Source organism: Streptomyces sp. NPDC002574 (assembly GCF_042889545.1).
GTDB lineage: Bacteria > Actinomycetota > Actinomycetes > Streptomycetales > Streptomycetaceae > Actinacidiphila.
Window position 1 is genome coordinate 54,401 of record NZ_JBIARB010000020.1, and the last position, 89,072, is coordinate 143,472.

69 protein-coding genes and 8 pseudogenes (1 of these 77 cut by a window edge) are annotated in these 89,072 nt (G+C 70.0%); 52 read left to right on the top strand and 25 right to left on the bottom strand.

Translation table 11 applies throughout. The features are described from left to right. Together ACFYXS_RS35760 and ACFYXS_RS35765 are read right to left on the bottom strand one after the other, a co-directional pair. Nucleotides 1-2,830: the 5' portion of a S8 family serine peptidase gene (locus ACFYXS_RS35760; protein ID WP_389255960.1), read on the bottom strand. The gene continues 161 nt to the left of window position 1, outside the view; the window shows 2,830 of its 2,991 coding nt (coding positions 1-2,830); the start codon lies at nt 2,828-2,830; its stop codon lies off the left edge, out of view. A gap of 583 nt (nt 2,831-3,413) precedes the next feature. Then, on the bottom strand, nt 3,414-4,118 hold the full coding sequence (locus ACFYXS_RS35765) for an SDR family oxidoreductase (RefSeq protein WP_389255961.1): 705 nt from the start codon (nt 4,116-4,118) through the stop codon (nt 3,414-3,416). A gap of 103 nt (nt 4,119-4,221) precedes the next feature. Between ACFYXS_RS35765 and ACFYXS_RS35770 the strand changes: the two genes are divergently transcribed. Continuing rightward, nucleotides 4,222-5,187: an AraC family transcriptional regulator gene (locus ACFYXS_RS35770; RefSeq protein ID WP_389255962.1), complete on the top strand. Its 966-nt coding sequence runs from the start codon at nt 4,222-4,224 to the stop codon at nt 5,185-5,187. A 915-nt stretch (nt 5,188-6,102) separates the two neighbouring features. Here the strand turns inward: ACFYXS_RS35770 and ACFYXS_RS35775 are convergent. The 4 genes and pseudogenes from ACFYXS_RS35775 to ACFYXS_RS35790 all read right to left on the bottom strand — a co-directional run bounded on the left by ACFYXS_RS35775 (nt 6,103) and on the right by ACFYXS_RS35790 (nt 8,852). Further along, nucleotides 6,103-6,537 (bottom strand): VOC family protein, encoded by a 435-nt coding sequence (locus ACFYXS_RS35775; protein WP_389255963.1) that lies wholly within the window; start codon nt 6,535-6,537, stop codon nt 6,103-6,105. 278 nt (nt 6,538-6,815) lie between these two features. Continuing rightward, nucleotides 6,816-7,382, bottom strand: a complete 567-nt coding sequence (locus ACFYXS_RS35780; protein WP_389255964.1) for a type 1 glutamine amidotransferase domain-containing protein — start codon at nt 7,380-7,382, stop codon at nt 6,816-6,818. Between the two features lie 67 nt (nt 7,383-7,449). Then, a pseudogene (locus ACFYXS_RS35785) lies at nt 7,450-7,698 on the bottom strand (DUF1931 family protein); the annotation flags it as partial. Nucleotides 7,699-7,961: 263 nt separating this feature from the next. Then, nucleotides 7,962-8,852 carry a LysR family transcriptional regulator gene (locus ACFYXS_RS35790; RefSeq protein ID WP_389255965.1) on the bottom strand — a complete coding sequence of 297 codons (891 nt, stop codon included), beginning with the start codon at nt 8,850-8,852 and terminating at the stop codon, nt 7,962-7,964. A 266-nt stretch (nt 8,853-9,118) separates the two neighbouring features. Between ACFYXS_RS35790 and ACFYXS_RS35795 the strand changes: the two genes are divergently transcribed. Beyond that, nucleotides 9,119-10,306 carry an MFS transporter gene (locus ACFYXS_RS35795; protein WP_389255966.1) on the top strand — a complete coding sequence of 396 codons (1,188 nt, stop codon included), beginning with the start codon at nt 9,119-9,121 and terminating at the stop codon, nt 10,304-10,306. Nucleotides 10,307-10,516: 210 nt separating this feature from the next. Here the strand turns inward: ACFYXS_RS35795 and uvrA are convergent, their stop codons facing one another. Next, the gene (gene uvrA / locus ACFYXS_RS35800) at nt 10,517-12,985 is read right to left on the bottom strand and encodes an excinuclease ABC subunit UvrA (protein WP_389255967.1); all 2,469 of its coding nucleotides are present in this window, start codon (nt 12,983-12,985) and stop codon (nt 10,517-10,519) included. A 467-nt stretch (nt 12,986-13,452) separates the two neighbouring features. Here uvrA and ACFYXS_RS35805 point away from each other — a divergent pair. From ACFYXS_RS35805 to ACFYXS_RS35835, 7 genes and pseudogenes are all read left to right on the top strand, one after another. Further along, nucleotides 13,453-14,699 (top strand): annotated as a pseudogene (locus ACFYXS_RS35805) (PP2C family protein-serine/threonine phosphatase). 1,229 nt (nt 14,700-15,928) lie between these two features. Then, a complete protein-coding gene (locus tag ACFYXS_RS35810) occupies nt 15,929-16,165 on the top strand; it encodes a hypothetical protein (RefSeq protein ID WP_389255968.1) in 237 nt (78 codons plus the stop codon). 1,265 nt (nt 16,166-17,430) lie between these two features. Then, entirely contained in the window at nt 17,431-18,204 is a 774-nt protein-coding gene (locus tag ACFYXS_RS35815) for a lytic transglycosylase domain-containing protein (RefSeq protein WP_389255969.1), read from the top strand. A 132-nt stretch (nt 18,205-18,336) separates the two neighbouring features. Beyond that, on the top strand, nt 18,337-19,458 hold the full coding sequence (locus tag ACFYXS_RS35820) for a sigma-70 family RNA polymerase sigma factor (RefSeq protein WP_389255970.1): 1,122 nt from the start codon (nt 18,337-18,339) through the stop codon (nt 19,456-19,458). A 108-nt stretch (nt 19,459-19,566) separates the two neighbouring features. After that, nucleotides 19,567-19,685 (top strand): annotated as a pseudogene (locus ACFYXS_RS35825) (ABC transporter ATP-binding protein); the annotation flags it as partial. Nucleotides 19,686-20,052: 367 nt separating this feature from the next. Then, nucleotides 20,053-21,873 (top strand): sialidase family protein, encoded by a 1,821-nt coding sequence (locus ACFYXS_RS35830; RefSeq protein WP_389255971.1) that lies wholly within the window; start codon nt 20,053-20,055, stop codon nt 21,871-21,873. Between the two features lie 188 nt (nt 21,874-22,061). After that, complete coding sequence (locus ACFYXS_RS35835) at nt 22,062-22,412, top strand: hypothetical protein (RefSeq protein ID WP_389255972.1); 351 nt, start codon at nt 22,062-22,064, stop codon at nt 22,410-22,412. Nucleotides 22,413-22,467: 55 nt separating this feature from the next. On the opposite strand, the gene ACFYXS_RS35840 is transcribed toward ACFYXS_RS35835, so the two are convergent. Together ACFYXS_RS35840 and ACFYXS_RS35845 are read right to left on the bottom strand one after the other, a co-directional pair. Further along, nucleotides 22,468-22,617, bottom strand: coding sequence for a hypothetical protein (locus ACFYXS_RS35840; protein ID WP_389255973.1), 150 nt, complete (start codon nt 22,615-22,617; stop codon nt 22,468-22,470). Between the two features lie 699 nt (nt 22,618-23,316). Continuing rightward, complete coding sequence (locus ACFYXS_RS35845; protein WP_389255974.1) at nt 23,317-23,607, bottom strand: hypothetical protein; 291 nt, start codon at nt 23,605-23,607, stop codon at nt 23,317-23,319. A 458-nt stretch (nt 23,608-24,065) separates the two neighbouring features. On the opposite strand from ACFYXS_RS35845, the gene ACFYXS_RS35850 reads away from it, so the two are divergent. Both ACFYXS_RS35850 and ACFYXS_RS35855 read left to right on the top strand, forming a co-directional pair. Then, the gene (locus tag ACFYXS_RS35850) at nt 24,066-25,310 is read left to right on the top strand and encodes a PP2C family protein-serine/threonine phosphatase (RefSeq protein WP_389255975.1); all 1,245 of its coding nucleotides are present in this window, start codon (nt 24,066-24,068) and stop codon (nt 25,308-25,310) included. A 384-nt stretch (nt 25,311-25,694) separates the two neighbouring features. Next, nucleotides 25,695-25,922: a hypothetical protein gene (locus ACFYXS_RS35855; RefSeq protein WP_389255976.1), complete on the top strand. Its 228-nt coding sequence runs from the start codon at nt 25,695-25,697 to the stop codon at nt 25,920-25,922. Nucleotides 25,923-26,303: 381 nt separating this feature from the next. Here ACFYXS_RS35855 and ACFYXS_RS35860 read toward each other — a convergent pair whose 3' ends face one another. Both ACFYXS_RS35860 and ACFYXS_RS35865 read right to left on the bottom strand, forming a co-directional pair. Continuing rightward, nucleotides 26,304-27,494 carry a serine/threonine-protein kinase gene (locus ACFYXS_RS35860; protein WP_389255977.1) on the bottom strand — a complete coding sequence of 397 codons (1,191 nt, stop codon included), beginning with the start codon at nt 27,492-27,494 and terminating at the stop codon, nt 26,304-26,306. A gap of 236 nt (nt 27,495-27,730) precedes the next feature. Beyond that, a complete protein-coding gene (locus ACFYXS_RS35865; protein ID WP_389255978.1) occupies nt 27,731-27,967 on the bottom strand; it encodes a hypothetical protein in 237 nt (78 codons plus the stop codon). A 162-nt stretch (nt 27,968-28,129) separates the two neighbouring features. Here ACFYXS_RS35865 and ACFYXS_RS35870 point away from each other — a divergent pair, with 162 nt between their 5' ends. The 12 genes from ACFYXS_RS35870 (at nt 28,130) to ACFYXS_RS35925 (ending at nt 40,093) form a co-directional block, all read left to right on the top strand. Further along, nucleotides 28,130-29,203: an RNA polymerase sigma factor gene (locus ACFYXS_RS35870; RefSeq protein WP_389255979.1), complete on the top strand. Its 1,074-nt coding sequence runs from the start codon at nt 28,130-28,132 to the stop codon at nt 29,201-29,203. A gap of 304 nt (nt 29,204-29,507) precedes the next feature. Next, nucleotides 29,508-30,413 (top strand): ABC transporter ATP-binding protein, encoded by a 906-nt coding sequence (locus ACFYXS_RS35875; protein ID WP_389255980.1) that lies wholly within the window; start codon nt 29,508-29,510, stop codon nt 30,411-30,413. Further along, nucleotides 30,410-31,180, top strand: coding sequence for an MlaE family ABC transporter permease (locus ACFYXS_RS35880; protein WP_389255981.1), 771 nt, complete (start codon nt 30,410-30,412; stop codon nt 31,178-31,180). The genes ACFYXS_RS35875 and ACFYXS_RS35880 overlap by 4 nt, the downstream gene beginning before the upstream one ends. Nucleotides 31,181-31,185: 5 nt before the next feature. Next, a complete protein-coding gene (locus ACFYXS_RS35885; protein WP_389255982.1) occupies nt 31,186-31,998 on the top strand; it encodes an MlaE family ABC transporter permease in 813 nt (270 codons plus the stop codon). 9 nt (nt 31,999-32,007) lie between these two features. After that, nucleotides 32,008-33,258: an MCE family protein gene (locus tag ACFYXS_RS35890; protein ID WP_389255983.1), complete on the top strand. Its 1,251-nt coding sequence runs from the start codon at nt 32,008-32,010 to the stop codon at nt 33,256-33,258. Continuing rightward, entirely contained in the window at nt 33,255-34,292 is a 1,038-nt protein-coding gene (locus tag ACFYXS_RS35895) for an MCE family protein (RefSeq protein ID WP_389255984.1), read from the top strand. Before ACFYXS_RS35890 ends, ACFYXS_RS35895 begins: the two co-directional genes overlap by 4 nt. A 44-nt stretch (nt 34,293-34,336) precedes the next feature. Further along, nucleotides 34,337-35,317, top strand: coding sequence for an MCE family protein (locus tag ACFYXS_RS35900; RefSeq protein ID WP_389256028.1), 981 nt, complete (start codon nt 34,337-34,339; stop codon nt 35,315-35,317). Beyond that, a complete protein-coding gene (locus ACFYXS_RS35905) occupies nt 35,314-36,456 on the top strand; it encodes an MCE family protein (RefSeq protein WP_389255985.1) in 1,143 nt (380 codons plus the stop codon). Before ACFYXS_RS35900 ends, ACFYXS_RS35905 begins: the two co-directional genes overlap by 4 nt. After that, nucleotides 36,453-37,742 carry an MCE family protein gene (locus ACFYXS_RS35910; RefSeq protein WP_389255986.1) on the top strand — a complete coding sequence of 430 codons (1,290 nt, stop codon included), beginning with the start codon at nt 36,453-36,455 and terminating at the stop codon, nt 37,740-37,742. Before ACFYXS_RS35905 ends, ACFYXS_RS35910 begins: the two co-directional genes overlap by 4 nt. Then, on the top strand, nt 37,739-38,929 hold the full coding sequence (locus ACFYXS_RS35915) for an MCE family protein (RefSeq protein WP_389255987.1): 1,191 nt from the start codon (nt 37,739-37,741) through the stop codon (nt 38,927-38,929). Before ACFYXS_RS35910 ends, ACFYXS_RS35915 begins: the two co-directional genes overlap by 4 nt. After that, nucleotides 38,902-39,405, top strand: coding sequence for a hypothetical protein (locus ACFYXS_RS35920; RefSeq protein WP_389255988.1), 504 nt, complete (start codon nt 38,902-38,904; stop codon nt 39,403-39,405). The genes ACFYXS_RS35915 and ACFYXS_RS35920 overlap by 28 nt, the downstream gene beginning before the upstream one ends. Before the next feature lie 13 nt (nt 39,406-39,418). Then, complete coding sequence (locus ACFYXS_RS35925) at nt 39,419-40,093, top strand: hypothetical protein (protein WP_389255989.1); 675 nt, start codon at nt 39,419-39,421, stop codon at nt 40,091-40,093. A gap of 234 nt (nt 40,094-40,327) precedes the next feature. Here the strand turns inward: ACFYXS_RS35925 and ACFYXS_RS35930 are convergent, their stop codons facing one another. The 6 genes and pseudogenes from ACFYXS_RS35930 to ACFYXS_RS35955 form a co-directional block, all read right to left on the bottom strand. Next, the gene (locus ACFYXS_RS35930) at nt 40,328-40,507 is read right to left on the bottom strand and encodes a hypothetical protein (RefSeq protein ID WP_389255990.1); all 180 of its coding nucleotides are present in this window, start codon (nt 40,505-40,507) and stop codon (nt 40,328-40,330) included. A gap of 607 nt (nt 40,508-41,114) precedes the next feature. Further along, nucleotides 41,115-41,303 (bottom strand): annotated as a pseudogene (locus tag ACFYXS_RS35935) (isocitrate/isopropylmalate family dehydrogenase); the annotation flags it as partial. A gap of 310 nt (nt 41,304-41,613) precedes the next feature. After that, nucleotides 41,614-41,799, bottom strand: coding sequence for a hypothetical protein (locus ACFYXS_RS35940; protein WP_389255991.1), 186 nt, complete (start codon nt 41,797-41,799; stop codon nt 41,614-41,616). A 103-nt stretch (nt 41,800-41,902) separates the two neighbouring features. Further along, nucleotides 41,903-42,295, bottom strand: a pseudogene (locus ACFYXS_RS35945) (HAD family hydrolase); the annotation flags it as partial. Nucleotides 42,296-42,482: 187 nt separating this feature from the next. Next, nucleotides 42,483-42,672: pseudogene (locus ACFYXS_RS35950) on the bottom strand (site-specific integrase); the annotation flags it as partial. A gap of 315 nt (nt 42,673-42,987) precedes the next feature. Then, complete coding sequence (locus ACFYXS_RS35955) at nt 42,988-44,769, bottom strand: PucR family transcriptional regulator (RefSeq protein ID WP_389255992.1); 1,782 nt, start codon at nt 44,767-44,769, stop codon at nt 42,988-42,990. Nucleotides 44,770-45,297: 528 nt separating this feature from the next. Here ACFYXS_RS35955 and dnaK point away from each other — a divergent pair. The 12 genes from dnaK to ACFYXS_RS36015 all read left to right on the top strand — a co-directional run bounded on the left by dnaK (nt 45,298) and on the right by ACFYXS_RS36015 (nt 60,718). Continuing rightward, on the top strand, nt 45,298-47,190 hold the full coding sequence (dnaK, locus tag ACFYXS_RS35960) for a molecular chaperone DnaK (protein ID WP_389255993.1): 1,893 nt from the start codon (nt 45,298-45,300) through the stop codon (nt 47,188-47,190). A gap of 9 nt (nt 47,191-47,199) precedes the next feature. Continuing rightward, a complete protein-coding gene (locus ACFYXS_RS35965) occupies nt 47,200-47,811 on the top strand; it encodes a nucleotide exchange factor GrpE (protein ID WP_389255994.1) in 612 nt (203 codons plus the stop codon). A 6-nt stretch (nt 47,812-47,817) separates the two neighbouring features. After that, the gene (locus ACFYXS_RS35970) at nt 47,818-48,771 is read left to right on the top strand and encodes a DnaJ C-terminal domain-containing protein (RefSeq protein WP_389255995.1); all 954 of its coding nucleotides are present in this window, start codon (nt 47,818-47,820) and stop codon (nt 48,769-48,771) included. Further along, entirely contained in the window at nt 48,768-49,175 is a 408-nt protein-coding gene (locus tag ACFYXS_RS35975) for a chaperone modulator CbpM (protein WP_389255996.1), read from the top strand. The genes ACFYXS_RS35970 and ACFYXS_RS35975 overlap by 4 nt, the downstream gene beginning before the upstream one ends. Continuing rightward, nucleotides 49,166-51,805 carry an ATP-dependent chaperone ClpB gene (gene clpB / locus ACFYXS_RS35980; protein WP_389255997.1) on the top strand — a complete coding sequence of 880 codons (2,640 nt, stop codon included), beginning with the start codon at nt 49,166-49,168 and terminating at the stop codon, nt 51,803-51,805. Before ACFYXS_RS35975 ends, clpB begins: the two co-directional genes overlap by 10 nt. After that, a complete protein-coding gene (gene trxA / locus ACFYXS_RS35985) occupies nt 51,802-52,251 on the top strand; it encodes a thioredoxin (RefSeq protein ID WP_389255998.1) in 450 nt (149 codons plus the stop codon). The genes clpB and trxA overlap by 4 nt, the downstream gene beginning before the upstream one ends. Before the next feature lie 279 nt (nt 52,252-52,530). After that, on the top strand, nt 52,531-52,980 hold the full coding sequence (locus tag ACFYXS_RS35990) for a DUF1931 family protein (RefSeq protein WP_389255999.1): 450 nt from the start codon (nt 52,531-52,533) through the stop codon (nt 52,978-52,980). 365 nt (nt 52,981-53,345) lie between these two features. Then, nucleotides 53,346-53,609, top strand: a complete 264-nt coding sequence (locus tag ACFYXS_RS35995; protein WP_389256000.1) for a UBP-type zinc finger domain-containing protein — start codon at nt 53,346-53,348, stop codon at nt 53,607-53,609. Then, entirely contained in the window at nt 53,609-55,354 is a 1,746-nt protein-coding gene (locus ACFYXS_RS36000) for an FAD-dependent oxidoreductase (RefSeq protein WP_389256001.1), read from the top strand. Before ACFYXS_RS35995 ends, ACFYXS_RS36000 begins: the two co-directional genes overlap by 1 nt. 255 nt (nt 55,355-55,609) lie before the next feature. Next, nucleotides 55,610-56,731 (top strand): hypothetical protein, encoded by a 1,122-nt coding sequence (locus tag ACFYXS_RS36005; RefSeq protein WP_389256002.1) that lies wholly within the window; start codon nt 55,610-55,612, stop codon nt 56,729-56,731. 312 nt (nt 56,732-57,043) lie between these two features. After that, a complete protein-coding gene (locus ACFYXS_RS36010; RefSeq protein WP_389256003.1) occupies nt 57,044-58,219 on the top strand; it encodes a glutathione-independent formaldehyde dehydrogenase in 1,176 nt (391 codons plus the stop codon). A 321-nt stretch (nt 58,220-58,540) separates the two neighbouring features. Continuing rightward, entirely contained in the window at nt 58,541-60,718 is a 2,178-nt protein-coding gene (locus ACFYXS_RS36015) for an FUSC family protein (protein WP_389256004.1), read from the top strand. Here ACFYXS_RS36015 and ACFYXS_RS36020 read toward each other — a convergent pair. Next, nucleotides 60,692-61,231, bottom strand: a complete 540-nt coding sequence (locus ACFYXS_RS36020) for a phosphate-starvation-inducible PsiE family protein (RefSeq protein WP_389256005.1) — start codon at nt 61,229-61,231, stop codon at nt 60,692-60,694. The two genes, ACFYXS_RS36015 and ACFYXS_RS36020, sit on opposite strands and share 27 nt — an antisense overlap. Nucleotides 61,232-61,849: 618 nt before the next feature. On the opposite strand from ACFYXS_RS36020, the gene ACFYXS_RS36025 reads away from it, so the two are divergent. The 7 genes from ACFYXS_RS36025 to ACFYXS_RS36055 all read left to right on the top strand — a co-directional run bounded on the left by ACFYXS_RS36025 (nt 61,850) and on the right by ACFYXS_RS36055 (nt 67,392). Next, a complete protein-coding gene (locus ACFYXS_RS36025; protein ID WP_389256006.1) occupies nt 61,850-64,168 on the top strand; it encodes a SpoIIE family protein phosphatase in 2,319 nt (772 codons plus the stop codon). A gap of 771 nt (nt 64,169-64,939) precedes the next feature. After that, nucleotides 64,940-65,275 (top strand): DUF6093 family protein, encoded by a 336-nt coding sequence (locus tag ACFYXS_RS36030; RefSeq protein WP_389256007.1) that lies wholly within the window; start codon nt 64,940-64,942, stop codon nt 65,273-65,275. A 93-nt stretch (nt 65,276-65,368) separates the two neighbouring features. Further along, the gene (locus ACFYXS_RS36035; protein WP_389256008.1) at nt 65,369-65,788 is read left to right on the top strand and encodes a DUF6093 family protein; all 420 of its coding nucleotides are present in this window, start codon (nt 65,369-65,371) and stop codon (nt 65,786-65,788) included. 100 nt (nt 65,789-65,888) lie between these two features. Further along, the gene (locus tag ACFYXS_RS36040; RefSeq protein ID WP_389256009.1) at nt 65,889-66,290 is read left to right on the top strand and encodes a hypothetical protein; all 402 of its coding nucleotides are present in this window, start codon (nt 65,889-65,891) and stop codon (nt 66,288-66,290) included. A gap of 95 nt (nt 66,291-66,385) precedes the next feature. Next, a complete protein-coding gene (locus ACFYXS_RS36045) occupies nt 66,386-66,700 on the top strand; it encodes an HK97 gp10 family phage protein (protein WP_389256010.1) in 315 nt (104 codons plus the stop codon). Continuing rightward, entirely contained in the window at nt 66,697-66,945 is a 249-nt protein-coding gene (locus ACFYXS_RS36050) for a hypothetical protein (protein ID WP_389256011.1), read from the top strand. The genes ACFYXS_RS36045 and ACFYXS_RS36050 overlap by 4 nt, the downstream gene beginning before the upstream one ends. 3 nt (nt 66,946-66,948) lie before the next feature. Further along, on the top strand, nt 66,949-67,392 hold the full coding sequence (locus tag ACFYXS_RS36055; RefSeq protein ID WP_389256012.1) for a hypothetical protein: 444 nt from the start codon (nt 66,949-66,951) through the stop codon (nt 67,390-67,392). Nucleotides 67,393-67,480: 88 nt separating this feature from the next. Here ACFYXS_RS36055 and ACFYXS_RS36060 read toward each other — a convergent pair whose 3' ends face one another. Next, the gene (locus tag ACFYXS_RS36060; RefSeq protein WP_389256013.1) at nt 67,481-67,792 is read right to left on the bottom strand and encodes a helix-turn-helix transcriptional regulator; all 312 of its coding nucleotides are present in this window, start codon (nt 67,790-67,792) and stop codon (nt 67,481-67,483) included. 116 nt (nt 67,793-67,908) lie between these two features. Here ACFYXS_RS36060 and ACFYXS_RS36065 point away from each other — a divergent pair, with 116 nt between their 5' ends. Together ACFYXS_RS36065 and ACFYXS_RS36070 are read left to right on the top strand one after the other, a co-directional pair. Then, nucleotides 67,909-68,343 carry an STAS domain-containing protein gene (locus tag ACFYXS_RS36065; RefSeq protein ID WP_389256014.1) on the top strand — a complete coding sequence of 145 codons (435 nt, stop codon included), beginning with the start codon at nt 67,909-67,911 and terminating at the stop codon, nt 68,341-68,343. Nucleotides 68,344-68,735: 392 nt separating this feature from the next. Further along, nucleotides 68,736-69,515 (top strand): alpha/beta fold hydrolase, encoded by a 780-nt coding sequence (locus ACFYXS_RS36070; protein ID WP_389256015.1) that lies wholly within the window; start codon nt 68,736-68,738, stop codon nt 69,513-69,515. Nucleotides 69,516-69,546: 31 nt separating this feature from the next. On the opposite strand, the pseudogene ACFYXS_RS36075 reads toward ACFYXS_RS36070, so the two are convergent. Beyond that, a pseudogene (locus ACFYXS_RS36075) lies at nt 69,547-69,804 on the bottom strand (ATP-binding protein); the annotation flags it as partial. Nucleotides 69,805-70,081: 277 nt separating this feature from the next. Between ACFYXS_RS36075 and ACFYXS_RS36080 the strand changes: the two are divergent. The 4 genes from ACFYXS_RS36080 to ACFYXS_RS36095 all read left to right on the top strand — a co-directional run bounded on the left by ACFYXS_RS36080 (nt 70,082) and on the right by ACFYXS_RS36095 (nt 74,351). Continuing rightward, complete coding sequence (locus tag ACFYXS_RS36080; RefSeq protein WP_389256016.1) at nt 70,082-71,182, top strand: site-specific integrase; 1,101 nt, start codon at nt 70,082-70,084, stop codon at nt 71,180-71,182. Then, the gene (locus ACFYXS_RS36085; protein ID WP_389256017.1) at nt 71,179-72,111 is read left to right on the top strand and encodes a tyrosine-type recombinase/integrase; all 933 of its coding nucleotides are present in this window, start codon (nt 71,179-71,181) and stop codon (nt 72,109-72,111) included. The genes ACFYXS_RS36080 and ACFYXS_RS36085 overlap by 4 nt, the downstream gene beginning before the upstream one ends. Then, nucleotides 72,108-73,097, top strand: coding sequence for a tyrosine-type recombinase/integrase (locus ACFYXS_RS36090; protein WP_389256018.1), 990 nt, complete (start codon nt 72,108-72,110; stop codon nt 73,095-73,097). Before ACFYXS_RS36085 ends, ACFYXS_RS36090 begins: the two co-directional genes overlap by 4 nt. Before the next feature lie 603 nt (nt 73,098-73,700). After that, nucleotides 73,701-74,351, top strand: a complete 651-nt coding sequence (locus ACFYXS_RS36095) for a hypothetical protein (RefSeq protein ID WP_389256019.1) — start codon at nt 73,701-73,703, stop codon at nt 74,349-74,351. 30 nt (nt 74,352-74,381) lie between these two features. On the opposite strand, the gene ACFYXS_RS36100 is transcribed toward ACFYXS_RS36095, so the two are convergent. After that, on the bottom strand, nt 74,382-74,741 hold the full coding sequence (locus ACFYXS_RS36100) for a hypothetical protein (RefSeq protein WP_389256020.1): 360 nt from the start codon (nt 74,739-74,741) through the stop codon (nt 74,382-74,384). 201 nt (nt 74,742-74,942) lie between these two features. Between ACFYXS_RS36100 and ACFYXS_RS36105 the strand changes: the two genes are divergently transcribed. Continuing rightward, the gene (locus ACFYXS_RS36105) at nt 74,943-75,371 is read left to right on the top strand and encodes a DUF6210 family protein (RefSeq protein ID WP_389256021.1); all 429 of its coding nucleotides are present in this window, start codon (nt 74,943-74,945) and stop codon (nt 75,369-75,371) included. Between the two features lie 9 nt (nt 75,372-75,380). Here the strand turns inward: ACFYXS_RS36105 and ACFYXS_RS36110 are convergent. From ACFYXS_RS36110 to ACFYXS_RS36120, 3 genes and pseudogenes are all read right to left on the bottom strand, one after another. Beyond that, nucleotides 75,381-75,881, bottom strand: a pseudogene (locus tag ACFYXS_RS36110) (IS5 family transposase); the annotation flags it as partial. Nucleotides 75,882-75,920: 39 nt separating this feature from the next. Next, nucleotides 75,921-76,325, bottom strand: a complete 405-nt coding sequence (locus ACFYXS_RS36115; RefSeq protein WP_389256022.1) for a hypothetical protein — start codon at nt 76,323-76,325, stop codon at nt 75,921-75,923. 17 nt (nt 76,326-76,342) lie between these two features. After that, nucleotides 76,343-78,838 (bottom strand): RHS repeat-associated core domain-containing protein, encoded by a 2,496-nt coding sequence (locus ACFYXS_RS36120; RefSeq protein WP_389256023.1) that lies wholly within the window; start codon nt 78,836-78,838, stop codon nt 76,343-76,345. A gap of 170 nt (nt 78,839-79,008) precedes the next feature. Between ACFYXS_RS36120 and ACFYXS_RS36125 the strand changes: the two genes are divergently transcribed. From ACFYXS_RS36125 to ACFYXS_RS36135, 3 genes are all read left to right on the top strand, one after another. Further along, on the top strand, nt 79,009-79,455 hold the full coding sequence (locus ACFYXS_RS36125) for a hypothetical protein (protein ID WP_389256024.1): 447 nt from the start codon (nt 79,009-79,011) through the stop codon (nt 79,453-79,455). Between the two features lie 597 nt (nt 79,456-80,052). Continuing rightward, nucleotides 80,053-85,134: a MobF family relaxase gene (mobF, locus tag ACFYXS_RS36130; protein ID WP_389256029.1), complete on the top strand. Its 5,082-nt coding sequence runs from the start codon at nt 80,053-80,055 to the stop codon at nt 85,132-85,134. A 481-nt stretch (nt 85,135-85,615) separates the two neighbouring features. Further along, nucleotides 85,616-87,010, top strand: coding sequence for a hypothetical protein (locus ACFYXS_RS36135; RefSeq protein ID WP_389256025.1), 1,395 nt, complete (start codon nt 85,616-85,618; stop codon nt 87,008-87,010). A gap of 289 nt (nt 87,011-87,299) precedes the next feature. Here ACFYXS_RS36135 and tgmC read toward each other — a convergent pair whose 3' ends face one another. Beyond that, entirely contained in the window at nt 87,300-88,421 is a 1,122-nt protein-coding gene (tgmC, locus tag ACFYXS_RS36140; RefSeq protein ID WP_389256026.1) for an ATP-grasp peptide maturase system methyltransferase, read from the bottom strand. Between the last annotated feature and the right edge of the window lie 651 nt (nt 88,422-89,072).

Below are 89,072 nucleotides of genomic sequence, written 5' to 3' on the forward strand. Positions count from 1 at the left end.
GCCGGTCAGCTTGCTTGGGGATGACGGTCACCCCGAGCTGGTAGGGGACGTCCGGGGAGGCTGCCGTCTGGGCGTGCACGTAGGCGGTGTAGACGCCCGGTTCCAGGAAGAACCGGACACTCCGCTCGTTGCTGTGCCACGATGCCCAGCTCCGATCGACCCGTTTGCCGTCCTTGTAGAGGTAGAGGTCGAGGTTCGTGCTGGGATCGTCCGATGCCGTCTGCACGACCAGTCCCGCCGTGTCGCGCGGCACCACGATCCTCGTGCCTTGGGTGCCCACCCCGCCGGGTGAGAAGACACCGCCGCTGACGGAGGTCGTGAGCTTCTTGTCCTTCCAGGTCACCGGCGTGTACCCCGTGGTGCGCCCGGTGAGCGGTCCGGTGAAGCCGGGCTCGAGATACCCCTGGCCCTGCCCACCGGTGCGACCGAACTCTATCCCCGTGTCGTCGTAGGGCCGCGGTGTGAAGCCCCACGGCCGCCCCGCGACGGTCAGCCGCACCCGGTGCTTGGCGCTTGTGAAGGTGAGTGAGCCGGTGGCGTAGCGGTCCCAGGTGGCGGTGCCGCGCTCGAGCGTGATGGTCACCGTCGTGGTCGCGCCGGGCTTCACCGAGAACGTTCGCGGGGTGACCGTCACCTTCATCCCGGCGAGCCCGTCGACACGCGCCGTGTACGTCTCGGCTCGAGTGCCGACGTTGGTCAGCCGCCGCACGAGCCGAACCGGCTTCGTCCCGTCGTACTCGCGCAGCGCGATCGACGGCAGGTTGATCTCCTTGCCGTCCGGGTTCGCCGCGGCCGCGAAGGCCTTGAGCTCGGCGGGGGAGGGCTCGATGACCAGTCCGGGGTCGTCGGCGGACGCCGGGCGGGGCAGGCCGGAGCCCTGGCGCAGCGGACTCGTCGTGCCCCGGGTGTCGGTGGCGCTGGTACGCAGCGCGGAGGCGGTCGCGCCGGGCGACCACTTCGCGTGCCGAGCGCGCAGCACCGCGGCCATGCCGGCCACGTGGGGGGCCGCCATGGACGTGCCCGAATACGCGTCGAACAGCCGCCCGCCGGCCACCGGTGACACTGCCGCCACCACGTCGATCCCGTCCGCGACGAGGTCGGGCTTCTGCAGTCCGGTGTGCACCTGGTCAGGCCCGTAGGACGAGAGGCCGGCCACGCTCGGCAGTCCCACCAGGCTGCTGCCGTCCCCGCCCGCGACCAGCGACGCGGTCCCGTCGGTACGGTGCGCCCACAGGTAGTTGAAGAGCTTGCCCGCCTGTTCGTCACTCCACAGGTAGACGGTCGGGAAGTCGTAGATGACGTTGAGCCGCACGTTGCCGGTCGACTGGAAGAGCACCACGCCGACGCCGCCTGCGGCCTTCACTGCGGCGACCGCGGCGACCGAGTCGATGAAGTCGCAGGCGACGATCTTGCCCTTGACCTTGGCGGGGTCGAGGCTCCCGGGCCAGCAGAACTGTGCGCCGTCGTCGAGCGATCCGGCCTGGTCGGCGAAGACGATCGGCGTGCGGCGATCCGACGGCAGCCGGTCCATCGACGTGCCGACGATGCGGGTGCCGTCGCCGAGGCGGACGGTCGACTCGTGGGACCGCTCAACTGTCGCGCCCACCGTGGTCACCCATGGCTCGGCGTTGCTGATCATTCCGGACATGCCGTCGTTGCCCGCTGAGGCCGCGACGAAGACACCGGCCAGGTACGCGTTGAGGAAGGCGTCCCCGATCGGGCTGTTCGGCTGATAGTCGCCCATCGACGACCCGATCGAGTAGTTGATCACCTGGACACCGTCGGCCACCGCCGCGTCGATCGCCGCGACGATGTCGGCGTCCGTGCCCGAGCCGCCCCACAGCGCCTTGTAGACGGCGATCCGCGCGTCGGGCGCCACCCCGGAGATCGCCCCGTAGTCGTGCCCGAGCACCATCGCGTGCTTGACGGGCAGGCCGGCCGCGGTCGATGCGGTGTGGGTGCCGTGTCCGTTCATGTCGCGGGCGGAGAGGACCTCGCCCTCGGGGAGCGAACCGTAGGTGCTGAGCCAGCCGTCGGCGAAGTACCGGGCGCCGACGATCTTGCCGTCGCAGGCAGTCGCGGGGAAGTTCTCATCGCTCTGGCACGTGCCGTGCCAGCCTGTAGGGCGCGGCATCGTGGCGGCGAACGAAGCGCTCTCCGGCCAGATTCCGGTATCGATCACCCCGATGACGACGTTGGATCCATGGACTGGCTTGGTCTGCGCGGCCTTCTGCGCCGCTGTCGTCTTCGCCGCTGCCTGTCCGGCTTGCCGCGCTTCCGGCGCGGTTGAGGTCGCGGCGTCGGCCTTGACCAGACGGGCCGGCGTCACGGCCGCAACTCGTGTGTCCCTGGCCAGCTTGGCGGCCTGATCGTCACTCAGTTTGGCGGCGAAGCCGTTGAAGGCGGTCGTGTAGGTCTGCTGCGCCCGGACACCGAAGTCGGCGAGCACGTCTCGCTGTGCTTGGCCCAGGTGCTGCCGATACCTGTCCGCCGCTACCGAATGCGGCTGGAGTTCCTGCCCGTTCACCGGCTTGGTCGGCGCAAGGCCCTTGACGCCGCCGGCGTACGAAGTGACTGGCGCCTCCCGCAGCCGTACGACGTACTGCCCGTTGATGGCTTTGGGCTGCGAGGGGGAGTGCAGCGCACCACCACCGGTGAGGGTGGGCCGGGTGTGGTCGTACTGACCCAACCTCAGATCCGGCAGGGGAGTGCCGGGCTGTGCCGTAGCAGGCTCGGCGCTCCCCAAGCCGGCGCATATAGTGGCGAATACGGTGACTATCGACGCCGCGATGAATCGGCGCCGTCTTCGAAGGCTCGCGCTCGTGGCCACGAGTCTCCTCCCATGAGGTGAAGGTTACGAATATCTGTCCTACTCAACCCTCACCCGGTTAAACCAAGATCACCGTCGAATGACGATCTGCCGCACTGGGCCCGGTCAGGGCTGACCAGCCGTCAATGTGTGTTCGCGCGGCGCTGTTTCAGCCGTGTCGTGATGCTCACCCACCGGCACGGGAGATTTCTGGGGTATGTGCTGCGTCTGCGCCGGGAGTTCTGATGGGCCACCAGTAGCTGATATGGCTCCTATTCCGCATTTTCCTGCGGTGTGTTCGGATAATGCGCGTTGCCTGGGCGCGACCGCAGCGCGCAAGCCGGATGGAACCGGCGGCATGGACCCTGGAGGGAAGGTTCCGGAGATTGCCTGGGACTCTTTCCCTTGATCGAGGCGTGGGGTCCACCGGCGGCGACTCGACGGGCCGTCGGGGGAGGGGCGGGGCGGCCGCATCCGCCTCCGCGCGATCCGACGGGCCGGAGCGGTTCGGTCGGTGGCCCGCTGCTCCGGCCGACGGGGGGCACGGACAGTACGGGAGGCGGCCTGGTGGCGACGCGCCACCGCCTCCGGCAAAGCGAGTTGCTCACGGTGCGAGGAGCGCGCCGTAGGTTTCGCGTGGGTCGGCGCTCAGCGCCGCCTTCGCCAACCGGGTGTCCTCGTCCGCGAGGACTTCCAGCACGCCGGCCTCGACACCGGCCAGGGCCTGGCGCACGACATCCGCGGGGTCGTTCTTGGGGACGTCCCATCCGCTCATCATGTCCGTGTCGGTCGAGCTCATCAGCAGGCCGGTGACTTGGGTGCCCTGCCCCGCCAGCTCCAGGCGGATGCCGTTGGTCAGGCTCCAGGCGGCCGCCTTGGCGACCGCGTAGGAGTTGGCCCCGGGATAGGAGAGCCACGACAGACGCGACAGCACGTTGAGGATCGCGCCTCCGCCGTTCGCGGCGAGCACCGGGGCGAAGGCACGCACGACCGAGAGGGTGCCGTAGAAGGACGTGTCCAGCTCGCGACGGATCTTGTCCAGGTCACCGGTGACAAGGTTCTGGTAGAGGCTGATGGCCGCGTTGTTGATCAGCAGCGTGACGTCCGATGCGGCTGCTGCCGCAGCGGTCACGGAGGCGGGGTCGAGGAGGTCGAGGCGCAGGCGCTCGGCGCCCGCGATGTCCACGCGCTCGGGGTCGCGTGCGGTCGCGTACACCTTGGCGCCGCGCGCCAGGAGCTGCTCGGCGAAGTGACGGCCCAGCCCACGAGAGGCTCCGGTGATCAGTACGGTACTGCCCGAAATCTTCATGGGTTGACCGTATGACGCAGCCCTTGAGCGTATCGATGGCTCGATGCCGCAACTACATAGCCCGTTGTCTCAGTCCAGAACCTCTACTGGGTAGCCTGTCCGTATGGATCTGCTTGCCGAGGTACTGGCCCTCTCGGACGTGCGGGGAGCCGTCGGTGCACGCATCGAGGCCGGCGAGGACTGGGGCTGGTGGTGGTCCTCCGCCAAGCCCCGCGCGTCGCTTCACGCGGTCACCGCGGGAACGGTCTGGGTGGGCCTGCCCGAAGGCCGGCCCCTTCAGTTGATGCCGGGCGACGTCGTGCTGCTGCCCGGTGGGGCCGAGCACGCGCTCGGCAGCGACCCGGCAGCGGTGGCCCGCACGGGGCCCGGCACGTTCGACGACTGGCACATCACCGGTTCCGGAACGGTGTCGATCGGCACCGGACCGGCACGCTCCCGCATCCTGTGCGCCGATTACGCTCATGACCGGACCGTCTCGACGCAGGTGCTCACCCTGCTGCCCGCAGTGGTCCACCTGCGCGCGGCCGATGACCCGGACGGGCTGGCACAGGACACCGTGCGCTTGCTGGGCCGCGAACTCGCCGCTCCGCGAGCGGCAACCGGCGTGGTCCTCGACCGGCTGGTGGACGTACTGCTCGTCCACGTGCTGCGGGCCTGGCTCGCCTCCGGAGGCACCTCCGTACCCTCCTGGCTCGGGGCTCTTGACGACCCGGTGGTGGCAGCCGCCGTGACCAAACTCCACGAGGAACCCGCCAGGCCGTGGACCACCGCCGCCCTCGCCCGCGAGGTCGGAGTCTCGCGCGCCACTCTCGACCGCCGGTTCGCCGCTGCGACCGGCGAGTCGCCAGGCGCATATCTCACCCGCTGGCGCATGGACCTCGCCGCCCGGCGCCTGCGCGACACCGACGACAGCCTCGACGCGATCGCCGCCTCGGTCGGCTACTCCTCCGGCTACGCCTTCAGCAGGGCCTTCCGCCGTGCGTGCTCGCAGTCGCCGGGCCGGTTCAGAACGACCGCTCGCACTGAGGGCGGCACATTCCCAACAACCGCCGCCACTGCGGCCGTCTGACCACCGCGTCCGACCGAGCGCCTCGCGAACACGACCGGCAGACCACCGGACCACAAGCAGCGGGCTGGCTCGGTGAGATGATCACCGGAATGTGTCCTGCGCGGCAGTGCGGCCATCCGGCACCGCTGGCGAGGCACGGACGGCCGGGTCACCGTGCTGCACGCTTCCCGGCCCGCACCACCGTTGGGACTGTCCGGGACAAGGCCGGACGACTACGACATGGCCACCTTTGCGTTCGGAGGGGGGCGACGCCCCGTTGCTCTGCACAACGGGCCTCATGGACGCCCGAAATGCCACCCGCTGCGTCAACCCGATCCTCGACCGGGACGCCACCTGGACCTGGGATTGTCCCCGTACTCTGCAGCAGCAGGTCAACAAGGATCTGGACAGCCACACCGGCAAGCGCCTGCGCGACGACCTCGCCATGGTGGCCGTTCAGACCCAGAGCCCCAGCTCGGAACTTCCTCCCTACGCAGGGGGAGCCGGAGCCGCGCACGCAGCGCGCCCGAGAGCGGTGAGCCCCAGCCCCTACCGCGCCGGCGGGGGCGAGCCGTCACTGTGGCCACGAATGAGGGCCCGGTCGGGGCGTCGCGTGAAACAGACTTCGGGAGCTCGACGTCGTCGGCCTTGGCTTTCCGCTGCGCCTGTACGTGAGCCAGCCGTTCAGCTGCGTCGCCAGGCCTCCCAGGAGGAGCTGCGATGCCTAGAACGCCCACCCCTCGACGCGCGGGAGCTACGGAGCCGAGTAGGGCTCTCATGATCTTCTCGCAGCCGCCGCGTGCAGGACCTCGTCCTTGGGGTGCTGCATTCGCGGCCCCGCTTCATCACAGGTTCGTCACTAGTCAACCGCGCCGCACGCGGTATCTGAGAGGTCCACCAGAGACGGTTCCCTGGCCTACCAGTCTTGGAGGAGACTCAGTCGAGGCAGAACTCGTTGCCCTCAAGGTCCTGCATCACAATGCAGGACTCGTTCTCGCCGTCGGCACGCATCGTTCGCACATGTACCGCTCCGAGCACGACCAGTCGTGCGCACTCGGCCTCAAGTGTGGCAAGGCGCTCCTCACCCACGAGCCCGATACCGGCCCGCACATCGAGATGCAGCCGGTTCTTGACGACCTTGCCTTCGGGAACTCGCTGGAAGAGCAGGCGCGGACCGACACCCGAGGGATCAGTGCACGCGAAGTAGATCACCTGCTCCTCAGGCGGCAGCGAGCGATGGTAGTCCTCCCACGTGGCGTAGCCCTCCGGGACCGTCGGTACGACGTACCCCAGCACCTCACACCAGAAAGCGGCGAGGCGCGCAGGTTCCTCGCAGTCGAAGGTCACTTGGAACTGCTTGATCGTTGACATTGGCGCACCGTACCAAGGGCGCCTCGCTGCCCCTTCCCCAGGTAGATCCCCACGCCGTCGAGATATCGAGTCAACTCCGCCGAAACATGGTCTGGATCGGACGCAAGGTGATCAAATCGAACAAGCCGCGAGAACGACGCAACCCTGGCGCGCAGCTGCGTGCCGAAGATTAGTTCCGGGACAGCCTTAGCTGGTCATCCTGATGGCTTGTGGGGAGTGGAGCGGGCACGCCTACTGTGGCACCGCCTGCTCCCACCGTTTGCGACCAGGCCGCCGGGTCAGCCGGGCATCGGGTGGTGCGCCTGGGCGAACTGCTCCACGATGGCGGCGCAGAAGGCGGGCAGGTCGGCCGGACTGCGGCTGGTGACCAGCTGCCCGTCGACGACCACTTCCTGGTCGGCGACGACCTCCGCGCCGGCGTTGCGCAGGTCGGTGCGGATGCTGGGCCAGGACGTCAGGCGGCGGTCGCGCAGCGCGTCGGCTTCCGCCAGGATCCACGGGCCGTGGCAGATCGATGCGACCGGTTTCCCGCTGGCCATGAAGTCCTTGACGAACTGCACCGCGTGGCGGTCCATGCGCAGCTGGTCGGGGTTCATGGTGCCGCCGGGCAGGAGCAGGGCGTGGTAGTCGTCGACGGAGGCGTCGGTGACCAGGCGGTCCACAGGGAAGGTTCCGGCCGCGTGGAGGTCGAACTGGCGGGCCTGGATCTCGCCGGGGTGTAGCGAGATAATCTCCGTCTTCGCCCCTGCGCCCTGCAGCGCACCGCGCGGCTGGTCGAGTTCCACGCGCTCGACGCCGTCGGTGGCCAGAATCCCCACCCGCATCCCCCGGAGCTCCTGTGTCATGGTACTGCTCCCTTCACGAGTCGCTGGTTGTGCGACGCGAGCGGCAGGGACATCCGGCAGGGCCAGCCTCGACGAAGTCGCCGTACCGCTTCAGGTCGTTCCTGTCCACGTCGAGGCCTGCGGCGGCACGGAAGAACCTCTCGAACTTCGACGCACCCATCACGGTCATGCCTCTCGCCTCCTCACCGAGAACGTACGGCCTCGCTCGCTCCCAGCCGCGCCGCCATCGGCTGTTACCCGGTCGAGATTTCCACAGCCCCCTGGTGAGCGCCTCCGCACCCCAGGCCGAAAAGGGCACTCCCTCTTCTCCCGGCAGGGCAGCATGAAGTGCGTAGGCTCTTTCGGCCAGCCGCCCGGCCGTTCGCGGGTTGGAGGCTGTACGGCATCGCAGCGCCTCGAACGAGAATTGCTGACGGGATAGCACGATCAGCTCGGGGAAGCAGGGCTCTGTCAAGTGCCCCGACGAGTTGGAACAGCGTGAGCGTCAGCGGATGCTGCGGCAGATGTCGCGGCCGGAGCGAGACGGACGCAGGGGGCCGGACACCACCGACGGGTGACGCCCGGGCCGTGGCCCGGGCGTCACAGGGCGATGACGTGGAGGTCGACCAGGTTGAGCAGCGCCTGCAGTGCCGAGCTGGGCCGCCGGGTCGACGACGTGCCGAGATGCATGCTCCAGCGGAGCATGGTGCCGTGGACGTCCAGGACGTGCAGGCCGGGGGTGCGGGCAACGGCGAACGCGGGCAGGAAGGCGATGCCCAGACCGTGCCGGACCAGTGCGGCCCCCATGTCGATGTCGGGCACTTCCAGTGCCACCCGGCGTACGACGCCCGCCGCCGCGAACGCCCGGTCCACCACCTCGCGGTTGCCGTAGCCCGGCGGGAAGTCCACGAAGGGCTCCCCCGCGAGGTCCGCAAGTGCCACCTCCCCCTGCTGCGCGAGCGGATGGGCGGCGCTCACCACCAGGACGAGCGGCACGGTGGCCAGCCCCCGTGCGTCGATCCCGGCGGGCTTGCGTTCGGGCAGCGACAGGAAGGCCACGTCCAGGTCCCCGCTGAGCAGCGCGTGCGCCAGTCCCGCCGAGCCGGTCGTCGCCAGTCGCAGCCGGACGTCGATCGCCGGATGCCGCGTGTGCAGCTGCCCGAGGAGCGCAGGCAGGTCCACCACCTCGACCGAGGCCATGGCGCCCACGTTCACCGTGCCGCGCAGCGTGTCCTGTGCGGCGCGCACGGCGTCCTGGGCCGCCTGGGCGGCGTGCAGGGTGGCCCGAGCCTCCGGCAGCAGCGCCGCGCCCGCCCCGGTGAGCCGGACCTGCTGCGACGTGCGCTCGAACAGCGCGCAGCCGAGCTCGCGCTCCAGGGAGCGGATCGCGGCGGACACCCCGGACTGCACCACGTGCAGCCGATGGGCGGCACGCGTGAAACTCAGCTCCTCGGCGACCGCGATGAAGTGCTCCAGCTGACGTAGCTCCACCCGAGAAGTATCACTCGCATTGCTCGAGCCCAGCAAAAACATTCGTTGGCATTGATCCTGACTGGTGAGGAGGATGGAAAGCGCCATCCACTTCCGCCCGAGGAGGGGTACCCCTGCCTGCCGTTCCGACGCCGCTGAGCCGTCTCACAGCCGACACTCCCGGCGACCCGACCCACCGGACCCCGGTACCCGCTCCCGCCGACCTGCCGCCCCGCGACCCTGCCCGGCGCCGTGCCTCGCACGCGACCGGCTTCCGGCTCGTGGCGGTGGCCTTCACCGTGCTGATGGCCTTCGGCACCGCGCCGACCCCGCTGTGGCCGCTGTACGAGGCCCGGGACCACTTCGGCGCGACCACGGTCACGGTGGCGTACGCCTCGATGGTCGTGGGCGCAGCGGCCGCATTCCTCGGCCTGGGACACCTGTCGGACCGGCTCGGCCGACGGCGCATCATCGTCCCGGCGCTTCTGGTCGGCATCGTCGCGTCGGTCGTACTGATCGCGTGGCGGGACCTGCCGGGGCTGATCGCGGGCCGGATCCTGAACGGTGTCGCACTGGGGCTGATGGCATCGACCGCGACGACGTACCTGCACGACCTCCACCACGAGGCCCGTCCGGACCGGACGGGTTCGGTGCTGCCCGGCATCGTGGCCACCGCCGCCAACCTCGGCGGCCTGGCCTCGGGACCCCTGGTCGCCGGAGCCGCCGCCGAGTGGCTTCCCACGCCCCTGATCACCACCCAGGCGATCTTCACGCTCGCCATGTCAGTGTGCCTGGCGCTGGTGCTGGGCGCCCCGGAGACCGTGGACCTGGAGCTGCCCGCGGCCGAACCGCCCAGCAGGTTCGTCCTCCGCCCCGGCGGCCGGCGGACGTTCGCCGCGGCCGGCGCGCTGGGCGCCTTCGCCTTCGCGATCCTCGGCCTGATCTCCTCCCTGGGGGCGAGCGTGCTCCACGGCACCCTGCACACCGACTCGCACCTCATGGTCGGCCTGGCGGCCTTCCTCATGTTCGGTTCCGCGGCGGCTGCCCAGCTGGTGATGGGACGCCTCCCACTGCCTCGGATCCTGATCGTGGGGGCAGTGGTCTTCCCGGTCGGCCTGCTCCTGTGCGCCGTCGCCCTCTATCATCCGGCGCTCTGGCTCTACCTGGTCGCCGTGTCCCTGTCGGGAGCCGGCTCCGGGCTGCTGTTCAAGGGAGGAGTCGAACGTGCCGGTTCAGTGGCCGAGCCCGCCTCACGGGCGGGGGTCCTCGCCGTGTTCTTCGTCGTCGCGTACCTCGGGATGGGCTTGCCGTCCGTCCTGTTCAGTATCGCCCTGCGGCACTTCGCCGTGCAGACCGCGATGATCGGCTTCGCGGCGGTCCTCTCCTGCGGCGCCGCCGTGTCGGTCGCCGTCGCGTTGCGCGACCGCGCACCCGGTCCCGGCGCGCTCTCGGCGCAGTCCGCTCGCCCTTCCTGACCTCGCTGCCGCGCATGCGACACCGGTTGTCCGGGAGGCGCGGACCTGGGCACTCGGTGCGGGCGCGTGACACGGATCCGCGGCAGACGGGAGGCCCGAGGTGTCTGCGGAATCGGCCAGTACGATCGCGCTCCCCTCCGGTGAGGAGAGCGCGGTCGTGTGTGGGAGCCCCGAACCCGGCCAGCCGGTGCTCAGCCCCTCGCGCCGTCGTCAAGAGCGCGCGAGCCGGGCCGCGAGATAGGGCGCGGTGGCGCTGCGGCGGGCCCTCGCCACCTTGGCCGGCGGGCCCGCCGCGACCACCCGCCCGCCCGCGTCGCCGCCGCCCGGCCCGAGGTCGATGATCCAGTCGGCGGTGGCGATCGTGTCCAGGTCGTGCTCGACGAGGACGACCGTGTTGCCGGCGTCGACGAGCCGGTGCAGCTGTCGCAGCAGCAGCGCAATGTCCGAGGGGTGCAGTCCCACCGTCGGCTCGTCGAGCAGGTAGAGCGCGTGCCCGCGGCGGGCTCGCTGCAGTTCGGTGGCCAGTTTGATGCGTTGCGCCTCACCACCGCTGAGTTCCGTCGCGGGCTGGCCCAGCCGCAGGTACCCCAGTCCAACCTCGCGCAACGTCTCCAGACTGCGGGAGGCGGCCGGGACGGCGGAGAGGAAATTGGCGGCGGCGTCGACGGACAGCGCCAGCACTTCCGCGATGTTCTTGCCGCGGTAGGTGACTTCCAGCGTTTCGGCGTTGTACCGGGCGCCCTGGCAGGTCGGGCACGGCGCGTAGGTCCCGGGCAGGAAGAGCAGTTCCACCGCGACGAATCCTTCGCCCTGGCAGGTCTCGCACCGCCCTTCGGGCACGTTGAAGGAGAACCGCCCGGCCGAGTAGCGCCGCGCCCTGGCCTCGTCCGTCGCCGCGTACAGCTTGCGCACCGCGTCGAACATCCCCGTGTACGTGGCCAGGTTGGACCGGGGAGTTCGGCCGATGGGCCGTTGGTCGACCCGAACCAGCCGGTCGAACGACTCGACCCCCGACGCGTCCTGGACGTCGACCTCCAACTGCGCCTCGTCGGGCTCCTCGGGTACGAGTCCGAGGTGGCTGCGGACGACCTCGGCGAGCACCTGCGTCACCAGCGTCGACTTTCCGGAACCGGACACGCCCGTCACCGCCGTCAGTACGCAGAGCGGTACGTCGACGGACATGTCGTGCAGATTGTGGCGGGAGACGCCGCGCAGGTGCAGCCAGCCGTGCGGTGTGCGGGGACGGTGATCGAGCGGCTGGGCGTGCCCGAACAGGTACCGGCTAGTGGCCGACTCCCCGACCCCTTCAAGACCGGCGACCGGGCCGCTGTACAGCACGCGTCCGCCGTCCTCGCCCGCGGCGGGGCCGATGTCGACCACCCAGTCCGCCCGCCGTACGACGTCCATGTCGTGCTCCACGACGAACAGCGAGTTGCCCGCCGCCTTGAGGCCGTCCAGCACGTCCAGGAGCGGTTCCGCGTCAGCCGGGTGCAGGCCCGCGGAGGGTTCGTCGAGGACATAGACGACGCCGAACAGCCCCGAGCGCAGTTGGGTGGCGATCCGCAAGCGCTGCGCCTCGCCGGGCGACAGGGTCGTCGAGCGGCGCCCGAGGCTGAGATATCCGAGGCCCAGGTCGAGCAGTACGTCGACCCGCGCGACCAGATCGCCGCAGATCCGGACCGCGACCTCGGTGGTCTCCCCGGATCGGGCGGTCGACGTGGTGGCGTCGGCCTTGGAGCGCCCCGCGACGGGCCGCAGCAGCGCCACGACCTCGGTGAGCGGCATCGCGTTGATCTCGGCGATCGAACGTCCGGCGAAGGTCACGGCGAGCGCCTCGGGGCGCAGTCCGCTGCCGTGACACGCGGGGCAGGGCACACTCCTGACGAACCGGAGCGCCCGTTCGCGCATCTTCTCGCTCTTGGAGTCGGCGAGGACGTGCATGACGTGCTTGCGGGCGCTCCAGAACTTGCCCTGGTAGCCGTAGTCGACGCGGTCCTCCTCCGGCTCGATGTACACGGAGGGCTGCTCGTCCGTGTACAGCAGCCAGTCCCGTTCCTTCTTCCTGAGCTTGCGCCACGGTCGGTCGATGTCGATCCCCAGGCCGCTCACGACACTGCGCAGGTTGGCGCCCTGCCAGGCGCCCGGCCAGGCGGCGATCGCCCCCTCGCGGATGCTCAGCGAGGGGTCCGGGACGAGCAGGTCCTCGGCGACATCGTGCACGACGCCCAGTCCGTGGCACTCCGGACAGGCGCCGGCCGCGGTGTTGGGTGAGAACGACTCGGCTCCCAGCCGTGCGGCCCTGGGCGGATAGGTGCCGGCGCGGGAGTACAGCATGCGCAGCAGATTGGACAGCGTGGTGATGGTGCCGACCGTCGAACGCGAGCTGGGGGACCCGCGTCGCTGCTGCAGGGCCACGGCGGGTGGCAATCCGGTGATCTCCTGCACGTGCGGTGCGCCGACCTGTTGCAACAGCCTTCGGGCGTACGGTGCTACGGACTCGAAGTAGCGCCGCTGGGCCTCCGCGTAGAGCGTGCCGAACGCGAGCGAGGACTTGCCCGAACCTGAGACGCCGGTGAAGGCGACCATCGCGTCCCGCGGAACGTCGACATCGATGTTCCGCAGGTTGTTCTCACTGGCGCCCCGGACATGCACGAAAGGGTCGGTCGCGTCCTTGTTCACCGTTCCTGGTTACCGGATCGCGCCGGGAACCGCGCGACAGGCGCCGTCACCAGGCCTCGCGCACACGAGCGTCCGGAGTGTCCCGAATCCACGCTGGAGGGCCTTTCCCTTCCGGACTTGAACTGGCGCCCCGCCCGGGTGTGGCCGGCGGAGCCCGGAAATGACCCCCGGTGTGGCCGAGGTGTGTCCGGAAGGAGGGTGAGACCCCGTGACCGATCTTCGCCACCCTGCAAGGCGCACTGCAGCGCCAGAATCAAGGCCTCTGTTGCCACCGCCGCCGCGCATGAACTCTTCGCGGCCGCGACACAGTTCGGCGAGGGCCCGCAACTGCTGCTCGACCGCTATGGGGCCGGGGCCCGGCCGCGGTCATCCGCAGGGGTCTGACCTTTTCGGTGAACGGGCTCGGATTGACGCTCACCGCTGCGGTAGCCAAGCTGGTGAGAAGGGTGGTGGAAGGAGCCGCGGCCGTGACTGGGGAGAGTGGACTTCCACGGCTGCTGACGGCGGCGGAGACAGCGGCGCCGGCGGATGCTGTCGACGTGGTCGCGGAGAGCCTGCGGCGGCGCTTTCAGGCTACGAAGGTCTCGTTCCTCATCGTGGACCTGACGGGGAAGGCGGTGGCGCGGTTGTCCACCGCCGGGGCGGTGGGGGGCGAGCGGGAAGCGGAACGGATCCCCTTGTTCGGCAGCGTCTACGAGGAAGTGATCCGTACCCAGCGGCTGTACCAGGAGGTGACAGGCCGGGGGCAGCGGGTGATCGTGCCGGTCACCAACCGGGGGGACGCCATCGGTCTGCTGGAACTGCTCATGCCGACTGCCTCCGGCGAGGATGTCCTTGATGCGGTTGGGGAGGCTGCCCATGTCCTGGCCTATGTAGTGATAGCCAACGGGCGCTTCACTGATTTCTACACCTGGGGCAAACGCTCCAGGCCCCCCACCCTGGCAGCAGAGATCCAGTACCAACTGCTGCCCCCGTCGCTGTCGTGCGAGGCGGCGCAGTTCACGCTGTGCGGGAGTCTGGAGCCCTCCGAAGATCTCAGTGGCGACACCTTCGACTACACCCTGGACCGAGACACCTTGCACTTGTCGGTGACCGACCCCATGGGTCACGACATCGACGCCGCTCTGGCCGCCACGGTCCTGGTGGGCGCCCTGCGCGGAGCCCGACGTGCAGGTGCCGACCTGGTCGAGCAGGCGCGTCGGGCCGACCAGGCCCTGGGCGACCACGGCCACGGTCACGCCACCGGGCAGCTCCTGCGGATCAACCTCCACACCGGTCAGGCCCAGCTCATCAACGCCGGTCACCCCTGGCCACTGCGCGTGCGTAAGGGGGTCGCGGAGGTGATCACCTGCGAGGTGGACCATCCCTTCGGACTGTCCGTGCATGTGCCGCACCCTTACCGGGTTCAGGAGCTTGATCTGTGCCCCGGCGACCGTCTGCTCGTGCTGACCGACGGCATGCTCGAACATCATGGGCAGAAGGTCGACCTGCCCGCCTTGTTGGAGCGCACTCGGGACCCTGCAGGGACCTGCATCCCCGTGAGACCGCGCTGACGTTGACGTCCGCGGTCCGGGACGCCGCCGGCGGCCGGCTCGAAGACGATGCCACCGTGATGTGCCTGGACTGGCACGGCCCCCAGGTGACCCAGCGGCACGTCAGCTCCGGCGCAGACGTCCAGCAGGCCTCAGCCGGCCGCAGGAAGGAGCAGCCGTGATCAGCGAGCTCTTCTGGGCGGTACCGGTGTCGGGGCTCTGACAACGGCGAGTGGGGCATCACGGTCCACCGGCAGGACGTCGACTCGGCCGGGGCGGTGGAACGACGTGTGCGACAACTCAGCACGGCACCTGATCGGCGCGTTTGGCGGCTTCTTCGCGGCCAACGCCCACGACAGCGAAGCACTGAAGAGGACGACTTCGGGGTGACGGGTCGGGTGCGTCCGTGACTCCAGCTTGGGGCAAGTCCAACTCCTGTCGATGTCCCTGGTCATCGCGGTAGCCCTTGTTTGGAAGACAACGTACGTGCCGATGCGCTGGCCCGGGTGGGCGTCTGCCTGCGCGAGGTGGGCGTTCGAATCCGAGATTCCTCCTGTTCCCCCGTGGTGACCCTGTTTACGGGCACGCGGCGGGCACGCCCCAAGGCCAACCTGAAGTGCGGCATTGTCACGGCTGTGGTTATCACTCGCCTTGACTACAGAATGTGCACGCATAGCCACTCGGGGCAATTCTTGGTGTGGGCTCGCTGCTTTCCCTGACAGTTCTTCTCTCCCGGTGGCGGCGCGCCGCCATGTGGGGCGAGCCCCTTCCTGGAGGTGACGCGTTGTCTCGAATAACCATGCCTTGGGTGTCCGATCGGCGTCGCCGAGGTGGTCTGCGTGTTTGGGCGGTGGCCGCGAGCGTCGTGGCCTTGGCGTCGAGTGCCGTGACAGGTGTGGCGTATGCGGAGGGTCGCCCCACGCCACGTGTTGCGGAGCCGCCTCACGTCTTTCGCGGTTTCCTCTACCCGTGCCGCTTCTTCCCGTACCCAGCTGGCTACTGCCTGAGCCGTCCGGGCCGTCCGGGCCGTCCGGGCCCTCCCGGCCCGCCTGGCCCGCCTGGCCCGCCTGGGCCGCCCGGGCCGGTGGGGCCGCCCGGTCCTGTCGGACCGCAGGGGGCTGCCGGTCCTGTTGGTCCTGCCGGCCCTGCCGGGCCCCAGGGTGAAACCGGAGCCGACGGTCCGTCGGGACCGCCGGGTCCTCTTGGACCGCAGGGACCTGCCGGTGCTGCGGGGCCGAAGGGCGATGCCGGAGTGCAGGGGCCCGCTGGTGCTGCGGGGCCGAAGGGCGATGCCGGAGTGCAGGGGCCCGCTGGTGCTGCGGGGCCGAAGGGCGATGCCGGAGTGCAGGGGCCGGCAGGTCTGGCTGGGCCGGCGGGTCCGGCTGGGCCTCCGGGTGTCGCCAACGCCCGTGTGGTCGTCGGACCGCCTGCCGTCTTCGCTTTTGTCAGTTGCCCGTCGGGGCAGGTCGCGCTGGGCGGCGGCGGCCTACCGTCCGGCACGGGCGCGCACAACCCGCTGACGACGTCCATCCCGACCACCAACGGAGGCGGATCGAACACCGGCGATCTGGCCAACGGCTGGTTCGCCACTGCCGGCATTGGTGGCGGCAACTACCAGGCATACGTGATCTGCGCTCCCACGACGTAGCGCCTACCAGCAATCTGATCGGCGGCACAAAACCACCGTGGGGCCCGGGATATACGGGCCCCACGGTGTTTGCGCACCGCTGACGACTGCCCGCGTCAGGAAGCCAACTTCTCAGCTCGGGCGAAGATCAGCGCGACCAGGGCCAGGCCGCCGATGCCGCCGATGATCTGCGTGCCGAAGAAGCCGGGCACCGAGCCGGGGGGCGATGCCCGCGAAAGGACCGTGCCGGCGATCGCCCCGACGATCTGAGCCGCTATGTAGGAGACGGCTTCGCGCGGTGCCCTTTGCCTCCGGCGCCGACGGAGAGATTCCTGTCCGCCCCCGACGGAACCCCGCTGTGGGTCTCCGAGGTCGAGCCCGGCGCCACCCCCGACGTCACGCCGCCCGCATCCACGCCCTGCCCGCGCTGTACAAGGCCGCGGCCGGCGGCCTGCCCACCCTGGCGGACAAAACGCCCCGGACCTTGATCGGTCCGGGGCGTTTGTGCTGGTCACGCTGTGTGCCCCAGGCAGGATTCGAACCTCCGACACCCGCTTTAGGAGAGGCCCTATCGCCCGCCCTGTCCGTGGTGGCCTGTCCCTGGCTTCACCGTTCCTGCTGGTCAGCGGGGCGCACTGTTCCGGCCCTGCTTGATCGTTCCCCGTCTTTACATGGCCTTCCGTTCCCACGACGTTCCCATGAGGGCCCCTCGAAGGTCTCTGGGAACGGGGTGGGGGAGTCGGCTGAGGCCAGCTGGGGTGGGGGAAACGGTGAGCACCGCAGACCCCTTGGGGGCGACGAAGGCCCCGCGCCCGTCAGGGGATCGGGGCCCTCGGCCGTCCGCGCGGGCCCTGTCCGGGCCGCTCAGGACAGGCTAGCGGCTCGGGTCCGGTCCGCCTCACGTGATCCACACGTCTGGCCCGCCGCCACGCCGTCTGAAGAGGCGCCCGCCCGATCCGCCGGTTCCGCGCGACGGACCTGCCCTCCGGCCGCGTAGAGCAGACGACAGATTCACCCACGGAGGGGACTGCGCGATGACAGTGCGTGCACTCAAGGGGGCGCTGAGGGGTGCCAGGGGTACGGCGATCGCGGCGGCGGCGATGGCCGTGCTGACCGCGTCGCAAGCGCCGAGGGTGGTCTCGGCCGAAGGCGCAGAGCCCGCACGGAAGGCGGTACCCGCCGAGCACGGCCTCAGCGTGTCCGGCGACACCCCGTATCGCACCGGGCTTCCCCCGCTGCGGACGCGGAAGAAGGGCACGAAACAGGGAGTGACGGTTGGCGGCGACGTGCCTGCGAGTGTGTTCGCCGCGTACCGGCGTGCCGAGGAGGAGCTGGCGCGTAGCGCGCCGCGCTGCCGGCTGCGTTGGCAGCTGTTGGCCGCGATCGGCCAGGTGGAGTCCGGGCAGGCACGGGGCGGCTGGGTGACCGGGGACGGTACCACCGTGACGCCCATCTTCGGCCCGCGGCTGACCGGCGGCGCCTTCGCTGTCGTGGCGGATACCGACGGCGGCGCGTACGACGGGGACGCCGTGTACGACCGCGCGGTCGGTCCGATGCAGTTCGTCCCGTCCACCTGGGCCCGCTGGGGAGCGGACGGTAACGGCGACGGACGGACGGATCCGAACAATGTCTACGACGCGGCGCTCGCCGCCGGCCGCTACCTGTGCGCGGGCGGCCGCGACCTGTCGAACCCGGCCGACCTGGACCGGGCGATACTGGGCTACAACCATTCGGACGCCTATCTGCGTGCCGTCAAGGCGTGGTACGCGTACTACCTGACCGGACACCGCGTGGTGCCGGACGCGTCCGACGGATCCCGGTCGGTCCGGCCGAAGCCGTCCCGTCCGAAGAGGCAGAAGCTTTCGCCGCCGAAGCCGTCGGACGACCGGAAGCCGGGCACTGGTCCTTCGCGCATGCCGTCGACGTCGCCCACCTCACCCTCTCCCAGCCCGTCCCTCGAGGCCGGGGTCCCGAAGGAGTCCGCGACGCGGCTGGTTCCCGTCCCCGTGCCGACCCTCACGCTGCCCGGGGGCGGTGTGCTGCCCGAGGCCGGCCGCTGACCACCGGCTACGGCCGGAACACGATGGGCGTCTGCCCCTCCACAACTGCCACTACTCGGCGGTAATCTCGCCACGTCGGAAGCACAGTACCGGCGGGTGAGTGCGAAGGGGCGGGCCCTTATGGCGACGGACATGCCTGCGGACACAGCGGCCGCCGACGAGCGCTGGCAGCGCCTGTGGAGCCATCGTGAGCAGTTGCTCAAGGTGGCTCGGCGGCGATCCATGAGCCGGGAGGACGCCGAGGACGCCGTTCACGAGGCGATGCTGCGAGCCGCGGAGCGCCCGGACCTCGACGACGAGCGGCTCGGCGCCTGGTTGACGACGGTGACGATGCGGCTGTGCGTTGACCGGCACCGGCAGGTCAACCGCGAGGCCGAGGTGGGCAGCCGCCCCGCACTCATCATGCCGGGCCCGGTACCCGTCGAGGAGGCGGTGTGCGACCAGGCCGAGGCGAAGTGGCTGGCCGTGCGCAGCGGTGAATTGCCCGCCCGGCAGGCGGAGGCGCTTCGGCTGAGGTCCGAGGACCTGGCCGTGAGCCAGGTCGCGGTGCGGATGGGGCTCAGCTACCGGACCGTCGAGTCGCTGCTCGCCCGGGCCCGGCGGACGCTGCGTGCCTCGCTGGCCGGGACGCTCGGGCTGGTGTTGTTCCTGGTCGGGCGCGGGCGGCTGCGCGGGGGCGGCAACGCCCAGGCGGTCGCGGTCACCACGACGGCGGCGACTCTGGTGGTGGCGGGGTTCGTGTTGCCGTACGCGCTCGACGCGGGCGGAAACGGGACCGGTCCGGCGCCGCGGCCGGCCATGTCCAGCGACCCGCGGATTGTGCACGGCGAGGCCACGGGCCGGGGGCGCGCCCCCGGAACGCCCACCCCCTTGTCGCCGGCGCACGGGGCTTGGGACCGGACGCCCTCACCCACCGGGGGAACGTTTCTGCCGGTGCCGGTGCCGGTGCCGGTGCCGGTGCCGGTGCCGGTGCCGTCCCTGGCGGATGTGCCCGCGTCCCCGCTCTCGGCGCCGCAGGTGCCCGAGGTTCCGAAGGTGCCGGGTCTGCCGACCGTCGTGCCGGGTCTGCCGTCCGCCGTGCCGGGTCTGCCGACCGCGGTGCCAGGGCTGCCGACTGTCGTGCCGGGTCTGCCGACGAGGTCGGTCGCCTCGTCGGTCCCGTCGCTTCCCCCGGCCTCGGCCGTACCGGTTGCTCCGCTGTCCGTCTCCGCCCCCGGGACGCTTTCGCGCACGCCGTCGCCGAAGCTGCCGTAGCGCCCAGCACACACGTCCGCAAAAAATTCTTGGTTCGCCGCGAAGGACGCCCTCTCCTCCCTGTAAAGCAGATGTCGGAACTGCTCCACGGGCGAAGGATGGAACCGGATGGGTGTCGAGATCTGTGTGGAGGGGCTGACCCAGTCCTTCGGCACCAGGTCATCTGGCAAGACGTCTGGCTGACGCTGCCCGCCGGGGAGGTCTCGGTGATGCTCGGCCCCCCGGGGCGCATGACGCTCACCCACACCACCGACGGCTGGAAGGTGAGCGGCGTCGACGCCCTCTGACCAGGCCTCCGTAAGTGCCCTAGCGCAGTGGGGGGGCACCTTTTCGTGGGGAACGGGGCGCGGCCGGGCTGGGATGGCGGGCTTCACTGCGGTCGAGCTGTGGTGGCCCTGGGGCGACATCCTCGCCCCCGAGCGATCTGCCTCACCAATTCCTACTGCCCCCCTCAGCACCCGTCCAGCCCGTTTCGAAAAGAGTTCGGCTTCTCGCGACGGACGCCGCCTGCCTCCCCGTAGAGCAGACGAAGGCTTGACCCGTAGCGCCACACACCACCACCCTTCGTCCGACTCGCGAACCCACGAGGTACCTGTGGCTCTCCTCTCCGCACGTCGTCTTCACCACCACCTGCTGTCGCGGGGGCGTCTCGCCGTCGGGTTGCTGGCGCTCGTCGCCGGAACCCTGCCGAGTGTGTCGGCCGACGCCGCCACCCCGTCCTCCGGAGCGGTCAGCGACACCGCGCCCATGACCACGTGGAGCGGCGGGCCCTTCGCCGTCCCGAATGTTTCCGGCACTGCCGGGACGGTGAGCTGCGGGAATGGGCAACCCTGCGACGACTACGCCCTGAAGGTGTCGGTGCCCGCGGGCTACGACGCCGGTCACAGCCTGCGCATCGGCGTCAGATGGCCGCACTCCGCCGCCGACTTCGACCTGTACGTCCTCGATGCGGACCGCCGAGAGGTGGCCACCTCGGCCTCTTCCAGCGACCCCGAGACCGTGCTGCTTCCGGCGGTGTCGGCGTCGTACACCGTGCGCGTGGTGCCGTACGCGCCGCTCGGCGACAGCTTCACCGGCACCGCGAGCCTGATCGCCGCTCCGGCCGATCCGCCGCCGAGTACGGCCCCACCGCCGACGTACGCGAACGCCTGGGCACCCGACGGCATCGCGGATGCGCACAACGCCGGTGAACCCTCGATCGGCGTCGACCGTGCGAGTGGCGCCGCGATGTACCAGGCGTACACGTCAACACTCAAGGTCACCTACGACAGTGCCGGTGCCGCCACATGGCATGACAAAAGCGCGAGCGCGGCCAACGGCTGCCCCCAGGGCAGCACCACCAGCCTCGACCCGATCCTGTTCACCGACCCGGTCACCCACCGCACCTTCGAGTCGCAGCTCGCCGGCAAGACCGCCCTGACCTGCTACACCGACGACGACGGTGAAATGTGGACGCCGACGGGCGGCTCGGGCATCAACTCCGGTGTGGACCACCAGACCATCGGTGGCGGCACCTTCGCCACGGGCGGTCCAGGCACCGTCACGTCGTACCCGAACGCCGTCTACTACTGTTCCCAGGACATCGCCGACGCCTCTTGCGCGGTCAGTCGGGACGGCGGTCTGACGTACGGGCCCGCCGTTCCGATGTACTCGCTGCTGGACTGCGGTGGCCTGCACGGGCATGTGAAGGTCGCCCCGGACGGCACGGTGTACGTGCCCAACAAGGGCTGCGGTGGCAATCAGGCCGTGGCCGTCTCCGAGGACAACGGGCTGACGTGGACCGTCCGCAAGAACCCGACCAGCACCCCCGGTGACTCGGACCCGAGCGTGGGAGTCGGGGCCGGCGGGACCGTCTACATGGGCTACCAGAACAGCGACGGCACGCCGCGTATCGCTGTCAGCCAGGACAGGGGTAAGACGTGGCTGTACGACCAAAACGTCGGCGCGGCCCTCGGCATCAAGAACATCGTCTTTCCGGCCGTGACCGCGGGCGACGACAACCGCGCCGCGTTCGCCTTCCTGGGCACCACCACTGGCGGCAACTATCAGGATGCGGCCAACTTCACAGGCGTCTGGCACCTGTACGTGGCCACCACCTACGACGGCGGCCGGTCATGGGTGACTATCGACGCCACCCCCACCGACCCGGTTCAGAAGGGGTCGATCTGCACGGGCGGCACCACGTGCGGCAACGACCGCAATCTCCTGGACTTTATCGACGTCACCACCGACGCCCAGGGTCGCGTGCTCGCCGCCTACGCCGACGGCTGCACCGGCACCTGCGCGACCGGAGGTGCGCAGAACTACGACGCGCTGGCCTCCATCGCCCGCCAGTCCTCCGGCAACACGCTGTACGGCGCGTACGACGCCTTGATCCTCGGCCGCACAAGAAGCCCTGAGGAAGCCACTAGATGAAGCCATCGCCTCCGGCTGCCGTACTGGCAGGAGCCGTCCTCAGCCTGGCCGCGGTCACCGGATGCTCAGCGGCGAACAAGCACGCCGAGCCCCCGGCGGGGCCACCGTACGCGGCGGAGCACGCAACCGATCCGCCGGCCGGGAATGCGGTCGGCGCCGCGCCCGGCGGCTGTCCCACTGCCGCGTCAATGCCGCTCCCCAAGGACTTCCCGGAGAACCTGCCGGTGCCCGACGGCGCGGTCGTGACCTCGGTGGAGCACCGCACCGGCGGCCGGCTCGTCGTCGCCACCGTCGTACGGGGCGGCTTCGACAGCACCCTGGCGTTCCTGCACAAGCGGCTCCCAAAGGCCGGCTACATCCTCATGGAGGGCGAAGTGGAGGAGGACGATGCCGAGTCGAACTTCTCCTCCACGAGCGTCCGGGGCCGTTGGACCCTGCGGAAGATGTCCGACTGCGAGGGAGGGGTGTACCTGACGTACCTGACGTCAGCTGTCTCCCAAAGCAGAGAGTTCGATGGGAACGTCCCTGGTGGAGAGTAATGGCACGTGCCGACCCCGCCCCTCCCCACTTGATCAGCGACTGTGGGCGCCCTGATCACTCTTCGGGCTTCTGGAGTTCGGAGGCGGAGATGCGCTTTTTGCCCATCTCGATGATCAGGCCTGCAGCCTTGAACGTGAGGTTGGGGGCGACACGCTCGGGCACCTGCTGGTTGGGGCCGAGGTGTCCGGTGACGTAGTCGCCCATCTGGACACCTGGCCGACAACGGAGTGGGGGCAGGCCCGGGCGGGGCGGGAGTGCTGGTGGTGGACGAGCGGTTTCGCGAAGAGGAGCCGCGCCTCGGCCGGGGCCACCCGTCAGTTCTCCGGCATCCTCGGTGGGCGTCTTCCCCTGCCAGCTCGGGCAGCGGCAGCCCGGCCTCGCGGGCGGCGTCCAGGCCGCGCATGAACACCCTTGGTCGCCTCATCCAGCAGCAGGTACAGCGGCCCCACGCAGGTGCCCGCCTCCGCGCGGAGAACGAAGTGCTCCGAGTCCGTGATGCCGTTCGCCGGCTGCCCGTAGACGCCTGTGCGCTGGTTCTCTCCAGTTGCCGTCGGAGTGTGCTCAGCGCTTTCTGGAAGAGCGGGTGGAACGGCCCGCTCTTCCAGGAGGAGCGCACCATGGCGCAACCGGTAAGTCGGCCAACGATCAGCGCTGAGCAGTTCAGCCGAGTGTGTGACGAGATTAGGAGCACGGCGGCGCCCGAGAAGCATGCTCAGTCCATCCGGGACTGTGCTTTGCGCATCCTGCAGACCCTGGGCCTGGCGCTCTCCACGGATGACCTGAGCAGGCTCCTCGCCGAACTCATGGCCCCTAGGGTGGCCCCACCCCCAGGGAGCCCTCGGTACACCCGAGAGGCCATCCTAGAGGTTCCTGACGAACAGTCAGGAGAGGACGAAGGCCCGGTCAGGTAGGCCGGGCGCGGACCGTGATGCGCTGGGCGAGCTTGTAAGGGGTGCGGTTCCAGGAGGTGATGGACCCGCCGACGTCGGCGACCGCCGCGGCCGGCGCCAGCGGCTGCACCACGGGCGTGACGTCCCGGAGCAGGGCCGGAAACTCCACGTAGGCGGTCTCGGCTACCCGGCGGTCCGCCCGGACGCGCAGGATGTGCGCGCCGAGCTCGGCGCGGCGTGCTCCACTCCACCCGACGCTGTGGGTGCCGATAAATCTTCCGGCCAGGCCAGCGCGGCGGTTCAACCGGGCACCGCCGAGGTCGGAGTGAACGTTCAAGGATGCTTTTGGGCACCGTTGAACATCTTCGGTTCCCGGGCGGGAAGCCGAAGTCATACGGCGGCTGAGCTGCGCGAATGATTTTTCGGCACCCGCAGAGGAAGCCTGCCCGAGTCGCAAGGCGGCTTGCGGCCCCCTGGTCATGCTCGACCCCACACCGACAGGCCACCGGCCAAAGATCGCTCCACCACCCGCGTGGACGCGCGTCGGAACGGCGAGTCACCGGGCCGTATCGACGGCCTCGCATCCCACCCGCACCTTCAACCCCAGCCTTGAAGATCCACCCCGGCGTGAGTGTCGCGGGGCGCGAGTTGGCGAGATGCTGGGACAGGGGCACGGCCTCGGTGAGTCCCTGGCGGGCAACGTGGAGTAAGTAGCGGGAGGCTTGCGAAGGCATGAAGACCGGTGGCGGGAACGAGGTAGTCATGCCGGAAGACGAACGGGAGATCCGCAAGATCACGGTGGACCGGTCGGAAGGGTTCGGTGAGCGGCTGCTGGGTCTGCTGCTGGACCGGGCTCACGAGATGCCACCGCAGCTGATCGCCCCGCTGGTCGCGGAGGAGGTGAGCAGGATCGGTGGCCGGGACGTCTCGATCCTCCTGCAGGACTACGACCAACTGATGCTGACGCCACTGCCGGGCAGGAGACTCACGACCGGCGCCCCCGAGCGGATCGACGAGTCCCCAGCCGGCAGGGCTTTCCTCCGCGCGACCCCCGTCGAACAGCCGCAGGCCCACGGCGTACGGATGCTCCTCCCGCTCCTCGACGGCAGCGACGAAGTGGGGGTGCTGGCCGTCACCCTCGACACCGTCGATGACGATGACCGGCGGCTGCTGCGGCGCCTCGCCGGCCTGGTCGCAGACATGCTGGTCACCAAGAACAGCTACACCGACCAGTTCTTCCAGACCCGACGTCGCGAACCGATGAGCGTGCCCGCAGAAATCCAATGGTCACTGCTTCCCCCTATGACCATGATCACCCCGCAGGTCTCGGTAGCCGGAATCCTCGAGCCCGCCTACGACGTCGCCGGCGACAGCTTCGACTACGCGCTCAACGACAACATCCTGCACGTGGCCATCATCGACGCGATGGGCCACGGCCTGGACGCCGCCACGCTGGCGACCGTCGCCATCGGCGCCTACCGGCACGCCAGACGCACCGACGTCGGACTCGCCGACCTGTATAGGTTCATGGACACGGCCATCGACAAACAGTTCGGCCCCGACCACTTCGTCACCGCGCAGATGCTGCGCCTGGACATCGGAACGGGCCACCTGCAGTGGGTCAACGCCGGCCACCCGGCACCGCTGCTGATCCGCGACCAGCGGGTCATCCAGGCACTGGAAGGCCCGGGAACCCTGCCGGTCGGCTTCGGTGGCGACAAACCGCAGATCAGCCAGCAGACACTCCGGCCCGGCGACCGGATACTGTTCTTCACCGACGGTCTCATCGAGGAGCACGAGTCCGGCGGGGAGCAGTTCGGCGAGGACCGCCTCATCGACTTCATCGAGCGCGCCGGGCGCGCGAGGGAAGGTGTGCAGGAGATGGTGCGGAGTCTCTCCCACGCCCTGATGAAGGAACGATGCGGAATCACCACCGACGACGCGACCCTCTTCCTGGTCGAGTGGCGCGGAGGCAGCGCCGACCACCTCGCCAGCGTAGATCTGTAACCAGGACACCGATGTGGGCCTGCGTCTCCATGGACCCATCAAGCTGAGGCAGGGCCAACCACAGGCGTTCAGCAGCAGGAGGTGGCCTGATCCGCGGTGGGAAGGCGCACACCCCCGTCGGGGTCGGACCCGGCGAACCTCGTTACTGCAGCCGAACCGGACATCACCGCGCGGTGTACCCAGCACGTACAAGAGGCCACGGCGGAGCCAGATGCCTCCGCCCCACCCGTAGCCCCGATGAGTCGTCGGAGGCCACGTGTATCTGCGTTGGTGCCACGGTGAACTCGTCGCCGTCCTTGACCGCTACGTGCCGACAATGCCCGCGCCCATGTGCTCACCGCCCATGTGCTCACCAAGGGGGACGATTGAGTGAGGAGGTGCTGCATGAACCGGTACAAGCTGACCCAGCGCGTCGCCAGTGGCAGCCCCACGCAGACGAAAGAACGTGACGTGCAGGCCGATGAGTACAAGCGAGAAGGCGAACTCATCCACTTCGTCTGCAACGAGGCCGGAGCCGCCGGGATCCATGAGGAGCGAGTGCTGACCGTGCGAACCGACTCCGTCGTGGAGATCGAGAAACTCGGGACCACCCCCGGGCCGTCCCAGGATTGAGGTGCTTCCCGATTGCAGCGACAGGCGGCAGGGCGACTGCGCCGGGCGTGGGCCGTCATGCGTGTGTTGCTGCGGGAGAGCAGGTCACCCTGCTGCCTCTCGCGGGCCGGCAGCCGGTTCAGGGTCTCCTGGTCCGGCAGTTGCTCCGGGGGCGCGGCCGGGTCGGTGATCGGGCCGGGCGACAACAGCTGGTTGGACGGATCGGTGGGGTCGGCACCCGGGATCGGGAAGATGGGGCGGCCGTCACGCCGGCGACCGGTACGGGGGCGGGCAGCAGCCTGCCATGCGGGATCCAGTCCTCCAGCAGCAGCGCTCCCGCGCCGACGATCAGTGTAGTCCGCCAGGAATCCCGTGCCGCGCCGCGCTACTGAGTGATGCTCGTCAGTCGTCGTGACCGTGCTTCTTGTGATCCTTGCCTTTGTGATCTTCACCCTTGCCGCGAGGGCCCGACGGGGTCTGCGATGACGGCGACGTGACTGTTGCCGGCGTGGAGACTTCGCCAGAGGGTACGGAGGGCGCAGTGACAACAGAGGAGGGAGAGGATGCCGGCCCGGGTGACGATGAGCCGCCGTCATCGGAGCTCCAGGCCGCACCGACGGCGGCCGCAGTCCCGAACACGGCGACCACGGCAACACCGATAAGGATTCGAATGCGCCGCTGCTGCGCGGCACCGCGCCCGTACAGGCGGGACGGAGCGGCGTCGGGCAGGACTGCCGCAGGCGTCGGCACGATGTCAGCGAGCATCGTTGACGGTTGCCGGTAATTGTGGTCTGCCGAGGCGGCAAGCCAGCCGGCTATCTGATCGGCGGTGGGACGTTGGCTCGGCTCCTTGGCCAGTAGAGACAGGATGTAGTCCGCGAGCACGCCCGACGCCGCCGGGTTGAGCTGTTTGACGGGAACCGGTGCCGCGTCGACGTGCTGGTGGATCACTGCCAGCGGGGTTTCTCCGATGAACGGAGGGCGGCCGGTCACCAACTCGTACAGGACACAGCCGAGGGCATAAACATCCGAGGCGGGTCCGGCCGGGCGCCCCAGTGCCCGCTCCGGTGCCAAGTAGCCGCTGGAGCCCATCACCCGGCCGGTGGCGGTGAGCGCCCTGGAGGCCTCATCGGTGAAGCGAGCGATCCCGAAGTCGGCGATCTTCACGGTGCCGTCGGTGGTCAGCATCACATTGGCCGGCTTGATGTCACGGTGGATGACACCCTGCCGGTGCGCCGCAGCCAAACCGGCTGCGGCCTGAGCACCGATCTCCGACGCCCGCAAAGAGTCCACAGAACCATGCGTAGCCAGTTCCTGGGCCAGGCTGTGCCCGTTGATGAGCTCCATCACGAGGTAGAACTGGCCGTCATGTTCGCCGAAGTCATACACGCCAACGACGTGTGGATGGTTGAGGCGGGCAGCTGTCTGGGCCTCCAGGCGAAACCTGCCGGCCGCCTCGGCATCGGCATCGCCCGGAAGCATCAATTTGACCGCCACCGCTCTGCCGAGCACCTGGTCGGCAGCGCGCCACACCTCGCCCATGCCCCCACGGCCCAGCGGCTCGTCGAGTCGATACCGCTCCGCCACCAGCACGCCCGCACCGTCCCTTGACCCACGACAACAGTCCCGCGCCACACTACCCAAAGGTAATATCTACGACGCAGCGCGATTCGGTCTACAAACCTACTGCGAGTCCGTTTGGCCGTACCTTGCTGCTGTGCAGGCGGCACGCATGCCCAGCCCGGCCGGGCCGAGTGCCCCCCGGCCCGTGCAGAGCCCCCGCTGACACGAGCAACGCAGGGCGGGGAAGCCGGCGCCCGCACCTCGCGTCAGTCGACCTGCAGGGAAGTGGCTGGCAAACCCGTCTGGGCTTGCGCCGGTACACGGGGCACCGGCGGCACGCCCGGGTCGGCTTCGGGCAGGCCCAGATACTCGCGCACCGCCGCGTCGTCGCCGGTCGCATCCGCCAGCCGCGCCCCGGCCAGTGCCACGATCGGTGTGCCGGTGGTGGCGGACGCGGAGGCGCTGTCGGTGGCGGCCAGCTCGTCCCAGTACCGGGCCCTCAAAACTGCGGCCGTACATCAGGCCCTGCTCCATGGCTCCTCCGACGGCCATCTGTGGGAGGCATGTACATGGACCCGCCGGCCGCCGGGGCCTGACCCCTCCCCGTCCGGCGTACTCGGGAGTAGCATCGGCGCTGATCGGGGTGGACGCGCGAGGGGGCACTGATGGCGACGGAAACCCATCGCGGCTCGGATGAGCGATGGCAGCTGATGTGGAGCCACCGCGAAGCGTTGATGAGAGTCGCGCGCCGCCGGTCCATGAGCCGGGAGGACGCGGAGGACGCCGTTCACGAGGCGATGCTGCGCGCCGTGGAGAACCCGAATGTCGATGACGAGCGGCTGGGCGCGTGGCTGACGACCGTGACCATGCGGCTGTGCGCGGACCGATACCGGCAGGTGAACCGCGAGACGGAGGTTGGCGCAATCGCGGGCCGCGCGATGCCGACGCCGGCGACGGTCGAGGAGTCGGTCTGCGATCGTGCCGAGGCCGTCTGGCTGGCCGCGCAGAGCGGCGACCTGCCCGCCCGGCAGGCGGAGGCGCTGCGGCTGAGATCGCAGGACCTGGACGTCGAGCAGGTCGCGTCCCGCATGGGGCTCAGCTACCGGGCGGTCGAGTCGCTGCTCGCCCGGGCGCGGCGGGCGTTGCGGCAGACGCTGGCCGCGACCTTCGGCCTCGCGCTGTGGCTGTGCGGGCGCGTGGCCCGGCAGCGTCCGGCGGGCGGCGGCGGTGGCCTGCAGACGGTGGCCGCGGTGTCCACGGCGGCGACGCTCACGGTGCTGGGGCTGGCCGTGCCGTACGCGGGTGACGCCGCCGGGCCCGCGCGTCACCCTCGTACGGCGACGGCGACGGCGACGGAGAAGGACGGATCGGGGGCGTCCCGCCCCGGCCTGCCGGACCACGCACCGGGGGTGCACGGCCCTGGCGGTCCGGTCGGGGACGGCGGCGCGGCGTCGGCTTCGCCGTCGCCGGGACCGCGGTTGCGCCTCGCGACGCGGGCGGCGGTGCCGGATGTGTCCGTACCGGATGTGTCCGCACCGGCCGTGCCCCGGTTGCCGGCGGTCCCCGCGGTGCCGGCGGTGCCGGCGGTTCCCGCGGTGCCGGCAGTCCCGGCGGTTCCCCCGGTCGCCGCGGTGCCCAGCCTGCCGACGGTGCCGACGCTCCCCGCGGTGGGCGACGTCCCGGTGACAGTCACTCCGTCGGCGCTGCCGAACGTTCCGGGCGTGCCCGTGCGTCCTTGACCGGGCGTCCCCACCGCGCCGGTGGGGACGCCCCGCACTCTCGGTGGTGCCGGCCGTTGCCCACGCTTGCCCATGGTCGGCGGCGTCCCGCGACGGGCATCCGCGTCTTCGCCGGCGGACGCCCCCGCCTACCGGTGCGTCCGTGACCGGGCCCGGTGGCCCCTCGAAAAAACTTTCCCTCTGCGCGACGGACGGGGCGTCCCCCGCCGTAGAGCACGTGACAGGCCGGGAGCGTGGGCTCCCCCGCTTCCCGTCCGCGCCCCGGTCTGTCACGACGGCGTGGTCGTGGCAGAGGGGATTCCGGATGGGTGTGGAGATCCGCGTCGAGGGACTGACCAAGTCCTTCGGCCGCCAGGTCATCTGGGAGGACGTCTCGCTCACGCTCCCCGCCGGGGAGATCTCCGTGATGCTGGGTCCCTCCGGTACGGGCAAGTCGGTCTTCCTGAAGACGCTGGTCGGCCTGCTGCGGCCGGACCGGGGATCGGTCCATGTCGCGGGCCGTGACATCACCCGTCTGCGCGAGCGCGAACTGTACGAGGTGCGGCGGCTGTTCGGCGTGCTGTTCCAGGACGGCGCGCTGTTCGGCTCCATGAACCTCTTCGACAACATCGCCTTCCCCCTGCGCGAGCACACCCGCAGACGCGAGAGCGAGATCCGGCGCGTCGTCCTGGAGAAAATGGACATGGTCGGCCTCATCGGCGCGGAGGAGAAGCTGCCCGGGGAGATTTCGGGCGGTATGCGCAAGCGGGCGGGGCTCGCCCGTGCGCTGGTTCTGGACCCGGAGATCATCCTCTTCGACGAACCCGACTCGGGGCTGGACCCGGTCCGTGTGGCGTACCTCAACCAGCTGATCGTGGACCTGAACGCGCAGACGGACGCGACCTTCCTGATCGTCACGCACGACATCGCGTCGGCGCGCCAGGTACCCGACAACATCGGTCTGCTGTTCCGCCGTGAGCTGGTGATGTTCGGCCCGCGGGAGAAGCTGCTGTCCAGTGACGAGCCGGTCGTGCGGCAGTTCCTGGGGGGCCGGATGGAGGGCCCGATCGGGATGGCGGAGGAGAAGGACGCCTCCCAGGTCGAGCAGGAGCTGGCGGGGCTCGACGACACAGCCGGTGTCGGCGTCGCCCCGCGGCTGCTGCCCAGCGCCGGCATCGGCCGGCCGCCCCGCTGGGCCGCCATCGCCGAACGGGAGGGGGCGCACCCGTGAGCTTCTCTCCTGTCGCGGGGCTGCGGCACACCGGAGATCTCTTCGCCCTCGCCCTGGACGTGCTGCGGACCCTGCCCCGGCGCCCCTTCCAGGTGCGGGAGTTCATCCAGCAGGCCTGGTTCGTCGCGAGCGTCACGATCCTGCCGACCGCCCTGGTGTCCATCCCCTTCGGTGCGGTGATCGCCCTGCAGATCGGCAGCCTCACCCGCCAGTTGGGTGCGCAGTCCTTCTCCGGCGCCGCCTCCGTGCTGGCGGTGCTGCGCGAGGCCTCCCCGATCGTGACGGCGCTGCTGATCGCGGGCGCGGGGGGCTCGGCGATCTGCGCGGACCTGGGGGCGCGCAAGATCCGGGAGGAGATCGACGCGATGGAGGTGCTGGGCATCGACCCGGTCCACCGGCTGGTCGTCCCCAGGGTCCTGGCCTCGATGGTGGTGGCGGTGCTGCTCAACGGCCTGGTGTCGGTGGTCGGCGTAGCCGGCGGCTACTTCTTCAACGTCGTCCTGCAGAACGGCACTCCGGGCGCGTACCTCGCCTCCTTCACCACGCTCGCCCAGCTGCCCGACCTGTACGCGGCCGAGTTCAAGGCCCTGGTCTTCGGTGCGATCGCCGCGATCGTCGCCGCGTACAAGGGACTGACCGCCAAGGGCGGCCCGAAGGGCGTCGGCGACGCGGTCAACCAGTCGGTGGTGATCACTTTCATGCTGCTCTTCGTCACCAACTTCGTGATGACTGCCGTGTACTTCCAGATCGTCCCGCAGAAGGGCTGAGGCGGATGGCTCTGACCGGTCTCACAGACCGCCTGGAGGAGCTGGGCGGCCAACTGGCCTTCTACGGGCGCTCGCTCGCCTGGACCGGCCGTACGCTGCGCCGCTACAAGAAGGAGGTCTTGCGGCTGCTCGCCGAGGTCAGCTTCGGGCGCGGGGCGCTGGCCGTGGTCGGCGGCACCGTCGGCGTCATCGCCTTCCTGTCCTTCTTCACCGGCACCGAGGTGGGGCTGCAGGGCTACGCGGCGCTCAACCAGCTCGGCACTTCGAACTTCGTGGCCTTCCTGTCCGCGTACTTCAACACCCGCGAGATCGCCCCTCTGGTCGCCGGGCTCGCCCTGTCCGCGACCGTCGGCGCCGGATTCACCGCGCAGCTCGGGGCCATGCGGATCAGCGAGGAGGTCGACGCGCTGGAGGTGATGGCGGTCCCCTCACTGCCGTTCCTGGTCACGACCCGCATGATCGCCGGCTTCGTCGCGGTCGTGCCGCTGTACGTGATCGGGCTGCTCTCCTCCTACCTGGCCGCCCGCACCATCACCACCGGCTTCCACGGGCAGTCGGCCGGCACGTACGACCACTACTTCCAGCAGTATCTGCCGCCCGTCGACGTGTTCTGGTCCTTCGGCAAGGTGATCGCCTTCGCCGTGATGATCATCCTCGTGCACTGCTACTACGGCTACCACGCCAAGGGTGGCCCCGCGGGCGTCGGAGTCGCGGTCGGCAGGGCTGTGCGCACCTCCATCGTCGCCGTGAACGTCCTCGACTTCTTCCTCAGCCTGGCGATCTGGGGAGCCAACACGACCGTACGGATCGCGGGATAGCCCATGTTCATGCAAAAAGCGAAGCCGCCGAAGCCGGCGCGCGCGGGGGCGTCCCCGGTCACGCTGCGGCTGTACGGCCTGGTCTTCCTGGCCGTACTGGTCCTGCTGCTGTCGCTCGCCGTGGCCGCCTACCGCCAGGTCTTCACGCCGGTGGTGCGCATCACCCTCCAGGCCGACACCATCGGCAACCAGCTGGAGCCCGCCGCTGACGTCAAGCTGCGCGGCCTCATCGTCGGCCAGGTGCGCGATGTGCGGGCCGACGGGACGAAGGCGACCCTCGGCATCGCGCTGAAGCCGGAGCACGTCGCCGACATCCCGGCGAACGTGGAGGCGCGGCTGTTGCCCAAGACCCTCTTCGGTGAGAAGTACGTCGACCTCGTCGTCCCCCGCGGGCCCGCGACGCGCCACATCCGGGCGGGAGACGTGATCACCCAGGACCGCACCAGGGCCGGAATCGAGGTGCAGCAGCTGATGAACGACCTTCTGCCGCTGCTGCGCACCGTCAGGCCCGCCGAGCTCAATGCCACCTTGTCCGCCTTCGCCGACGCCCTGGAGGGGCGCGGCGACCGGATCGGCGGCAACCTCACCCGCGTCCAGCGTTATCTGCACGCGCTCAACCCGCACATGCCGCAGATCAAGGAGGACATCGCGCGCTTCGCCGATGTGACCGAGGTGTACGGGGACGCTGCACCGGACCTGCTCCGCGTGCTCCGCAACACCATCACCACAAGCCGCACTCTGGTCGAGAGGCGGGACACCTTCGCCGCCCTCCTGACCGGGACCACCGCCTTCGCCAGGACGGGGCAGGACGTGCTGAGCGACAACGCCGACCGCATCATCACCCTGAACCGGGTCTCCCGCCCCACGCTGGCGTTGCTGGCCCGCTACTCGCCCGAGTTCCCCTGCCTGCTCGGCGGACTGGCGAAGGGGGAGCCGCTGGCCGAGCAGGCCTTCGCCGGTGGCGAGATGCACATCACCCTGGAGATCGTCCGGCCGCGCCCGGCGTACCGCCCCGGCGAGGAGCCGCGCTACGCCGACCGGTCCGGCCCCGACTGCCGTGGACTGCCCGATCCGCGGGTGCCGGCGCCGGACCTCCATCTCAACGACGGAACGAGGGCGTCGAGCGCGTCGGCATCCGAGCAGGACCTCATCGGCGCGCTGGTCGCACCGGTCATGGGTGTGCCCGCGGACCAGGTGCCGCCCGTCGCGACCCTGCTCTTCGGCCCCCTGGCCCGCGGGACGGCGGTGAGCGTGGCATGAAGGCGATGGAGACCACCGCACCGCTGATCAAGTTCAGCGTTTTCGCCACCGTGACGATCCTGGCGACCGCGCTGCTCGCGGCCACCATCGTCAACGTCCGCTTCACCGCCACCGATTCGTACAGCGCGGTCTTCAGCGATGTCACCAGCCTGGAGACCGGCGACGACATCCGTGTGGCCGGGGTGCGCGTCGGCGAGGTCGAGGACATCCGTACGACGACGGCGGGCGACCGTACGGTCGCCGAGGTCACCTTCACCGTCGACCACGACCGGCCGCTGCTGGCCGGCACGGGTGCCGTCATCCGCTACCGGACCCTGGTCGGCCAGCGCTACATCGCACTCACCGAGGGCCCGGGGGACGGGACCCGGCTCAAGCCGGGCGGGCGCATCCCGCTGTCCCGGACCCGGCCCGCGCTGGACCTGACGGCGCTGCTCAACGGCTTCAAGCCGCTGTTCGCCGCGCTCAGCCCCCAAGACGTCAACCAGCTAGCGTACGAGATCATCCGTACGCTGCAGGGCGAGGGCGGCACGGTCAACAGCCTGCTGGCCCACACGGCGTCGCTGACCTCGACGCTCGCCGACCGCGACGAGCTGATCGGCTCCGTGATCGACAACCTCAACGACGTGCTGGGCACCCTCGACCAGCGCAGCGCCCGCTTCTCCGGACTGCTCACCCAGTTGCGGCGGGTGGTGTCCGGGCTGTCCGCCGACCGCACCGCCATCGGCGACTCGCTGGTGAGCATCGGCGATCTGACCGAGGCCACCTCGGGCCTGCTGGAGCAGGGCCGCCCGGCACTGCGCTCCGACATCTCGCAGCTGTCCGACCTGTCCAAGACGCTGAACGACAACGAGAAGACCGTGGAGGGCGTCCTGAAGCGACTGCCGAACAAGCTCGACAAGCTCACCGCGACGGCGTCCTACGGATCCTGGTTCAATTTCTACCTCTGCGACTTCGACGGACGGGTCGTCCTGCCGAAGACCGCCGGGACGCTCACCCCGGAACTCCACGTCCAGCAGGCGAGGTGCGCGGGATGAGACGCATACCGATCCCCCGGATCAAGCGCGTACGGATCCCCAGGATGAAGCCGTTCCGCGAGCGCAATCCCGTCGTCATCGGCGCCATCGGACTCAGCGTGATCGCCCTGCTGGTCGTCGCGGCCTTCAATGTCGAGGAGCTGCCGCTGATCGGCGGCGGCGACCGCTACAGCGCGGCCTTCTCCGAGGCGGGCGGGCTGAAGCCCGGTGACGAGGTACGCATCGCCGGCGTCAAGGCCGGCAAGGTCGACACCGTCGAACTCGCAGGGGATCACGTGAAGGTGAGCTTCCGGGTCAGGAGCGACCAGCACCTGGGCGCCGGCACCGGCGCCTCGATCCGGATCAAGACGATCCTGGGCGCCAAGTACCTGGCACTGGAGCCGAAGGGCCCCGGGCGGCTGGCACCCGGCAGCGAGATACCGCGGTCGCGCACGGTCTCCGCGTACGACGTCGTGGCGGCTTTCAGTGACCTCACCACCACCAGCGAGAAGATCGACACCGATCAGCTGGCGACCGCCCTGGACACCATCTCGGGCACCTTCAAGGACTCCCCGGCCGAGGTGAGGGCCTCCATCACGGGACTGTCCCGGCTCTCCCGGACCGTCGCCTCCCGGGACCAGGCGCTGCGCGAACTCCTCGACCACGCCAACGGCGTCACCGGCGTCCTCGCCGACCGCTCCGACCAGTTGGTCACCCTCATGAAGGACGGGGACAAGCTGCTGCGGGAACTCGACCGGAGGCGCACGGCCATCCACGACCTGCTCGTCAGCGCCACCACGCTCGGCACCCAGCTCTCCGGCCTCGTCGACGACAACCGCAAGGCGATCGGGCCCGCGCTGAGCCGTCTGGAGACGGTGATACGGATGCTCCAGCGCAACCAGACCAGCCTGGACCGCAGCATCAAGCTGCTCGCGCCTTTCGCCCGGCTCTTCACCAACACCCTCGGCAACGGTCGCTGGTTCGACACCTACGTCCAGAACGTCGTCGCCGCGCCGGTCATCCCCCGGACGGGAGGGTCGCGATGAGCCGGCTGGAAAAGCTCCGCACGCCCCGCCTGTTGCGCGGGCTGGCGCTGGTCACCGCGCTCGCGGTGGCCGCGTGTCTCGCCATCGTCCTGTGGCCGCGGAGCCCGGCCGTGACCGTCACGGCGTATTTCCCGCGCACCGTCGGGATCTACCCCGGTTCGGACGTGCGGGTGCTCGGCGTCCGGATCGGCGAGGTCAGGAAGATCACGCCCGAGGGTGGCCGGGTCCGGGTCGAGCTGAGCTACGACGCGGCGCGGAAGGTCCCCGCCGACGCCAAGGCCGCGATCATCAACTCGTCGGTAGTCAGCGACCGTTACGTCCAGCTGCTGCCGGTCTACCGATCAGGCCCGGTGATGCGCGACGGCGCCGTCATCCCCGAGAGCCGCACCGCCGTCCCCGTCGAACTGGACCGCGTCTTCGACAGCCTCCACACCACGGCGGAGGCGCTCGGCCCGCGCGGCGCCAACGAGGACGGCTCGCTGTCCCGGCTGCTCGGCGTCAGCGCCGACAATCTCGACGGCCAGGGCGAGCGGCTGCACCAGACGGTCGAGGACCTCTCGCTGGCCGTCACCACCCTCTCCGACGGGCGGACCGATCTCTTCGGCACGGTACGCAATCTGCAGCTGTTCACCGCGGCGCTGGCCGCCGACGACCAGAGCGTCCGGTCCTTCAACGACAGCCTGGCCGAGGTCGCCGGGCAGCTGTCGGGTGAGCGCGACGACCTGGCGGCGGCGCTCAAGCAGCTGTCGACCGCGCTCGGCGACGTGGCGGTCTTCGTACGCGACAACAAGCAGCGGCTCACCACCGACGTGAAGGGCCTGAGCGAGGTCACCCGTGTCCTGGTGAGGCAGCGGGCGGCCCTGGAGGAGTTCATGGACGTGGCGCCCGCCGGACTGTCCAATCTGCAGAACGCCTACAACCCGTCCTCCGGCACCCTCGACACCCGCAACGACGCCGAGCAGGCCCAGGACCCGGCGTCCCTGGTGTGCTCGCTACTGCGTACGGCCGGCGAGAAGGCGGACTGCGCAGGACTGAAGAAGCTCTTCGACGCCCTGCCCTCCGTCAAGGACACGACGGCGGCGACGGGTACCGGCACGGTCGACAGGACGCTGGGCGGGATCCTGGGGGTGGCCGCATGAGGCGCGTGAAGGCGGTGCTGTGGGCCGCGGCCGGGGCGGTACTGCTGACGGGCTGCGAGTTCAACGGGCTGTACGACGTGCCACTGCCGGGTGGCGCGGCCGCGGACGGACACGCCTACCACGTCACGGTGGAGTTCCGGGACGTGCTGGACCTGGTGCCGCAGTCCGCGGTGAAGGTCAACAACGTCACGGTGGGCGCGGTCGAGGAGATCGAACTGGACGGCTGGCACGCCCGTGTGCGCCTGAGGGTCGCCGACTCCGTCCAGCTGCCCGGAAACGCGGTGGCCGAACTGCGGCAGACCAGCATGCTCGGCGAGAAATACGTCTCCCTGCAGGCCCCGGCCGGCGTCACGCCGTCCGGACGGCTCGGCGACGGGGATGTGATCCCGCTGTCGCGCAGCGGCCGCAACCCCGAGATCGAGGAAGTGCTGTCCGCACTGTCGGCGCTGCTCAACGGCGGCGGCGTGGCCCAGCTCCACACCATCACGCAGGAGCTGAACAAGGCCTTGGCCGGGCGCGAGGACCGGGTCAAGAGCCTGCTCAAGGAGCTGGACACCTTCGTCGGCGGTCTCGACGACCAGAAGTCGCAGATCGTGCGCGCGCTCAAGGGAGTCGACAAGCTCTCCAGGACCCTCAAGGAGCAGCGAGCCACCATCGGCACGGCGGTCGACTCCATCCCCCCGGCCCTGAAAATTCTCGCCGACCAGCGCCGCGACCTGACCAGGATGCTCACCTCCCTGTCCGACCTGGGCAAGGCCGGCACCAAGGTGATCGACGCCTCCGGCGAGGACGTCGTCGCCAACCTGCGCAGCCTGCGGCCGATCCTGACCCGCCTCAACCAGGCGGGCGCCGATCTGCCCAACGCCCTGGAGCTCATGACCACCTACCCCTTCCCGCGCAATGTGACCGACGCGATCAAGGGCGACTACGTCAACCTGAAGATCACCGCCGACCTCGACCTGAAGAGTCTCTACGGCAACTTGAGCAAGGGCCCGGGTGGCCCTTCCCGGCCCCCCGGGTCCGGCAAGGGCCCCGGCTCGGGGCCCCTTCCTGAGCTGCCCCCGCTGCCGACTTCCCTGCCGAGCCTGCCCGGCGTGCCGACCGTGCCGGCCGTACCGCCGGTTCCGACCCTGCCGGTCCCCGGCCCGACGAACACCTCCGGCGGCGGCGCGCTCTGCCCGCCCGTGTGCCTGGGCAGCCAGGCCTCCTACGACCACGGCACGCCGACCACCGCCGGCGTCGACTGGGAGCTCGCCGGCCTCATGACAAGGGGGCTGGGCGCGTGATCACCCGTATCGTCAAGGCCCAGCTGGCCGCCTTCGCCGCGATCACCGCCCTCGGCGTGTCCTATGTCGGCGCCGAGTACGCGGGCCTCGGTGAGAGAGTCATGGGCAGCGGCTACACCGTGCACGCCGACTTCGCCGACTCCGGCGGTGTCTTTCCGGGCGCCGAGGTGACCTACCGCGGCGTGCCTGTGGGCCGCGTGCGGGCGCTGCGGCTCAGCGGCGCCGACGGCGTGACCGTGGACCTGCGTATCACCGGCGCCTCCCGCATCCCCGACGACACCCTCGCCGTCGTCGCCAACCGCTCCGCCGTCGGTGAGCAGTACGTCGACCTGCAGCCACGTGCCGCCACGGGCCCGTACCTGCGCGACGGCAGCACCATCGCCCGCCGTGACACCCGCACCCCGCTGCCCACCACAGAGCTGATCCTCAGCCTCGACCGTCTCGTCAACTCCGTCGGCAAGAAGGACCTGATGGTGACCGTCGACGAGCTCGGCGCCGCCTTCGCCGGCACCGGGCCCGACCTGACGCGCCTGGTCGACTCCGGCAACAGCCTGGTCGACGCCGCCGAGCGCAATCTCCCGCAGACCATCGGCCTGATCGAGAGCTCCCGTACCGTACTGAAGACCCAGGCCGACAAGGGATCGGCGATCCGGTCCTTCTCCCGCGATCTGGCCGCCCTCAGCGCCACGCTGAAGGACCGCGACGCCGACATCCGGCGCCTGATGGACAACGGCGTCAGCGCCTCCCACGAGCTGAACGCCCTGCTGAAGGCCAACCGTTCCGCGCTGCCCGTCCTGCTCGGCAACCTCGTCAGCGGCGGCCAAGTCGTCGTCGCCCGCCTGCCCGGACTGGAACAGACCCTGGTCACCTTCCCCGCCGCCGTCGCCGGCAGCTTCACCGTCCTCCCCGGCGACGGCACCGCCCACTTCGGGCTCGTCGTCAACGCCGACGACCCACCGCCCTGCCGCCAGGGCTACGGCTCCACACGGCGCCGAGACCCCACCGACACCGCGCACCGCCCCGCCAACACCCAGGCCCGCTGCACCGCCCCGCGCGGCTCGCCGACATCCGTGCGCGGGGCCCAGAACGCCCCCAAGGCAAGCTTCTCCATCGGCTCGGCCGGCGGCCAGCAGGCCGTCTTCGGAAAGGAATCTTGGCAATGGCTCCTCGTCGGCCCCATGGTGTGACCGACCGCCGCGTACTTGCCGCACTCGGCGCCTTCGCGGTACTGCTCGCTGTCCTGTCCTGCTGGTACGGCCTGCGGCTCCACCAGCGGTACGCGGACGAGCGCCGCGACCAGGACATCGTCGCTGCCGCGCGGCAGTCGGCGCTCAACTTCACCTCGCTCGACTACCGGCACTACGCGCAGGACAGCAAGAACGTTCTCAGCGGCGCCACGGGCGACTTCAAGAGGCAGTTCACCGAGCAGACCGACCAGCTGACCAAGCTGGTCACCGCCAACAAGTCCGTCTCCGCAGGCCAGATCCTCGAAGCCGGCATCGTCCGCGCCGACGACGCCTCGGCCCGCGTCCTGGTCGTCGCCGACAGCAAGGTCACCAACACCGCCGTCCCGAACGGCGAGGCCCGCACCTACCGGCTCCAGCTCGACCTCCGTCGCGTCGACGGACGCTGGATGACGTCCGACGTCGAATTCGTCGGCTGAGAGGAGACACGTCATGGCGACGACGAAGATGGCCGCGGCCGCCAGGGCGGCGGCGAAGCGCGTCGAACGCTCCGACCGGGTCGAACCGGTGAAACCGGTGATACCGGCCGAGCCTGTGGGACGTGTCCTGCGCGTCGACGCAGCGGACGAACCGAGTGCGTCCGCGGGCCCCCGCCCCCGCCCCCGCCCCCGTCCCGGTCTCCGTGTCCCCGTCCGGGTGCGGGCCGCGGTCCTGCTGCTGCTTCTCGCCGGCGGCCTGGTCGCCGCCCCGTTCCTCGGCCTCGCGTACCGGGGTGCCGAACGCACGCGCCAGGCCCGCTCACAGGCCGTGGCCGCGGCCCGCGAGGCGGCCCCGGTGATCCTCTCGTACGACTACCGGCACCTCGACAGGGACTTCACCGCCGCCCGCGCCCTCTTGACCGGCGCCTTCCGCGACACATACGCCAAGACCACCCGAACCGTCGTCACCCCGACCGCCACGAAGTATCAGGGCGTCGTCAGGGCCACCGTCGCCGCCGGCCCCGCGGTCGTCTCCGCGACCCCGGACAAGGTCGTGGTGCTGCTCTTCGTCAACCAGGTCACCGACAGCACCCGCATCTCCACCCCCCGACTCGACCTGAACCGCGTCCGAATGACGCTGACGCGCACCGCCGACGGCTGGAAGGTGAGCGCCGTCGACGCGCTGTGACCGCTGGCGCATGAGCTTCGCGGCCCGCTTGATCCCGGATGCGCGGACGTAGGTGCCACAGGGGCACGCGTTCGCGGTGTCGGCGTCTGTCGGCTCGGGGGTGCGCTTGAGCAGCGCACCGCGGTCAGGATCTGCCGCGGTCGGCAGAAGCCGCACACTGGGCGACGTCGTGCTCCAGCCAGGCCTTCCGGACCGGGTGCAGGTTGTCACCGGCGGCGAGCCTCTCGATGATGATCACCTCCACGCCTGTGGCGTCGGCGAGCGGTACGCCGGCAGGCGCCGCATGTCGCTGTCGGGCTCCCACGATCCGAGCTCGGGGAACGCCCGATGGTTCGGCGGCCGGTCCGGATCGGCCATGACGGGCTTGTAGTTGAGCCAGCTCCAGGCGTCGATGACCAGCGTGCGCAGACGCACAGCTCCTCCAGGCAGTCGGTCCCACGCCGACCACCAGGGTACGCGGCCAGGGATGCAGCCTTTCGGCCGCTGGGCGCACCGGATCATACGCGTCATGGCCACCACCACCGTCCGGATTCCCCTGGCTGACCTGCAGCGGTCTTCGACGCGGCCCAGAAGGCCGTGCATGACCACCACCGTGCCTCAGGGCCGGTGCTGGAGTGGACGGAAGAGAAGCGTGTCGAGGGCGATCGGCTCCAAGCCAAGAGGGTCGGCGTCGTAAAGAGTGCCGGGAGGCCGGACGAACCCCGCGGCGGGCGGGCCCGGCGGGAGACCGCCGTGCAGGCTCCGCCGGTCGCACCCACCGCAGCAACCGCGCCTGCCGGGACCCGGGTCGGGGTGGTGGCGCGATGACCTGATTTTGTGTCGAGTTGGGTTGTGTGGTCAGCCCCCACGACCGCCGCCCTCGACACGGACACGGGGGTACGACCCGATACGCCTCTTCACCTGGGAGGTGCTTCTTTCCTCGCAACCAACAGGACCCTCAGCGAGTCCATCGTTGCAGGTCAGGAGCACTTTCCGCGTTTATGGCCAACTCTCGGACAACCCGCCTCGTGAAAGCACGAGGTCAGAGGAGTTCGAGCAGCTTATGGGTGAACTCTTCGGTCGTCGCTGTGCCGCCAAGGTCGCGGGTACGGACGTCTGACTTGGCCAGGATGGTGGCGATGGCGTCGTCGATGTCCTTGGCGGCCTCGGGGTGGCCAAGGTGGTCGAGCATCAGGGCCGCCGAGCTGATCGCGCCCAGCGGGTTGGCGATGAGGGGGCTGTGCAGCCGTCCTGCGGCGGTCTGGGTTTAGCTGGGCGCCGACAACGCCGCAGAGGGCCATGGTGCTGGTGCGGCGCGCGGTTCCCGGTGTGAACGTGCCGATCAGCCAGGCCGCAACGGCGCCGAGCGCGGTGACGAGGCGGAGGCGCCGGATCTGGTGCATCAACGGATCGCCCAGCGTGGTCAGCCCCAGCGGAGTCGTGCCGACGCGTCCCACCCCCGGCTCGCCGTCCGACTCGCGCGGAGTGACCGCGACCGCCATCGCGGGGAACATGTCGGTCAGCAGAGTGACCAGCAGCGACTACCGGGTGGACAGGGGAGAGCCGCCGCCGAGCAGGGTGCCGAACAGGGAGAAGCCGATCTCACCGGCGTTGCCCCCGAGCAGCACACTGATCGCGTCGGCGACGCTGAGCCACAGGGCCCGTCCCTCGGCGACGGCCTCCAGCAGCACGGCGAGCGTGTCGTCGACGCACCAGATCCGCGGCATTTCGGGCGGCGGCCGAACCGTGGGTGCCGATGCCCACGCCGATGTCGGCCGCCCGGATGGCGGCGGCATCGTTCGAGCCGTCGCCGACCATGCCGTCGGCCCGCCCGGCCTCCCGGAGCGCCTCGATCCCCTGCAGCTTCTGTCCCGGTGCGACGCGGGCCACCACGCCGCAGCCACGGACGTGTTCCGCCCGCTCGCCACGGTCCAGCGCGGCGAGGTCGTCGCCGGTCGCCACATCCACGTCCTCGGGCCAGCCGAGGGACACGGCTACCGCGCGTGCGGTTTCGGGGTGGTCCCCGGTGAGCATCACCGGCCGCACCCCCGCCTTCTGCAGGCCGGAGACGAGCGCCGCGGCGTCGCTGCGCGGAGTGTCGGCGAGGGCGACGAAACCGACGATGTGGGCCCGGGCTCGTCCAACGGCCGGTCCAGGGCTTCCTCGGACACCTCGTCGTTCAGGCCCCGCACGGCGACGGCCAGGACACGCAGCCCCTCCCAGGCCAGTGTTCGAGCCGTGTCCGCCGCGGTGGCCTCGTCACCCCCGGCACGCCGGCAGGACGACCTACGGCGCTCCCTTGACCACCAGGGCCGTGCGCCGTCGGCGTCCTCGCCCGTCGCCGAGGCATACCCGCGACTGGCCTCGAACGGCAGCGCGTCCTCGGCCGCCCACTGGGGGTCTACGCCTCGCCGGGGCCCCGACCCGTGGGCGCCCTTGCCGAGCACTACGAAGCGGCCCCACTGGCCGTGGTCCCAGTGCAGGTCGCCCATGCATACCCCACACAGCTCGGCCGCCCGGACGCCGGACAGGTACGCGACCTTCGTCATCACGTAGTCGCGGCAGGCGACCAGGTACTTCCGGCCGTTGGGCAAGTCCTCGCACGGTCGTAGAAGCCGTACGTGAGCCGCACCGCCGGCCACGTCCGGCTGCAGTGGTGTCTGCTGACGAAGTCGCGGGCGGGCGCCGGCTCGTACGCGCGGGGCAGGGGAATCCATAGGGCCGGCATAGGACGACGATTGACCCGGCCGCTCGCCCTCCCGCCACCGAAGCCGGCTCCACCGTACGCGAGGCTGTGTGGCCGGCGGGGGGCGGCGTAGGGCGCCCGCCCACACTCACTACCTGACCCGGGGGGCTGTAACGGGCCAGCCCGGCCAACTACCGCCCATCGTTCGTACGTCAGTTCTAGTTGCGTATCAGCCGGGTCCGCCCAGCACGACCTTCCACACTCGGGTCGCCACCTGAAGGTTGAGCCGGTCCTCGACGTTCGCGAGGTCGTTGCCGCTGATGTCGCGGATGCGCTGGAGCCGATAGCGCAACGTGCTGCGGTGGATCGCGAGGGATTCGGCGGTCTCGTCGTAGTTGCCGCCGCAGTCGAAGTACCGGGACAGGGTCTCCACCATGGCTGCGTGGTGCCGGGAGTCGTAGTCGATGAGCCGCCCGAGCCACTCGTGGACGAACGTCTCCAGTTCCAGCAAATCGTTGCCAGGTCCCAGGATGCGGTAGAGGCCAAGCTCGTCGAAGAACGTCGTCCCGTAGCGCTCGCGGGAATGGCGGCGCACTTCCAGTGCGCGCCGCGCCTCCTGGTAGCGGTGGGGGATGTCGTCCGGGGAGTTGCACGGGGCGCTCACCCCGATCGTCCCGGACCCTGTCCCGGTCTCCCGGGCGAGCGCCTGGTACAAAGCGCGGGCGTGCGGTCTGTCGTCGGCAACCAGGACCACGTGGTCGGAACGTCGGGTCAGCAGTGAGCGCATGCCCACGGCAGAGGCCGCCCGGCCCACCGTCTGCGTGAAGGAGTCGTCCGCGGTCCTGTTCGACCACCGCACCACGACGACGTAGTGGCTGCGGTGCAGGTCGTGTCCGACTGCCTCGGACCGGGCGTAGGCGCTCGCCTCGTCCGTCCCCGCCAGGAGGTCGTCGACCAGTTCGCGGTGCAGCCGCAGCTGCAATTCGGCCAGCCGACGCAGGTGCGCCAGCTCCAGGGTGAGCGACGTGGCGGCGTGTTCCAGCGCGAGCACGGTGTGTGAGTCGGCCTCGTCCCGTGCATCGACCAGGGCCAGCACGCCCAGGATCTCTCCGTGTGAGCGGACCAGGGTGATCAGCCGGTCCTTGATCCGCACCGGCCCGACCTCCCGGGCGACGGCGTGCAGCATCTCGTCCTGGCGCACGGGGTCCGGTTCCGGATAGGGGTCGGGGCGGCTGGGGCCGGACCAGGACCTCAGCCGACCGAAGCGGTCCTCGACCAGCGCGGGGAGTCCAGTGAGCTCGTGCAGTGCGCGGGTGATGGCTTCCTCGCCGCCGCCCGAGGCGGCGACGTCGGCCGTCAGATTGTGAACGGCCTGCTGCCACCCCAGCTCGGCCACGACGGAGATCAGCTGCCGCTGAAGGGCTGTCCGCTCCTCCCTCAGCCGGTGAAGCTCCAGGGCGTCCTCGCGGCGGCAGCGGTGTGCGAAGGCGACTGACAGGGCAGCAGCGGTGTGCCGGACGAGCGTGGCGAGCAGGGATCGCTCGGCCTCGGTGGGCCGGGATCGGGACGTCACCACGAGGTAGCCGCGGAGTCCCTGAAGTCCGCGCAGCCCGAGGGCCTGGCCCCAGGGTCGGTCGGGTACGTCCACAGGGCCGTCTTGCCCTGCCAGCTCCCGCACCCGCTGGTCCACGGCCAAGGCATGGGCCTGCCCGTCCCCCGGGCTGGGGACCAGGTCGCCGTCTGCCCTGAGGTATCCGGCCTCGGCGCTGTACGGCCCTGCGGCAGCTATGTGGTCCATGGCCAGGCGCAGGATCTTGCCTTCGTCCCGAGTGTCGAATTGGGCGCGGGAGAGCGCCGCGAGTTCGTGGGGGGCGTGGTCGGCTGGGGTTGGAACGGGCGGGTGCGGCCCTCTCCGGGCGGCCGTGGGGTGCGGCCCGGCGTTACACCGCGGAAGGCTGCTCTCCCGGTTGGAGCAGCGGCGGTGGAGGTTGTGCGCCCGGCTGCCGGCCATGGGATCACTCCGTTCTCCCGAGCGGGCGGTACACGTTCCGGGCCCAGCCGCTGGCCAGGGGATTATCCCCTTCCCCCGAAGCTGCCGAGAGGTGACGGCGACCTTGCCCGTACGCCCCCCGACCCAACTTACCCGTGATGTCCGGAGTCTTCGACTTGTGCTCGCGGGGTGACGGGCTCTGCTGTTCTTTGACTTGCCGGGTGCAGGCGTAGAGCTGCCCGGTTCGCGAGTCTGGGGCTGTCGGGGCCGTACGCCCCGGCAGGAAGGACTGGGCGATGACCGAGCACCCTCGCAGGCCCACTGTCCCGTACGAGACGTACCAGGAAGCCGAACGCGCCGTCGATCACGTCTCGGCAGGGGTTTTTCGCGCAGAGGGTGGCCATCATCGGTCAGGACGTCCGCCTCGTCGAGCATGTCATCGGCCGTATGACCACTGGTCGGCTGGCTCTGCCGGAGCGGTCGTGACCCATACCTGAACGATCAGATCCGCGGTGCCGGCGCATGCCGCCGCACCGGGAGGAGTTCCTCATGGCCAAGGCAGTGGGCATCGACCTGGGCACCACGAACTCGGTGATCGCCGTGTGGGAGGGCGGTGAACCTTCCGTCGTGCCCAACACCGAGGGCAGCCGTACGACACCGTCCGTGGTCGCCTTCACCGACACCGGGGAACGTCTCGTGGGACAGCTGGCCCGGCGCCAGGCGATCCTCAACCCCAAGGGCACCATTTACTCGGCCAAGCGGTTCATCGGCCGGCATTTCGACGAGATCTCCGACGAGGCCAGGGCAGTGGCTTACGACGTCGTCGAGGGCGACGGCGGAGCGGCCCGCTTCAAGGTGCGCGACAAGCTTTACGCGCCTGAGGAGATCAGTGCACAGGTGCTGCGCAAGCTCGCCGACGATGCCGGGAAGCAGCTCGGAGAGCGGGTCACGGAGGCGGTCATCACGGTGCCCGCCTACTTCAACGACGCCCAGCGCACCGCCACCAAGGACGCCGGACGGATCGCGGGACTGGAGGTCCTCCGCATCATCAACGAGCCGACGGCGGCTGCCCTCGCGTACGGCATGGACAAGAAGCAGCACGAGACCATCCTCGTCTTCGACCTGGGCGGCGGCACCTTCGACGTGAGCATCCTCGACGTCGGCGACGGCGTGGTGGAGGTGCGCTCCACCGCCGGCGACAGCCACCTGGGTGGCGACGACTTCGACCGCCGCCTGGTGGACCACCTCGCGGACGACTTCCAGAAGGAGAACGGCATCGACCTGCGCAAGGACCCACAGGCCCTGCAACGACTGTTCGAGGCGGCGGAAAAGGCCAAGACCGAGCTCAGTTCGGTGACGCAGACGCAGGTCAGCCTGCCGTTCATCACCGCCGACGCGTCCGGCCCCAAGCACCTCACCGACTCGATCATGCGGTCCACGTTCGAGCAGATCACCGGCGACCTGGTGGAGCGTTGCCTGGGGCCGGTCCAGCAGGCGATGTCCGACGCCAAGGTCGGCGAGAGCGACATCGACGAGGTCATCCTCGTCGGCGGCTCCACGCGTATCCCGGCGGTCCAGGCCCTGGTCCGCCGGCTGACCGGCGGCAAGGAACCGAACATGAGCGTCAACCCCGATGAGGTCGTGGCCCTGGGCGCCGCGATCCAGGCCGGGGTGCTCAAGGGCGAGGTCAAGGACGTCCTGCTGCTCGACGTCACGCCCTTGTCGCTGGGCGTGGAGACGCGCGGTGGGGTGATGACGAAGATCATCGACCGGAACACCACCATCCCGGTACGCCGCAGCGAGACCTTCTCCACTGCGGAGGACAACCAGCCGGCCGTCGATGTGGTGGTGCTGCAGGGCGAGCGCGAGTCCGCGGCCGACAACCGGGTGCTCGGCCGGTTCCAGCTCACCGACATCCGGCCGGCGCCGCGGGGCGAACCGCAGGTCGAGGTCACCTTCGACGTCGACGCCAACGGCATCCTGCACGTCACCGCCCGCGACAAGGACACCGGCAAGGAACAGGGCATCACCATCAGTGAGAGCTCCAACCTGGACCGCAGTGAGGTCGAACGCATGGTGCAGGAGGCCGAGAGCAACCGGGGCCAGGACCAGGCACTGCGCGAGGCCGTCGACGCCCGCAACGAACTCGACGCCGTCGCGTACCAGGTCGAGAGGCGCCTCGCCGAACTGGGCGACGCAGCGCCCGCGCACGAGAAGGCCCGCGCCGAGATGCTCGTGTCCGACGCCCGGGCGGCGGTCAAGGACGAGGCGGGCGTGGAGCGTGTGCGGCCCCTGACCTCCGAACTCCAGCAGGTGCTCGCCGGGCTGGCGGCCCATCAAGGCGCCGCTCCCACGGGCAGTCCCGGCCAGGACGCCGCCACCGGTGGTCCCACGAGTGGCGGTGGCGACGAGGTCATCGACGCCGAGTTCGAGAAGGGCTGAGGCCCAACCATGCCCAGCCGCCCCCAGGAACCCGACCGGGCGCCGTCGGAGCCGGTCGAACCGGTCCCGGAAGACGCCGTACGCCCCCCGCGCGGGGACTTGCCGCAACCGGGTCCGCCGCCCCGGCCGGAAGCGGCGAACGGCGAACCGGGGCCCGACGCCGCCGGCCCCGCGCCTGCCGAGGACGAGTACACGACCGCGATCCGCGAACTGGAGGACCGTTGGCGGCGCGCACTCGCCGACCTCGACAACCTTCGCAAGCGTCACGCCAGGGAACTGGAGCGGGAGCGGGCGGTCGAGCGGTCCCGCACGGCGGCCGCTTTCCTGCCCGTCATCGACAACCTCGAACTCGCCCTGAACCACGCCGGCGCCGATTCGGGCGCGATCGTGGAGGGCATCCGGGCCGTACGCGACCAGGCGGTGAACGTCCTCGAACTGCTCGGCTACCCGCGGCATGCGGAGACCGGGGTCCCCTTCGACCCGGCCCGGCACGAGGTGGTCGGCGTCGTCCAGGACCCCGACGTGGAACCGGGCACTGTCGTCGAGGTGCTGCGCCCCGGCTACGGCGACGGCGAGAGGCAGCTCAGGCCGGCCGCCGTGACCGTCGCGAAGCGGGAGTGACCGGTCATGGCACGGGACTACTACGAGGTGCTGGGCGTGTCGCGGAGCGCGAGCCAGGACGAGATCCAGCAGGCGTATCGCAAACTCGCCCGCAGGTACCACCCCGACGTCAACAAGGACCCCGGGGCGGAGGAGCGATTCAAGGACCTCAACGAGGCACACAGCGTCCTGTCCGATCCCAGGACCCGGGCCCGCTATGACCGCTTCGGCGAGGACTTCCGCAAGGTCCCCGAGGACTTCGACGCACGGGTCGCGGCCGGAGCGGGCGGGGGATTCCGCGGTCGGAGGACCGCAGGCGGGGGCGGTCCTCGCGTCCGGTACACCACTGGTTTCGGCGACGACTTCGGCGCGGAGGGCATCGACATCGAGGACCTGCTCGGCTCCATGTTCGGAGCCGGCGCCGCTCCAGGCGGCGTCCCAGGAGCGGACCAGGAGGCCGAACTGCCGCTCACCGTCGAGGAGGCGTACCGAGGGGGCCGTCGCACCGTCACGCTCGCCGGTCCCACCGGGCAGCCGCGGCGGTACGAGGTGGACGTACCGCCCGGCGTCGTCGACGGGCAGCGCATCCGGCTGGCGGGCGAGGGCGGCCGCGGCAGCGGCGACGGCTCTGCGGGGGACCTGTATCTGCGGGTGCGGATCCAGCCGCACCCCCAGTTCCGCCTCGACGGCCGGGACGCGTACGTGCAGCTTCCGGTCACCCCCTGGGAGGCCGCGCTGGGCGCGACGGTTCCGGTGCCCACCCCGGGCGGCGGCACGGCCAAGGTCACGGTGCCCGCGGGCTCGTCCAGCGGCCGGCGGCTGCGGCTGCGCGGCGAGGGCATGCCGAACCCGCGCGGCGCGAACGGTGACCTTTACGCCGAACTCCGCATCATGGTGCCGCCCACCCTCGGCGACCGGGAGCGCGAACTGTTCGAGGAGCTCGCCGCCACCTCCTCGTTCGACCCCAGGAGGACGCGATGAACGACCGACCCGCGGGAGCGGCAGGCATCGGCCGGGCCGGCGTGGGCGCCCGTCCGGTACGAACGGGCGCCGACATCACCGCCTCGACGGCTGTCCGGTACGGGCTCGTGCCCGCCCCCAGGCTCTCCCTGGACACCGTGGCCCGTCGCGCGGGCCTCCACCCCGATCTGATCCGCCGCTTCGTCGCCCTCGGCCTTGTCGACGCCGAACGCGACGCCGCGGGGCACCTGGTGTTCGACCCCACGGCCCCGGCGGTTCTCGCCCGCATCCAGCGGCTGCGCACCGGGCTCTGCCTCAACTACGCATCCATCGGCCTGGTGCTCGACCTGCTGGACCGCATCAGCCTGCTCGAAGCCGCCCTGCGCGGCCGCGGCACGAGGAGTGAAACACCCCCATGGACATGAACCGTCTCACCCAGAAGTCCCAGGAAGCCCTCCAGGAGGCCCAGACAGCGGCCGTCGGCATGGGGCACACCGAGGTCGACGGGGAACACCTGCTGCTGGCACTTCTCGATCAGGAAGACGGTCTGATCCCGCGGTTGCTGCAGCAGGCCGGCACCGAGCCGAAGGAACTGCGCGCGGCCGTGCGTGAGGAACTCTCCCGCCGCCCGAAGGTCACCGGCCCCGGCGCGGCACCCGGCCAGGTCTTCGTCACCCAGCGTCTCGGCCGCCTGCTGGACGCCGCCGAACGGGAGGCCAAACGCCTCAAGGACGAGTACGTGTCCGTGGAGCACCTCCTGCTCGCCCTGGCTGAGGAGAGCTCTTCGACCGCCGCCGGGCGACTGCTCAAACAGGCCGGCATCACCAGGGACTCGTTCCTGAGCGCGCTCACCCAGGTCCGCGGCAACCAGCGCGTCACCTCCGCCAACCCCGAAGTGGCCTACGAGGCTCTGGAGAAGTACGGCCGCGACCTGGTCCTCGAGGCGCGCGGTGGCAGGATGGACCCGGTCATCGGCAGGGACGCGGAGATCCGCCGCGTCACCCAGATCCTCAGCCGCAAGACCAAGAACAACCCCGTCCTCATCGGCGACCCCGGCGTCGGCAAGACCGCCATCGTCGAGGGACTGGCCCAGCGCATCGTTCGCGGCGACGTCCCCGAGGGCCTGCGCGACAAGACGGTGTTCGCCCTCGACATGGGCTCCCTGGTCGCCGGTGCCAAGTACCGCGGCGAGTTCGAGGAACGCCTCAAGGCCGTTCTGTCCGAGGTGAAGGCCGCTCAGGGGCGCATCTTGCTCTTCGTCGACGAACTCCACACCGTCGTCGGAGCGGGCGCCGCCGAAGGGGCCATGGACGCGGGCAACATGCTCAAGCCGATGCTCGCCCGCGGCGAACTCCACATGATCGGCGCAACCACCCTCGACGAGTACCGCAAGCACATCGAGAAGGACGCCGCCCTCGAACGCCGCTTCCAGCAGGTCCTGGTCGACGAGCCGAGCGTGGAGGACACCATCTCCATCCTGCGCGGACTGCGCGAACGCCTCGAGGTGTTCCACGGCGTGAAGATCCAGGACACCGCGCTGGTCTCCGCGGCCACCCTCAGCCACCGCTACATCACCGATCGATTCCTGCCCGACAAGGCCATCGACCTCGTCGACGAGGCGTGCGCCCGGCTGCGTACCGAGATCGACTCGATGCCCGCCGAACTCGACGAGATCACCCGCCGCGTCACACGCCTGGAGATCGAGGAAGCGGCCCTGTCCAAGGAGACCGACCCCGCCAGCAAAGCCCGCCTGGAGGAGCTCCGCAGGGAACTGGCCGACCTGCGCGGCGAGGCCGACGCCAAACACGCCCAGTGGGAGGCCGAACGGCAGGCGATCCGCCGCGTGCAGGAACTGCGCCAGGAACTGGAGCAGGTCCGCCACGACGCGGAGGAGGCCGAACGCGCCTACGACCTCAACCGCGCCGCCGAACTGCGCTACGGTCGCCTCCAGGACCTGGAGCGGCGACTCGCCGCAGAGGAGGAGCAACTGGCCGCCAAACAAGGGCAGGACCGGCTGCTGCGCGAGGTCGTCACCGAGGAGGAGATCGCCGAGATCGTCGCCGCCTGGACCGGCATCCCCGTCGCCCGCCTCCAAGAGGGCGAACGCGAGAAACTGCTGCGCCTCGATGAGATCCTGCGCGAGCGCGTCATCGGCCAGGACGAGGCCGTCAAGCTCGTCACCGACGCCATCATCCGGGCCCGCTCCGGCATCCGCGACCCTCGCCGCCCCATCGGATCGTTCATCTTCCTCGGCCCCACCGGCGTCGGGAAGACCGAGCTGGCCAAGACCCTCGCCCGGACTCTGTTCGACTCCGAGGAGAACATGGTCCGCCTCGACATGAGTGAATACCAGGAGCGGCACACCGTCAGCCGGCTCATGGGCGCACCGCCCGGATACGTCGGATACGAGGAAGGCGGCCAGCTCACCGAGGCCGTACGCCGCAAGCCGTACTCGGTTGTGCTCTTCGACGAGATCGAGAAGGCGCACACCGATGTCTTCAACACCCTGCTGCAAATCCTCGATGACGGCCGCATCACCGATGCTCAGGGCCGCACCGTCGACTTCCGCAACACCGTGATCATCATGACGTCCAACATCGGCTCGGAGCACCTCCTCGACGGCGCCACCGCCGAGGGTGAGCTCAAGCCGAACGCCCGCGCTCTGGTGATGGGCGAGCTGCGCGGGCACTTCCGCCCGGAGTTCCTCAACCGCGTCGATGACATCGTGCTGTTCAAGCCGCTCGGTGAACGGCAGATCGAGCGGATCGTCGAGCTGCAGTTCGACGAACTGCGCCAGCGGCTCGCCGAACGCCGCATCACCGTCGACCTCACCGACGCGGCCCGGGAAGTGATCGCCCACCAGGGCTACGACCCGGTGTACGGGGCCCGGCCCCTGCGCCGCTACATCTCCCACGAGGTCGAGACGCTGATCGGACGCGCCCTGCTGCGCGGCGACGTCCAGGACGGCGCCACGGTCCGCGTCGACGCCGAACACGGAGAGCTGGTCGTCACCTACGACCAGCCGGCCGCGGCCCGGGAAGCGAGAGCAGCGTGAACACCACCAGGACGACGACTGTGACCTGCCCGAACTGTGGGCGTGACAACCGGATTCCGGTGTCCGGCGAGGGACGCCCCACATGCGGGCACTGCAAGCAGCCACTGCCCTGGATCGTCGACGCGGGCGACGACGACTTCGCCGAAGTCGCGGACAACGCCACCCAGCCCGTCGTCGTCGACCTCTGGGCCACCTGGTGCGGTCCCTGCCGCATGGTCACGCCCGCCCTCGAACAGGTCGGCCGGGACCTCGCCGGACGGATCAAGCTCGTCAAGGTCGACGTCGACAAGAACCCACGAGTCAGCCGGCGATTCGAGGTGCAGGCGGTGCCGACCCTCCTCGTCCTGGACCACGGAGAGACGGTCGCCCGCCAGGCCGGCGCGGCACCCGCGGACGTCCTGCGCTCGTGGGTCGAGCAGGCGACGGCGGGCCGGCAAACCACTTAGTCGTGCGGCCGTGCCGGATGTCTGGGACGCCACGTCGGCGCTCGGCTGCACACGAACGCAAGGCCGCGGCTGCCTGGGCCCGATTCACCCGGCAGCGGGCCGAACGACACAACGCTCGTCCGCCTGCCCGGGGAGTCGGACGCCTGGGCCTGGCAGGGCAACTCAGGGAGGCCGATTGGTCCCGACATGCGTATGCGTTCACGTGCCCCGTCGGCGAGGCTGGCGAAGAAACCCAGGGGCCGGGAGCCACCCCGGCGCCCGCAGTCGGAGGTTGCCGTTATGACCGTGATGTCCATCGCCAGGTTCGAAAGGTTCTTCCGCGCGGCCGCGGGGCTGGACGTCGACAAGAACGATCTCAAGCGCTACAGCGACTTCGTCGACGCCAAGCTCTACGATCTGCTGACCGTTGCCCAGGCCACTGCCAAGGCCAACGGGCGCGACATCATCCGGACCTGTGACCTGCCGATCACGAAGGGCCTGCAGGAGAGCATCCATCACTTCCAGAAGATCGACCAGGAAGTGGAAATCAAGCCGATTCTCGAACAGCTCGCGACTCACCCCGCGCTGGACCGGACGCCCGACGAGGAGACCGAGGCGGCTTATCCGGACATCATCGGCGGACTCAGCCTGGCCCTCGCCCAGAGCTTCAAGGTCCTCCACCCCGACCTGAAGAACCCCCAGACCCAGCACTGGGACGAGGCCCGAGCAGTCTTCGACCTCCTGCTGTGAGTGCCGATCGCCGCATCCACGTCCAGGGTGCCGCCAAGGGCGGTCTGCGACCCACGCCGGAAACGCAGCAGTCCTGAGCCAGGGCTGTCGGCTCGTCGCAGGCGGGGCTGGGATCGGCGCCCTGGTGCTGCGACATCTCGGCGACGACGCGGGCAACGAGAGACGGAGGCGGTTCACCCTGCCTGCCCCTTCATCGGCCACCCCGCCGACACGTGCCAGCAGGAGAACCACCGCTCCTGGTCCTGCTCGACACGGAGGGGCGATGTCTCGCCGGGCCGGTGCCGCCGCTCCGGAGCTGCGCCGCTGGTGAAACAGAGCATCACGGACCGCTGCTGAGCAGTCCCACCCACGGAAGGAGAACCCTGATGGTTACGATGCCCGACCCGCACCTGGCGTTGGTACGCCCGGTGACGCCGCTTACACCGGAGGGCTGCGAGGAGTGCCTCAAGGTGCATTCCCCGTGGGTGCACCTGCGGCTCTGCCTCAGCTGCGGGCACGTCGGCTGCTGCGACTCCTCGCCCCTCAAGCACGCCAGGCAGCACGCGGGCAGCGCCGGTCACCCCATCGTGCGGTCCTTCCAGCCGGGAGAGGACTGGCGCTGGTGCTACGTCCACGAGGCGCTGGTCTGATGAGCGCGGCCGAGCACAAGCAGAGCGCGGTCCACGAGACACCGGACCGATACGGGGCGTTCCCGCGCCTGACACCGGAGCAGTTCGAGGCGCTCACCGCGAACGGTCAGCGCCGGCGGACCGCCGAGGGGCAGGTGCTGTACTGCGAGGGCGACCCGTTCCGTGAGTTCCTCGCGATCCTCAGCGGGACCGTCGAGATGGTCCACGACCTCGGTGGGCCCGGCGAGCGCACGGTGGCCGTGCACGGCCCCGGCAGATTCCTGGGTGAACTCGGGTTGCTGGAGGGCCAGGCGGCGTTCGACACCGCCGTGGTGCGCGAGGCGGGCGAGGTACTGGCCGTGCCGGTGGAGCGGCAGCGCTCCTTGGTCGGCCGCGACCCCGTCCTCGGCGACCTGATCCTCCGCGCCTACCTGGGCCGCCGGTATCTGCTCATCGGCCTCGGCGCCGGCTTCCGGATCCTTGGGTCCTGCTATTCACCAGACACGCTGCGGCTGCGTGAGTTCGCCGCCCGCAACCGGTTGCCGCACCGCTGGGTGGATCTGGAGAAGGACAAAGAAGCGGAGGCGCTGCTGCGCCGGTTCTCCATCCGCCCCGAGGAGACTCCGGTGGTCCTCTGGAAGGGCGAGCGGGTGCTGCGCAATCCGAGCAACGCCGAACTCGCCCGGCTCATCGGAATGCCCGCCCCCTCCCCGGAGGCTGGGCGGTGTGACGTGATGGTGGTCGGTGCCGGCCCCGCGGGACTCGCCGCCGCCGTATACGGTGCCTCCGACGGACTCACCACGGTCACTGTCGATGCCGTGGCCACCGGAGGCCAGGCCGGTACCACGTCTCGCATCGAGAACTACCTTGGCTTCCCGTCGGGCATCTCCGGGGGCGAGCTCATCGAACGCGCGGTGCTCCAGGCCCACAAGTTCGGTGCCCGCCTCACGGTGCCGGCCCAGGTCAGCGGGCTCACCTCGCAGGACGACGAGTACGTCGTCACCTTCACCGACGGGTCCCGGACCCGGGCAGGCGCCGTGGTGCTGGCCTCGGGCGTCTGGTACCGCCGGCTCGAGGTGCCCGGCATCGACCGTCTGGAGGGCACCAGCGTCTACTACGCCGCGACGGTCCACGAGGCAAGTCTCTGCCAGGCGGATCCGGTCGCCGTGGTCGGCGGCGGGAACTCCGCCGGGCAGGCCGCGCTGTTCCTCGCGAACCACGCGTCCAGGGTCCACCTCCTCGTCCGGGGCGACGACCTCAACGCGGACATGTCGCGCTACCTGGTGGACCAGGTGGAACGGCACCCGAAGATCGAGGTGCTGCTCCACACCGAAGTCCGGGGTGCCTCCGGGGAGGAGAAGCTGGAGTCGCTGACGGTGGAGGACAACGCAGGAGGTGAGCGCCGGGAGCTGCGGGTCGCGGCACTGTTCGTGTTCATCGGGGCCCGGCCGCACACGGAATGGCTCCGGGGCGTGCTGGCCCTGGACGAGAAGGGCTTCGTCCTCACCGGCGCTGACGCCCAGGCGGCGGCCGACCCGACCCGGTGGGACTCGCTCGGCCGGGGCCCGTTGCTGCTGGAGACCACCCTTCCCGGGGTCTTCGCCGCAGGCGACGCCAGGAGCGGCTCGGTCAAGCGGGTGGCCTCGGCGGCTGGTGAGGGTGCCATGGCGATCCGCCTCGTGCACGAGCACCGGGGAAAGACGGGAAGTCTGGTCCGCTCTGCCGGCCCCCCCATGGGCGGGACGGACCGGGCGGGGGAGAGGTAGTGACCCGGCATCGGACTGGTGCCGGGCGAGTGGGCGCAACGACTCCGGCATGAGCGGGAACGCCGCGGTGACGGTGACTCAACGAGCACGAACAGCACGGCGTGGAGGCAGGTGATGCCCGTGGGCAAGGTGGAGGAGGGCCGGCCGTACCTCCTGCACCCGCTGGCTGGGGTCAGCGTGTCACGCGGCGTCCGCGTTACCTCCGGGGCATCCTGTGGGCACGGGCGATGCGGGGGCAGCCGTCGAGAAGGAGTCATGCGGGTGTCGTCTCAGGGCGTGACGGTCGTTGCTCTCCTGGCGGATCCGGACGCGCCGACGGAGATCGCGCAGCGCATGGCCCGGATACTTCCTGCCCGGCTGGCCGACAAGTGGGGCCAGGGGCGGCGTTTCGACGTCGTGGTGGTCAGTGAGCCGTTCACCGCAGGGACCGAGGACCCGCCCACCTTGATGCGCCGGATCATGGACCGCGGAAGAGCGGAGAGTTGGGACATCGTCGTGGCCCTCACCGACCTTCCGCTGCACTCACACGGGCGCAAGCTCGTTGTGGATCTGAGTCACGAACACGGCCTGGCCCTGCTGTCTCTTCCTCCGCTGGGAGGCCTGCGGCTGCAGACCAGGGCCCGGCGGGCCGTGGAAGAAGCCGTCCTCAGCTTGGCGGGGCCCCGGGCCCCCGGGGCTGAGGGTCCTCTGCAGACCGAGCAGCTCTTGGGGCCCTTCGTCAGTCGCTTCGCGCCTGTTCGCCCGGGGCAGGTCGGTGCGGAGGAGACGGCTGATCTTCGATACGTCGTCAGCGGGCCGCGCGGTTACCTGAGGGTGCTCGTTGGTATAGTCCGCGCCAACCGGCCGTGGCGCTTGGTGCCGGGCTTGTCGAAAGCCCTTGCGGCCGCACTCGCCACGGGAGCGGTCGCCACCGTGAACTCCACCATCTGGATGCTGGCCGAGTCCCTGAGCGCGCCACGCCTTGTGATCGCCACGATCGGGTCCGTCGCGCTCATGATCGGCTGGCTTATCGTGGACGCGCAGCTGTGGCATCGATCAGCAGAGGTCTCGCGGGAGGCGAGGCAGAGGGCGAGGCTCTACAATGCCTCGACGGTCATGACCGTGGGTATCGGGGTGCTCGTCTGCTACGTCGGTTTGATCGTCATCAATCTGGTGTGGGCTCTGTTCATCGTAAACGGCCACGTGTTCGCCTCCACGACAGGGACCCCGCTTCACGCCGCGGAATACTGGACGTTGTCCTGGTTCGTCGCTTCGGTCGCCACCGTGGGCGGCGCGCTGGGATCAGGCTTGGAGAGCGACGAGGCGATCCGGGCGGCCGCTTACTCCAAGCGCGAACAGGAACGTCGCCACATGCTCCAGGACGGCCATGGTGACTAGCCGGCTGGTAACCTGGCTTGGAGAAGCGCTGTTTGTCGGTGGTCGTCCGGGTCCGAAGATTCCGCTGGTCGATCGATGCGTGGCTATTTCACGTCGTGGGCCGACGGGCTCGGACGATACGCCGCCGGAGCGCCGGGGTTCCGCTTGACGGCCCGGCTGCGGCACCACCGTTCCATCCGAACCGTGTGCACGGCCCACAGAGGCAGGCCGGAGCCAGGGATCCCGTCGCATCCACTCCCCGGAGTCAGGCTCTTTGCGCCGTCTCCATCCCTGCCGTGCTGCGGTCATGCCGTGGCACCAAAGGAAGCCATCATGAAAGCAGCGGTATATGAAGGCCCGCGAACGGTCACAGTGAAGGATGTACCGGACGCGAAGATCGAACACCCCTGCGACATCATCGTCAAGATCACCACTACCAACATCTGCGGTTCGGACCTGCACATGTACGAGGGCCGCACCTCGTTCGAGTCCGGACGCACCCTGGGACACGAGAACATGGGCCAGGTCGTGGAGGTCGGCTCGGCCGTCCGCAAGGTCCAGGTCGGCCAGTATGTGGTCCTGCCCTTCAACATCGCCTGCGGGTTCTGCAAGCAGTGCGAGCGGGGTCTGACCAATTACTGCCTGACCATGCAGCCGGAACCGGCCCTGGCCGGAGCCGCCTACGGATTCGCCGACATGGGCCCCTACCAGGGCGGCCAGGCGGAACTGCTGCGGGTGCCCTACGGCGACTTCAACGCGCTGCGTCTGGGCGAGGACGCCGCCGACCGGCAGACCGACTACGTGATGCTCGCGGACATCTTCCCCACTGGCTATCACGCCACCGAGATGGCCCACGTCAAACCGGGCGACCAGACAATCGTCTTCGGGGCCGGTCCCGTCGGGTTGATGGCGGCCTACTCCGCCCTCCTCAAGGGCGCCGGCCGCGTCTGGGTAGCCGACTACCAGCCAGACCGGCTGCGCAAGGCGGAGGAGATCGGGGCCATCCCGATCAACACCGCCGAGCAGAATCCGGCGGAGGTCGTCAAGGATGCCACCCTCGGTCTGGGGGCCGACAACGGCTGTGAGTGCGTCGGCTATCAGGCACACGACTCCAAGGGGCACGAGGACGCCAGCCTCACGGTCAACGGACTGATCGACTCGGTCAGGTTCACGGGCGACATCGGCGTGGTGGGCGTGTTCCTGCCCCGGGACCCCGGCGGCGCCGAGGCTCAGGGGGAGCTGGAGGCGCAGGGCAAGGTCCCGATCGACTTCGGCATGATGTGGTTCAAGGGCCAGCACATGGGCACCGGGCAGGCACCGGTGAAGAGGTACAACCGGGCGCTGCGGGATCTGATCGCCGGCGGGAAGGCGAAGCCGAGCTTCGTCGTCTCCCACGAACTCAGTCTGGATGAGGCCCCCACCGCCTACGAGCACTTCGACGCCCGTGACGAGGGCTGGACCAAGGTGGTGCTGCATCCGAACGGACGCGGCAACGGCCACAAGCGGTAAGAGACCCGAGGGCCGCCGTCCCGCATGTCCCCCCGGACCGGTCCGGCTGACGAGTGACGATCGCGCCGGCTCCGGCCGGGGCCGGACGGAAGACGATCGCCTGCGCACCGGTCGGACCTGAAGCAGTGGCAGTAGCCCGCGCTCCGGCCCGGTGGAACGGACTGCGTTCGCTCAGCAGTGTCCGCCGTGGCAGCACCCCGTCCCAGCGGCTGCGGCCGCCCTGTTCCTGGGCCTCATGCGGGAGGCTTCCTTGCCTGACGGCTGCCCCAACTCAACCAGGCCGACGCAACCCGGCAGGTCGTTCCGGCTAGGCTCACACCCGTGACGTGGCTGCGGGCCTTCGGGGAGGTCGTGCGGTCCGGGCTCACGATCGAGGAGACGCGGCTGGAGCCCCTGCTCGCGCTGCGCACGGCTGCTGGGGTGGCGATCGTCGTCGGGTCTGCGCTGTGGTTTGCTTCCCCTGCGTACGCCGCTTCCGCGGCCCTCGGTGCCTACTCTGCGGGTGGGGCCACCTTCCAGCGCACCTGGCGTCCGCGCAAGGTGATCGCGCTCGGCGCGGGCGCAGGTCTGGCGCTCAGCACTTTCGTCGGCTACCTGGCGGCCGGTCGGCTCGTGACGTTCCTCCCCCTGCTGGCCATATGGGCATTTCTCGCGGGGATGGCGTGGGCCGTCGGATCGACCGCCGGGATCGTCGCAGCGACGACCGTCGGCAGCATGCTGGTGACCGTCACCCTGCCCACAAGCGTCGGGCAAGCCTTGGATCACGCCGGGTTCATCGCGCTCGGAGGTGTGGCGCAGGCCGTGCTGATCTTGCTGTTCCCGATCCGCCGTTGGGGGACGCATCGTGACGCGCTTGCCGACGCCCTGGCCTCCGTGGCGGACTACGCCCGCCGGCTGCGGCACGACCCGACCGCCTCTTTCGACCCGGAGCCGTTGATGACGGCCCGGGACGCGGCCGCCGTGACGCCATCACAGGCCCGCACCCGTCCCTCCGTCCTCCATGGCCCTCGGGGGCTGGCCGAGCGCATTCGGCCGGTCGTCGCCGCGCTCGCCGACCCGGACGTCGGCGCCCCGGCGGAGGGACCCGGGCGAGACCGGGCACGGGAGTTGCTCGACGCGGCCGCCGACGTCCTGGACGCGGCCGCCCGGACGATCCGCCGGGGCACTCCTGCCGAGGTGCCGCCGAAGACCGCGGAGGTCCTGCACGTCGACGAGGAGCACGAGGTGTTGGAGGGGCCCGCCCGGCAGGCCGCCGAGCGGCTCGTGGAACTGCTCGGCGAGGCGATGGAGATCGCCGGGAGCGGTGGCGCGCGCGGGAAGACGCCCACGCCCCCCGGCCCCGCGGGCGCCCAGTTCCTGGTGCGCCCGACAATGTTCCGGCTGCTCCCGGTCGTCGTCCGGGCGGTCCGTTGTGAACTCCGCCGCGACTCGCCGGTGCTCCGGCACGCCATCCGCCTGGCGACGGTGGCAATGCTCGGCTATCTGATCGCCACCCGGCTACCCCTGGCCCACGGCTACTGGGCGCCCATCGCCTCGGTGATGGTGATGCGCCCAGACTTCCACCGGACGTACGCGCGTGCGGTGGCCCGTCTCGCCGGGACCCTGGCTGGTGTCGCCCTCGCCACCGGGATGGTGCAGACCCTGGGCCCGGACGCCCTCGTGTCCGGCGCGCTGGCCGTGGTCTCGGCGGGCCTGTCGTACACGCTGATCCGTACCGGCTACGCCTACTCCCAGTGCTTCACTGCGGCGTACGTCGTCTTCCTGCTCGGCATGGGCGGCCAGGCATGGGAGCAGACGGTCCCGGAGCGCGTGGTACTCACCTTGCTCGGCGGGGCCCTGGCCATGCTGACGTACGTGGTGTTCCCCGCTTGGGAGACGCCCCAGCTGCCGGGCCGGCTTGCGGACTGGCTCGCCGCTACCGGCCGTTACGCGGCCGCGGTGCTCCGCAGCTACGCCGAACCGACCCGGGAGCATCGCGCCGGCATGCGCAGGGCACTGCTGGCGAGCAGGGAGGCACGTGCCGCCTGGCAGGAGGCCTACGACCGGGCAAGGCAGGAACCGGTCCGGCCCAGGGGTCTGACGACACGCGAGGCGGAGGAGGCGCAGGACGCACTCAAGGGGCTCGGACGAGCGGCGATGCTCATGGAGAGCCACGTCCCGCGGGCCGACAGCCGTCCCGTCCCCGAGGCGGAGCGGTTCGCCGAGGCCGTGGAGGCGGACACCGCGCAGGCGGCAATCGACGTGCGCGAGCGCAGGAATCCGGACTGGGGGCGAGTGGAGAAGGCGCTCGAGGCGTGGGAAGGCGCCGCCGCCGGGGACCGGAGCCCGGTAGTGCGGCGCGGCGCGGAACTCCAGAAGCGGGCCCTGGAGGACCTCACGACGGCCGTCAGCCGCACACCCCTGGAACGGGACGTCGGCTCTGCCCGTGAGGAGCAGCGGATGCGGGCGGCCGCTGCGGCGGAAGACGGCGGATCAGGACCCGCGCACCGGGGTGGGTGACGGCGCCGGCGACGGGTGGCGCCGCGCCTCCTGGCGCGGGAAGTAGTCTCCCGGCCGCGTCGAGCGCCGCCACACGTACGCCGCAGTCGCCATCACGAGGATTAGCCCGGCCAAGATGAGCAGTTCGATCCCCTCGACGTTCCAGCGGAAGGACTTCTCCGCTTCGGCCGTCACGATGAGCACTTTGCGAATGCCGGCAATCAGGCCGACGACGAGGAACGGCTCCGCGTCCAGGGTCTGGTTCCTGATGGTGAGGCGGACGGTGTGGAGCAACTCGGCCACGATGAACAGCACAAGGCCGTTGTCCAGGGCGGAAAGAACGACCGTCTCCTCGCGGTACGGCCCCTGGATCGACTTGATGACGTCGTGGACGACCCCGACGGTCAGGAGCCCCGCCAGCAGCACGAGGAGCGCCGCAACTACGAGGTGGATACCGTCCTCGATGAGCTGAAGGAGGCCCTGTACCCGGCCGCCGCCCTCGATCTTCGGAAGAATGAGTCGCACAGTCGGCATGTTAGTTGTGCCCCGGCCCGCGGGCGCGGCATCCTGCCGAACGGGTGGACGGGCGGGTGGACGAGCGGGGCGGACCACGCCCTCGGGCGGCGTGGACGCGCTCGATGCGCAGACTCTGTGATTCGTGGATCGCGCGAGTGGTGTCGTTGGACCATGTCAAGTTCAGGGCTCGATCGACGGCCAGCAAGGGGGAACGGGTATCTGCGGCCCCGGCGCCCGTGGCGTGTTGGGACGCGGTGGGGGCGGGGCGGGCGCGGACGTGACGCTGCCGAGCCGGCGGCAGCCCCGGACGCGGCGCCTGCACCGGGCGGCCAGCGACCGGGCCAGGGATGACCGCGCGCAAGGATCGCCCATCCCTCATCCGGTGTGTCGGCGCCTCGCGGGAAGGCAGCGTGCGGGTGGTAGTGCCTGCACGCCGGTAAACGTCCGGCGTCTGTGGAGTAGGGGAGGGCGGCTTTCGCGGCATCCTCTTAAGGAGGTAGATCAGCCTGCCGTTACAGATTGAAGCGCCCGGGTCGGGTTGCCGGAGGGCCGCCACGCGCTTGAACTGGTGAAGGAGTGCACGGCGCAGGAAGGCGGGGTGGATGAACCCGGGGATGAGAGCGGGAGGTGTTTTCGATGCCCGACCGCGACGTGCTCATGGTGATCGCTGAGGACGGGCGGGTGATCGAGTGGCAGCGTCGTGCGGAGGAGATGTTCGGGTGGTCTGCCGAGGAAGCCGTAGGCCAGTCCGTCGTCGCGCTGATGCGTGAGCTCGGCGCTGGAGACCGAGGGCGTCGAGGCAGCCTCTCTGATGGGGCCCCGGTGCTGGTCAGGCCGGTACTGCACGGCACTTCCATTGTTTGGCAGGTACGCGCTGCAGCGGACGCCGTTTCACAGCAGGACGTGGCGGTCTTGAAGGCCATGTTCACCCAGTCCCCGGTGGGAATCTACGTCTTGGACAAACAACTGCGCGTGGTCCGCATGAACACCGGCACCCGTTGGTTGCGCGACACGCCAGTGGCAGACCTGCTCGGCAAGCGGTTCACCGAGGCGTTCGAACTCGAAGACCCTGAGGAAGAGCTCGCGGTGGCTCACAGGGTCATGGAGAGCGGAGTGCCGGTGCTGAACCGGCTCGTCCGGGCCAGCCCAGTGCCTGGCCTGCACATACGCCGCATCTACTCCGTCTCCTTCGCCCGCTTGGAGGGCGGCGGTGGGGACGTGCTCGGTCTGGTCGCGTCAGCGATTGACGTTACCGAGCGTGAGAACGCGCTGGAACGCCTGGCCCTCCTGGACACGGTCCGCGCACGGGTGGGGCGGCGGCTGGACGTGCTAGCTGTGTGCCGAGAACTGGTGGACGCAGTAGTGCCTGTCTTCACCGGCATCGCCGTCGTCGAAGTCATCGAAGACGTCGTCCGCGGCGAGGACCCTCCTCTGGTCCCCGTCGGCCAGGACGTTCCCCTACACCGAACAGCCTTCCGGGGACGGATCTCGGCATACCCGGTGGGAGACGTGCGCCCGCTGCCATCCGGCACCCCCTACTCACACGTACTTTCCGACCTCCGCCCACGGCTGGTCCCGATCGACGCGGACAGTGCGTGGCTCACCGCCGACCCAGCCCGAGCGGACTCCATCAGGCGATCCGATGTCCACTCTCTGATCGTGGCCCCGCTGGCGTTGCGTGGTCATGCTCTGGGGGTAGTCAGCTTCTACCGCCACCAGCACGAAGATCCCTTCGAGGAGGAGGACCTCCAGCTTGCGTCCGACGTGTGCGCCCACGCCGCTCTCTGCATCGACAACGCCCGTCGGTACACCCGTGAGCGGACCATCGCAGCGACTCTCCAGCGCAGGCTTTTGCCCCAGCGCCCAGCCACGCCAAGCTCTGTGGAGGTCTGCCAACTGCACTTTCCAGGGCCGGAGGGTGGCGGCGTATGGTTCGACGCGATCGCGTTGCCCGGCGCACGGACCGCGCTGGTCGTCGGCGACGTCGCTGGGCGAGGCGTCGCCGCGGCGGCCACGATGGGGCTGCTTCGGACGGCGCTCCACTCAATTGCCGCGCTGGACCTGGGGCCTGACGAGCTACTGGCCCGGTTGAGCGACACCGCGATCCGTCTTGCAGCCGAACGTGCCGCGTTACCGCCCGGTGATCCCCTGCACCGTGAGTCGCTCACTGCAAGCTGCGCCATCGCGATCTACGACCCGGTCACTCTCACGTGCGCCCTCGCCCGTGCCGGTCTCCCGCAGCCAGTGGCCGTCTTCCCCGACGGCACGTCGTCCACCTTGGCCGTGCCTCCAGGCCCCCTGCTCGCCGGAACGGGCAACGCCCCGTTTCCCGCGACCACGGTCAGCCTCCCCGAAGGCACAACCCTGGCCATGGCCACGGCGCCACTCGCAGACGCGGTCCTTGCAGGACCACTGCGCCCGCTCCTGGAACGCGGCAGCGAGCTGAGTTTGCCCGAGCTGCGCGACGACATCACGCATGCGCTCACACACGACCACCGGACCGACGAGAGACTGATGCTGCTCGCGCGTACGAAAGGGCTGCCGCGAGATCAGGTGCTTGCCCTCTCCCTGCCACCGGGTCCCGAAGCCGCCCCGATCGCCCGTGCGGCAGCCCGGTGCCAACTTGATGCCTGGGGCGTGGACGAGGAAATTGCGTTCGCGAATGAACTCATCGTCAGCGAACTCGTCGGCAACGCTGTTCGCTACGGCGCTCCGCCACTGCAGCTACGGCTGATCCTTGACGAGATGCTGACCAGCGAGGTCAGCGACGCCTCGATCTGCGCTCCACACGTGAAACACGCCCGCACCATCGACGAGACTGGCCGAGGGTTGTTCATCGTTGCCACCCTCGCGGACCAGTGGGGTACCCGTTATTGGGATCAGGGAAAGACCGTCTGGGCAGAGCAGTCAAAAGGGAGGACGAGCCGTTCCGGGTTGGCCGGAGACTTTATATAGTAGTTGTGACCTGCGGTTTCTTAGCTGGCCGCCAGCCATCCTGGGCGGATGAAGGGGCACGTGGCGTAGATGCAGCCCTGCAGGGTGACGGCGACGCGTCTCCATCGACGGCGCCTAGAAGACTCTGAAGATGGCGGACCGTCCAGGGCGCCGAAACGGCCTGTACCGGAAACAGCCTGCTGTAGGAGCGGGCTGCGGATGGCAAGCTGGAGGAGTCAGCGCCGCGGTGGACTTGATGGCGGCGCTGGAAGCCAGCATCCGCGCCGCCAGCGAACGGTAGTTCTCAGCGCGCAGGTAGGTGCGCTGCCACTCGGCTAGGGACATGGTCTTGGCGGCTTCGGCGATCGTGATGCTGTTCCCCGCGGTGAGAACAGCATCAGACGCGTACGACCACGACGCGCGGGCGTCGGAGCCAAGCCATCGCCATCTGCCCCGCCAGCTTGACTGGGAGGACCCAGATCCAAGCCTGCTGGAGATGCTCCTGTACTACCTCTCTGATCATCGCTATGACTCCTCACTCGGCCCCTCCCATTCCTGGGAGAGACAGAGTTGGCGCGCATGACTCGGCACGCCACCGCCCTTGTGGAGAGGCGGGAGGGGCGCATCACTGGCTGCGAAGCGCAGATTTCCATTGGTTGCCCCCTGTAGACGCACCGTCAGGTACACAGGTTCCCGATGCGCTCGAACCTGTCTGGGGAGACTCGGCTGCCGACGGTTGCCTTGATCCTTTGAGCTGGGGAGTTGTCCGCGCACAGTTCTAGGCTCGAACGTATGAGCAGTCCCCTCTCGCTGGCCGCCCTCGCGCCGATCCTGGATCGGATTGTGGTGGACACGGTGCAGATCTTCACGCCAGGCCCGGACGTACTGGACCCCGACTCGGGCGTGTACATACCGGGCCCGCCCGTCATCAAGTACGAGGGCCTGGGCGCGGTCTTCTCCGCCGGCGGGCCGGGCTACGTCCTGCCCCTGGCGGGCCAGCCCGTCCCGGACGACCCCCGCGACCGGTACAAGCTGCTGACGCCTCTGGACGCCCCGCTGGCGGCCCGCGAGGACAGCGTGCGGGTCACGGTGGCGACCCAGGATCAGGGACTTCTCAACCGGGTGTGACGGGCGCTGGACATCTCCGAGGCCAACACGCTCGCAGTGGTGCGCACCACGTGGATGGATGAGTCCACGCCGACGACGGGAGGATGAGCAGTGGTGGATATCGGCCAGGCCCGCAACGACCTTGAGGCGTTGCTGACGGACACCGTGAAGGTGTCCCGCACGGCCGGTCAGCCGGTCCTCGACCCGGAGACGGGCGAACCGGGTGAGACCCCGACGGTCGTGGTGTACGAGGGGCCGGGCGCGGTGCTGTCCTCGCACGGGCAGCTCCTGGTCGCCCAAGTCCTCGGCTTCGACTGGCTGGCGCAGGGCGCGGCCTGGTACCGGCTGGTGACCCCGGTAGCAGCGCCCGTCGCCATGCCCGGCGACCTGGTGGAGGTCATCACCGGTACGGGCGCGGACGGCCGGACGGGACGCACGTGGCTGGCCGAGGACGCCACCGAGGCGTCCACGGTGGAGATCTGCCGCGCCACCAGGCTCACCGAGCGGATCACGTTCGCCCCGTCCGCGATCTGACCCGAGCCGCGCCGCTCCCGCCGCAGCTTCATCTGTGCGGTGGGAGCGCCGTTTCTGCGGGCTTCGGGGGGTGTCCTGGCCGCTCCGTAGGCTGATCGGCATGGATGATCAGCTGCACGATGTGCGGATAACCGCGGGGCACGCCACCGGCACGGTCGCCCTCGATGGCCGCGACATCTCCAAGAAGGTGTCGGGCTACTCGCTCCAGCAGCGGGCCGGGCGGCCGGCGGAGCTGGTGTTGTTCCTGTCCCCTCTGTTGAATGACGAGTTCGACGGCCTGGCCCGCGTCATGGTCGGCGTGCCGCCGGACCCAGGCCCGGCCGCCGCAGAGTTCCTGTCGGCGATCGATGCCGGCGAGCTGGAACGGCATGCGCTGTCCCGGCACGACCTGATGGATGGCGGCCCCCACGAGCTGACCCGGGGGATGCTGCGGCTCCTGCGGGAGTGGGCGTCGGGAGGGTGGCAGCCGCAGGAGGAGGTAGCCGATGCCGTCCCCCACTAGCCCTACCGGTTCGGGCGCCTACAGCAACGCCGCGCAGATCGCTGCCGCCCTGGCAGGGCCGCGCCGCCGCGGTGCTGCCGCAGACGGTGTCGGTGGTGCGGCACTACACGATGCTGCTGGAAACCCGGATCAAGGCGAACGCGAGCGGCAGGCCCGGCCCGAACGTCATCACCGGCGACTACCGGCGGTCGTGGACCCACGAGGTGTTCATCGGCGGAGACATGGTGACCGGTGTCGTCGGCACCAACAAGCCGCAGGCACGCCGCCTGGAGTACGGGTTCATCGGCCCGGACAGCCTGGGCCGCATCTACGACCAGCCCCCGTTCCCCCACGTCGGACCGGCCGTGGAAACGATGCGCCCCCTGTTCATTGAGGCCATGGGGCAGGTCGCGGACGGGCGGCATCGGTGAGCTTTGTCGAGGGCGCGCACAAGGCCTTCGCCAGCGTGATGCGCGCCCACAGCTTTGGCATGGTGTCGCGGCTGGTGTTCGTCGTCGAGCTCGTCGACGAGGCGACCGGCGAGCTAGGGCTGCTGCGCGGGTCGTGCCCCGGCGACATGCCGGTGTGGTCGGAGCTTGGCCTGCACCGCTACGCGGTCGCAGATATCGAGGCGCTCGGCACCGCTTCCAGGGTGGCGGGCCGTGAGGAGGACTGAGAGATGAGTGTGTCGGGGCGCCAAGTGGCGCTCGCGTCGCAGGCGATGCTGCAGACGGCCACGGGCCGCTCGTGCGGGTACGGGACGGCGCCGACCGCGGCGTCGCTGCCCACTGGCGTCACCCTCCCGTACTGCGTGCTGTACGAGCTGGGGCAGGTCGCCGGCCTGGGGCCGGCGTTCGGCGACAGTGACGCCGATGCCCGGGTGTTGCTGCAGGTGTCGTCGGTGGGCACTACGGCCGAGCAGGCGAGTTTGCAGGCCGACAAGGCCCGCCAGGCGTTCCTGGCTCGGGTGCCGGGCAGCGGCCAGTACCTCAACCCGATCAACGTGTCCGGCGGGACCGTGATCGGCCGGGAGTTGGACCGGGAGGAAGGGACCAGTGTCGTGAACTCCACCTACAGCTACGTGCAGCGATTCGTCCTGACGGTCTCAACGCCGAGTAGCTGACGCCTGATCGCACCTCACCGCGGAGGTCGACGGCGCATCCGAGCGGTCCGCGACATGCAAGGGCAGCGCGGTCCGCCTCGAGTGGGTCTTATGACGCCGGGGGCTCGGTGATCAGTGCCAGGAGGCCGGCGATCTCGTGGTCGGACTCGGCCGGATGACGGAACATGGCGCCGGGGACGATCTCGTATCGGTTGCGTCGGCCCTCGCGGGACCGGACGAGGTATCCGCCTTCCTCCAGGTCGGAGACGATGCCTTGCACCGTGCGTTCCGTGAGGCCGCATGCGGAGGCCACGTCGCGGAGTCTGATGCCGGGGTCGCGGGCGATCATGATCAGGACCCGCGCGTGACTGGTGAGGAACGTCCACTTTGGCTGGTCTTGGTCCTGTGCGCCTCCGTCCATAGGCCCCATCATGCGCTCGTTGTTTCCGGATTATCAACCCACGAAAAATATTTCGTGATTCATTTGACGTACGTCGCCGGTCTGGGCATCATCACAGGCGGCAGGAAGTCCCCCTGGTGGAGCAGCGGGAGCCCACGATGTCGCGGCCGGACCACACCCACGAAGACGACGGCACCGCTCTGGATCACTGGGCGCTGCTCGCGTATCTGCCTCCCGGAGGCGCACGGAACTTCGCCGGCCGGGCCACGCTGAGCCTCGTCTCGCGCGGAACGGACGGAGTGGTGGCGGTGATCACCGGGGAAGTGGACACCGGCTGCGCCGCGGACCTGGAACGCTGCCTTATCGCGGCCATGCGCGCCCATCCCGAAGGCCTCGCCCTGGACCTGTCCGGGGTCACCTTCTTCGATTGTGCGGGCCTCAATGCGCTGCTGGAGGCCAGGACCTTCGAGGCCCGCGGCGGCGGCGTCCTTACAGTCAAGGTCATGAGCCCGCGCGTCGCACGCGTCCTCGATCTGACCGAAACCCGGACATTGCTTACTCGCGGCCTCTGACAACAGCGGCACTGTGCGTAGCGGACGTCGAAGGAAACTGGTCCGGCGGCGCCGGTTGCCGAGCTTGCGGGTAGCCGCCCTGGACTGAAGGAGACTCTGTGTCACCATCCGATTACCGAATGTGGCCGCCAGATAGTTTGGTGGGCTCGCCCGGGGCCAGCCGTGAGTGGCTGTGTCAGTTCTTGAGGTAGTCGCTTGTCGTTGACTCCGGGAGTCGTTCCGGGACGACGGGCGTGATCAATGTCGTTGAGTTTGATGTCGCTGGCCTGCTGCGAGGCCACCTGTTCGGGGCTCTCGGTCGTGACCGACGCTGCTCGGTGTGTCGTGGGTCGGAAGCAGGGCCGGGGTAAATCGCCTTGCAGGTTCGGGCTGCGGTCCTCCAGGCTCAGCCCATGCGAATCGCCAGCAGTGACGGGTCAAAGATCGCGTTTGAGACCCTGGGCCATGGAGATCCGTTGGTCCTGGTGCACGGTTTCTTTGGAGACCGCACCACCTGGCGCTCCGCGGGTCACGTCGGGGCCCTTGCCGACGACTTCCGTCTCATTCTCATCGACGCCCGCGGCCATGGCAGAAGCGATGCCCCCCACGATGCCGAAAGCTACGAGCTCAGCCGACAGGTCGACGATGTCCTCGCCGTGCTGGACGCGCTCGATATCGACCGGGCGGCGGTGTGGGGGGCCTCAATGGGCGGCATCATCGGCTTGCATCTGCTCGCGCGTCACCCCGAGCGGCTGACCGGCCTGGTCGCGGGCGGCGCCCATGCCGGCGTGGTCGCCGTCGATCCGGCCGAGGTCGAAGCGGAAGCCGCGGTGTTCCGTGATCAGGGGATCGCACCGTTCATCGGCATGCTGGAGCGTGGTGGATCCCTTCCGCCATGGATGCGAGCCGCGATGCAGGCCGCCGATCCCCTCGCCCTGGCGGCGCTGACCCTCGCCTTGGACAATCGCGAGAGCGTCCTGGACGTACTCGCTTCATGCTCTGTCCCGCTGCTTCTGATCGCTGGTGATGGTGATCCCCAGCTTCCGGCGATCCGGCAGACCGCTGATCAGGTTCCCACCGCCCGCATCGTGGAACTGCCTGATTGCGGACACTTCGACGCGTTCTTGCGGACAGACCTCACGGTGCCGGTCGTCCGGGCATTCCTTGCGGGATGTGCTCCCAGCCCTGGGTAAGGGCCTTGAGCCTCGTTCGTCCGAGGGCCGGTCAGACGGCTCGTTCGGCCTGTGCTTTGGTGTGGGCGAGGCGGTAGGACTCAGTGCCGGTTTGGATGATGGCGCCATTGAAGGTGAGCCGGTCGACGATAGCCGTGCAGAGGCGGGGATCGGTGAAGGTCGTGGTCCAGTTGCTGAACGACCCATTTGAGGCGATGGCGACGCTGTTCTTTTCCTCGCCTTCGGTAAGGACCTGGAAGAGCAGTTCGGCGCCGCGGCGGTCGAGTTCCATGTAGCCGAGTTCATCGATCTATGCGGATATCCGCATAGATCGACCTATGCCGAGACCGCGACTATGCCGAAGCCGTGTGCGTTGTTCCGCTCCTTCGTGGGGTTTCGGCTGTTCGTGGCTCTGCATAGTTTCTGTGCCGGGCAGCCTCGTGAGCGTGGGGGCAGCGTGCTCCCGCGAGGGGGTGGCGATGCCGTTCGGAAGTACGCGTCGGAAGGCGGGTGCTCTGGCACCGCAGGTCGAGGGTTACCGGCCATGGCTGGCGGATCGCGGGTACACGTCCCAGACCGCGAGGAACATGCTCAAGGATCTGGGGCAGGTCGGCCTGTGGCTCTCGGAGCAGGGCCTTGATGCCGCTGATCTGGACGAGGGGCGGCTGAAGCAACACCTTTCCGACCTGCAGGAGGCGGGTCGTCGCCGGGTGGCTGGGCCGCGCGGCATGGTCCCGCTGCTGACCTTCCTGCGTGAGGCCGGGGTGGTGCCCGCGCCGCAGGTGGCACCGTCGCCGGCGGAGGTTCTGCTGGAGCGGTACCGGTGCTGGATGAAGTCTGAGCGGGGCCTGTCGGCGTCGACGATGCTGCGCTACGGGAACACCGCCCGGCGCTTCCTGGTCGAACAGGCCATGGTAGACGGGGAGTTCACGCCGGACGGTCTGACCGGGGCGGATCTGAATGCGTTCCTGTTGCGGGAGTGTGCCAGGGTCTCGGCGGGCTCGGCGAAGGGGCGGGTGGCCGAACTGCGGTCTCTGATGCGGTTCCTTCACCTGCACGGCGTCATCCCGATGAAGCTCGGCGGCGCGGTGCCTCCGGTGGGCGGTTGGCGCTTCGCCTCCGTGCCGCCAACGATGGCGACCGGCGACATTCAGCGACTGCTGGACGAAACTCCGCGCCAAGGGACAGTCGGCGTCCGCGACTACGCGATCCTGATGCTGGTGGCCAGACTCGGGCTGCGCTCGATCGAGGTGGCCCGGATGCTGCTGGACGACGTGGACTGGCGCTGCGGCGAGATCGTCGTCCGCGGCAAGGGACGCCGCGAGGACCGGCTCCCGCTACCGGCCGACGTCGGCGAAGCCCTGGTCGCCTACTTGTCTGGCCCAAGGCCCCGCTTGGATGCCCGTCACGTGTTCCTGACCTGCAGAGCTCCGCACGGGCCGATCCGGGCGGACATGGTCGGCGACGTGGTGGAGCGAGCTTGCCGGCGGGCGGGCTCGCCCAAGGTCGGGCCGCACCGCCTACGCCATGCCCTGGCCGCCGACATGCTCCGCCACGGCTCTGGACTCACCGCGATCAGGCAGGTGCTGCGGCATCAGGACCTGGCCACGACCGCGCTCTACGCGAAGGTCGACTTCATCGCACTGCGCCCGGTCGCACAACCCTGGCCCGGGACGCAGGCGACATGACCGATCTCCACCAAGCCCTCGATGACTACCTGCGGCTTCGCCGATCTCTGGGACACCAGATGGCCGAAGCGGCCTATCTGCTGCCGGACTTCGTGAGCTTCATGGACAACCGCGGCGAACAGACCGTGACCGTCGCTGCGGCGCTGGACTGGATGAAGACCCGCGAACCCGAGGTGATCACGATGGTCAGCCCTCGACGAATCACCGCCGTCCGCGGGTTCGCCCGCTATCTGAGCGGGACCGACCCGGCAACCGAGGTGCCGCCACTGGGGCTGGTGCCCTACAACCGGCGCCGGGGACAGATCTTCCTCTGCTCCGACGCCGACATCGCAGCGATCATGGCCGCAGCCAAGGAGACGATCCCTCAGCCATTGCGGGCGGCGACGTATCACACGCTGATCGGGCTGCTGGCAGCGTCCGGCCTGCGCATCGGCGAGGCAATCAAGCTGGACCGCGGCGACATCGACTGGACCGAGGGCGTGCTGCACATCCGCGAGTCCAAGTTCGGCAAGTCCCGGCTGGTCCCGCTGCAGGACAGCACCACGAACGCCCTGCGCGAGTACGACACTCTGCGCGAGAGGCTGATGCCCAGACCCAAGGACCCCGCGCTGTTCATCTCCCTCACCGCCAAGCGACTGATCTATGCCTGCGTCCATCCGGTGTTCCGTACTCTGGTCGACACCGCCGGCGTGGGCCTCGACGCCTCGCACAGGCCCCGATTGCACGAACTGCGGCACACCTTCGCCGTTCGCACCCTGCTGCACTGGTATCGCACCGAGGACAACATCCAGGCGAGGATCCCGTCGCTGTCGACCTATATGGGACACCGCGAACCGGCCTGCACCTACTGGTATCTGTCGGCGGCCCCGGAACTGCTCACGCTGGCCGCCGCCCGCCACGACAGCATCCGGAAAGCGGCCCGCCCATGACCCTGATCGCACCCACTCTCCAGGCGTTCTCCACCGACCGGCTCTCCCGCCAGCGCCAGGCCAGCCCCCGCACCATCGCCGCCTACCGCGACGCGCTCCGCCTCCTGCTCGGCTTCGTCCAACAGCGGACCGGGACCGCTCCGGCGAAGCTGGACTGGAACGACCTGAACGCGGACGTGATCTCTGCGTTCCTGAACCACCTTGAGGACGAGCGCGGCAACAGCACCAGAACCCGCAACGTGCGCCTGACCGCGATCCGCTCCCTGTTCTCCTACGCCGCCCTCCAGCACCCCGAACACGCCCTGCTCATCCAGCGGGTCCTGGACATCCCGCCGAAGCGGTTCGACAAGAGGACCGTCACGTTCCTGACCGGCCAGGAGGTCGGCGCACTGCTGGCGGCACCGGATCCGAAACGCTGGGAAGGACGGAGGGACAAGGTCATGCTGGCCCTGGCCGTCCAGACCGGCCTGCGCGTCTCCGAGCTCACCAGCCTGAACTGCGACGACATCACCCTGGGCGACGGCGCCGCCGTCCGCTGCGAGGGAAAGGGACGCAAACAGCGCACCGTCCCACTCGACCGCCCCATCCAGAACCTGCTGGGCTCCTGGCTGAACGAGCGCGCCGGCCATGGAACCGACCCCTTGTTCTGCACCCGCACCGGGCGCCGCCTCAGCCGCGACGCCGTCGCACAACGCCTGAGCACCCACGCGCGCACCGCCGCGCAAACCTGCCCCTCCCTGATCGACAAGAGCATCCATCCGCACGTCCTACGGCACAGTTGCGCCATGTCGCTGCTGCAGGCCGGAGTGGACACCACCGTCATCGCGCTCCGGCTCGGCCACGCCGGCGTCCGCTCCACCGACGCTTACGTCCACGCCGACATGACCATCAAGGAAAAGGCACTTGCCCTTACCACGCCGGTCGCTGCCCGGCCGGACCGTTACCGTCCCACCGACAAGGTCCTCGCCTTCCTCGACCGCTTGTGACCGACAAAGATCGTTGGCTCTCAAGCGACCGACTGCGCGACCTACTGCCGCTCCTGCCAGCGTCGCTGGGCCTTGATGTGGATCATGCGATATCCCCAGACCTCGCACGTGGGCAGCTCCCGCATTTCCTCCGCAGTGGCGGCCCCGACCCAGCGCAATCCGTCATAGACCCCTGGGCCCGGACCAGGAGCATCGACATACCGCGGCAAGACGACTGCGTCTGCTTCCAGGGGACGCAGCCCGAGGATGACACCGCCGGTCTCCTGGATCGTCTTGATATGTGCTGACCCCGCCTCAAGCAACGCAGCCCCAGCGATGTCCACGGCTCGTGGCGGCTCGGTCCCGAACCAGTCGATCAGACCGGCCAGAAACATCGTGCGCTGACCGGGAATACCGCCGCGAGGAAGGTCAAGTACTCGCCCGCACCCGAACCACCCATCGCGCAGTGGAAGGGCCCAGAATTGCCCGGGCGCCAAGGAGCGAGTGCTTGATGGACGAAACGGATACGCCTGATCACGAACACCCATCAAGCGCCGCCTCCAGCCCTAGCGATCAAGTCCAGCGCCGAGGCTACCCGCGAGCAGTAGGCCGCCCCAGGCGGCGATGCTGTTCGACGGCGAGGTCGACCCCGACTGGGACGAGCGGCGCTTCCTCGGCGACTTCTACAACGAGATCCTCCACCAGGACACCTGCCAACCCGCCACCGCTGACGGCCTCGTTCTGCTCGCGGCCCTCGCCGCCGACGACCGGATTCCCGCCCGGCACCGGTTCGAAGCCGTTGGCCTGCTGTTCAGGGCTGCCACTGTCGCCGAGCGCCATCTCGCCGAGAGCTGGCCGGACACGCCGCAGCATGCCGATCCCGACAGTGAGGCCCGGGCCGGCAGCGCGGTCCAGGCTCACGTTCCAGATCTGCTGGCACGCTGGCCGGCCGAATGTCCAGCGGTCCGCCTCGCCCTCGCCGGACTCGCCGTGGTCTTCCCGACAGACCGCACCCTGCCCGCCCTGACACCGCGCCTACGGACCTTCACACACCAGCACCCCCAGGGCACCGACATCGGCGATTACGTGCGGTTCGTCCTCGTCCTGGCCACCCAGGACGACGACCAGATCCTCACAGTGACAGAGAAGCTCACTGACGCCTTCTGGACGGGAACAGCGCGCGGAGTGCCAACACGGCCACGAGCCCTCCACCTCCTCGGACAGATGCTGACCAAGGTCGGAATCGGACTCACCCGAGCCCCCGCCGGGCAGTGACGCACCGCGCGTCGCTCGCGCTGTTATTGCTCATGAACATTCACGGGCCTCAAGATCCGCAACTGCTGCCCAATCTGGCGGACTAACGCTGCCCATAGAAGTGAACGAAGCCAGTGCTGCTTCTGCGGGCGCCGTGATGCCGCTCAGCGCGGTGAAGAGACGGACGTGTTCGTGGGTCATGCCCTGCGCCGCAGCCGCCTCTGCCGTGGTCTTGCAGGTGCTGATTGTGTCGCGGAAGGCGGCGCGGCCGAGGGCGTCCGGTTCCACTCCGGGCCAGTCCACCTCGGTGACCCAGTCACGCGGCGGCTCCCAGTGAACGGGTTCGTCGATGCCGTGTTCGGCGAGGTTCGCGCGGGTGTGGACGATCACCATGCCGGCGCCGACCGCCACCTTGAGGCCGTGACGGCGCCTCCGGCACCACGCGCTGGAACAGCTCCCACAGCGCGTCCGGCACCAGCCGCTCAACAATCCCTGCCACGGCCAACAGCGCACCCGGCCAAATGAGATGACGTCCTATGTCGTGTCTCGTATTGATCTTGCAGGGGTGATATGTCGTTGAGCTCGTGGTCGACAGCCCGGAAGACTGTCGCCATGAGCTCTCGACGCTTCGTCTTCCTCGACCCTGACGGCATCAGTGCCGGCGACCGGCTGCATGTGGTTGTCGAGGCGAAGACCGGGGTTGTCTATCAGCAGCAGTACGGCGGAACGGCTTGTCGGCAGGGGCAGGTCGAAGGTTTCCTGGTGCCGTTGTTCGGCCCTGATGAGCTGGACGCCTTGCGTCAGCTGTTTGAGAAGGACTTCCGTGGTGCCGGCACCTGGAACTACGCGTGGCCAGATGACGAGCTGGACAAGCTCCGCGAGATCATCGAAGCCATTCGCTACTGGGCATCGGATGGGGCCACCGAGGAGCCACACGCTCTCCGACTGGATGAGAGCCGTATCCGTGAGGCCGATGAGGCCTGGGTGCGGGTCATCACCCCGGACGGCCCGGGAGTGCTGGTGTGGTTCAACTCGGACTGAACACGGTGATCAGCCGTCTGCCCTGAGCCAGAGGACCAGCGCCGCGATGACGACCCCGGCCTGGTAACGGGCCGCCAATTTATCGAACCGGGTTGCCACGGCACGAAACTGCTTCAACCGGGCGAAGCACCGCTCGACGACGTTCCGCCCCCTGTAGGCGGTCCTGTCGAAGGCCGGTGGCCGGCCGCCCCTGCCCACACGGCGAGCTCGGTTGGCGACCTGGTCCCGGCGCTCGGGGATGGTCGCCTTGATGCCGCGGCGCCGCAACAGGTGGCGAATCTTCCGGGACGAATATGCCTTGTCCGCCACCACCCGGTCGGGCTTCGTGCGTGGGCGTCCGAGGCCGGTCCGCGGAATGCGGATTGCCTCCAGCACAGCGGGGAACATGGTGCAGTCTGCCGTGTTCCCGGTGCCGAGCACGATCGACAGAGGCAGCCCCCGGCCGTCCACCGCCATGTGGACCTTGGTGGTCAGCCCGCCCCGGGACCGGCCGAGCGCCTCGCGACGCGACAGCTGCCGGCGCATGACCCGCAACGGCAACAGGCAGCGTCACCAAAGGTGCAGGAAGCTCCGCACGTCGTCATAGCCGTCCTGGGCGCGACCGTCCACGTCTGACGGGTCCGCCTCGGCCCGCGCCGCCAGCGACATCGCCAGGGCAAGGGCCTCATCGCTGAGTCGACCGAAGCGTCGAGCGGTATGGCCCAGGCACAGGCCGGCGAGCCCGAGTAGCGGACTGCCCGAAACAGCCCGCGTTCCGACTTCCACGCACCAGTGCTGGACGAACTCTCGGTCGTCGTCGTTCAACGCGCTCCCGACCAAGACACTCGCTGCTTCGGTCTCGTGCGAGCGGTCGCCCAGGGCTCGCTCCAGCGTCTCGGCTACGACCTCGTGAGGCAGCGCAGGAGAGTTCCGGAAGCTCAGATGCGTATGCACTCCAGCGATTCGCTGCGTCACGTGGGGACGACATGCTGCTACCACCTCCGGTTCCAGTTGCTGTACGTACGCCAGCCACTCCGGAACCCGTTGCGGTAGGCACGCCTTACAGTGCGATAACCGTACCTCGTGTACCGACGAGCAAAGCGAGCTCCAGGTTTCTTGAGGTAGTGCCCGCCTGCAGGGTTGAGCAGGTGGTCCCCAATTCCGTCCCTCCCGCCACGCCAGGTCGCAGCCCAGTATCCACCGATGTGGCGCTTCTTCTTCTTGGTGCTCCAGCGGTAATTGAGCGCGCCCAGTGCTGCGCCGGACCCTGCGGCACATGCAAACGCTCCCCAGCCACCGGTCACCACGGAGCACCCGATAGTAAAGGCGGCAGTCGCTAGTCCCATGCGATGTCTTTTTATGAAGGCCCAGAATCGGCCGTCAAGGTCGAAACGATTGATGGGGTCGCCGTTGCAGTATTCGTATGCATTGGCCGAGCCGCCGGGGACCGGGTCGACCGAGAGGAAGCGTCCGGTGGTTGGGTCGTAGAGGCGTACTCCCATGAGGGTGGCGCCGGTGACGGTTTCGCTGGAGCGCTGTTTGCTGCCGAGCCAGCCGTAGCGGGTGGCTGTGCTGGCGTCTTCGGGGTTGCCGTATTCGTCGTAGGCCAGGGCGACTGGGGCCTGTGTGGTGTCCAGGGGGAGTTGGACGGTGGTGTCGCCGTGGATGTCGGTCAACTGGAGGACGACGGCGCCGGTGGCGCTGGTGATGGCGTCGAGGTCTCCGCCGAGTCCTTGGACGTTCCGGGTCAGGTTGCCGGTGTCTTCCTGGGTCCAGTCGGGGCTGTCGCTGTCGCCGCCGTAGTGGTTGGTTTTGGAGGCGTTCTGGGTCCAGGTGCCGCTGGTGTTGGTTTCGGTGGTCCAGGCGGCGAGGCGGCCGGCCGCGTCGAGGTTCCAAGTCTGCCGGTTGGTGCCGGAGGTCTGGGTGCGGACGAGGTCGTTGGTGTAGTAGCCGATGGTGGCGCCGGATGCCTGGGTGGTGGTGCGGCCGAACGCATCGTAGACGGTGCCCGCGGTGGTGAGGCGGTCGGCGCTGTCGTAGGTGTAGGACGTGGCGGTCGCGCCGGTGCTGGCACAGGCCGTGCCGGTGTCGCTGGTGGCTACGGCAAGCGCGGTGCGGTTGGAGTTACCGGCAGTGTTGTTGTCGAAGGTGTAGTCGCGGCGGGTGCAGGACCCGTCGGGGGCGGTGTCGTCGGCGCGGGTCAGTCGGCCGACGGCGTCGTAGGTGTAGGTGCGGTCGCGGGTCTGGCCGTTGCTTCCGGTCTCGCCGACGATCTGGCCTTGGGCCGTGTGGTCGGCGGTGTCGGAGGCGACGATGGTCTGGTCGCTGTCGCGGGTGTAGACCCGGGAGGTTTCCTGGCCTGCTTCGTCCTGGCCGGTGGTGAGGGTGTAGCCGCCGGGCATCGCCTGGGTGGCGAGGTCGCCGTCCGCGTCGTAGGTCGCGGAGAAGGTTCCGGCGACGGAGTCGGTGCGGGAGGTTTCCAGACCGCGGGGGTCCTTGGCGGTGTCGTAGGTGTAGGTGGTGGTCGACGGCGCGGAGTCGGTGGTCTTCACCGGCCGCCCGAGCTGGTCGTAGCTCGTGGTGGTGGTGTTCCCGGCGCCGTCGCTGTAGGAGATCTCCCTGCCGAGCAGGTCGGAGATGTGGGTGATCGTGCCGGCCGTGGTGGACTCGGTTGCGACGTCGCCGTTGGCGGCGTCGTAGGTGGTGGCCGTGTCCGGGACTGCGGTGCCGGTCCCGCCGGTGATGCTGACGGTCTTCACGCGACCGGCCGTGTCGTAGGACGTGGCGGTGGTGCGGGTCGTGCCGTTGCCGGTCTCGGTGACCTTGGCCGTGCTGCCCCACCGGTCGTACTCAACGGTCTTGGTCGGCAACTGGCTCGGGTTGGAGCCGCCACCGGTGATCGCACCGGCCGGGCCGACCGAGCAGACCATGTCGGCCCAGTCGAGGTGGCCGTTGCAGGCTCCGGTGCCGGTGGCCGAGTAGTAGGTGGTCACGGTGGTGCCGGCGTCGGTGCCGTTGGACTTGGGCAGGCTGGTCTTGATCACGCGGCCCTGCGCGTCGTACGACGTGCTGGTGGTGATCGCGAGCCCGGCCGGGTCGGTGGTCTGCTTGGTGGCCAGACCCTTCACCCAGTCGAACGTGGTCGTCGAGGTGCGTACGTCGCCGTCGGACGGGTACCCGTCGACGAAGACGCTGATCTTGACCGTGGTGACCTGGTTGGCGACCGTGGCGGTGCCGTCACTCGGACGGCCCTGGTCGTAGGTGTTGACCGTGTGCGTGCGGGCTGGCCGCGTGGTGCCGGCAGGCAGGTCGGTCCCGCCGGTTCCGGCCTTGAGCGTCGAGGCCAGGGCGACCCGATGCAGCGGTCCGAGCTCCTCCAGAAGGCGCTGGCCGGCGTTGACGGGGTCGGTGTCCTTGTCGGTGCCCTGGTCTGCCTGCACGGACGTCGTGTTGTAGTCCGACGTTGTCGACAGCAGGGGAGAACGCACTGCTCTTCCAACCAGGACCGGGTGACCGTTCCGGGGCGGTCGCGCTGCCGACCGCGGAGACCCATGTGGGTCAGGGCTGAGATGACCGCTGTGTTGCTCTAGCCGGTGGCCTTGGCCGTCTCCTGGTAGGACAGGCCCTGGTCTTCATACAGGCCAACGCGGCGCTGGCGTTGGCGAAGGCCCGCGTCGGGGCGCTGGCCGAGTGCACCGAACAGGGCATCCGCGAGGACCAGCGCGACGCCTGGGTGGCGTCCAACCCGCGGGTCCTGGCCGCCGATGCCGACCTGACGGCCGCACAGGACGCCCGCGCGGAGGCAACCCTGACCCAGACGGTCCTGGCGCTGCCCCGGCCGGTGTGGGAGGACGTGCTGCGCGAGCACGCGGCGACCGAGGCGCAGGCCGACCGGGGCATGGAGTACAACATCGACACCGTCCCTGCCGCGCTGGTCGCGGCACGCCACGTCGAGCGTGACGCCGGCGGCGCCGAGGCCGACGGCATGAGCAAGGCCGACGCGCAGGAGCTGCTGGACACCTGGTCGGACGGCGACGCGGAGGCCCTGTTCACGGCCGACCTCGTCATCAATCAGACGCTCCGAGCGGACTTGGGAAGAGGCTGATCTCCGACCACCGCCGCCCGCCGCGATCGCATCCTGGCCCACCTGCGCGCTGTCGGCCTCGGTGCCCTGGCCAACCTGGGCTTCCTCGGTCTGGACGACGACGGGGACGATCCCGTGGTCGTGACCGGCTTCGGCCACCCGCGCCCGCAGGCTCACATTCGCCGAGAAGGTGTGCGGCTCATATCCCCTGTCGGCCTGCGGACGGTGGTGCGCTGCGGTGGCCTGTGTCCGCGGCCGGCCTGGCCCCGGTTCGTCTGCCGTCCGGCTGCTCCCAGTTTGCCGCCTGGCCCTGCTGTGGTTGTGGGGTACGCGACCGTGTCGGGCGCGGGGTAGGGGTGCGGGGCCGGTCGCTGTAGGGGTGGTTGCCGGCGGGGCCTGATGTGGCGATGTGGACCTGCGGTGGGTGGTGGGTGGTTCCCGGCTGGGGTGCGGGTTGGTGTCGTTCGCACCTCTGGTACGTGCGGGGGTCGGGGTGGCGGGGTGAGGGGCTGGTCCCGTCGGGCGGAAGGCCAAGGGTGATCGTTTCCCGGGGTGGGGGAGGCATCTGGTCTGGGCCGTAGGGGGTGCTGGTTGTTGTGGTGCCGTGGCTGGGTGGGTATGACGTGCAAGGCCATCACGGCCGCGGGATACGCGTATTACCGGCGCAACATTGCCCAGGGCGATGGGGTGGGCGGTGGTGGGGTCGCGGTGTCCTCGGCCATGCCTGGGGTGCCGGTGGGGCAGTGGCACGGGCGGGCGGCGACTGTGCTGGGGCTTGCCGGTGAGGTGAGTGATCCGCAGATGCGGGCGTTGTTCGGGCTGGGGATGCACCCGGACGCCGAGGCGATCGTGGCGCGTGAAACATGGGCGGGCGCGACGAAGAAGCGGGTGTGGGATGCGGCCAGGCTTGGTCCTGCGATACCCAGCCTTGCGGAGGGGTCGCCGTTGGAGCGGCAGATCGATCAGGTGCTGCGGCACGCAAGTGAGCAGATGTGCCGGCCGCTGACCACGGCCGAGGCCAGGAACCTGAAGATGCAAGTGGCCGCGCGCGCGTTCCGCGCCGAGTACCAGCGGGCGCCGGATGACGGGAAGGAACTCGCCCGGTTCCTGGCCTGCCGCACCGGAAAGCAGCGCCAGGCTCGCGCCGGATATGACCTGACGTTTTCGTGTCAGGAGTTGTCGCTGCTGTTCGCGCTCGGGGACGAACGGGTGCGACAGGTCGTGCTCGAGGTGCAGGAGCAGGCCCGGTCCGAGACCGTCGCGTGGATCGAGGACCACGCGCTGGCGGTACGCAGAGGGGCCGGTGGACCGGCGCAGTTGCGGGCGAGGCCTGGGGTGCTGGCGACGGTGTATCTGCACTACGAGTCCCGGGCGGGGGACCCGATGCTGCACGAGCACGTCGTGATCAGCCCCCGCGTTCAGGGCCCGGACGGGCGGTGGCGGAACCTGGATGAACGCCTGCTGTACCGGGAGATCGTTTCAGCCTCGGAGCTGTTCAACCAGCGGGTACTGGAACTGCTGTGCTCCCGGTTGGGGTTGCGGACCGAGCCGGTGGAGGTCACGCCGGGCCGGCGTCCGGTGATGCAGGTCGTGGGCATCGATCCGCGGCTGCGGGCGGTGTTTTCTCAGCGCGGCACGGCGGTCCGCGACCTGGCAGGCGATCTGCTGGAGGACTACCAGCATCGGTACGGCCGGCAGCCCGACCCGGCTGTGCGGTACCGGCTGCAGGAGCAGGCGCGGCTGTCCACGCGACAGCCCAAACCCGCCGCGCGGTCGCTGGATGCGCTGCTGGGCCGCTGGCGGCAGCGGGCGATCGCCGCCACGGACCGGGCGACGGTGGACGGCGTGCTGCGGGCAGCGCAAGCCGCCGCCCGTGGAGCCGGTGATGAAGCCGCTGCCGGGATGGCTGCTGGCCGTGAGGCATTTGCCGCCCGCACCGCGGGTGCAGAAACTCCTGGTTCGGGGTCAGGGCCGGGCGGTGAGCAGGTGGTGGAGGTCGATGTCGATGTCGCCGGGGCGGCCGCCGAGGTGCTCGCCGAAGTCTCTGCGCACCGCGCCGTTTTCCGCCGCCGACACGTGCTGTCCGAGGCCCGCCGCTACTTGGCCCGCACCCTGGCCGGTGCGACGGCCCCGCCCGGCGCCGCGGACGCCATCGCCGACCGAGCCCTGGCCGACGCGGACTGTGAGGAGGTCACCCCGCCCGACCTTCACCCGGCGCATCTGGAGCTGACCCGCGAAGACGGTGAGAGCGTCTACCGCGCGATCGGGTCTCGTACTTACACCACGCGCTCGCTGCTGGCGGCTGAGGAGCGGCTGATGGCCGCCACCCAAACGCGGGTGGCGGCGCCCGTCGGGCGGGAGGTGTTCGCCGGCGTGGCCGCGCAGTACGGCGGGCGGCTGGATGCCGGGCAGCGCGAGCTGGCAGCGTCGTTCGCCGTGTCGGACAAGCTGCTTCTGGCCGGGCTGGGGCCGGCCGGGTCAGGGAAAACCACCGCGATGCGACTGCTCGCTGCCGCGGTGGACGCGGCCGGTGGCCGCCTGATCCCACTTGCACCCTCTGCCCGCGCCGCAGGCGTACTCGGGACCGACCTTGAGCGGCCCGCGCACACCCTGCACTCCTGGCTGCGCGGGCGCGAACTCGCCGCCCAAGCCCGCCCGGTCGGGGAGGCTTTCGCTCTGCGGCCGGGTGATGTGGTGCTGGTCGACGAGGCCGGCATGGCCGGCACCCGCCGGCTGGACCAGATCGTGGCTGATGCCGCCGCAGCGGGGGCGGCGGTGCGGCTGCTCGGGGACCCCTGCCAGCTGGCCGCGGTCGAGTCCGGCGGCGCGCTGCGCATGATCGCTTCGGGCGGGGGAGTGGTCGAACTGGACCGGCTGCACCGCTTCCGCACCGACGGTGAGGCCGGAGCGTCCCTGGTCTTGCGGGACAGCGACCACCCGGGGGAGGCGTTCGCCTGGTACTGGGACCGCGGCCGCATCATCGCCGGCACACCACACCGGATGCAACAGGCCGTGCTCACCGCGTGGGCCAAGGACACCGCCGCCGGGCGCAGCACGCTGATGACGGCCCCGGACACCGCCACCGTTGCCGCGCTCAACGTCCAAGCGCAGGCCTGGCACCGCTCCCGCGGCACCGTTACCGCAGGCCGCTCCGCCGCCCTGCGCGGGGGGCTGCGCGCCCATGTCGGCGACGTCGTCGTCACCCGCCGCAACGACCGCCGCCGAACCGTGCGCGGCAGCCGCGACTTCGTCAAGAACGGCGACACCTGGACCGTCCAAGCCATCGAGCCCAGCGGAACTCTCCTCGTCCGCCACACCAGCCACCAGGGACGGACCCGCCTGACCGCCGGCTATGCGGCCGCGCACTGCGAACTCGGCTATGCCTCCACCGTCCACCGCGCCCAAGGCATGACCGTCGACACCTCCCACGCCCTGGCCGCCCCTGGCTCCACCCGCGAGGGCGCCTACGTCCAGCTGACCCGCGGCCGGCACACCAACCGCCTCTATCTGGCCCTGGATTACGACGGGCAGGACGTCTCGCGGGCGCTGGAGGCGATCGCGGCCCGGCGCAGCACGCAGGTGTCGGCGACCGAAACCACCGCCGCACTGCAGCAGCGGGCCATCGACCCGGCGACGCTGGCCGCGCAGTACGCGGACGCCGCCGCCGCGGCCACCACCGCCCGCCTGACCAGCCTCCTGGAGCGTGCCCTCGGCCCGGGCCGGGTCGCCGCACTGCTGGCCGCCGACACCTTCCCCACGCTGGCCCGCACGCTGCTGGACGCCGAACGCGCCGGAGCCGACCTGCCCGCCGTGCTCGCGCAGGCCACCCCACCCGGCCCGGACACCACACAGGACGGCCCGGACGGCACCGGCAGCCGGCACGCCGCCGATGACTACCCGGAGGCCACAAAGGACGGCGGGGGCCCCGCGGGCGGCGCGGACCTGGCCGCGGGCCTTGCTGGACGCCTGCTCCGCCTGGTGCGTGCCGCGCGAGCCGAGCAGGCGGGTGTGACGTGCCCGGGCGGGCAGGACCCAGCAGCCTCCCCGGCTGCCGGTGGGCTGGCCGTGCTGCCGTCGCACCGACTGCACACCCTCATGGCCCGGGCCGCGAGCCTGCGTGCGGCCGCCCACAGCGAACTGCAGGCCGCTGACGCCGCCGCCGGCGCGCTGCCGGTCCCGGTCACCACCCGCACCGGCCGCACCCACCCGGCCTGGCCGCACCGCCCCTACGGTCCGCTCTCCCGCACCGAACTCGACACCCACCTGGCCACGGTCGGCGCCGTCCGCCGGGATGCCGAACGCACCGGCACACCCCTGTCGCCCGCCGCCTCGAACACCGTTGCCGCGCTCACCGCCGAGGACGACCTGCGCAGCGCCCTGCCCTGGCGGGACGCGGCGCGCGAGGACTGGCAACGCGACCGCACCCCGCACCTGTCGCAGTCCTCGCTGGCCGCGATACGCCACCACCACCGCACCCGCGCCTTCGACACCGACCAGCGGCTCCGCCACGCCCGCACCGTCCTTGCCGGGGCCGATGCGCTCGCCGACGCCTTCAACGCCGAACTCCTGCGCCGACTGGGGATGCCGGGCCGGCGCACGCAACGGCCCCCGTACCCGGCCGACATACCGGACTGGGTCGCCGACCGCACCGCCCAGGACCACCCCGACACCCCCGCACACTGGCGCCATCACCTGACGACACGTCACCGCATCCTCGCCTGGGCCCTGGCAGAACGCGGCCGCACCCTCGCCGGGTCGCCCCCGGCCTGGACGCGGCCGCTGGGCCCGCCCCCACCCGCGGAATCCATTGAGCGCCGCACCGCCTGGGAGCTGACCTGCGCCCTCACAGAACTGTGGCGCACCCGGCACGCCATCACCACGGTCCCCGGCCTCGGCCCACGCCCGGGTGACACCGACGACGGGGCCGCCTGGGACGCCATGGCCGCCCGCATCCGCGCTCTGACCACCGGCCCCGGCGCTGCCGCCCGCACCCAGGCCCCCGGCGAGTTGGCCCCGGCGCTGCTGCCCGCACCCTCCGCCCGGCCCAGCAGACCACCCGCCGCCCCGGTCCCCACCCCGCTGCCCCCACCGCCGATCCCGCCATCCAAGGTTCCTGCGCCGCCGCCCAACGTCGCGGCCCCGGTGGTGCCGCCCCCACCGCCTGCACCGCCCCTCAGCCTGCCGCCCATCCCCGCTCCGACCCACCCTCCGCACCCCACACCGCCGCCCGCACCCCCAGCCTCCGCCGACCGTGACGGTGTGACCGCCAGCCGCGCCGCCTACACCGTCCACGCTGCGCTGGCCCGCCGTGCCCTGGCCGCCGCCCTCACCGGCGAGCCCGCCCCTGAACCCTGGATGGACAGCATCCCGGCACCGGATCCCGGCAACTCCGGGGAGCTGTACGACTACACCCGCCTCATCGCCGCCATCACCGACTACCGCCAACGCCGAAACCACACCGGCCTGGACATCCTCGGCCCCCGCCCCACCGATGACAGCGCCCGGGAATGGGAGCACCTGACCGACGCCCGCAACCGCTACACCCACACCCGCGCCCGGGCCCGCCTGGACGCCCTGCGCCGGCGCAGCGCAGCCCGCACCGCCGGCTCCTCTCCGCAGCAGCCCGCGCCCTGGCCGCCGGGCCCACCACCCGGGGCGCAGGGGCCTGACACACCCCCGGCCCCGGGACGGCGTCCATAACCCCGCGCGCGGGCCGATCGTTGTCTTCACCCTTACTGCCGACGCTGGGGTGCGGGGCCGGAACTGGGCTGGCGGGGTGAGGGTTGCGGTGTCATCGTGCGGGTTTCCGGCTTCCTGTGGTGGTCGCCATTGGTGGCGTGCCGCGGCTGCGGAACCCTGCGTCTCGTCGCCGGTGCTCACGGCTTGGTGTCGGCCTGGTGAAGGGGGACCGGCAGTGTGGTGGTGCGGGTGCCCGATTGCGTCGAGCGGGACGTTCTCCCAATCCGTGTTGCGGGGCTTGGGACGCGGCTGCAGCACCGACGTCCGGCCTCTGGTGCGGTTGGTGCACTGCTGAGGTGAAAACGACCTCCGAAACCCTTGCCTCCGTCGGCGATGGCCACTGCCGTCAGGCAGCGATCCGCCTCCCGGGTGCCCATCGCGCCCATCTCCGCCTCGCCACATGGTCCGCCACCCGTCCGCACATCTGGCCGAGGAGTGTGCGGTGAACAGCCTGCTCAACTGGCTGCGCCTGCACCCCCTGCACATGGCCGGCGTCCTGATCGTCCTCGCGCAACTTGTCACGATGGTCCTGGCCGGAGTCTCCTGGCACCGCCGGCTGCACGCCGCGGCTGCGCAGCCGCCGTCCCCGGATGCGCAGCCCAGCAGCGGCAGGCGCAGCCAGGCGGGCGCCAAGCGGAAGGCCACCAGAAACAAGAAACGCAAGAAGAACAAGCGGCATCCGGCCGCTGTCGTGGTGGCCGCGCTCGCCGCCGCCGGGTGCACCGCTTACAGCGGTGACACCTCCTGGCGGTTCGCCGAGGAGCACCTGGAGATGCACTCCCTGCGCGAGCGGAGCTTCCTGTTCTTCGCCGCCGAACTCGCCCTGTTCGGCTGCGCACTCATGGCACGCAGCAACATGCACTACAAGAACAAGCCCGGAGCGCCCGGGATGCTGGTGTGGCTGATCACCACCGTCCAGGTGGTCCCCGCCTACACCGAGAGCCCCGACATCTGGGGCGGCACCGTCCGCGCCTTCGTCGGACCGGTCCTGGCCGCCTTGCTGTGCCACCTCGCGCTCGGCCTGGACCTGTGGCACGCCAAACCCGGCGCCCTGTCCGACAGCGTCCCCGCCGTGCTCCTGCGTGAACTCCGCGAGCGCCTGCTCTCCCGCCTCGGCCTGGCCGACCGCGGCCGCGACGCCGAACAGATCACACGCGACCGGGCCACCCACAAGGCGGTGCGCCTTGCGTCGTTGCCGAAGGCCGCCCAATGGTTGGAAAGCGTCAGGAACAGGCGACTTGGGGCCGCCGTCGCCCGCGCCGGGGTCGGGGAGGATCCCGAGCAGGGCGAGAAAATGCTTCGTCTGCTTGCTGTCCGGCGGACCGCAGGCGACCTCACCACCATGGAGATGCCCCCGACCTGGAAAGAGGCACTGCGCCCGGGCTTTTCCCTGGTGGAAACCACAACAGACAGACAGGGCCGCCACGACGGCTGGAACGGCGGGCCAGGCCGCACACCCCTTCCGCTGCCAGCGGGCCATCGGCCTGCAACCCGGGCAGCAAAGCCGGGGAGAAGCAGGAACTGGTCCTCGACGCGGACACGCCCGGCCCGTATCCCGCCGTTGCAGACCCGCGCCGGACCGAAGCCGTACACGCCCGCATCCCGGCCCAGCCAGCTTCAGCGGATGCGCAGCCGAATGCACATCACCACAGGACAGATGCGCAGCCGGATGCACACGATGGCGGGGCGGATGCGCAGCCGCACGCCAAGGCACCCGCCCCGGACGCGGATACGGATGCGACAGGAGTCCGGCCCGACCTGGATAGCGACGAACTCCTGGAGGAGGTATGCCGCCTCGACGCAGCCGTCCGCGCCGGCAGCGGCCGCAACGCATTGAAGGGCGTGTCGCTGCGACAACTTCAGACGCAGCTGCACATCGGAAAACGTCGTGCGCAGCGCCTGCAGCGCCTCCTCAAGCAGGATCCCGAGCAGTGGTGATCACCAGGGGGACACGCTCCAAGCCGCCTGTCCTCCCCCGTCTGCACCGCCGCACGCCGCGGGGGAGCGGCAGCCCTTGCCCGGGTCCCCTGGGGCTGCGGTGCGCGGTGTGGGGCGAGGGTCGTAGGGCCGCGCACCGACTGCCGCCGGCGCGCTCCGCAGGGCACGGCTGGCTCTGACCCCCTGTGTCACCGGGCGTGGGGCCAGGTGTAGGTGTGGTGCCCGTCGGGGGTGATGGTGATGCGGAACTGATCCTGGCTGGGGGATCCGTCGTGGAGCCACCGTTGGAGGTGGTCTTCGACGAGGTCCCACAGGCGTTCGGGGCCGCCTTGCCGGACCCGCCAGCCGCGCCGGCCGGGCTGCAGCAGGGCCCAGCTTCCGGCGTCGGTGTCCAGGAGCAGCTGGCCCCGGTCGCCGAGGTCGAGGCGCTGCGCTGCGGGTGCGGCGGTCTGGGCGACGAACCGGGCCGTCCAGTCGTCCAGGATGCTGGCGTCGATCGTGGTGTCGCGTTCGGTGCCGCCGTCGGTGTTGGGGAGCATGCCCAGGGGTGGGGGCTGGTGGGGGCGGGCGAGCATGAAGGAGACCTGCCCGCCCAGGAGCCGTCCGGTTGCGCTGCCGTCGTCGTGGACGGTGAGGCGGGCCAGTTCCGAGGAGTGCATCCAGCCGCACACGGCGGCGAGGATTTGGCCGCCGGGACGGGTCTGGGCGATCCACTGGCCGGGGATGGTGAGCACGCCGCAGGTGGCGATGACCCGGTCGTAGGGGGCGCCGTCCTTGTGTCCGGCCAGGCCGTCGCCGGTGACCAGGTCGGGGGCGTGGCCGAGGGTGGCCAGCGTGGTCGCGGCCGCGGTCGCCACCACGGGGTCGACCTCGACGGAGGTGACCAGGTCGTCCCCGAGGCGGTGGCACAGCAGCGCGGTGGAGTAGCCGGTGCCGGTACCGATCTCCAGCACCCGCATGCCGTCTTCGACCTCGAGGTCTTCCAGCATGCGCACGACCAGGCCGGGCAGGGTGCTGGAGCTGGTGGGCTGGCGCAGGATCCGGCCGTGGATGTCACCGGGCACGATCGTGCCGGCGATCTGGGTGACCAGCGAGACGTCGGTGTAGCAACCGGACAGCCAGCCTTCGTCGCCGGGCATCACCGGCTCCCATGCCGTCGGGACCGAACCGTGCACCTGACGGAAGAAGCCGCCACCAAGGAACTCGTGCCGCGCGGTGACGGCGACGGCCTCCTTCCATTGCGCCGAGCGCACGCTGCCGTCGGCCGTGAGGTGGTCCAACAACTGTTGGCGCAGGTCCTGCTCGTTCATGAGGTCTTCCGTTCCAGTAGACGGCGATGGCTGCCACCAGGAGCGGCCCGGTCTCGGCTCCCACCAGGCCCACTGGTCGGAGGGGCCGCGTTCCAGGACGGTCTCGCCGGGGCTTACGGCGAATTTGAAGGCGCAGAAGGCCAGCTCGAACCGGCCCCGATACCGGTGCAGGGTCTCGGTGACGCTGCCGGAGGCCGGACGACGGGGCAGGTCAGCCGACTGTCGTCGGTGCGCCAGCCCAGCAGGCCGGAGTCGATGCGAACGCGAAGGTCCGGCTACGGGGGCGCCGCGTCGCCATCCCGCCACCACACTTCTGCTGTATGGCTACCTGTCCAGTCCAGGACGCGTGGCGACACACGGTTTTGTGCATCCGCATCGCGGGACGCGCTGTGGCCCGTGGCGTTGCTGACCTGGGGCTCGGGCACCGGCGCGGCATGCGGCGTGGCCGTGGTACAGGCCTGGCAGGTATCGGCCAGGCGCCAGAGCCGGCCCTCTGCGCAGCACACCAAGACCAGCAGGACGAGGCCGTCACAGCCGCGGTGGCGCGGATGCCAGCGGGTTGCGTCCTTGGAAGTGGTGTACGGGTTCCCACCTGATGCGGGTGTTTGTCTCGGCGTTGGAGTGAGTCCCCGGATAGAAAGACGGCCACCG

Coding starts and splice junctions, on each gene's coding strand:
- ACFYXS_RS36070 (WP_389256015.1), top strand. CDS start 68,736: ATGCGAATCGCCAGCAGTGACGGGTCAAAGATCGCGTTTGAGACCCTG.
- ACFYXS_RS35970 (WP_389255995.1), top strand. CDS start 47,818: ATGGCACGGGACTACTACGAGGTGCTGGGCGTGTCGCGGAGCGCGAGC.
- ACFYXS_RS35975 (WP_389255996.1), top strand. CDS start 48,768: ATGAACGACCGACCCGCGGGAGCGGCAGGCATCGGCCGGGCCGGCGTG.
- ACFYXS_RS35995 (WP_389256000.1), top strand. CDS start 53,346: ATGGTTACGATGCCCGACCCGCACCTGGCGTTGGTACGCCCGGTGACG.
- ACFYXS_RS36105 (WP_389256021.1), top strand. CDS start 74,943: ATGAGCTCTCGACGCTTCGTCTTCCTCGACCCTGACGGCATCAGTGCC.
- ACFYXS_RS36060 (WP_389256013.1), bottom strand. CDS start 67,792: ATGGACGGAGGCGCACAGGACCAAGACCAGCCAAAGTGGACGTTCCTC.
- ACFYXS_RS35870 (WP_389255979.1), top strand. CDS start 28,130: ATGGCGACGGAAACCCATCGCGGCTCGGATGAGCGATGGCAGCTGATG.
- ACFYXS_RS36010 (WP_389256003.1), top strand. CDS start 57,044: ATGAAAGCAGCGGTATATGAAGGCCCGCGAACGGTCACAGTGAAGGAT.
- ACFYXS_RS35910 (WP_389255986.1), top strand. CDS start 36,453: ATGAGGCGCGTGAAGGCGGTGCTGTGGGCCGCGGCCGGGGCGGTACTG.
- ACFYXS_RS35895 (WP_389255984.1), top strand. CDS start 33,255: ATGAAGGCGATGGAGACCACCGCACCGCTGATCAAGTTCAGCGTTTTC.
- ACFYXS_RS35855 (WP_389255976.1), top strand. CDS start 25,695: ATGAACCGGTACAAGCTGACCCAGCGCGTCGCCAGTGGCAGCCCCACG.
- ACFYXS_RS36040 (WP_389256009.1), top strand. CDS start 65,889: ATGGATGATCAGCTGCACGATGTGCGGATAACCGCGGGGCACGCCACC.
- ACFYXS_RS35775 (WP_389255963.1), bottom strand. CDS start 6,537: ATGTCAACGATCAAGCAGTTCCAAGTGACCTTCGACTGCGAGGAACCT.
- clpB (WP_389255997.1), top strand. CDS start 49,166: ATGGACATGAACCGTCTCACCCAGAAGTCCCAGGAAGCCCTCCAGGAG.
- ACFYXS_RS35765 (WP_389255961.1), bottom strand. CDS start 4,118: ATGAAGATTTCGGGCAGTACCGTACTGATCACCGGAGCCTCTCGTGGG.
- ACFYXS_RS36025 (WP_389256006.1), top strand. CDS start 61,850: ATGCCCGACCGCGACGTGCTCATGGTGATCGCTGAGGACGGGCGGGTG.
- ACFYXS_RS35835 (WP_389255972.1), top strand. CDS start 22,062: ATGCCGCTCCCCAAGGACTTCCCGGAGAACCTGCCGGTGCCCGACGGC.
- ACFYXS_RS35850 (WP_389255975.1), top strand. CDS start 24,066: ATGCCGGAAGACGAACGGGAGATCCGCAAGATCACGGTGGACCGGTCG.
- ACFYXS_RS35965 (WP_389255994.1), top strand. CDS start 47,200: ATGCCCAGCCGCCCCCAGGAACCCGACCGGGCGCCGTCGGAGCCGGTC.
- ACFYXS_RS36030 (WP_389256007.1), top strand. CDS start 64,940: ATGAGCAGTCCCCTCTCGCTGGCCGCCCTCGCGCCGATCCTGGATCGG.
- ACFYXS_RS35990 (WP_389255999.1), top strand. CDS start 52,531: ATGACCGTGATGTCCATCGCCAGGTTCGAAAGGTTCTTCCGCGCGGCC.
- ACFYXS_RS35820 (WP_389255970.1), top strand. CDS start 18,337: ATGCCTGCGGACACAGCGGCCGCCGACGAGCGCTGGCAGCGCCTGTGG.
- ACFYXS_RS35885 (WP_389255982.1), top strand. CDS start 31,186: ATGGCTCTGACCGGTCTCACAGACCGCCTGGAGGAGCTGGGCGGCCAA.
- dnaK (WP_389255993.1), top strand. CDS start 45,298: ATGGCCAAGGCAGTGGGCATCGACCTGGGCACCACGAACTCGGTGATC.
- ACFYXS_RS36055 (WP_389256012.1), top strand. CDS start 66,949: ATGAGTGTGTCGGGGCGCCAAGTGGCGCTCGCGTCGCAGGCGATGCTG.
- ACFYXS_RS36090 (WP_389256018.1), top strand. CDS start 72,108: ATGACCCTGATCGCACCCACTCTCCAGGCGTTCTCCACCGACCGGCTC.
- ACFYXS_RS35920 (WP_389255988.1), top strand. CDS start 38,902: ATGGCTCCTCGTCGGCCCCATGGTGTGACCGACCGCCGCGTACTTGCC.
- ACFYXS_RS36005 (WP_389256002.1), top strand. CDS start 55,610: ATGCGGGTGTCGTCTCAGGGCGTGACGGTCGTTGCTCTCCTGGCGGAT.
- ACFYXS_RS35925 (WP_389255989.1), top strand. CDS start 39,419: ATGGCGACGACGAAGATGGCCGCGGCCGCCAGGGCGGCGGCGAAGCGC.
- ACFYXS_RS35940 (WP_389255991.1), bottom strand. CDS start 41,799: ATGCCGCGGATCTGGTGCGTCGACGACACGCTCGCCGTGCTGCTGGAG.
- tgmC (WP_389256026.1), bottom strand. CDS start 88,421: ATGAACGAGCAGGACCTGCGCCAACAGTTGTTGGACCACCTCACGGCC.
- ACFYXS_RS35900 (WP_389256028.1), top strand. CDS start 34,337: ATGAAGCCGTTCCGCGAGCGCAATCCCGTCGTCATCGGCGCCATCGGA.
- mobF (WP_389256029.1), top strand. CDS start 80,053: ATGACGTGCAAGGCCATCACGGCCGCGGGATACGCGTATTACCGGCGC.
- ACFYXS_RS35905 (WP_389255985.1), top strand. CDS start 35,314: ATGAGCCGGCTGGAAAAGCTCCGCACGCCCCGCCTGTTGCGCGGGCTG.
- ACFYXS_RS35955 (WP_389255992.1), bottom strand. CDS start 44,769: ATGGCCGGCAGCCGGGCGCACAACCTCCACCGCCGCTGCTCCAACCGG.
- ACFYXS_RS35780 (WP_389255964.1), bottom strand. CDS start 7,382: ATGACACAGGAGCTCCGGGGGATGCGGGTGGGGATTCTGGCCACCGAC.
- ACFYXS_RS36085 (WP_389256017.1), top strand. CDS start 71,179: ATGACCGATCTCCACCAAGCCCTCGATGACTACCTGCGGCTTCGCCGA.
- ACFYXS_RS35875 (WP_389255980.1), top strand. CDS start 29,508: ATGGGTGTGGAGATCCGCGTCGAGGGACTGACCAAGTCCTTCGGCCGC.
- ACFYXS_RS35840 (WP_389255973.1), bottom strand. CDS start 22,617: ATGGGCGACTACGTCACCGGACACCTCGGCCCCAACCAGCAGGTGCCC.
- ACFYXS_RS36000 (WP_389256001.1), top strand. CDS start 53,609: ATGAGCGCGGCCGAGCACAAGCAGAGCGCGGTCCACGAGACACCGGAC.
- ACFYXS_RS36080 (WP_389256016.1), top strand. CDS start 70,082: ATGCTCAAGGATCTGGGGCAGGTCGGCCTGTGGCTCTCGGAGCAGGGC.
- ACFYXS_RS35890 (WP_389255983.1), top strand. CDS start 32,008: ATGCAAAAAGCGAAGCCGCCGAAGCCGGCGCGCGCGGGGGCGTCCCCG.
- ACFYXS_RS36020 (WP_389256005.1), bottom strand. CDS start 61,231: ATGCCGACTGTGCGACTCATTCTTCCGAAGATCGAGGGCGGCGGCCGG.
- ACFYXS_RS36095 (WP_389256019.1), top strand. CDS start 73,701: ATGCTGTTCGACGGCGAGGTCGACCCCGACTGGGACGAGCGGCGCTTC.
- ACFYXS_RS35770 (WP_389255962.1), top strand. CDS start 4,222: ATGGATCTGCTTGCCGAGGTACTGGCCCTCTCGGACGTGCGGGGAGCC.